Annotated in this window: 86 protein-coding genes and 3 tRNA genes (1 of these 89 cut by a window edge); 40 read left to right on the plus strand and 49 right to left on the minus strand. The window is 61.3% G+C overall.

All coding sequences use genetic code 11. The features are described from left to right. The 5 genes in view from B2828_RS04075 to B2828_RS04095 are tightly spaced (at most 24 nt apart) and all read right to left on the minus strand, a layout consistent with a single transcriptional unit that may run on beyond the window. A protein-coding gene (locus B2828_RS04075) for an NAD(+)/NADH kinase (RefSeq protein WP_479632416.1) crosses the window boundary here: on the minus strand, positions 1-124 show its 5' portion. Its footprint begins 776 nt before the window's first position; 124 of the gene's 900 nt are visible here — the first part of the coding sequence; its start codon is at positions 122-124; its stop codon lies off the left edge, out of view. Positions 125-148: 24 nt separating this feature from the next. Continuing rightward, positions 149-892 (minus strand): TlyA family RNA methyltransferase, encoded by a 744-nt coding sequence (locus B2828_RS04080; protein WP_479632417.1) that lies wholly within the window; start codon positions 890-892, stop codon positions 149-151. 22 nt (positions 893-914) lie between these two features. Continuing rightward, a complete protein-coding gene (locus B2828_RS04085) occupies positions 915-2,201 on the minus strand; it encodes a M16 family metallopeptidase (RefSeq protein ID WP_479632418.1) in 1,287 nt (428 codons plus the stop codon). After that, on the minus strand, positions 2,198-2,881 hold the full coding sequence (ispD, locus tag B2828_RS04090; protein ID WP_479632419.1) for a 2-C-methyl-D-erythritol 4-phosphate cytidylyltransferase: 684 nt from the start codon (positions 2,879-2,881) through the stop codon (positions 2,198-2,200). Before ispD ends, B2828_RS04085 begins: the two co-directional genes overlap by 4 nt. An 8-nt stretch (positions 2,882-2,889) precedes the next feature. Then, positions 2,890-3,342 carry a GatB/YqeY domain-containing protein gene (locus tag B2828_RS04095; RefSeq protein WP_479632420.1) on the minus strand — a complete coding sequence of 151 codons (453 nt, stop codon included), beginning with the start codon at positions 3,340-3,342 and terminating at the stop codon, positions 2,890-2,892. Between the two features lie 178 nt (positions 3,343-3,520). On the opposite strand from B2828_RS04095, the gene B2828_RS04100 reads away from it, so the two are divergent. From B2828_RS04100 to B2828_RS04130, 7 genes are all read left to right on the plus strand, one after another. Beyond that, positions 3,521-4,312 carry a PTS sugar transporter subunit IIA gene (locus B2828_RS04100; protein WP_479632421.1) on the plus strand — a complete coding sequence of 264 codons (792 nt, stop codon included), beginning with the start codon at positions 3,521-3,523 and terminating at the stop codon, positions 4,310-4,312. A gap of 56 nt (positions 4,313-4,368) precedes the next feature. Then, positions 4,369-4,731, plus strand: coding sequence for a 6-carboxytetrahydropterin synthase QueD (queD, locus tag B2828_RS04105; RefSeq protein WP_479632422.1), 363 nt, complete (start codon positions 4,369-4,371; stop codon positions 4,729-4,731). A gap of 92 nt (positions 4,732-4,823) precedes the next feature. After that, on the plus strand, positions 4,824-5,825 hold the full coding sequence (locus B2828_RS04110) for a hypothetical protein (RefSeq protein ID WP_479632423.1): 1,002 nt from the start codon (positions 4,824-4,826) through the stop codon (positions 5,823-5,825). A 9-nt stretch (positions 5,826-5,834) separates the two neighbouring features. After that, positions 5,835-6,815, plus strand: a complete 981-nt coding sequence (locus tag B2828_RS04115; protein WP_479632424.1) for a hypothetical protein — start codon at positions 5,835-5,837, stop codon at positions 6,813-6,815. A 91-nt stretch (positions 6,816-6,906) separates the two neighbouring features. Continuing rightward, positions 6,907-7,887 carry a serine O-acetyltransferase gene (locus tag B2828_RS04120; RefSeq protein ID WP_479632425.1) on the plus strand — a complete coding sequence of 327 codons (981 nt, stop codon included), beginning with the start codon at positions 6,907-6,909 and terminating at the stop codon, positions 7,885-7,887. Next, a complete protein-coding gene (locus B2828_RS04125) occupies positions 7,866-8,486 on the plus strand; it encodes a SprT family zinc-dependent metalloprotease (RefSeq protein WP_479632426.1) in 621 nt (206 codons plus the stop codon). The genes B2828_RS04120 and B2828_RS04125 overlap by 22 nt, the downstream gene beginning before the upstream one ends. 95 nt (positions 8,487-8,581) lie before the next feature. Continuing rightward, positions 8,582-8,812, plus strand: coding sequence for a hypothetical protein (locus B2828_RS04130; RefSeq protein WP_479632427.1), 231 nt, complete (start codon positions 8,582-8,584; stop codon positions 8,810-8,812). 123 nt (positions 8,813-8,935) lie between these two features. Here the strand turns inward: B2828_RS04130 and B2828_RS04135 are convergent, their stop codons facing one another. The 12 genes from B2828_RS04135 to B2828_RS04190 form a co-directional block, all read right to left on the minus strand. Beyond that, positions 8,936-9,718 carry a menaquinone biosynthetic enzyme MqnA/MqnD family protein gene (locus B2828_RS04135; RefSeq protein WP_479632428.1) on the minus strand — a complete coding sequence of 261 codons (783 nt, stop codon included), beginning with the start codon at positions 9,716-9,718 and terminating at the stop codon, positions 8,936-8,938. 88 nt (positions 9,719-9,806) lie between these two features. After that, positions 9,807-10,901: an aminofutalosine synthase MqnE gene (gene mqnE / locus B2828_RS04140; protein ID WP_479632429.1), complete on the minus strand. Its 1,095-nt coding sequence runs from the start codon at positions 10,899-10,901 to the stop codon at positions 9,807-9,809. A 275-nt stretch (positions 10,902-11,176) separates the two neighbouring features. Further along, positions 11,177-11,503, minus strand: a complete 327-nt coding sequence (locus tag B2828_RS04145; RefSeq protein ID WP_479632430.1) for a hypothetical protein — start codon at positions 11,501-11,503, stop codon at positions 11,177-11,179. 113 nt (positions 11,504-11,616) lie between these two features. Beyond that, complete coding sequence (locus B2828_RS04150) at positions 11,617-13,593, minus strand: glycoside hydrolase family 16 protein (RefSeq protein ID WP_479632431.1); 1,977 nt, start codon at positions 13,591-13,593, stop codon at positions 11,617-11,619. Between the two features lie 10 nt (positions 13,594-13,603). Further along, the gene (locus B2828_RS04155; RefSeq protein ID WP_479632432.1) at positions 13,604-14,983 is read right to left on the minus strand and encodes a GH1 family beta-glucosidase; all 1,380 of its coding nucleotides are present in this window, start codon (positions 14,981-14,983) and stop codon (positions 13,604-13,606) included. 13 nt (positions 14,984-14,996) lie between these two features. Beyond that, positions 14,997-16,334, minus strand: a complete 1,338-nt coding sequence (locus B2828_RS04160) for a glycoside hydrolase family 30 protein (protein ID WP_479632433.1) — start codon at positions 16,332-16,334, stop codon at positions 14,997-14,999. Between the two features lie 18 nt (positions 16,335-16,352). Beyond that, positions 16,353-17,834, minus strand: coding sequence for an MFS transporter (locus B2828_RS04165; RefSeq protein WP_479632434.1), 1,482 nt, complete (start codon positions 17,832-17,834; stop codon positions 16,353-16,355). 11 nt (positions 17,835-17,845) lie between these two features. Beyond that, positions 17,846-22,012, minus strand: coding sequence for a Verru_Chthon cassette protein A (gene vccA / locus B2828_RS04170; protein WP_479632435.1), 4,167 nt, complete (start codon positions 22,010-22,012; stop codon positions 17,846-17,848). Continuing rightward, positions 22,009-22,614, minus strand: coding sequence for a Verru_Chthon cassette protein D (gene vccD / locus B2828_RS04175; RefSeq protein WP_479632436.1), 606 nt, complete (start codon positions 22,612-22,614; stop codon positions 22,009-22,011). The genes vccA and vccD overlap by 4 nt, the downstream gene beginning before the upstream one ends. Beyond that, the gene (locus B2828_RS04180) at positions 22,611-23,630 is read right to left on the minus strand and encodes a prepilin-type N-terminal cleavage/methylation domain-containing protein (protein ID WP_479632437.1); all 1,020 of its coding nucleotides are present in this window, start codon (positions 23,628-23,630) and stop codon (positions 22,611-22,613) included. The genes vccD and B2828_RS04180 overlap by 4 nt, the downstream gene beginning before the upstream one ends. A gap of 27 nt (positions 23,631-23,657) precedes the next feature. After that, positions 23,658-24,161, minus strand: coding sequence for a Verru_Chthon cassette protein B (gene vccB, locus B2828_RS04185; RefSeq protein WP_479632438.1), 504 nt, complete (start codon positions 24,159-24,161; stop codon positions 23,658-23,660). A 48-nt stretch (positions 24,162-24,209) separates the two neighbouring features. Further along, complete coding sequence (locus B2828_RS04190; protein ID WP_479632439.1) at positions 24,210-26,408, minus strand: beta strand repeat-containing protein; 2,199 nt, start codon at positions 26,406-26,408, stop codon at positions 24,210-24,212. A gap of 68 nt (positions 26,409-26,476) precedes the next feature. On the opposite strand from B2828_RS04190, the gene B2828_RS04195 reads away from it, so the two are divergent. Continuing rightward, positions 26,477-26,704, plus strand: coding sequence for a hypothetical protein (locus B2828_RS04195; protein ID WP_479632440.1), 228 nt, complete (start codon positions 26,477-26,479; stop codon positions 26,702-26,704). 55 nt (positions 26,705-26,759) lie between these two features. Then, entirely contained in the window at positions 26,760-27,806 is a 1,047-nt protein-coding gene (locus B2828_RS04200; protein WP_479632441.1) for a LacI family DNA-binding transcriptional regulator, read from the plus strand. Positions 27,807-28,014: 208 nt separating this feature from the next. On the opposite strand, the gene B2828_RS04205 is transcribed toward B2828_RS04200, so the two are convergent. From B2828_RS04205 to B2828_RS04225, 5 genes are all read right to left on the minus strand, one after another. Next, positions 28,015-30,723 carry a cation-transporting P-type ATPase gene (locus B2828_RS04205; RefSeq protein WP_479632442.1) on the minus strand — a complete coding sequence of 903 codons (2,709 nt, stop codon included), beginning with the start codon at positions 30,721-30,723 and terminating at the stop codon, positions 28,015-28,017. A gap of 352 nt (positions 30,724-31,075) precedes the next feature. Beyond that, entirely contained in the window at positions 31,076-32,152 is a 1,077-nt protein-coding gene (locus B2828_RS04210; RefSeq protein WP_479632443.1) for a glycosyltransferase family 4 protein, read from the minus strand. Positions 32,153-32,155: 3 nt separating this feature from the next. Beyond that, entirely contained in the window at positions 32,156-33,169 is a 1,014-nt protein-coding gene (locus B2828_RS04215; RefSeq protein ID WP_479632444.1) for a zinc-binding dehydrogenase, read from the minus strand. Positions 33,170-33,423: 254 nt separating this feature from the next. After that, positions 33,424-33,496, minus strand: a tRNA-Ile gene (locus B2828_RS04220). Between the two features lie 111 nt (positions 33,497-33,607). Continuing rightward, the gene (locus B2828_RS04225; RefSeq protein ID WP_479632445.1) at positions 33,608-34,132 is read right to left on the minus strand and encodes a hypothetical protein; all 525 of its coding nucleotides are present in this window, start codon (positions 34,130-34,132) and stop codon (positions 33,608-33,610) included. A gap of 101 nt (positions 34,133-34,233) precedes the next feature. On the opposite strand from B2828_RS04225, the gene B2828_RS04230 reads away from it, so the two are divergent. Genes B2828_RS04230 through B2828_RS04240 form a run of 3 tightly spaced genes read left to right on the plus strand, consistent with a single transcriptional unit; the run spans position 34,234 to position 38,235 of the window. Further along, positions 34,234-36,207 carry an ABC transporter substrate-binding protein gene (locus tag B2828_RS04230; RefSeq protein ID WP_479632446.1) on the plus strand — a complete coding sequence of 658 codons (1,974 nt, stop codon included), beginning with the start codon at positions 34,234-34,236 and terminating at the stop codon, positions 36,205-36,207. Between the two features lie 24 nt (positions 36,208-36,231). Continuing rightward, positions 36,232-37,224, plus strand: a complete 993-nt coding sequence (locus tag B2828_RS04235) for an ABC transporter permease (protein WP_479632447.1) — start codon at positions 36,232-36,234, stop codon at positions 37,222-37,224. A gap of 24 nt (positions 37,225-37,248) precedes the next feature. Further along, positions 37,249-38,235: an ABC transporter permease gene (locus B2828_RS04240; RefSeq protein WP_479632448.1), complete on the plus strand. Its 987-nt coding sequence runs from the start codon at positions 37,249-37,251 to the stop codon at positions 38,233-38,235. 194 nt (positions 38,236-38,429) lie between these two features. Here the strand turns inward: B2828_RS04240 and lpxK are convergent, their stop codons facing one another. Then, positions 38,430-39,620 (minus strand): tetraacyldisaccharide 4'-kinase, encoded by a 1,191-nt coding sequence (lpxK, locus tag B2828_RS04245; RefSeq protein ID WP_479632449.1) that lies wholly within the window; start codon positions 39,618-39,620, stop codon positions 38,430-38,432. A gap of 28 nt (positions 39,621-39,648) precedes the next feature. Continuing rightward, positions 39,649-40,494 carry a homoserine kinase gene (thrB, locus tag B2828_RS04250; protein ID WP_479632450.1) on the minus strand — a complete coding sequence of 282 codons (846 nt, stop codon included), beginning with the start codon at positions 40,492-40,494 and terminating at the stop codon, positions 39,649-39,651. Between the two features lie 134 nt (positions 40,495-40,628). Here thrB and B2828_RS04255 point away from each other — a divergent pair, with 134 nt between their 5' ends. Then, the gene (locus B2828_RS04255; protein ID WP_479632451.1) at positions 40,629-41,567 is read left to right on the plus strand and encodes a GSU2086 family protein; all 939 of its coding nucleotides are present in this window, start codon (positions 40,629-40,631) and stop codon (positions 41,565-41,567) included. A 302-nt stretch (positions 41,568-41,869) separates the two neighbouring features. Further along, positions 41,870-42,670, plus strand: coding sequence for a methylmalonyl-CoA decarboxylase (gene scpB, locus B2828_RS04260; protein ID WP_479632452.1), 801 nt, complete (start codon positions 41,870-41,872; stop codon positions 42,668-42,670). A gap of 132 nt (positions 42,671-42,802) precedes the next feature. Here the strand turns inward: scpB and B2828_RS04265 are convergent, their stop codons facing one another. After that, on the minus strand, positions 42,803-43,909 hold the full coding sequence (locus B2828_RS04265) for a glycoside hydrolase family 3 N-terminal domain-containing protein (protein ID WP_479632453.1): 1,107 nt from the start codon (positions 43,907-43,909) through the stop codon (positions 42,803-42,805). A gap of 34 nt (positions 43,910-43,943) precedes the next feature. Between B2828_RS04265 and B2828_RS04270 the strand changes: the two genes are divergently transcribed. From B2828_RS04270 to rsfS, 3 genes are all read left to right on the plus strand, one after another. Beyond that, positions 43,944-45,176, plus strand: coding sequence for an exo-beta-N-acetylmuramidase NamZ family protein (locus B2828_RS04270; protein WP_479632454.1), 1,233 nt, complete (start codon positions 43,944-43,946; stop codon positions 45,174-45,176). A 68-nt stretch (positions 45,177-45,244) separates the two neighbouring features. Then, complete coding sequence (gene nadD / locus B2828_RS04275) at positions 45,245-45,802, plus strand: nicotinate-nucleotide adenylyltransferase (RefSeq protein ID WP_479632455.1); 558 nt, start codon at positions 45,245-45,247, stop codon at positions 45,800-45,802. Beyond that, entirely contained in the window at positions 45,799-46,146 is a 348-nt protein-coding gene (gene rsfS / locus B2828_RS04280) for a ribosome silencing factor (protein ID WP_479632456.1), read from the plus strand. Before nadD ends, rsfS begins: the two co-directional genes overlap by 4 nt. A gap of 66 nt (positions 46,147-46,212) precedes the next feature. On the opposite strand, the gene B2828_RS04285 is transcribed toward rsfS, so the two are convergent. The 4 genes from B2828_RS04285 to proB all read right to left on the minus strand — a co-directional run bounded on the left by B2828_RS04285 (position 46,213) and on the right by proB (position 52,917). Further along, positions 46,213-47,205 carry an alpha/beta fold hydrolase gene (locus B2828_RS04285; protein ID WP_479632457.1) on the minus strand — a complete coding sequence of 331 codons (993 nt, stop codon included), beginning with the start codon at positions 47,203-47,205 and terminating at the stop codon, positions 46,213-46,215. A 48-nt stretch (positions 47,206-47,253) separates the two neighbouring features. Further along, a complete protein-coding gene (locus B2828_RS04290) occupies positions 47,254-50,604 on the minus strand; it encodes a response regulator (RefSeq protein WP_479632458.1) in 3,351 nt (1,116 codons plus the stop codon). 172 nt (positions 50,605-50,776) lie between these two features. Then, the gene (locus tag B2828_RS04295) at positions 50,777-52,033 is read right to left on the minus strand and encodes a glutamate-5-semialdehyde dehydrogenase (RefSeq protein ID WP_479632459.1); all 1,257 of its coding nucleotides are present in this window, start codon (positions 52,031-52,033) and stop codon (positions 50,777-50,779) included. Between the two features lie 116 nt (positions 52,034-52,149). Further along, on the minus strand, positions 52,150-52,917 hold the full coding sequence (proB, locus tag B2828_RS04300) for a glutamate 5-kinase (RefSeq protein WP_479632460.1): 768 nt from the start codon (positions 52,915-52,917) through the stop codon (positions 52,150-52,152). A 163-nt stretch (positions 52,918-53,080) separates the two neighbouring features. On the opposite strand from proB, the gene B2828_RS04305 reads away from it, so the two are divergent. The 9 genes from B2828_RS04305 (at position 53,081) to B2828_RS04345 (ending at position 65,188) form a co-directional block, all read left to right on the plus strand. After that, positions 53,081-53,599: a YbhB/YbcL family Raf kinase inhibitor-like protein gene (locus tag B2828_RS04305; protein ID WP_479632501.1), complete on the plus strand. Its 519-nt coding sequence runs from the start codon at positions 53,081-53,083 to the stop codon at positions 53,597-53,599. 40 nt (positions 53,600-53,639) lie between these two features. Continuing rightward, positions 53,640-54,473: a sulfite exporter TauE/SafE family protein gene (locus B2828_RS04310; protein WP_479632461.1), complete on the plus strand. Its 834-nt coding sequence runs from the start codon at positions 53,640-53,642 to the stop codon at positions 54,471-54,473. Continuing rightward, complete coding sequence (locus tag B2828_RS04315; RefSeq protein WP_479632462.1) at positions 54,470-54,853, plus strand: DUF1634 domain-containing protein; 384 nt, start codon at positions 54,470-54,472, stop codon at positions 54,851-54,853. Before B2828_RS04310 ends, B2828_RS04315 begins: the two co-directional genes overlap by 4 nt. A gap of 10 nt (positions 54,854-54,863) precedes the next feature. Further along, entirely contained in the window at positions 54,864-55,295 is a 432-nt protein-coding gene (locus B2828_RS04320) for an acyl-CoA thioesterase (protein ID WP_479632463.1), read from the plus strand. Then, positions 55,296-56,099, plus strand: coding sequence for a GTP cyclohydrolase FolE2 (folE2, locus tag B2828_RS04325; RefSeq protein WP_479632464.1), 804 nt, complete (start codon positions 55,296-55,298; stop codon positions 56,097-56,099). It abuts the gene before it with no gap. Positions 56,100-56,150: 51 nt separating this feature from the next. Next, a tRNA-Val gene (locus B2828_RS04330) sits at positions 56,151-56,225 on the plus strand. A gap of 145 nt (positions 56,226-56,370) precedes the next feature. Continuing rightward, positions 56,371-58,086 carry a histidine kinase N-terminal 7TM domain-containing protein gene (locus B2828_RS04335; protein ID WP_479632465.1) on the plus strand — a complete coding sequence of 572 codons (1,716 nt, stop codon included), beginning with the start codon at positions 56,371-56,373 and terminating at the stop codon, positions 58,084-58,086. Positions 58,087-58,113: 27 nt separating this feature from the next. Then, positions 58,114-58,746 carry a response regulator gene (locus B2828_RS04340; RefSeq protein WP_479632466.1) on the plus strand — a complete coding sequence of 211 codons (633 nt, stop codon included), beginning with the start codon at positions 58,114-58,116 and terminating at the stop codon, positions 58,744-58,746. Positions 58,747-58,981: 235 nt separating this feature from the next. Beyond that, positions 58,982-65,188, plus strand: a complete 6,207-nt coding sequence (locus B2828_RS04345) for an autotransporter-associated beta strand repeat-containing protein (RefSeq protein ID WP_479632467.1) — start codon at positions 58,982-58,984, stop codon at positions 65,186-65,188. A gap of 101 nt (positions 65,189-65,289) precedes the next feature. On the opposite strand, the gene B2828_RS04350 is transcribed toward B2828_RS04345, so the two are convergent. The 13 genes from B2828_RS04350 to B2828_RS04410 all read right to left on the minus strand — a co-directional run bounded on the left by B2828_RS04350 (position 65,290) and on the right by B2828_RS04410 (position 83,260). Continuing rightward, positions 65,290-66,675: an MFS transporter gene (locus tag B2828_RS04350; protein ID WP_479632468.1), complete on the minus strand. Its 1,386-nt coding sequence runs from the start codon at positions 66,673-66,675 to the stop codon at positions 65,290-65,292. Then, positions 66,638-67,666, minus strand: a complete 1,029-nt coding sequence (locus B2828_RS04355) for a Gfo/Idh/MocA family protein (protein ID WP_479632469.1) — start codon at positions 67,664-67,666, stop codon at positions 66,638-66,640. Before B2828_RS04355 ends, B2828_RS04350 begins: the two co-directional genes overlap by 38 nt. Positions 67,667-67,673: 7 nt before the next feature. After that, complete coding sequence (locus tag B2828_RS04360; protein WP_479632470.1) at positions 67,674-70,505, minus strand: hypothetical protein; 2,832 nt, start codon at positions 70,503-70,505, stop codon at positions 67,674-67,676. A 106-nt stretch (positions 70,506-70,611) separates the two neighbouring features. Then, on the minus strand, positions 70,612-71,295 hold the full coding sequence (locus tag B2828_RS04365; protein WP_479632471.1) for a hypothetical protein: 684 nt from the start codon (positions 71,293-71,295) through the stop codon (positions 70,612-70,614). Beyond that, the gene (locus B2828_RS04370) at positions 71,288-74,518 is read right to left on the minus strand and encodes a hypothetical protein (protein WP_479632472.1); all 3,231 of its coding nucleotides are present in this window, start codon (positions 74,516-74,518) and stop codon (positions 71,288-71,290) included. Before B2828_RS04370 ends, B2828_RS04365 begins: the two co-directional genes overlap by 8 nt. Continuing rightward, positions 74,515-75,504 (minus strand): PulJ/GspJ family protein, encoded by a 990-nt coding sequence (locus tag B2828_RS04375; RefSeq protein WP_479632473.1) that lies wholly within the window; start codon positions 75,502-75,504, stop codon positions 74,515-74,517. Before B2828_RS04375 ends, B2828_RS04370 begins: the two co-directional genes overlap by 4 nt. 32 nt (positions 75,505-75,536) lie before the next feature. After that, a complete protein-coding gene (locus B2828_RS04380) occupies positions 75,537-76,073 on the minus strand; it encodes a hypothetical protein (protein ID WP_479632474.1) in 537 nt (178 codons plus the stop codon). Continuing rightward, on the minus strand, positions 76,070-76,699 hold the full coding sequence (locus B2828_RS04385) for a pilus assembly FimT family protein (protein ID WP_479632475.1): 630 nt from the start codon (positions 76,697-76,699) through the stop codon (positions 76,070-76,072). The genes B2828_RS04380 and B2828_RS04385 overlap by 4 nt, the downstream gene beginning before the upstream one ends. A gap of 121 nt (positions 76,700-76,820) precedes the next feature. Further along, positions 76,821-77,918, minus strand: coding sequence for a LacI family DNA-binding transcriptional regulator (locus tag B2828_RS04390; RefSeq protein ID WP_479632476.1), 1,098 nt, complete (start codon positions 77,916-77,918; stop codon positions 76,821-76,823). A 75-nt stretch (positions 77,919-77,993) separates the two neighbouring features. Continuing rightward, positions 77,994-80,018: a heparinase II/III domain-containing protein gene (locus B2828_RS04395; protein WP_479632477.1), complete on the minus strand. Its 2,025-nt coding sequence runs from the start codon at positions 80,016-80,018 to the stop codon at positions 77,994-77,996. Positions 80,019-80,032: 14 nt separating this feature from the next. Further along, positions 80,033-80,788 (minus strand): alpha/beta fold hydrolase, encoded by a 756-nt coding sequence (locus B2828_RS04400; RefSeq protein ID WP_479632478.1) that lies wholly within the window; start codon positions 80,786-80,788, stop codon positions 80,033-80,035. Between the two features lie 11 nt (positions 80,789-80,799). Continuing rightward, the gene (locus B2828_RS04405; protein ID WP_479632479.1) at positions 80,800-82,185 is read right to left on the minus strand and encodes an alpha-L-fucosidase; all 1,386 of its coding nucleotides are present in this window, start codon (positions 82,183-82,185) and stop codon (positions 80,800-80,802) included. A 4-nt stretch (positions 82,186-82,189) separates the two neighbouring features. Next, positions 82,190-83,260, minus strand: coding sequence for a LacI family DNA-binding transcriptional regulator (locus B2828_RS04410; RefSeq protein ID WP_479632480.1), 1,071 nt, complete (start codon positions 83,258-83,260; stop codon positions 82,190-82,192). Positions 83,261-83,751: 491 nt separating this feature from the next. Between B2828_RS04410 and B2828_RS04415 the strand changes: the two genes are divergently transcribed. The 7 genes from B2828_RS04415 to B2828_RS04445 all read left to right on the plus strand — a co-directional run bounded on the left by B2828_RS04415 (position 83,752) and on the right by B2828_RS04445 (position 93,254). Continuing rightward, entirely contained in the window at positions 83,752-86,418 is a 2,667-nt protein-coding gene (locus tag B2828_RS04415) for an autotransporter-associated beta strand repeat-containing protein (protein WP_479632481.1), read from the plus strand. A gap of 206 nt (positions 86,419-86,624) precedes the next feature. Beyond that, positions 86,625-87,374, plus strand: a complete 750-nt coding sequence (locus tag B2828_RS04420) for a metallophosphoesterase family protein (RefSeq protein ID WP_479632482.1) — start codon at positions 86,625-86,627, stop codon at positions 87,372-87,374. A gap of 275 nt (positions 87,375-87,649) precedes the next feature. Next, positions 87,650-88,636, plus strand: coding sequence for a glycosyltransferase family 2 protein (locus B2828_RS04425; protein ID WP_479632483.1), 987 nt, complete (start codon positions 87,650-87,652; stop codon positions 88,634-88,636). A gap of 114 nt (positions 88,637-88,750) precedes the next feature. Then, a complete protein-coding gene (locus B2828_RS04430) occupies positions 88,751-89,926 on the plus strand; it encodes a glycosyltransferase family 4 protein (RefSeq protein WP_479632484.1) in 1,176 nt (391 codons plus the stop codon). 41 nt (positions 89,927-89,967) lie between these two features. After that, positions 89,968-90,798, plus strand: a complete 831-nt coding sequence (locus B2828_RS04435; RefSeq protein ID WP_479632485.1) for an FkbM family methyltransferase — start codon at positions 89,968-89,970, stop codon at positions 90,796-90,798. 13 nt (positions 90,799-90,811) lie between these two features. Further along, positions 90,812-91,942: a glycosyltransferase family 4 protein gene (locus B2828_RS04440; RefSeq protein ID WP_479632486.1), complete on the plus strand. Its 1,131-nt coding sequence runs from the start codon at positions 90,812-90,814 to the stop codon at positions 91,940-91,942. Positions 91,943-92,084: 142 nt separating this feature from the next. Beyond that, entirely contained in the window at positions 92,085-93,254 is a 1,170-nt protein-coding gene (locus B2828_RS04445) for a glycosyltransferase family 4 protein (RefSeq protein WP_479632487.1), read from the plus strand. Here the strand turns inward: B2828_RS04445 and B2828_RS04450 are convergent. The 4 genes from B2828_RS04450 to B2828_RS04465 form a co-directional block, all read right to left on the minus strand. Beyond that, positions 93,218-94,567, minus strand: coding sequence for a GumC family protein (locus B2828_RS04450; RefSeq protein WP_479632488.1), 1,350 nt, complete (start codon positions 94,565-94,567; stop codon positions 93,218-93,220). The genes B2828_RS04445 and B2828_RS04450 overlap by 37 nt on opposite strands. 90 nt (positions 94,568-94,657) lie before the next feature. Further along, on the minus strand, positions 94,658-95,668 hold the full coding sequence (locus B2828_RS04455) for a PAS domain-containing sensor histidine kinase (RefSeq protein WP_479632489.1): 1,011 nt from the start codon (positions 95,666-95,668) through the stop codon (positions 94,658-94,660). A 259-nt stretch (positions 95,669-95,927) separates the two neighbouring features. Further along, positions 95,928-97,403: a sigma-54-dependent transcriptional regulator gene (locus tag B2828_RS04460; RefSeq protein ID WP_479632490.1), complete on the minus strand. Its 1,476-nt coding sequence runs from the start codon at positions 97,401-97,403 to the stop codon at positions 95,928-95,930. Between the two features lie 93 nt (positions 97,404-97,496). Then, positions 97,497-98,624 carry a carbohydrate porin gene (locus B2828_RS04465; protein WP_479632491.1) on the minus strand — a complete coding sequence of 376 codons (1,128 nt, stop codon included), beginning with the start codon at positions 98,622-98,624 and terminating at the stop codon, positions 97,497-97,499. 339 nt (positions 98,625-98,963) lie between these two features. Here B2828_RS04465 and B2828_RS04470 point away from each other — a divergent pair, with 339 nt between their 5' ends. Genes B2828_RS04470 through B2828_RS04480 form a run of 3 tightly spaced genes read left to right on the plus strand, consistent with a single transcriptional unit; the run spans position 98,964 to position 103,956 of the window. Further along, entirely contained in the window at positions 98,964-100,547 is a 1,584-nt protein-coding gene (locus B2828_RS04470) for a hybrid sensor histidine kinase/response regulator (RefSeq protein ID WP_479632492.1), read from the plus strand. 33 nt (positions 100,548-100,580) lie between these two features. Further along, entirely contained in the window at positions 100,581-102,893 is a 2,313-nt protein-coding gene (locus B2828_RS04475) for a ComEC/Rec2 family competence protein (protein WP_479632493.1), read from the plus strand. A gap of 43 nt (positions 102,894-102,936) precedes the next feature. Next, complete coding sequence (locus B2828_RS04480) at positions 102,937-103,956, plus strand: long-chain-fatty-acid--protein ligase (RefSeq protein WP_479632494.1); 1,020 nt, start codon at positions 102,937-102,939, stop codon at positions 103,954-103,956. Between the two features lie 56 nt (positions 103,957-104,012). Here B2828_RS04480 and B2828_RS04485 read toward each other — a convergent pair. Beyond that, positions 104,013-104,086 (minus strand) — tRNA-Arg (locus tag B2828_RS04485). 263 nt (positions 104,087-104,349) lie between these two features. Here B2828_RS04485 and B2828_RS04490 point away from each other — a divergent pair. Beyond that, a complete protein-coding gene (locus B2828_RS04490; protein ID WP_479632495.1) occupies positions 104,350-106,026 on the plus strand; it encodes an arylsulfatase in 1,677 nt (558 codons plus the stop codon). A gap of 35 nt (positions 106,027-106,061) precedes the next feature. Here the strand turns inward: B2828_RS04490 and B2828_RS04495 are convergent, their stop codons facing one another. Further along, complete coding sequence (locus tag B2828_RS04495) at positions 106,062-107,339, minus strand: anaerobic sulfatase maturase (RefSeq protein WP_479632496.1); 1,278 nt, start codon at positions 107,337-107,339, stop codon at positions 106,062-106,064. A gap of 79 nt (positions 107,340-107,418) precedes the next feature. Next, positions 107,419-108,936, minus strand: coding sequence for a beta strand repeat-containing protein (locus B2828_RS04500; protein WP_479632497.1), 1,518 nt, complete (start codon positions 108,934-108,936; stop codon positions 107,419-107,421). 190 nt (positions 108,937-109,126) lie between these two features. Here B2828_RS04500 and B2828_RS04505 point away from each other — a divergent pair, with 190 nt between their 5' ends. The 3 genes from B2828_RS04505 to B2828_RS04515 all read left to right on the plus strand — a co-directional run bounded on the left by B2828_RS04505 (position 109,127) and on the right by B2828_RS04515 (position 112,879). After that, positions 109,127-109,783 (plus strand): response regulator transcription factor, encoded by a 657-nt coding sequence (locus B2828_RS04505; RefSeq protein ID WP_479632498.1) that lies wholly within the window; start codon positions 109,127-109,129, stop codon positions 109,781-109,783. Continuing rightward, positions 109,771-111,198 (plus strand): sensor histidine kinase, encoded by a 1,428-nt coding sequence (locus B2828_RS04510; protein ID WP_479632499.1) that lies wholly within the window; start codon positions 109,771-109,773, stop codon positions 111,196-111,198. The genes B2828_RS04505 and B2828_RS04510 overlap by 13 nt, the downstream gene beginning before the upstream one ends. A 112-nt stretch (positions 111,199-111,310) precedes the next feature. Next, positions 111,311-112,879 (plus strand): family 1 glycosylhydrolase, encoded by a 1,569-nt coding sequence (locus tag B2828_RS04515; protein ID WP_479632500.1) that lies wholly within the window; start codon positions 111,311-111,313, stop codon positions 112,877-112,879. Positions 112,880-112,971: the final 92 nt, after the last annotated feature.

Raw genomic sequence — 112,971 nt, forward strand, 5'->3', positions numbered from 1 at the left:
CGCACGCACGCAACTGCGCGGCAAGCAGCCGAAGAATTTCGGCGGCTTTCGGTTTTTCCGAATGTGCGACTAATCCGACGGGCCCTGGCGGGCGGCCGGATGGCCTATGGGACTTGGAATCCATTGGATGAAGCGGCGCAAAGAATAATCACAATTTGCGCAGACACGCCAGAAATTCCCGATTTCCCTCTCCGCCAAGGATCGGGGACTCGATGACGCCCTCCCAGAGGGGGTTGCCGATCTCGCGCACGAAGGCCTCGATTTTATCGACGGCGCGCTGCTGGGCGGCTCGGTCGCGCACGACGCCGCGCCCGGCATCGACTTCCTCTTTACCCAGCTCGAACTGGGGTTTGATGAGGGGGATGATATGGCCGCCGGGGACGATGAGCGGGATGGCGGCGGGGAGGATGAGGGTCAGGGAGATAAAGGAAACGTCGATGACGCAGAGGTCGATGGGGTCGCCGATGTCGCTGGCAACCATGTGGCGGGCGTTGAATTTCTCCCGGACGACGACGCGGGGATCGCTACGGATTTTCCAGTCGAGCTGGCTGTGGCCGACGTCAACCGAGTGGACTTTCACCGCGCCGTGCTGAAGGAGGCAATCGGTAAAGCCACCGGTGGAGGCACCGATATCCAGGCAGGTTTTTCCGGTGGGATCGACGCCGAAGTGGCGCAGAGCCGCCTCCATCTTGAGCCCGCCCCGGCCGACGTAGCGGCACTGGGGCTTGACGGTAAGAAGGGCGTCTTCGGGGATTTTGGTGCCCGGTTTATCGGCCACGGCCTCCCCTACCCTGACTTCCCCGGCCATGATGGCGCGCTGGGCCTTTTCGCGGCTTTCAAAGAGCCCACGGGCGACCAGGAGCAGGTCGAGGCGCTGTTTTTTGACGTTCATTGCGTGCGTAATGCGCCCGGGTTCATTTGCCGAGCCACTCCTGGATTTTTTTTGCGTCCGGCTTGGGGCCACAGATGGCCACGCCCAGGCGGGAGGGTTTCAGGATCTCGGCGGCCAGGGCTCGGACTTGCTCGGGCGTGACGGCCAAGAAGTTCTTTTCCGCCTCGGCGGGGTCGATGATCCGCCCAAAGCTCATCAAGGATTCGCCCGCCCAGGTCATCTGGTTGGAGGTGCTCTCCAGGCCCATGAGCGTCTGGCCCAGCAGGTAGTCCTGGGCTTTGCGCAGTTCGCCTTTGCCCGGCGGGGTCGTGGCGATGCGCTCCAGTTCCGCCATGGTAAACCGCAGGGCCCGCTCTAGTTTGCCCGTCTCCAGCCCGGCGAAGACCGTAAGGGCCCCGGCGTCTTGCAGGGAGACCACGCTGGTCTGGATGGAATAGCAGATGCCGTTGCGCTCGCGCAGGCGTTGGAAGAGGCGCGAACTCATGTTTTCGCCCAAAATGACGCTCAACAGGCGCAGCGCGAAGCGGCGTTCGTCCCGGCGGCCAAAGGTGTGGAAGCCGAGCGCCACGTGGGTCTGCTCGCTGTCGTCGTTGACGGCTTTGATCCAGGGGCGCGCGACGGCGGTCTTGCCGGGGGGCTTTGCGTGGTTGGACTTCAGGAAGCGCGGGATGCACCCCTTGGGAAGGGCCTCTACGGCGGGCGCGATGAGCCCGAGGACCTGCTCGTGGGAAGCCGCCCCGGCCACGGTGACGAGGGTGGTGGAACCGGTGTAATGGCTGGCTTTGTAATCGAAGAGGCGCTCCCGGTTCAGGCCGGAGATGGACTCCAGGGTGCCGGTTAGCGGGCGGCCCAGCGGGTGCCCCGGCCAGAGGGCTTCGGAGAGCAGCTCCTCGACGTATTGGCTCGGCGCATCGCGCACCATGAGGATTTCCTCCCGGATGACCTCCCGCTCCCGCTCGATCTCGGCGGGCGGGAACTGGGAGTGGAGGACCATGTCGGCGAGCACGTCGCTGAGCACGGGCAGGTGCACGGCGGCCGCCTTGGCGTAGTAGCAGGTGTGGTCCTCGGTGGTAAAGGCGTTCAAGTAGCCGCCCAGGCCCTCGACGGTTTCGGTGATTTTCCGCGCCGAACGCCGCTTGGTTCCCTTGAACATGAGGTGCTCAAGGAAGTGGGAGATGCCGCTGAGCTTTTCCGGTTCATGGCGGCTGCCGACCGTCACCCAGACGCCCACGCTGACCGTTTTCATGTGCGGCATTTCGACGGTGGCGACGCGAACGCCGTTGGGCAGGCGGGTGACGTGGGAGATCATGCGGTGGCGCGGGCTTCGATGACCAGCCGCGCGAGTTCCAGGTCGCGGGGGACGGTAATCTTGAAATTCGGTTCGTCGACGGGGGAGAGGAATACGGAAAGCCCCAGGCGCTGGATGGCGGAGACCTCGTCGGTGACGAGGGTTTCGGTACGGAGCACCTGGCGGTAGGCGCGCTCCAGGAGCGGCCAGAGGAAAATCTGCGGGGTCTGCATGGCCCAGAGGTGGGCGCGGTCGACGCTGCCGATGACGGCCCCGGCGGCGTCGGCTTTCTTGAGCGTGTCGGCGACCGGCGCGGCGCAGGCGGCCGCTCCATGGCGCTCGGCCATGGCCAGGCAGGACTCGATGACGCCGGGGGTAACGAGCGGGCGCGCGGCGTCATGCACGGCCACGTAGTCCGACACCGTCGCCTCGGCGGCTTGCAGGCCGTTCCAGACGGAGTAATGCCGCTCGGAACCGCCCGCGACGACCCGTGCCAGCTTGGTAACGCCAAACTCGCGCCCCATCGCCTCGAACTCGGCGATCCGCTCCTCGCGGGTCACCAGCACGATGCGATCGACCTTCGCGCTCACTTCAAAGGCGAGCAGGGAGTGCGCCGCGACCGGTTTCCCGGCCAAGTCGGCGCTCAGTTTATCAAATCCCATGCGCCGGCTTCCACCGGCAGCCACCATGACTGCGATCATGCTAGAGTTTACGACAACTGGCGTTGAACTTCCAGGCTGAGTGCTTTGCCATCGGCGCGGCCCGCGGCTTTTTCCTTCGCGGCCTTCATGACGAGGCCCATCTGAGCCTTGGAGGTGGCGCCGATTTCCGCAATGGCGGCCTTGACGATGGCGGCCAGTTCATCCGCGGAAAGGGCTTTGGGGAGGTAGGTGTTGAGGATAGCGAGCTCCTCTTCCTCCTTGGCGGCGAGCTCCGGGCGGCCCCCCTTGGTAAAGCTTTCGATGGAGTCTTGGCGCTGTTTGACCTGTTTGCGGATCACGGCGGCCACTTCGGAGTCCTCCAGGACCACGGCCGGGCCCCCTTTTTCAATGGCAAGGTTCTTCAACGCTGCCTTGAGCATCCGAAGCACTCCAAGCCGCTGGGCTTGTTTGGCTTTCATGGATTCCTTCAGGTCATTGTCGATTTGTTGCTGCAAGTTCATGCGGTCGAGGATGAGCCGGAACGCGGCGGACGGAAAGCGGAAAAAACCGCTCCAAGAAGCGCCAATTTTCCGTGCTTCTTAAAAATGAGCGGCGAAAACCTTGCCCCGGGGGCGCATTGGTGCGTATTTTGCCCACTTCGCGGGCCGGTCCGCTTCCTATCACTGACACCTTCTTCCCATGAAAACACTCCTCGATGCCCTACAGGAAGGCCGCCTCATTGAGCTGCCGGACAACAATAAAAGCCGCGCCCTGGAGTACCTGGCCGCGCTGATCGAGGCCATCCCCGACATCGGCGTGGAGGAGGGAATCACGGAAAACGTGCTGGCCCGGGAAAAGGTGCACAATACGGGCATTGGCCTCGGCTGGGGCTGTCCCCACGCCCGCTCGCGCCATGACGGCGAGGTGGTCTGCGCCGTGGGCTGGAGTCCGCACGGGATCGACTACGGCGCCCCGGACGGCCTGCCGGTCCACCTGATGGTGATGTATTTCGTGCCGGAAACGCAGAAAAACGCCTATCTCAAGGAGATCTCCTCCCTGGCCAAGGCGATCAAGACGCAGCCGGTATTGCAGGATCTAAGCAAGCTCACGGACCTGGGCGAGGTGCGCCACGCGCTACTGGACGCCATCAGTCTCGCCCTGGAATCGACCGCCCCGGAGGCCAAGGCCCGGATGATCCAGCTCGAAGCCAAGCACGCCGAGGTGCAGGAGTTCGTCCAGGGCATTCCGCAGGAGGTCGCCAGCAGCTTGGTGCCGCTGACGGTCTTGGTGGTCCCGGGATTGCGCCCGATCGTGCTTTGCCAGGACGCGGAACTGGTCAGCGCACTGGAATTCCACGAGAAACTGGCCACCCAGCTCTCTGGCCAGGGCCGCGCGGAACACCAGGGGCTCCACGTGCTAGTACGCACCCAGTCCACCTACCAGCCGGACCGGACGATGTACGACTGCCTGGCCTTCCGGTCGAAGAAGTAGGGCATTTTCTTCCTTTCTTGACACGAACCCGCCTCGCCCGCGAAGGTGGATAGACCATGGTTTGCCGTCTTACCAAAGAATTCTTTTTTGAAGCCGCCCACACGCTCCCGCACGTGGGCGCCGATCACCCGTGCCATCGGATGCACGGGCACAGCTATCGCATCGAAATCTCGGTAGAGGGCGAGGTGGACCCCAAAATGGGCTGGGTCTATGACCATAGCGAGATCAGCGAGGCGCTCAAACCGATCATCGACAGCCTTGATCACCGCTATTTGAACGAAATCCCCGGGCTCGAAAACCCGACGGCCGAGAATATTTGCGGCTGGATGTGGGCCAAAGTGGCTCCGCTCTGCCCGGGGCTCAGCGAAATCGTGGTCCAGGAGACCCCGAGAGCCCGCTGCACCTTCCGGGGGCTGTAGAGTATTGTTAAGGCTTGCGGAACATCGAATATCGTTGATGAGTTCCCGGTTTTTTGGTTCATCGGGTTGGCCACAGATTGCCGGTCACCGGAATGAAACCAAGCCTGCTCTCCATTTTTCTCCTCCTATCTGGCATCCAGCTGGCGACAGCTGCCGATTCCACTTTTTCCAAGGATAACGCGCATGTCTTTATCATTGAGGACGGGCACCCAGCCCTTATCGACGTAGACTTGCAGAAGCGTGGATGCCAAGGCGTTGATTTAAGCAAGACCTTGGGGGCGCCCATCAGGGCGGTGACTCTATCGAATGCAGGGTTTGTCCTCTGCGCCACCAAAGACGCTCTGTGGGCTTACGACCCATCGAACGGAAAATGTGTCAAGATTTGCGCAGGTCCCGAACAAGAGGCCGGGAAACCCTACTTTATCAACGATATTGCTTATAACCCGAAGACAGAGGAGGTTCTCGCAAGTTGTTCGACAGAGGATTCCGGCTGGGGGAAGGACAAACTTTTTTGCCTGCCAAAAAACGGGGAGCAATGGCAGGTGGTCAGAGATGGATATGCCGGTCATCCGATCTTTAGCGAAGACGGGACACTCTTTTACGTCTCTGGCGGCGATCTCTGGGTCGGATCGGTTCAAAAAGCTTCCGCAGATGCCAAACCAAACCTGCGCTTCTCCGGATACTGCTACGCTCCGCTCGCCGGTCTAGAGGTGGGCAATTTTAATTCTAGTTCGACCGGCTTGTATGCGATCGCCGTTTCCCGGGGGATGATTTACGGCAACTTCAAGCGCATGGGCGGAAGCGGCTGGGGGTCCATGATTCGCTTCAAACGGCCGGTTTATCCGAATGAACAGGGAGGGCCCAACCCGGCTTCGCCCCAAGACAGGGCGGCGTATTGGAAAAATCTTCGGGCGATCTTTGACTCCTATGAGGACATTGGCGGCCCTCAAATCTCTTCATCCCTCTGTACATCGCGGGATGGGCACCTCACCTTTTATACCAATTCCCGGGCGGCCGAGGCGTTTTTGGTCGAAAACGATGGGAAGCCCGCGCCAATCGAAATCAAAGGGCTCACCGATCGCGAGAAAGAATGATTCACCGGAATGAAACCAGTATTTCTCTCTATTTTCCTCCTCGTATGTGGTCTCCGGCTGGCGACGGCGGCGGATTCCACGTTTTCCCAGGACAACCAGCACGTATTCATCGTTTCCAAGGGGAAACCGGCGCTCATTGACGTGGATTTGCAAAAGAAGGAATCCAAGCTGATTGACCTGAGCAAAACCGTTAAGCTCCCCATTAACTCGGTAACGTTGTCAAATGCCGGGTATGTCCTGTGCGCGACCGAAAAGGCGATATGGGCTTACGATCCGGCGAAGGGGAAATGCATCAAGGTTTGTAGCGCCCCCGGGCAAGGGACCGATGAACCCTCGTCTATCAGTGACATTGCTTACAATCCAAAGAGCGAAGAGGTTCTGGCGGTTTGTGGAGGCCTTTATTGCCGGACCAAAAAACAGGGAAAATGGGAACGTGTTGGGGACCGCTACGAGACTTATCCCAGACACCCTGTTTTTGCGGAAAACGGGACGCTTTTTTGCATCTCTGAAGGCGATCTGTGGGCCGCATCTATTGAACGGGATGTTACGCCCCATTCCGATGATGATTGTGTGCCAGACCTGTGGTTTGTCGGGAGCCGCTACGCCGCGCTCTCCTTTCAGGTAATCAATTCCAATTTCAGCTCGGCCGGGTTAAGTGCAATGGCCGTTTCCCGGGGGATGATTTACGGCTATCTCACGCCAATGAACGGAACCGGCTGGGGATCGATTATTCGCTTCAAGCGGGGTGTTAGTCTGGACAAAAATAAAGCTGCGGAAGCAGCAGATGACGGCGACTCGCGAACGATCTTCGATTCCTTGGAGGAAATTGCCGACCTGGGTCGCGAACAATGTTCTTTTCTCTGCACATCGCGGGATGGACATCTTACATTCTACACACTTCGCCCATCAGGGGAGGTGTTTTTGGTCGAAAACGACAGCAAGCCCACACCGATTGAAATCAGAGGATTCGCCAATCTGGTGAAGCGCTGATTCACCATTTTCCTCCGGCTTTCCTGGTTGCCGGGGACGGGAAGGCACGAACTGCTGGAATTCCCCCGCCAGGGATGCTTTACTGGAGGGGATGCAAACCCATCTGCCCAACATCGTCAAGGAGCTCCTTGATTCCTACCGTACGGTCGGTGGAATCAATAATCTCGACGGCAGCAACCTGCCTTCGAAACGCGCCGTTGCCGTGTTGTGTGCGGATTTACTCCAGCTCATCTTCCCCGGGTTTCTCGATGAAAAGGTCAACCACTCCGTGGAGCTGCGCGAGTCGACCTACGGCCGGGTGGAATCGTTCGCGCGCCGCCTAAAGGCAGAGGTGAACAAGAGCCTGCGCCTGGTGAAGCCCGAATGCCCCGATGACGAGCCTCGCCGGGCGGTGCTGCACCTGCTGGAAAGCTTGCCGGTGATCCGCGAGATCCTGCTCAGCGACGTGGAGGCGGCCTTCGAGGGCGACCCGGCGTCGGTCAGCTTTGACGAGATCATCCTCGCCTACCCGTGCATTGAGGCCATCGCCATCCAGCGCTGCGCCCACCGGCTCTACCGTCTGAAGGTGCCGCTCATCCCGCGCATGATGACGGAGTGGGCCCATTCGCGCACCGGCATCGACATCCACCCAGGGGCGCACATCGGCACGCATTTTTTTATCGACCACGGCACGGGCGTCGTCATCGGCGAGACGTGCGTTATCGGCTCGCATGTAAAACTTTATCACGGCGTGACGCTGGGGGCCAAGAGCTTCCAGAAGGACGACGAGGGCCGCATCCTCAAGGGCGGCAAGCGCCACCCTGACGTCGAAGATAATGTAACTATTTATCCGAACAGTACGGTGCTGGGAGGCGAAACGGTCATTGGTGAGAACTCGACCATTGGCGGGAATGTCTTCCTTCAGCACAGCGTACCTGCGAACTCGCTCGTTTACTACGAGGAGACGCAGCTCAAAATCGTCCCCAAACGCCACCGGGAGCCCCTCTCGGTACGGGGCGGTTCGGCCGTGCTTCCAGGTCAATACGTTCCTCCGAAAGGCGGGGTAGAAGCATGGTGCGACTGGTCCATCTAGTTAAAAGCGTGCTGTTTGCACGCGCAAAAGCCGATCCCCGGCGGGGTAGCCCGCGGGGACCGTTGCAAGCGCTGCAAACGGGGGTCGCCGGACCGCTCGCTGAGGCGGTACTGGAGGCGAATGCGCGCCATCTGCTAGAATCCATTGGCTGGCGCGGGCTGGCAAAGCTCGTCCATGTGCGGTGGAACCCCCGGCTGCGCACCACGGCGGGCTTGGCGAACTACACGTACTGGACGGTGTCGCTGAATCCGCGTATCGCACAGTTCGGCGCGACGGAGGTGGACCGGACGCTCAAACATGAGCTGGCCCACTTGCTGGCGCGCTACCGGGTCGGGCGGCGGAGCATCCAGCCCCACGGTGCGGAATGGAAGCAGGCGTGCATCGATCTGGGGCTGACCGACGAGACGCGCTGCCACGAGCTGCCGCTGCCCCGGCGGCGGATGGTTCGGAAATATCTCTACCGCTGTCGCCATTGCCACACGGAGGTGCGCCGGGTGAGGCCTTTCCGCCGCGCGGTGGCCTGCCTGAAGTGCTGCAAGGAGCACAACCGGGGACGCTATGACGAGCGGTATCGCTTTGAGCTGATCGCCAAGGCGTGATTCTTTTTTCAAGGGTTTGCTAAAAGCGCGGGGTTCTACTTGATGTGCGGGTTCAATCGACCCGCGAGCAAGAAATCAAGTCACTTCCAAAGCTTATGAAAACTGTAGCACTTACCATCCTCATCGCGTTTTCCGCGATACTGAGTAGCACTCTATCCGGCCAGGCCGAACTGGCCTCCACGCTCCGCATTCCGCAGGGCCGCGGGCAATACGTCGAAGTCCAAACCCCGGCGAAAACCGCCACGGTGGCGGCTTCGAAGACCTGCGCTCATCACGGGCATGCAAACTGCCCTATGGACCAGAAAAGCGCCTGCTGCCATAGCTAGCACAGGCCCTGTGGCGGGGCTATTGTGATCCCGTTCCTGATCGTTCGGTTGGGAACGGGATTTTTTTTGGCGGTGATCTGAGGGCACTAGAGCTCGCAGGGGTATTCCAAAGCAGCTTTTAGGCTAAACAAACCGCAACGGCGCGCTTTCCGTAGGGATCAGCCCATGTTTACAGAGCAGCGTGCGAAAGCGCTCGATGCCCTGCTTTTCCCGCGCCCCCAGATCGAAGCGGATGTACTCGGTGAGGTAACGCCGGGTAAAGGCGGCATGGTGCTCGCGCTGGCGGGCGATGATCTCGTCGATTTGCGCTTTGCCCTGGCGAAGGATTTCGCGGAAGGCGTCGGCGACGCGCTCAGGGTTCTTCACCTCGGGGCGGATCAGCCAGACGGCGAACACAAAGGGAAGGCCCGTTCTGCAGAGCCATTCCTCGCCAAAATCCAGGATCTGCCACTCGCCCGCGTGCTTTTCGCGGAAAGCGATGGCTTCGTTGCCGATGATCACCCGGCCCGCCCCGGGCGGCGCGGGTTCGGGCACGTATTCGGGCACCTGGTCGCCCCATTCGGCGAAAAAGACTTTGCACAGGTTGACCGACGTGCGCGAGGCCGGGGTCAGGGCTACCTGGCGCAATGCTCCAAGCGCTCCCTGGTAGGCCAGCAGCACGCTCCAGACCGTCCCCAGGGAACAGATCCCCGCCCCTGCCACGGCCATGCAGCCGGGCATCCGCAACGCCTCAAACACCGGCACAAGCCCCACATCCAGCCGCCCGGAGGCCAGGCCGTCGGCCAGTTCTGCCGGGTGCTCAAAGACCACGGGGCCGTCGTAGGGCTCGATCAACGGGCGCGAATTCAGGTAGCGCACACAGCCGATGCGCAGCCCGCGCAGCGGAGCATAAGGATCAGAATTCATCGTGGCCCCAAGCTTCGCGGAAGAAAACGAGAGATGCAAAACAAAACCCTACCGGGCCCGCTCCTGCCTGGAGCCGGGAGGGGGCGCGCTACCGCTCAACCGGGGCGTAATACGTATCGCGCTGCACGGGATCGCGCCCCGCCTCGCGGATTACCCGCTCCATGGCGGCGACGGTCTGCTCCTGCGGGGTCTGGGCCCCGGCCATGTGGAAGACTTTCTCCTCCATAATGGTGCCGTGCAGGTCGTCCACGCCGAATTGCAGCGACACCTGGGCCAGCGGCAACCCCATGCTGATCCAGTAGCCGGTGATGTGGTCGATGTTGTCGAGATAGACGCGGGCCACGGCGACGTTGCGGAGCTGCTCCAGGCCGCCTGCCTCACGGATATGCGAGAGCTCGGTTTTCTCCGGGGTGAAGGCGAAGGGGACGAAGCCGGTGAAGCCGCCGGTCTCGTCCTGAAGCTCACGGAGCCTGCGGAGGTGCTCGACGCGCTGGGCAAGGGTCTCGATATGGCCAAAAAGCATGGTGCAGGTGGAGCGGCCTCCCATTTGGTGCCAGGTGCGGTGGACCCCCAGCCATTCCTCGGTGCTCTCCTTGCCCCGGCAGAGCTGGTCGCGCACTCCGGCGTCGAAAATCTCCGCGCCGCCCCCGGTCAACGAACCGAGCCCGGCTTCGCGCAGGATTTCAAGGGTTTCGCGGAGCGGTTTCTTAAAAACGCGCTCGGAAAGGTGGAGGATTTCGATGGCGGAGAAGCACTTCAAGTGCAGGTCCGGGTCGAGCGCCTTCATGGACCGGAGCAGCTCCAGGTACCACTCGGCCTTGAGCGAGGGGTGCAGCCCGCCCACCATGTGGATCTCCGTGATTCCGTGGCCGAGGGCCTCGCGCACGTTGGCGACGATCTCCTCGATGCCGAACTCGAAGGCGTGGGCGTCTCGTTTCTTAGCCCGGAAGGCGCAGAACTGGCACGAAAGGATGCAGACGTTCGAGTAGTTGATGTACCGATTGAGGATGTACGTGGCGCGGTTGCCGTTTTTCCGCTCGCGAGCGAGGTTGGCCATGGCGCCGAGGGCGTGGAGATCGCGGGATTGGTAGAGCGCCAGGGCGTCGGCTTCTGAAATGCGTTCCCCTGCGGCGACTTTATCGTAGATGGGAAGGAGAGAATCGGGAATCAGCGCGCGTTTCATAAAGTCGTGTTTCTCCAGCGTAAAGAAGGACGGGCCCGAAGGCAAGCCCCGGAGGGGGATGTCCCAAAGCCGCCCCGCCTGTTCGGAAAAGCACAAAAAGCCTTAACCTGCTAGAAATCCGCCTGTTAGCCAGCTCCTAAAGGCGGAAATTCCATTCCGGATTTCTCATCTGGGCCTCACCGAAGGAACGTCTGCGCTAAAGGCGGATCAATAGTTGAGGAGCGTCCCTTACTTGAACCGTGGCCTTGATCCCGGCCTGTAGAGCGGTGCGGCGCCTATTGCGGTTTTGCCGGAGCGGCCACGGGAGCGACGCTGCCATAAATGGCGGCCGCCTTTTTGTTATCAAAGGCCCGCGATACCATCACGCGCATTCCGGGCTTCAACCCGGAGACATCGACCCGATTCCCTTCGTAAAAGAAGAGCGTGTTCTTATCGACTTCAAATGTGTTTTTGTGTCTTCCAGTAGTGATGGTAATCGAGCTGGAATCAATCGAAACAATGACGGTATGACTCGGCGGCGGAGTCTGCTTTTTGCCATCTTCCGCGTATCCGATCCTATTTAATCCTATTATAATGAGCAAAAATAAGAATATTGCTTTCATAAATCCGAAATTCAGGGGTTTTTCTTCCCCCGCTTTAGTGATGCATTTGGGGTCTTGAGGGCGAGCGAGACACAACGCTTCTTCTTCACTCAGCCCTCAAGAATCCCAATCGTTTATTTTGGCGACTTCGGCCCGTCGACGGCCGAGGCGAGTTCCTTCAATTGCCAGACGCGCACGTAGTCGAGAACGTAATCATCGGGCATTTGTGAGTCGTCGATCCCATTATTATCCCAGCCACCCGTCACGTTGGTGAACATGATGTCGGATTCAATGCTCGAAATGCGGGGCGACTCCCACTCTAGCATGACCTTCCCGTTGGCGTAGTAGACTGCCTTGCCGGGCGTCCAGAGCAGGCCGATGGTAATAAAGCCGTCCTTGTCGGGAACAATGTAGTTGGTGGTGCTCCCGGTCTGCTTATGGTCCTTGTCGTAGCCATCCCAGTGCATGGCGATGTTGTAGCGGTATTGCCCCCAGCGGCCGAGGTATTCGTAGATGTCGAATTCCATCGCTCCGTTGCGCGTATCCGCCCGCTTCCACTGGGGCCCGGCTTGCACCCCACGGTCCGGCATCAGCCAGAAAGCAGGCCACATTCCCGGTCCCTTCGTGGTCTTCATGCGAGACTCAAAGTAGCCGTAACGCTGAACCCACTTTCCGTAGGTGTCGAGGAATCCTGTGGCGTAGTCGGTCTGTTTTTTGGAGGGATCGTCGTTGTGGAAGCCGGTCTTTTTTTCATAGTGCAGCCGAGCCACGCCACCGCCAACGATAACGTTGGCTTTGCTGAAATGACTGCGCTTGTCCCAGTAGTTGTCGCCGTAGACATTCCACTTGGTCTCGTCAATCGAAGTGCCATCGAACTCTTCGTCAAACGTCTTAACCCAGTCCCCCTCCACCGGGGGCCGCTTGCCCACCCAATCCGGCAATACGGCTGGCGCCGGCACGCCAAGCTTGATGGATTCTACGACAAAGGTTTGCGCCGCGTCCGCCGGATTCGCCGAAATCTTAACGCCGCTGACCGCATCGCTCGTAAACTTAGTGCCCGTGTTAGGCTCGCCGTTCCATTCCGTTTTCACCGAATCCTTGATGCCAACCCAAGGCGTACCGGCTACGAACGTCGCCGAGAGTTCACCCTCTGCCCCTGGAGCGATCGGCGTCGAAAGTGTGGCGACATCGGTCGGCCCGGGATTGCTCAGAATTTGCAGACGCGGGCTGAGCGGCGTTTGCCCAATGTTCTTCAACTTAACCGTGACCTGCACGCCTTCGCGCAAGTCCCAACGGCCCAGCGCCGGTTTGTAGACCACGGCTTGCCCGGGCTTTTTTTCGGCGAAGGAAATCTTCAACGCATCGCCCTCAAATGCCGCTTCGGCGGGAGCCAGAACGGAAATCTGCTTGGGCGCATCCACCGCAATGCCGTTGCCGAGGAGATAGCTGTCCTTCGGTTTGACGCGAACGGTTTCCGGATTCACCGGAACGGGCTCGCCCACGGTGCCCGTCGCCACAATGGACTCAATGCGGTAGCTCTGTGGCTCAGCCGTCTTGCTGGTGAAGACGAGCATTTTGTAAATCTCCGCAGTCCGGAGTTTGAACGACGGCTTTTTCCCATAGGCGTAGCCAGGGAAGAGCGTGATCTTGCTCTTCGCTCCCGGTTTGACGGCCGTGGTTTCAGTGTTTGTGCCGGAGGGGCCGTTGGCGTTTTCGCGGTTGTCCACACGCAGTGCCGGGAAGATCGCCACCGAGCCCGTGTTCACGATGACGGCTTCGATATGGCCATACTTGGAAATATCGATGACCGCACCGTTGGGCCCCTTGGGCGGGTTATATTCCAGCCCTGGGTAATTGGCTTTGCCGGGTTGAATCGTGACATTCAGCCCCGGGGCTGCTGGGTCGCTGCTCGGCTCGAAGGTGATCTGCCCTTCGGTGCCAGGCGTTGGCGCAATGCGGTCGAGAATGTCCGCAGCGCCAAAGTCCACCATCGGGAAGGAAGGCGTGGCGGGTGCGGGCGCGGTGGTCTCCGTTTGAGCCCAGAGGGGCGGGGTCAGTTGTGAAAGCACCGGCAGCAGCGCCGCCAGCACGAGAATGGATTTGGATTTCATGGGGATATTTCTAGGGCTGTTGCGGGAGCGCGAGGCAGGCGCCGTTGCTGCGGATAAGGTCGCGATACCAGTATGCGGAATCTTTAAGTGTGCGTTGTTGGGTTTCGTAATCGACGTGGATCAACCCGAACCGGTGCTTATAGCCTTCGGCCCATTCGAAATTGTCCATAACGGACCAGTGGAAGTAGCCTCGGACATCCACGCCATCAGCCACCGCCCGGCGCAGAGCCAGGAGGTAGCGATGAAGGAAATCAATTCGGCCGGCATCATGCACCCGCCCATCCAGTGCGACTGAATCACAACTTGAGAGGCCGTTTTCGGTAATGACAATAGGCAGCTTATAATGTTCGGCGTAGAACTTGGGTGCCCAATAGAGAATCTCGGGGCTGATGGGCCAGTTAAAATGCGTGTGCGGCTGGCCCTTCGGGAACGGAACCCACTCGCTGCCGCCGTCGACGCCCGCTTTGGTATTGCCTCCCCAGTAGACGTTCATGCCCATGAAATCGATCGGCTGCCGGATCGTGTCGAAATCGCTCGATTTGAACTCCGGCAAATCCTTTGCGTATGACTTGAGGCCCACCTCCGGGTAGTGGCCAAAAACCACGGGATCGCCCCACCAGGTATGGTTCCATAGTTGGGTGCCATCGACGTAATGAGTGGCATTTCGAGCGGCTTCGATATCCTCAGGCGACTCCGTAAGCGGCGACGAAGCACAGCCTACCAGGGACAAGCCTACTACGGGCGGCTTTTTGGCATGAGCGCGGATCGCCTGCACGGAACGCCCATGAGCCATCAGCACATGGTGCGCCGCCAGCAGCGCTTCGCGCATCCCCACCTCCATATTAGGCGCATGGGTACAGTTGGCCTTCAAGTAACCCAGGCCGATCATGCATTGCGGTTCGTTGATCGTAATCCACCGAGTCACGCGGTCCGAGAGGCGCTCAACCACCGCGGCGGTGTACTCCGCCATCCACTCCGAGCTGTCCGGGTTAAGCCACCCGCCGCGCAGAAAAAGGTCATACGGGAGATCCCAATGATACAGCGTTACCCACGGTTCAATCCCATGGCTCAGCAGTTCATCGACCAGCCGGTCGTAAAACGCCAGTCCGGCTTCATTGACCGGCCCGCGGCCCGTGGGAATCACGCGCGGCCAGGAAACGGATAGCCGATAGGCCTGGAGGCCGATCTCCTTCATCAACGCGACATCTTCGCGGTAGCGGTGATAATGATCGCAAGCCACGTCGCCATTGCTGTTTTCATAAATGCGCCCCGGTTGATGGGCGATCATATCCCATATGGAAGGCCCCTTGCCGTCTTCGCGCCATGCGCCTTCGATCTGATAGGAGGACGCGGCGGCCCCCCAGGTAAAGTTATCTTTGAATGGATTCATGGTTAAGTGGTGTCTAAAAACGGAGTGTCAAAATGGAATGGGCCGGGCTTTGAACCGTGGCAGCTCCGGGGCCATGTTTGAGAGCAAAGGGAATGTCGAGGTTCGAGCGGTTGAGGACCACCACGGCGGTGGTTCCGTCCGGGTTGATAAACGCCGTCGATTCCAGTTCGTCGCGCGTGCTGGCGCAGAGAATCCGCTCGGCTCCCGGTTGGATAAATCGCGAAAAGTGCCCGATGTAATAATACGAACTTTGGTAGAGCACTTCGTCGCGCTGGGTATCGCAAATAATGGGCGCGCTGCACAGGTTCCCGACGTGGTTGGGGCCGCCGGTCTCGTCCAGCACAAGGTTCCAGTCCACCCAGGCCACGGTCCAATGATTGAGGTCCTGGATCATGGAGCGGGCGTAGCGTTCGCCCATGCTCCATTCGCCGAGGTGCGGCCCACCCTCCTGGCAGCCTTCGGAAAATAAGAGCTGCTTGTCGGGCCAGGCGTCGTGGACCCGTTGCACGTTTTCAAAGCAGTCGGAGGTATACCAATGAAAGGCGGTGCCCCAGACGTACTTGGCCGCCTCGGGATCGTCCAGGACCGCCTTCGCACGCTCGAACATCCGGTCGCGGTTGTGATCCCAAATCATCAGGCGCACATCGCTCATCCCAAACCGGTGCAACGTCGGCCCGAGGTGATCGCGCACAAAGTCGCGCTCCTCCTCGCCGGTGTAAATGCACGAATCCCACGTCTGCGTGGCCTCCGGCTCGTTCTGTACGGTGAGCCCCCAGATGGGAATGCCTTCCATTCGGTATGCCTGGATATATCGGCAATAATACTTAGCCCAGGCCTCCCGGTATTCCGCCTTAAGCTTTCCGCCACAGTTCATCGCCCCCGAGGTCTTCATCCACGCGGGAGGACTCCACGGCGAGGCGAATAGCTTGAGCCGCTCTCCGGCCACGGCCTGAGCCGCCTTGATCAAGGGAATAAGGGCCTTGCGGTCGCGGTCGATGGAAAAGTGTTTGAGCTCGGTATCGCCCTCCGTTTCATCATAGGCATAGTTACCCAGCGCAAAGTCGCAGCTATTGATGTGCGTTCGGCAAAGCGAGTATCCATGCCCTCCGTCGCCAAAATAGGCTTCCAGGATGGCGGCCCGGTTCTTCGGGCTCATTTTGTAAAACGTCGACGCGGCTGCCTCGGTAAACGCGCCACCGAAGCCTTCTATTTTTTGATAGCGAAAGCGGGCGTCTACCGTGATGGAAGGCTGTTCCCAACCGGGCTGCAGCCCGAATTCCACGGGCGTCAGTTCGGCGAGGCGGCTTCCGGATTTTTCGGATGTAAGGCAGATTTTAAGAACGGAGGACATGAGAGGCGAGGTTGTGATTCATAAAGGGGCCGGCACGGAGACGGGCTCTTTGGGGCGGGTTTCCTCCGGAGGGACAAAGTTCCGCATGCCGCCGAGACGGTTCCATTCCCGGTAAAGCAGGATCAGGCAGGCAAGCGTGGCGACGTAAAAGAAGGTGTTCCAAACGGGCAGAAACCGGTAACAGAAATTGGGGTCCGGGTTGAGGCGCTTGACGAGATCCAGGAACCCGCCACACGCAAGCCCCCCAGCGATGAGGGCCAGCGAGCGGATCAGCGCGTTGGCCGAACAAAACTGGCCGTACCGAGCCTGTGGGAACAGCCGCATTAACGTGGGCAGTTCCGTGGCGCTATAGAGCGTACCGACGGGGAGCCCGATCGCGCTGAAAGCCAGATAAATCCAGGTGGTGGTCTCCAGCGAAAGCGCCGGGCGAAAGAAGGCGAACGCGATGCCCAGCGGCCCAAGGCACGCCAGCAACGCCACGGAGGCCAGCATTACCCGCAGCGGATGCGCCCGGTCCGCAAGGATGCCCGCCGGGTAAAGCAGCACCATGCTAATGATGCCACAGATGCCACCGACTTTCCCAAGGAACCCGAGATCGAGGCCCATGTATTTTGTATTATAGATCAACGAATAGGCCCCGGAGGCCCAGGTCATGGCGAAGCACGAGTTGGCCAAAAAGAGGTACCAGTAAAACCGGTGGGTAAAGCACTCGCTGGCATAAGTATGGATGGCTCCCACGATTCCCTGGCGCTCGCCGATGTAGGGCGCGGGCGGAGGGTAATCCCCCTCTTTGACCTTCCAGCACATCATCAAGAACGCCAGCAGATACAGCAGGCCTGCCACGAGAAAGATGACCTGCATGTGCGTGTTGGCATACTTCAGGCCAAAGTAGCTATAGGCCGCGCCTGCGCCGCCGCCGACCATCCGGAATAACGCCATGAAACGCGCCAGAAAGGCATGGGGCACGACGTCGTTAAAAAGATAGTAATAGACTGAGGTGATGAAGAGATTGAAAAACTGGAAGCCGACCATGAATACGCCCAGGCAGACCAGCACCACGTTTGTTTCTTCCATGCGCCCCACGAGAAGCGTGCGGTGCAGCCAATGGCCGATCTGGCCGGAATAACCCAGCAAAATTAGGAACACTACCAGGAACGGTGTGGCCCCAAACAAGAAGGGAATCCGACGTCCCCACTTGCTCCGATGACGGTCGCTGCGGAAGCTGATCAGCGGGTTAATCGTGGCCGCCATTAAGTTGGGAATCGTCACTACGATGAGTCCGAGAGCCCAGTTGGGCGCGCCGATGGCGTTGAACTTGAGCGGCAGGACGCTCGGCACCACGGTCTCCATCAGGTTGAAGCAAAAATCCCCCCACAGCAGGAATACGAAGAGAGTGAGCAGGCTCGCTTTGGTGTAGACGAGCGTGCCCACGCGCAGGCGCTCCGGGTCCTGAGTTTCCGGTGATTGCGGACGCGAGAAGAGGGAGGAGAAAAACTTCATGAAACGGGGGGTCAGGGAGTGAAGGCTTGGTTGGCAACGGTGCGCCACTGGTAGTAGTTATCGAGGCTATCCGCCGAGCTACTGGTGGCGTAGTCGGGGATGCTGACGTTGGAGGGATCGAGATAGCGCTCGACCGTGGTGGAGCCCTGGTACTCCGCAGTCACACTCCCGGTGGCTTCGGTCCAGGTATCCTGGCGGGCCGAGGTGGGGTTCTTAAGCGCCTGCACTTTGAAGTGAACTGTGTAGGTATTCGATTTGGTCGTCAGGCGCGGGTAGATATCCGAGTAAGGGCGCTCGCGCACATTGTCGCCGACCATAGCAAAGTCATCGCCGTACCAGATTGCGTCGAACGTCGAGGCATCGCTCCAGGTGTACCCTTGCGGCACCAGGTAGATGTCGCAAATCTCTGATGGGGACTTGTAGAGATCCCACGAGCTGAATTTGCTCTCGCACTGCAACAGCGTCTGGTCAAGATCAATGGGCAGGCGCGATACCTTGGACTGAATCGCGTTGCTGGTGGTGGCGGCGGAGAGGGAAGGCTCACCTTTGTAGTAGGGATTGTTGTCGCCGCTAAGCGCGGCTGCATTTTTCGGCACTCGTGCGATCAACTCCGAGCCCAGAACTGCCCGCACTCCCGTGCTGCGCTTGATATAGGTAAACGGCACGATCTGGTAATTCAGATTAATCTTCCCTGCGGTGGAGAACGGCTCGCTAATCGCATAAGGCTCCACCACGGGCATCGTGAAGAGATCCAGCAACAGGTGGTCCTTGGGCCCGTTGGGATCGTAGGGCCGGTTCTGCTGCGGCCGGAATAAAAGGGTGCGCCACGAGATATTCTCCGTCACCCCGGTGGGCAGGGAGCCGAACATTACAGGGGAGTTGATGATCCGGTTGGCGGTAAAGTAGCTCGACAGGCTGAGCGCGGTACCGCTGGTCTGCGATTCGCGGTTGTAGTAGGGGCGGTTGACGGTGGTGCTGCTGGAATCAAAAAAAATGTTTCCCTCGTCGGGCTTGTTGGCATAGGCGCCATCGGGCTCGAGCGGCAACCCAGAATCCCAGTCCCACGTGGTTTGCTTTTTACTTACCATGTCGGAGGGAACCTTGGGCACGAACTGCAATGCATAGGTGGCGCTGGTGACCAGTTTGCCTAAGTTGTCGACTCCGGCGGTTGTGAGCGCGGAAAAGTTGTCTTTGAAAACGTTGCCCAGCTTTCGGGTTGAATCGCCATAGTTAGGACCGGTGACAAACGGTGAAGTGGCCGCGTTGGAGACATTCACGTTTTCCAATCCCGCGACTACCCGGTAATCGCCGTCGCGGGCAACCATGGTCCGCACGACATCGGAAAGGGCGGGCTGCGCCGTGGCGGTGACTACGGGGATGGAAGCTGTCAGGTTATAGCTCCACGTGCCGGTGGGAGCCGTGTCGGAGCGAATCACGCAACCCGGGCCAAGGATCGGCGTGCTGGTGACGTTGCCGTTGGTCGGGTAATACTTTGCCCAGGCGATGCGCTTATCAAAGCCCCACCAATCAGACGGCAGGTTGGTGATGAAAGCCGAGCCGGTGAAGTTATTCCCGGCGAGCCCATTCTGCGGCAGATCCGGCACGGGGATTGGCGTGCTGGGAAAGGTGACGGTGAAGGTCTGGTAGGTTGTGGTCGAACTGGTCTGGGGCACCCTGAGAGCGGTGTTGAAGCCGCCCCCCAGCGAGGTGGTCGAGGCGGTACCCGAGGCGCTTACGGTAAATGGGTTGCTGACATAGCGGTATGGCCCCATGGCAGAGAATGGAGTGAGGCCGCTCCAGCTGTTGTAGCGCTGGTTCTGGCCGGTGCTGTTATTGTAGTTATTGAGCAGGTAGCGGAATCCGAGCAAGCCGCCCGTGGACTGGATAGCGTTGAAGCGGGGCGTCATGGCCATCATCGTGCCGTTGCCGTTCTGCGCCGCGCCGGTGCTTGCCGTGGGGGTGCGGTCCGGAAAGGGATTCTGCCCGGCGATGGAGACGCCGTTGATCCCCGTCACGTTGATCCCAAAAATGCTGGCGCCGGAAAAGCTCATGTCCATTGGATCAAAGCCCATCATCGGAGCCGAGAATTCAAAGAGGAGCATGGCCTGGAGCCGTTTTTGCCCCTGGGAAAGCGCGGCGAGGGTTCCGCCGTAGTCGGTAGCCAGCGTGGGATTGGAGGGGAAGGCCGTGCCGGAGCTGGAGGTGGCGGCGGTAACGGTGGCGCCTGAAATATCCACAATGGTACCGGCGGATGTCCGCAGGAATTGCTCTTCGGGCAGGTTGCTCACATAGGCTGCGCTCTCGGCGGAGCCGTAGACGGGCGAGACTTTTTTGGCGAACCCCGAGGGCGTTACCGGGGTCTGATAGACCGGTCCATTTCCATCGGCAGTGCAGATGATTTGGATGCCGATTTCGGAGATCGTGGGAAGCCGTCCCAGGCCGTGGGTAGTCACGCCGCCTTCAACGATTTTGAGCGGAACCACCTGCCCTTTGCCGCCGCTCAACCCCGTGGGCGTGGAGGTGTAGCGAACGAACGAGGCATTGGTGCTCGAAACGCTGTGGTCGTAGAGATTGGTGCACCGGATGTAGTCGATCATCTCGGTTAGGATCTGGTCCCATTCGTTAGAAACGCTATATTTGCTGGCAAAGTTACCGCCAAAACCGGGGATCTCCTTCGAGCCCAGCCGCAGGAGGTATTTATAGATTTCCTGGTTGCGGAAAATCTGGTCGTAGTCCTCCGTGGCGCTGCGGGAATTCTGGCGCTGGATGTAGTAGATGAGCGGATTGGTGCCTGTGCCGGTGGTCGAGCAAAACGCGGCAAGGCGGTCGTAACTCGTACGGTAGTTGGAGCCAGTCTGAGAGCTGACGGGCCACATGCCAACGCGAGGCGTGCCAAAGAGTGTGACCTCGGGTCCCCGGCTGTGGGCTGTGAGGAAAAATTTTCCCGACTCCAATTGCTGCCGGGGATTGACTGTGGAGCCGTCCGCTCCGCTTCCCGTCAGCATGGCGTTGCGCAGAGGATCGTAGAGCAGTTCCCCCAGCGAGGTGTAAAGGCGGTCCTTCTTGGAAACACCGCCATTGATGGAGCCGGTGGCGGTTTTGGTGGTCAAGGACGCGCCGCCCTGAGAGGTGTTGTCATCGGCATAGTAGGGCAACATTTTTGAAAATGCCGACGGGCTGGAACTTGGCATCGGCTGCGGAGAGGACGCGTAGTTGCTAATCACCACCGGATAGCCAGTGGTGGCTACGTCCAGCGCATGAAGCACGCCGTACAAATCCGTGGTCGCCGGGTGGCCCGGGTAGCGTTGGAATTCTCCCTTCACTGGCTGGTCTTCCGAGAAAAGCAGGCGCTCTTCCCAAATTTTGAAACGCGGTGTGTCCCACGGGGCCGGAAGCAAGCTGCCGTTGCGCGAGCTGAAACTCCCCGCAGCTGTGTTGATATTGACCTTGGCGCATTCGTCATCAGTCCAAAAAGCGATGCGTCCCACGATCGGGTTGGCGGAAGAGGCGTCCGGTACCGTCACCGCGCCGGAGCCGCTGGCGGTGGGAACGGAAATCTTGCCGTCCTGCAACACATAGAGCCACCGCACCGGCATGGGTACCGGTTGACGCGTCGTGGCTCCCGGCACAGTGCCGCTGAGCGAAAACCCCGGCATGGTGCTCGTCACCACCGGAGCGGCGACGGTTCCGGGGTTGGCCGGATCGCGCGGATCTAGAACGGGGTAGACGCTGTAGTTGGTGGTGCCGCTGGAAACCGTCACGGGCGCGTTAAGATCCGTCCACAGCGCGTGAGACTGGCTCCAGTCCACCGGGGGGAGATCGCTTTGCAACACGCTCGGGTCGGCGCCCGCCGTCACCATGCTGGAGGCCGAGTAAAGCCGGAAGATGCGTTTCAGGCTGCCGGTATTATCGTATACGCGCACCGCGCCGGGCTGCGAAACCCACGCATACGTTCCGCTGCCCAGGGTCGTGGCCTCATTAATCTGCGCCTGGACGAGGTTGACCGCCGTATCCGCCAACTGCCGCGCCGACGCCGAAGCATAGTAGTTAGCCGAGGCTGTGCGCTCGCCACCTGCGCGAACCAGGAAGCCAACGACGATCCCGGTGATCAAGACCAGCAGCGAAAGGACGAGCACCAGGGCCATCCCCCGGCGGCGCGCGATAGGTAACGTTTTCATGGCCGGTAGACGAATGCCGATGCGGTTAGCGGGTTGACTTGAATGGTGGCGTAGTTGCGGGGCAGCGTGCCGCTTAACGCCACCCGGGAAGGGGTCACCGTAAAACAGAAATCCTTCATCGTAATGGCCGGGAGGATGATCCCCGCCGGGCGGATTTGAAACGAGGCGTATTGGGCAGACCCGCCCTGAAGGGACATCGACCCCGTGGTGAGCGGCTCGGCAAAGGACTGTAAAAATGCCGGGGAAACCGAGGTGTTCGCGGAAACCACTGTCCCGACCGGCAGCACCGCCAGGGAGCGAAGCGCCCCCATGGTGCCGGAACGATTCATACCCCAAATTTGGACGGCGCTATACCCCGAAGCGGAATATTTTGGGAGATTCACAAAGCGCACCTCGACGGTGGAATTAGACGAAGCAGCAATCTGCCGGGCAAGGTTGATCTGATCTCCCACTAGTTGCCCCGCGCGGGAGAGATTGCTGGAATCCATCATCCCCCGCAGCGACGGTGCCATAACGGCCATCAGCGATGCGGCTATGGCCATGACCACAAGCAATTCGATCAGCGTATAAGCCACGCGAAGATGGGAGCCGGTGCGTTTCATTGGGCTGAGTCGCTCCATTTGGATTCCTTCAACGGTACCGCCGTGGTGAAAATCTGATAGGCAATATGGTTCTGCACGAGGATGGCCTCCATCTTCTTGAGATCCGCATCGTACTGGGTCACATCCATGAATCTGCCGCTCAAGGCCGACTCGATGGCGGCGGGCGGGGTGCTGGAATGGGTGTCGATCCGTTGCGCCGCAGCCTCGCTGATCATCACCATGGTGATCTGCACCACGGGCGGCAATTGATTGGCCGTGATCGGCTGCGGGGTGGCCGTGGCATCGGAACGCGAATCGTAAGCATACGCGTTGCTGCTTCCCGTGAGCCGGGTGCCCATCGAATCGTCCGCTTTGGAAACGCGGGGCCAAAAGAGCAGCGCGATGACATTGTCCGCCAACGGGGAGACCCACGAACCGCTGGTCACGGGGTTACCCCCTCCGTTGATAACATCGGCGATCCAACCCTGGCTGCCGCTGGTGTAGAAGTTATTAAACACCGCTCGGCTCTCCGTCGGCGCAAAGCCCTGCATCAGCCGGTAGCGAAAGCGCGAACCGGTTTCCGTCGAGGCCCGGAACGTCTGGTTATCCCCATACTGGACGAAGAAGCTACAGGCATTGAGCAAGCCGCTCACCGAGCGAAGGCCGGAACTGCCCGAATAGGTTTCGGGTGCCATGAGGTAGACTTCCTGCCCGTAGCCGCTCGCCTGCTGATTCTGCCGAATAACGAACTGGAGATCCGACTGGCGCAAATAGACCGTGGGGTTTAGGGGATCATCATAGGCCCAGAAGGTATTAAGCGTGGCCTTGGAAAGGCGTTGATTGAGGAGATTGAATCCCAGCCGGGCCGCCGCAAACGCATCAATCTTCGACGACGTGCTGCTGGTGGTCTTCATGACAGAGCTGGTGATTTGGGAAATGATCCCTACCAAGAGAATAGAAATAGCCATGGAGATCAGCAGCTCGAGCAACGTAAAGCCCCGCTGGAAGATCTCGGGATGGCGATGAAGGGAACGCATAGGGGGAGAAATGGCGTGCAGTCCCTGTCAGTTAGACTTCTGCTTGGCGGCGAAAAGAGAGAAAGTGGTTTGTTTGCGGTTAGCGGCGGGAGCTTGAAGGGGATACGAAAGCACGACTTTAATGTTGCGGGCGTTGGCGGATTGAAAGGTGAAGTCCCCGTCCAGTTTCGAGTAACTGCCCTCCCCCACCGCGAACGTGGCTTCGTAATAGGCGTTGGCGGAAGTCGGACCCGAAACCATCATGCCTTCCCGGGTGTAGAAATATTTCACATTGTCGAGGCTATCAATGCGAACGGTCGAGGCATCGCCCCCCGATTTGAACGATATTTGCTGCAACTCGCCCCGGAGTTCCCGGCAAATGTTGGCCTTGGCGGCCTGCACCATCGCCTCCTGCACCGATTCCAGCCCTAACGGCAGTGAACCCACTACGGCGAGGAGTGAAAACGACATCACCCCGATGGCCAAGACAAGCTCTACGAGGGTAAACCCGTGGAGGTTATTGCGATGGGACCAGGGGGATGTCGTTTTCATATATTGATCGTCGCTCTTAAGCTATAGATTACTCACTTTGGGATGTTTTCAAAGCTGGTCTCTGCGGCGCCGCGTCATTTGCGAAAAAACAAGCATTCCGGCCCCGCCGAGAACGGAAACCCAGGCACTCGGCTCGGGCACCACCGCGAGGGTCACGTCGTTGCCATAGCTGTCGCTATTGCTGTTGGCCGTATAGCTCAGGAGATACTCCGTTCCGTTCACCGTAAACGTATAGTTAGAGTTCGAAGTAACCGTGTAGGTAGACCCGCTCGTAATGATCGAGGAAAAGTATCCTGTCGTTGTGCCGCTCCCGGTGTTGTCAATGAGGGTAATGGTCGAGCCCAGCGTCAAGCCGCTCAGCGTGCTAAGATCCAGCGTTCCAGCAAGGGAGACGTTTCCGCTGACCTTGACTTGGTCATAGGACGTACCGGCCACTGTTCCACTCACTTCTGCCACCAGCGTGGACAAGGAGTTCATGGCAAAGTTTCCCGTTACTGTCGTAATCCCGGGGCTATTACCGGGAGCCAACGTGCCACTGGTCAGCGTGAGGTTGCCCGTCACCGTACTGTTGCCTTTGAGCAAGCCGCTGACGGAAGCGCTTCCATCAATGGTGCCGTTGGCGTTCAATGTGGCTCCAGCGGAGACAGAAAGTGCGCTAGTGGATTTGGTAGTGCCGCTCAACGACGTGGTGCCACCGGCCACCGTCACGCCGCTGGAGATGTTGTACCCGGAGAGCGTGCTGTTGCCATAGAGCGTGGTGGCCCCCAAGTTGATGCCGCTGCCGTTGATGGTGGCGCTGGTGGCCGTCACCGTGCTCGTTACGGACCCAGATCCACTCAGAGTCTTGCCGCTCTGTAGGGTCACGGCACTGGTGATTGTGCCGTTATTCACAATGTTGGCATTGAAGGCGGAGGCCGAGGCCGTCGCCCCCGAATAGATCGTCACATCGTTATTGAACGTAAGGCCTCCGGCGATCGTACCGTAATTGCTAACAACCCCGCCCAGCGTGCCGGTGCCGATCAGCGCCGCGGTGCTGGAAACATTAACCGCGCTGCTCGTAATCGCCCCATTGACGCCCAAGGTGCCACCGGCAACCAGAGTCGCGCCGGTGTAGGTGCTGGTACCGGTCAGTGTTAGTAACCCGGCATTGATCTTCGATAGTCCACCGTCGACGGTGCTGCCCAAAGTGGAGTCATGGGTCAGGCCCTTGGCGATCGTGATGTTATAGCCATTCGTGTCAATGATTGCCCCGCCCGCCTGTACGATCGCGTTGTTGATCGTGGTGCCAAGGAAGTCGGTGGTATTCGAGACCAAGGCCTTTAATGTTCCGCCATTGAAATTCACCGTGCTGGAAGCAGCGGTACCTGCGACATAAATTCTACTGGTGGTAAGCGTACCTCCGTTCAAATTGAGGATCCCCCCCGAGGTAGCCTGACCGCTGCTATTCCCAAAACGCAACCCGTTGGTGGCGGTTGTGACCGATCCGCTGTTAATCGTCAAAATAGCCGAGGTCGCCATATTCGTGGCCGGGTAATTTCCGATGGCCATGGAAACGCCGCTCACCGTTCCCCCATCGACTTCAAGCAAACCGTTTACAGCAATCGCCCCAGCTGCGGAAATAAGGCCTCCGGTATTGACTTGCACCTTCGTGGATAAAAGAGAGCCTGAACTACTGCCAATATAAATGGTGGCCGCGCTGCTTGTATTGCTGGTTTTTACCGTTCCACCACTCTCGATGATCAAAGTGCCAGCAGAAGCACTGCCCACCGTCCCAGATCCGACAAGACTCAGAATTTGGCTGTTCGAAGAGCCATCATCTATCGTGACGTTATTGCCGATCGTCGCCGTCCCCCCCGCCACCACAGTCACAGAGAGATTCGTCGTGGCGCTTGTATACAGCTTTGTAGCGCTAGAGGAAGTTAACGTGTACCCCGAAGCGCTAAAGGTCAGGCCGGATATACTCGTCGTACCAGAGGCAAGCGTAATCGTATAAGCCCCAGAGCTTCCGGTAAACACCGCGGCGTTCGTTCCAGTCCAAGCAACGTCCGCGGTGCCATTATACCAGTTCGCCGTGGTCCCATCCCAAGTGCCGCTGCCCGCCGTGGCTGTGGCAGGGGTTCCCGTGGTGATATTGGCATCGGCATCCCAAGTGAGGGTGGCACCGAACCCTGACGGAACCAAAAGGAGTCCCTGCGAGGCAGCAGCCACGGTGAAGACGCATGCAGAATTACGTAATGAAGATTTCATAAACAGGGGATAACTACATCTTATTTACTTTGTGGAAATTGGGGCTTCCTTTTTCCGTGGGTCGCGAAATGAAAAACCAGTCGCTAACCGTACGGAAAGCGAAGGTCTTATCGGTTAAGGAGGAAATTAGAGCCATGGGGATTATGGTGGGGTTTGGAGCGCTCGAATTCGAAGTGAAAAGGAGCACTCTTGGCGGAAATAAACACCCAGGACTTGCTCTCGTCAACGGAAAAATGACACCGGTGACATTTTTTGGAAATTTCCTCGCATTCCTTGCTCTTTTAGGCGAGAACTAGCGTGCGCTCCCCGGATCATGAGGACCGAAAAAAACCGATGTTAGTCAACCCTGAGATGCCTTCTTTAGAATACCAGCAAGTTACGATGGAAGATGTTGCCCGCGCATGTGGCGTGACCAAAAAGACGGTTTCACGGGTTTTTGCGGGCAGCCCATTAGTGAAGGCATCAACGCGGGAAAAAATCCTCGAAGCCGCCAAGCGCCTAAATTACGAATTCAATACACTCGCCCAGAATTTCAACGCGAAGAGGTCGCGTTTCATTGGCGTGGCTACCTCGTTTGTCCAATTGCTGGGGTCCAGCTATTTTGGAGAGCTTTTCAAAGGATTCGCCAAAGAGCTCAACGATTCTCAATGGGACTTTGCCCTCTTTGATACCGATACAGAATCCTTCAACAACGGGGAAAAGCTCGCCAAGCTGTACCGGCAGCGACGCGTGGACGGCTTGCTGGTCGTCGCTCCGCATACTTACGACCGGTTTCTCGAAACTCTGGAACAGCGGCACGTACCCATGATCGTGGTGGGAGTCCGCCCCACCGGCCAGGGGATTTGCTCCGTATCGTGCGACGACGCCCGGGGGATCACGCTCCTGTGCGAACACCTCTACAGCCTCGGTCACCGCCGGATCGGCTTCGTATCGGGTCCCCAATATGTCACGACATCGGAACTGCGAACCCAGGCTTTCCTCGAATTCTGCCGTGCGAAAAAACTGAAATGCCCACCGGAATACATTCAACCCGGCTTCTACGCAATTCGCACAGGAAAGGAAGCCGCGGCAAAAATCCTGAATACCAACCCACGGCCCACAGCAGTCATCGCAGCGAATGACTTAATGGCCTTTGGGGTGATTGAATGCGCGCACGAACTCGGCCTGCGCGTTCCCGAAGACCTGTCCGTGGCGGGATTCGACGACTTGCCGACCGGAGCCGAACGCTCCCCCACCCTGACCACCATTCACCAACCCGTAAACGAAATGGGCCAGAAGAGCGCCTCCCTGCTGCTGGATTCAATCCAAAACCAGCACCTCCCTTCCGGAGGAAACGTCATGGACGTGGTCCTGCAAGTCCGTGAATCAACGGCCCGAGTCAGCCGATCACAACCGTAGCATAAATTATAAATTGATTAGCGATCCGTGCTATTTCATTCCAAGGCCACGCCTGAAATGCCAGGCAGAAGGCACACAGAATCCACGGCTTGTGAAAGCAATGGAACGCTATTTTGAGCCTAGGCAGTATACAGAGCACCAGCAACGGAACTAGGGTGCGGTAGGCAGCACCTGACGCAGACCAGGACCGCGCCTTTACCCTGCTGATTCACTCCATCTTGCGACGCACCCATTTTTCCGTCTCGACAAGGCAATACGCAACAAAGCCAACGCCGATGACGTAAAGCCACGAAAGGGCATCGAGCGGCGCGGTGTGAAAAAGATGGTTCATCAGCGGCGTATGGGTAAAGAGTAATTGCGCACCCAGCATCATCGCGATTCCACCGAAGATCCAAGGATTGCTCCAGAGCCCCACGCTAAACATTGAGCGCAGCAGGGATCGGCAGTTGAGCAGGTAAAAGCATTCGACGATGACAATGACATTAACGACCGTGGTGCGCGCTTCGAGAAGGCTTTTGCCACGCGATTGAAGCTCCCACAGGAATGCACCGTACGCTCCGGCGAACATGACTAGTGTGACTAGCCCCGTGCGCACAAGGAGCGGCGCCGTGAGGATCGGCTGCTGCGGATCACGCGGCGGGCGTTGCATCAGATCGAGCTCCTTTGGCTCGAAGACGAGCATCAAGCCAAGGAGGATTGCCGTGACCATATTGATCCAAAGAAGTTGTACCGGCAGCGCTGGCAACGCGCTACCGAGGAAGATGGCAGTAAGGAGGATGGCCGCTTCTCCGGCATTGGTCGGCAGAGTCCATATGATGAACTTGGTCAAGTTATCGAACACGCCTCGGCCTTCCTCGACAGCGGCTTCGATGCTGGCAAAGTTGTCGTCGGTGAGCAGCATGTCGGCGGCCCCCTTCGCGACATCCGTACCGGTAATCCCCATGGCCACGCCGATATCAGCCTGCTTGAGAGCGGGCGCGTCGTTGACACCATCGCCGGTCATCGCAACGACGTGGCCCCAGGTTTGCAGCGCACGCACCAGCTTGAGTTTTTGCTCCGGCGCGACACGTGCAAAAACGGTAGCACGTTCCGCGAGCTCAGGCAGATCGGCCTCCGGAACGCTCTCCAGCTCGCTACCCGTCACGGCTTTAACCTCGCCATCGCCGCCACTCCCGCGCAAGCCGAGTTGCAGCGCAATACTGCGAGCGGTGAGCGCATGGTCGCCGGTGATCATCTTCACTTCGATGCCAGCCTCCTGGCATTTGCGTACAGAAATAATGGCCTCGGCCCGCGGCGGATCGATCATGCCTTGCAGCCCAAGGAACGTAAGGCCCTGGTGCACATGGTCGTGGTGAAGCTGGTCGTGATCGGGCGCAGCCTCCTTGCGGGCAAAAGCAATCACTCTCAAGCCCCGAGAGGCCATCTGCTCGACAGCCATTTGGATAGCCGCGGCATCCAGCGGCGCGAGCTTGCCGTCATCATCGAGCGCGTGGGCGCAGGTCGCCAGCAAGCGCTCGACGGAGCCTTTCTTGAAAATCATGCGGGGTCCGCCTTCCCCTCGGCTGTGCAGCGTGGCCATGAACTGGTGTTCCGACTCGAAGGGGATCACATCGAGCCGCGGATGGGCAGCTCGTGTGTCAGCAGGAACGAGCCCGGACTTCTGAGCCACAACGATGAGCGCAGCTTCCGTCGGATCGCCTTCTACCTTGAGGCGATCGCCGTCGCGCACGAGTTGCGAATCGTTGTTAAGCACGCCCGCCAGCAGCGTCTCGCGTAGCGCCTCGTGGTGTGCAGGCTCAGCGCGCTGGCTGCCATCGAGCACTTCGCCACCCGGCTCGTAGCCGCTGCCGGTCACGTCAAAGAATTTTCCGCCCGCGAAAATCTGCTGCACGGTCATCTTGTTTTCGGTAAGGGTGCCGGTCTTGTCGGAACAGATGACCGTAGTGCTGCCGAGCGCCTCAACCGCCGGAAGCTTGCGGATAATGGCGCGTTGTTTTGCCATGCGCGAGACGCCGATGGCGAGCGTGATGGTGACAGCGGCGGGCAAGCCCTCGGGGATCGCGCCAACAGCCAAAGCCACGGCGGCCATGAACATCTCGACGGCCTTCTGCCCACGGGCAACGCCAATCACAAAGGTCATCACCGCGAGCGCGAGGATGACCCAGAGCAGCAGCTTGCTGAACTGGGCAATCTTGCGCGTCAGCGGCGTGGAGAGGTTGGTCGCCTCATGAATGAGCCGCGCGATCCGGCCTGTCTCCGTTTGGTTGCCGGTCGCCAACACAACGCCCTCAGCCTGGCCGTAAGTAACGAGCGTCCCGGCAAACGCGAGGTTCTTTCGATCCGCGAGGACAGCACCTTGCGCGAGAGCTGCGTGCAGCTTCTCCACCGGCACCGATTCACCAGTCAGCGCCGATTCATCGACTTGCAGGCTCCGCACCTCCAGCAACCGCAGATCCGCCGGGACCTTGTCACCAGACTGGAGTAGCACGATATCACCGGGCACCAGCCCCTCGGAATTAATGCGCTGTTTGCGAGCGTCGCGCCGCACCGTGGCCTCGGTAATAACCATCTTCGAGAGCGCCTCGATCGCCTTCTCCGCTTTGCTTTCCTGGAAAAAACCAACGAGCGCATTAACAAAGGTGACGGTAAATATCACGGCGGAATCCACATACTCCCCGAGAATGAGTGTCACGGCGGAAGCGAGGAGGAGGATGTACATCAGCGGCTGCGCGAACTGGAGTAGAAAGCGCCTCCATTCGCTGACCGGCTTCTGCGCGGTCATCAGATTCGGCCCAAATTGCCGCAACCTTGCATTGACCTCGGCCTCCGTCAGCCCGCCGGTCCGATTACTCTCTAACAATTGCACCACTTCCGTCTCCGGAAGTTCGTGCCAGTTATTTTGGGTGCGTTCGTTCATGGGCAGTTATTCTCGGGACGCTCATAAAGCCAACATGGATGCGCAGCCCAATCACCGCCGCTCCCGCGCGTATTCGAGAAATGTCCTTCGGCAAAGGATCGGGTTGCCTCCGTTGGCATTCACGGCAATCGCATCAGTGTCCATGGCAATTTCACTTCGCGTTTCGCACCGTTCTCACTCGGGCACGGCTGCGCCTTAGGATCAAAATACAAAACCGGCCCAGATCGTTGTCCCACCTGCCGGTGCCCCCCTGATCGCTACAAATGGCGCGTAGTGGCCAACCGCAAATTCGCCCCTAGCGTCCAGTCAGCTTTTCAAGCCGTCTTCCGGGCCCGCGGCCAACTCCCTCCCCCTACAGCGTGGCCGCCTCCAGCACATTGACATTCCGGGCCAGCAAACTCCGGTAACACTCAAGCGTACCCTCAGCCATACGCTCCGGAGTAAAGCCCAGAGCGCGTTCCCGGGCCCGCGCGGCCATATCCGCCCGCAACCGGGGATCGGTAATCAGCGTCTCCAGGGCCGCGCCAAACGCCTCAGGGGAATTCACCGGGGCATACAGCGCCGCATCGCCCCAGCTCTCGCGCAGGGCCGCCAGATCGCTTAACACCAGAGCGCATCCGGAAAGCGCAGCCTTCAGCGGCTCATAACCAAACGGCTCATAACGGCTCGGCAACGCAAAGATCGCGGCCTGGGCTCGAAGCGCATCCGCGCCCGCTCCCGCCGATGCGCGAACCGGCCAGGTGAGCCTTTGCGCAATGGAATCAAGCAACTCGAAATTCAGCGACTCCTCCTCGCCACTCCCCGCGCAGAAAACCATCGGCTGTTTCCCTACGGGAGCATACGCCCCCCCGTCCAGGCCATTGGGGATCACCCGGAACTCCGGGAACCGCGAAGCAACGCCGCCGTGAAGCAGCTTGGGAATGGGCGCGTAAAGCTTCTCCAGCGAATCAAGCGCGGCATGCGTGGAAGCCATCACCAGGTTCGCCCCACGCAGCCCCGCGGCCACCTCGGCGTGATAACGCGTCCAGGAATGCGGCGACTGCTCCCCGTGCACCGCCTGCCATGCCGAGAGCACACAGCCGTGGGCCGAGATCAGCACCGGGGCCGTCCACGGAAGCGAACCGTGACAGTAATGGCATAGATGCACCACGCGCGGAGAAAAGTGCTCCTCAAGATCCAGCAGCCAATCCCCCGTCAGCGTCACATCCCTCCACGGGTCCGGCATCCACTCCGCCGCATAGGGCTTCCAGCAAACCCGGGCATTGTGAAGCCCGTCAGCCTCCTTCTTCTGCTCCGGCGAAAGCTCCGGGCCCGTGACCGCCAGCAACACCTCCGCCCCCGAGGGTTCCAGCGCCCGAATGAGCGTCATCGCGTACGTCCATACCCCCGACCTTCCGTCGGCCGTCATCAGGATACGCAGGGAGTTCATGGCTTAAAGATAGACCAGCGCTTTCATAAAACCGGTAGGCCGACTGGAGGCCAACAGAAAAGCATCCTCCAGCCGGTTGAGCGGAAAGCGGTGCGTATAGAGCGGCCCGGGTTTAAGCAGCCCGCATTCGAGCGCCGCCACGGCCTCCCGCAACCCCTCGCGCAACACATCGAGCGACGGCTCATGGGCATTGATCACGTCAATTCCCCGGCGGTTCCAGAGCCCGATATCCACCAGGCGCGGCCCCTCACGGTGCGAACCGGCGATCATCAACCGGCCGCGATCGCGCGTCGCCTGGCCCGCTAGATCGAGACAGCGCTGAAGCCCCACCGCCTCAACAACCACATCAAACAACTGGCCGCCATTGAGTTCCCGCATCGTCTCCATAGCCAGCGCATCGTGTTCCGGCTCCTTAAGCAGAACGGCAGCCGAAGCCCCGAGCTGCCGCGCAATGCGCAGAGCACAAGGTCGGCGCCCCACCGCGATCACCCGCGCCTCGGCCAGCACCGCAAGCTGCGTCACCAGCGCCCCGAGAAACCCGAAGCCGATCACCGCCACCGTCTGGCCTTTTTCAATAAAACTGCGGCGGAAAACATTAACCGCCCCCGCGAGCGCCCGTGCCGGGAACGGTTCCGCGTCGAGGCCCTCCGGCAGGGCAACCAGGGCCCGGGCATCCGCCAGCACATATTCCGCAAAACCCGCATGCGTCAATACGCCCACGCGCTCACCCGGTTCAAAATCGCTCACCCCCTCGCCCACCACGGCAACCCGGCCCCAGGCTTCATTCCCAGGCTCTCCAGCACCGAGAGGAAAATTGAGAGGCGCTTGAGGGCGGCCCTGCCAGGCGGCAAGACTTGCCGCGCAAACGCCGCAGCCTTCCAGCCGCACCAACACCTGCCCCCTTTCTGGCTCGGGCACCGGCACTTCGAGGAATTCAATCACGCCGGGCCGTGGAATCACAGCGGCGGTCATCGTGGCACAACCGGTTCGACCAGAGGAAAGAATGGGAGCGCTCATACCTGTCCCTCCAATCGCAACAGTCATGTCACAGCGCTGTAACAAAATGCGAAAACGGCCGTCAGCAGGCCCTGAACGCAAAGACAAAATCCACCGACCCCCCCATCGGGGCCGCTTCCCGTTCAGCGATAAAGAGTTAGCGGAATTTTGCGAAAAAGCCAAGAGCCATCCTCCAGTTAAAAAGAAGAGCAATGCAGCCCCTCTCGGCACGAAGGAATCGCCCGGCGAAAAATCGCAACCCAAACCGTAAAAAGTGGGCCCACTCGGATTCGAACCGAGGACCAAGGGATTATGAGTCCCCTGCTCTAACCGCTGAGCTATAGGCCCAAGCTTCCGCCAACAAGCGGCTCGCGGAACTTACCCCGGACTTCTAAAGGTTTGGGAAACGCAAATCAAGCGCTTGCTGAAAACAAAAGAATCGGCGCTTGCCCCAAGGCCTTAGCTCCCCGAGGAGTCCGAACTGCTGTCGCCGTCGGAGCTGGAGACCTTCAAGGTCGTGTCCCGGTTGGCGCGCCAGGCGGTTTCGAGGCTATTCTGGACTTTCTTGATTTGATCCACGCTCTCCAGCCGGTACTCGACGGTGTGGGCGTGCGTCGTGGTGGGGTAGTTTTTGACAACTTTCTTCCAGATCTCCTCCACCCCGGCCCGGCCCGCGGCCTGGGAGGCTTTGTCCTGCACTTTATCAAGCAGCGTCTGGCCGATGCCCCCCGGGGTCTGCGGAACGATCGGCTCGATGTAGTAGAAGCGCCCCACCACAGCGCCGGTGGTGCCGACGGTCAGCTCCGTGACGCGCGCCGCGCCGTCGACGATGTATTCATGGGTGCTAACGGTGGTAAGCGTCGGGAGGCTCACCACGAAGATGCCGCCAGGCAGTTCGCAGCGCCAGAATGCCGCCTGGGCTCCGGCTGCCAAGAGGACGTGGGCGGCGGCCGCCAGGATCAGGGTCTTTAGGGAGGAACGCATGGTGGTTTCTATTTGCCGCGAATTTCGCCGGTTTGTAAACCGCAATTACGGTTGATTCCCGGCGAATCTGCCCCGATAGTTCGGGCTCTCGAACGAATCGGATGAAGCGGTTTTTTTTCAGATTAATACCAAACCCGTGCCGCTGCCTGGCGGCGCTGCTGGCTCTTGCGATGGCCGCGGGGCTCGCGGGGTGCGATAATAACCCTCATCCGCGACCGCTCCACCAGAAGCGCGCGGACGGCCAGCCGTGGGTCGTCGGCTACCGGGCGATTGGCGAGGACCCACGTTCGCTGGACCCGCAGTTCAGCTACGATACGCTGGGCAACGCGATCATCGGCCAGCTTTACGAGAGCCTGCTACAATACAGCCCGTTTAAGACGAACCCCTACGAGCTGGAGCCGTGCCTGGCCGACGGGATGCCCCGGCGCATCGAGAATGCCGATGGGAGCGTCGATTACGAGATCCGCATTAAGAAGGGAATTTATTTCCACAACGACCCCTGTTTCCCCGGAGGAAAGGGGCGCGAACTGAAATCATCGGATTTCGTCTACACGTTCCAGCGGATCGCCGACCCGGCCGTCGAGTGCCCGGTGCTTTCGACGTTGCAGGAGTTCATCCGGGGGCTCGGGGAAGCTTACCAGGAGGCGCGTAAGGCCGGGGCGTTCGATTATTCCAAGCCGACGGGGGCGCTGACCGTGGAAGACGATTACTCGTTCCGGCTTCATCTGCTCAAGCCCTACCCGCAGATCCAGTTCTGGCTGGCGATGGCCTTCACCACGCCCGTGCCGCGCGAGGCGGTGGAGTTCTACAACGGCAAAAACGGGCGGGAGCAGTTCAAGTTTCACCCGGTGGGCACGGGGCCTTACCGGCTCGATGAATGGGCGCGCGGACGGCTGATCCGCCTGGCCCGGCACGAGCGCTACAGCGCCACGCGCTTCCCTGAGGGAGGCTGGCCGGAGACGGTGGCGGCGACCTGCCAGCCGCTGGCGGGGGCGGCGCTGCCGCTGGTGGACGAAGTGCAATTTCAGGTCATCCGCGAGGCGATTCCCGCCTGGCTGCTCTTCCGCCAGGGGTACCTGGACCGCTCCGGGGTGGGCAAGGATGTCTTTAACTCGGTGATCACGGCGGGGCAGACGCTTTCCGAGGCGTTCAAGAAGCGCGGGGTTCAGCTTTTCAAGGACGTGGGGCCGGGGACGTTCTATTCGCAGTTGAACATGGACGACCCGCTCCTGGGCCAAAACCAGAAGCTGCGCCAGGCGCTCTCAACGGTCTACAACCAGACGAAGGCGAACGAGGTCTTTGGCAACGGCATCGACATCAAGGCCGAGCAGCTCCTCCCCCCGGGCGTGGTCGGTTTTGAGCCGGACTTCAAGAACCCGTTCCGAACGGAAAACGTCGAGCAGGCCCGCAAACTGATCGCCGAGGCGGGCTACCCGGACGGCATCAACCCCCAAACGGGCAAACCGCTGGAAATAACCCTCGATGTCGTGGCGGGCAACGCCGAGAGCCGCCAGCGCGCGGAGTTTGACCAGATGCAGTACGAACAGCTCGGCGTTCGGATCAAGATCAACGAAAACACCTGGTCGCGCTTTCAGGAGACGCAGCTCCGGGGGCTCTTCCAGATGAACTCGGGGTCCGGCTGGAACGCTGACTATCCCGATCCGGAGAACTTCTTTTTCCTCTTCTACAGCAAAAACGTACCGCCCCAGGGGAGCAACTACACGCGCTTCCACAACGAGGAGTTTGACCAACTCTTCGAGCGCATGGCCACGCTGGACAACGGCCCGGAACGGCTCTCGGTGATCCAGCGCATGAACGCGATCCTGGTGGAGCAATGCCCGGTGATCCTGACCTTCTACCCGGTGAGCTTTACACTCAGCCAACCCTGGGCCCCCCGGATCACCGACAACGCCATGCTGGTAACCGGCAAGTACACCGTGATCTACCCCGAGCTGCGCGAGCACAAGATCCGGGAATGGAACCGGACGCCGCTTTGGCCCATCGCGCTCCTGGTCGTGGGCGGCGTGGCGGTCGCCGTCTATGCGGTGCGGCGGGCGCGGCGCAGCATTCTTTAAGACAAGGCCCCAAGTTTTTCCACGATGCTCAACTACTTCATTCGACGGCTGCTCTACATGGTGCCCATCTTGCTGGGCGTCATGTTCATCACCTTCGCGCTCTTCAACATCTTCGCCACGCCGCACGAAATGGCGCTCCAGAACCTCGGGCCCAAAGCCTCGCAGCAGGCCGTGGACAACTGGCTGCACAACCGCGGCTATGTGGACGAGCAAGGGCGCCCCTACCCGCTTTTCATCAACCTGGAAAAGGACAAAGCGTGGTACGATTCCCTCTTTATGCGGAGCATGAAACGCTTCGCGACCTTCGACCTTGGGACGTCGTTTGCCACGGGAGAGCCGGTGGCGCAGATGATCAAGCGCGGGGCGATCCCCTCCCTCTGCATTACGTTTCCGGCGTTCGTCGTGGGGCTCTTCATGGCCATCGGGGCCTCGCTGCTCCTGGTGTTTGTGAAGGATTCGCCGCTGGACCGCTGGGGCACGGTGCTCTGCGTGGCCGGGATGAGCATCCCGATCACGGTTTACGTGATTTTCGGCCAGTGGATCACGGCCAACGTGTTTAATTACTTCCCTGCCTTTGGGTTTAACCTGGAGGGCTTTTCCACGCTTCGCTTCATTGCGCTGCCGGTCACGATCATGATCCTGAGCGGCCTCGGCGGCGATGTGCGGATGTACCGGGCCATTTTCCTGGAAGAGGTGCGCTCGGATTACATCCGGACGGCCCAGGCCAAGGGAGCTTCGCATGCCCGGGTGCTCCTCGTGCACATGTTCAAAAACGGGGCCATCGCGGTGATCACGCTGGTCGTGGCGGCGCTCCCCTTCCTGATCATGGGAACGCTGGTAGTAGAGAGCTTTTTCGGGATTCCCGGGCTGGGCAACCTCATGACGACGGCCATTGCGCAGAAGGATTTTGGCGTGATCCAGGCCGATGTCTGGCTGGGCTCGCTGCTCTACCTCTTTGGGCTGCTGTTAACCGACCTCTGCTACGCCGCGGCCGATCCGCGCATCCGGCTCCAGTGATTTTCTTAACCGCGAAAAAAATTTATGCCTGTCTGGCTCAATAATCTCCTTCTTCTTGCCGGTTGCGGCGTGCTGGTGGCGCTGGTCCGGGGATTCCTGTTCACGGAACGCTCGCACCGGGCTCTGAACCGCTTGCGGCGCGACCGCGTGGGCCTTCTCTGCGCGGCGATGGTGGTGCTTTTCCTGCTGGCGGGGCTTGCGGACTGCGTACTCGTCAACCCGCGCCAGAGCGTGCTGGATTACGCCTTCCGTAACGTGCCGCGCGAAGAAGGCTACAGCGCACCCCTCGCCCGGACGACCTACAGCGAACGAGGGGCCAAGCCGCTGCGGGGCTGGCACCTCATGGGGACCGATTTGCTCGGCAAGGACGTGCTGCTCCAGACGCTCAAGGGATGCCGGACGGCGCTCATCATCGGCGGCCTGACCAGCGCGATCTACCTGCCGCTGGGGACGCTCCTGGGCATCCTAGGCGGGTATTTCCGGGGCTGGGTGGATGACGCAGTGCAGTATCTTTTCAGCACCATGGCGTCGATCCCGGGCATTCTGCTTCTTGTGGCGGTCATGATGACGCTCGGCAAGGGGCTCGACCGAATGGCCATCGCCTTGAGCCTCACGGCGTGGATCGGGCTCTGCCGCCTGGTGCGCGGCGAGACGTTCCGGCAAGCGGCCAAGCCCTACGTGGACGCGGCGCGGGCGCTGGGGCAGAGCCAGTCCAAGATTATCCTGCGGCACATCCTGCCCAACGTGATGCACCTCGTCATCATCAACGCGATTCTCGGCTTTTCCGGCCTGGTGCTGACGGAGACGATTCTGAGCTACCTGGGCGTCGGCGCTCCGGTGGGTACGGCGAGCTGGGGAACGATGATCGACACCGCGCGCATGGAGCTCAGCCGCGAACCGGCAGTCTGGTGGCCGCTCGCCTCGGCCAGCATCACGCTGTTCATGCTGGTGCTTTCGCTCAACCTGCTGGGCGACTCGCTGCGCCGGGCGTTCGACCCGAAGGCAGCTTAAAAATATACAGAACTCCTCAACTCCTCGTTCCCAATCTCCAGATTGGGAACGTCCTCTGTCTGCGAATCTCTGAGTCGTTCCATCCGGCTATGGAATCAGAGATTCCCAGACACCGACGTTACGAATCTGGAGATTCGTAACGAGGGAAAACTCGCCGCAAAAAAGCGCAAAGGGTGCAAAAGGAAACGCCCGCTCTAGTAAAACCGCTCCGGGGCCATCATCGGCAGCGGATTGCAGATGCGCTCGACGCATTCCTGCCAGTTGGCGTGGCCGGTCAAAATTTCGATCTCCACCCGCAGGAAGTAGACGGGCAATTCCAGGTCATTCAACTTGGGAAACCGCACACAGTCTTTTTCCGTGGTGAGGATGGCGTCGAGGTCGCGGTTGACGCAGCGGCGAATAAAGCCCGCGATGTCTTTTTCGGAAAAACGGTGGTGATCGGCAAAGTGCCGCGACAGCTCAATCTTCGCGCCAAGTTTCCGCAGGCCGTCCTCAAAGCTCTCGGGCCGCGCGATAGCGGAAAGCGCGCCGACGTAGCGGCCCTTGAGGTAGGAAAGCGGCTGGCGCTCGCCGGTAAAAACATTCTCCAGATAGCGCGGGCTATGGGTGCACTCGACGATCTGCGCGGTGCGGTTGTAGCGCCGGATGCGTTCGATCAGCGCGCTATTGTCGGCCCCGGGAACGCACTTGGTAACGAAAATAAACGAGGCGCGGCGAAGGTTCTCGGGCGGTTCGCGCAACGTGCCGCGCGGGAGGAGGAATTCGTTACCAAAAGGGGCCTGGCTATCAACGAGCACGACGTCGAGGCGGTGTTTCAGGCGCAGATATTGCAGGCCGTCGTCGAGGAGCAGCGTGTCGCAGCCCATTTTCTCGATGGCGTAGATGCCGCTCTTCACGCGGTCGCGGTCAACCAGGACGATGACATCCCGGAGGTTGCTGGCGAGCATGTAGGGCTCGTCCCCGGCGAGCTGCGAATCCAGCAGGAGCGATTTCCCGTCCGAGACAATGCGCGGGACGAATTCCTGCTTCGGCCCGAGCCTATTGACGATCCGTTTCAAGAGCGGCGGTTTTTTGCTCTTGTAGCCGCGGCTCAGGATGGCCACGCGCCGCCCGCCCGATTGCAAGGCGCGCGCGAATTTCTCGACCACGGGCGTCTTGCCGGTTCCGCCGACGGTCAGATTGCCGATGGAGACAACCAGGCAGCCGAGCGCCCGTTCGCGCATCACGCGGTTGCGGTAAAGCTTGAGGCGCGCCTGGACGATGCCGCGAAAAACGCCCGAAAGAATCCAGAGCACGGCCCGCAAGATCGCCGCCCGTTTCCCAAAACGGTTCCCGAGGATGACCTCGATTACGAACTGTTCAAACTCGTCTAGCCAGCGGCGCACGGGACTATTTTACCAAAGAAACGAAATTTTACGATTTAACCTTTTTGACCCCCTGTTTGTCCGTGGTGGTGATCACGGTGCGGGCGTCAATGCCGGAGGCTTCCCGCATGGCGGCGGCGACTTTTTCCGGGTTCTCCAGGGTAACGCACGCGATGGCTGAGCCCGAGCCGCTCAGGAAACCGCCAAGGGCCCCGGCTTTTTCGCCTGCGCGGATGACATCGGGCATAAACGGCATGAGCGGCTGACGGAAGGGCTGGTGAAGGTAGTCCTCGAACGCGCCGCGCAGGGCTTCGTACTGCCCGGAGGCGAAAGCGGCAGTGATGCGGGCGGCGTTCCCGGCGGAGGCGGCGGCCAAGGCGTGCTTCATCTCGGAAGGCAGGACGCGGCGGGCGTCGTCGGTGAGGATTTCGAATTCGGGAATGAGGAGAACGAAGGAGAGATCGGGGGAAACGTCAAACGAGATGCAGCCATCCATGCTGGCCACGGTGAAGCCGCCGAATTCGCCCGGAGCGGCGTTGTCGGGGTGGCCTTCCAGCTCGCTACACAAAACGAAGAGTTCCTCGCGGTCGAGGGGGCCGTCGGCCAGTTCATTGAGCCCGTGCAGGACGCCGAGGCGCACCGTCACGCTGCTGCCCAGCCCGCGCGATTGCGGAACGTCGCCGCCGATGGCCCAGTCGAACGCAAAGGGACGTATTTCAGCGGCTTCGAAGAAGCGGCTCCCGGCCTTGGCGACCATGGCGGGAAGGGCTTTCCTCGGCTGGCCACGGCTCACCGTCACACGGTTGTAAATCTTCAAGGCAACCCCGAGGCAATCGTAGCCAGGGCCGAGATTTGCAGAGGTGGCGGGAACGCGGTGGGTAACGGACTTCAACATAGAGGCGGGTAGAGGAAAAACGGGAAACCGTAAATAAAGCGGCAAAAAGCACCCCGTGGGAAGCAGGAAGTGAGAATGTGGAGCGATTCCTTGACAGCGCGCCCGGCATCAGCCGCAATACGGGGCACGTTCTCATGAAATTCCCCACCCTCGACTGGTCCAAGATTAAGACGTTTTCGCTCTCCGAGCGCCCCAATAAAGTGAGCCTGGAAGATTTCGCCACCCCTCACGCGGCGGGAGCGAGCTTTGCCGAGTTTGTGGAGCATCTCCCCCGGTTCCTGGGGGCGAAGGACCTTCTTCATGTCGTCGACGCCATCGCCAACGCCGTGCGCGGCGGGAAAACAGTGCTCCTCATGATGGGGGCGCACTCGATCAAATGCGGATTGAACCCGATTCTGGTGGACGCGATGCGCTCGGGCATTGTCAGCGCGGTGGCCTTCAATGGCGCGGCGGCGATTCACGATTTCGAGACGGCTTTCCAGGGGGAAACGAGCGAGGACGTGCAGCGCGGGCTGGACGACGGGACTTTCGGCATGGCCGACGAGACCGGGCGGCTCATGAACGCGGCCTATGCCCGAGGCGTGGAAGCCGGGCTCGGCGCGGGCGAGGCGCTCGGGGTGATGATGGGCGAATTCCCGCAGCGCCGTTTCAGCATTTTGCGCACGGGGGCGGAACTCGGGATTCCCGTGACGGTCCACATGGCCATCGGAACGGACATCATCCACCAACACCCGACCGCCGACGGCGCGGTGCTCGGCGCGGCGACGTACCGCGATTTCCAGAAATTCGCAGGGGTAGTCTCGACGCTGGAAGGCGGCGTAGTCCTCAACGTCGGCAGCGCAGTGATCATGCCGGAGGTGTTCCTAAAGGCGCTCACCGTGGCGCGAAACCTCGGGAGCCCGATCCGCGAATTCACGACCGCCACCTTCGACATGATCCGGCAATACCGGCCCTCGGAAAACGTCATGCGCCGCCCCACGCACCTGGGCGGCAAGGGGTACTACATCGTGGGGCACCACGAGATTAATATCCCGCTCCTCTTCGCGGCAGTGAAGGAGCGGCTGGGGAAATAGGACGGTACGTTGCCCGAGTCCAACTCGGGAACGAGGAAAAAGGCTCACGCAAAGGCGCAAAGGCGCAAAGAGGGGAAACGCTTGCCTTTGTCTTTTTTGCGCCTTTGCGGCTTTGCGTGAGAATAAAATCCCCCTTTTCAATTCTGCGTGAAGCCCCCGCCGCGAAATCGCGCCCTCAAGCGCCTTGCAATCCGCTGAAACCAGGTGATGGTGCTGCGGGGTGTGTGTGTTTCAGGAAGGCGGAGCCGAGGTGAATTTCGTTGATCTTCTTCACCGGAGTGATAAATAATTTTCCAATAAATATGAATGATTCTAATAATGGCCCGAAATTCATCATCAAGACCCGGGAGGACCGGATCGGAACGCTCCAGTTCAACAATGACGCCAAGCTCAATGCGCTGAACCACGAGATGATGCAGGAGTTCGTTCAAGGGCTCCTGGATTTGGAAAAAGAGGGCGTGCTCGTGATCATCATTCGCGCTCGCTCGGGCGCCCGCATCTGGTCGGCGGGCCACGACATCAAAGAACTCCCGGAACCCCGGCGCGATCCACTTTCCTACGGCGAGGGCCTGGAGACGCTGCTGCGGCATGTCCAGGACTGCCTGGTCCTGGTCATCGCCATGGTGGAAGGCTCCGTCTGGGGCGGCGCTTGCGATCTTTGCTGCTCGTGCGACATGGTGATCGCCGCCGAGGGGGTGACCTTCGCGATGACTCCGGCAAAAATCGGCATTCCCTACAACGCCTCTGGGCTGATCCACTTCGTCAACCACGTCGGCGTGAACAAGGCCAAAGAGATGTTCTTCACCGCACAGCCGATCCCGGCGGTCGAAGCGGTGAGCAACGGCTTCATCAACCACGTGGTCCCGGTGGCGGATTTGGAAAAATTCACCTACCACCTCGCCGAGACCATCGCCTCCAATGCCCCTCTGGCCATTCGGGCAATTAAGAAGCAGTTCCGGCTCTTGACGAAGGGAACGCTAATCGACGCCGAAACCGCCGAGAAGATCCAATCCATCCGCCGGGAAGTCTACGATAGCGCCGACTACGGCGAGGGAATTCAGGCCTTCAAAGAAAAGCGGAAACCGCATTTCCAAGGGCGCTAAACCCACAAAACCGCAAATGGAATAGCCGCAAAAAGGCGCAAGAGGCGCAAGAGGCGCAAAAATGGAGCACTACGACCACAAAATGTCGGCGCACCTCTTCCCCTTTGAGCTTTTTGCGGCTAACCCTTCGGTTTAATACGTCTCCACGGGCGAGCGTTTGCCGTTTTCCGGGCTGCGCTCGCGGGCTTTTTCCTCACCGAGGGTGTCAACGCGCAGTTGCCAGACCTCGGCATCGCGGCGTTTGAATTCCTCTTCGCTGAATGGGTCCGGCGGCACGAGCTTTTTCTTGAATTCGTGGACGCTCTCCAGAGCCCGGTCGAGCGCGGCGGCGGGAAGATGATCCAGGATGCGCCAGGCATCCTCGACGCACTGGATGCGGTGGCAGATCATCGCGAGATCGTTACCCGAGGTGATGGCCAGCCGGATGGTCTCATCCAGGCCGTAGTGATTGAGGATCGCCCCCATGTCGAGGTCGTCGGTCATGACGAGGCGCTTGAAGCCGAATTCCTTTTTCAGCAAGCCGGTGATGACGGCCTCTGAGAGCGATGTGGGCGTGTGGCTCGGGTCGAGCGCCGGGTAGAAGGCGTGGCAGATCATCATCGAATCGAGCTGGTCGGCGGTGATGAAGTGCCGGAAGACGGCTAGTTCAGCCGCGTCGAGCTCAGCCCGGGTGCGCTTGACTTCCGGCAGCTCATGGTGGGCGTCGATGGTGGCGCAGGTGTAGCCGGGGAAATGTTTGCCGCAGGAGGCGATGCCTTCCTCGCGCAGACCGTCGTTGAACTGCCCGGCGAGGTGGATGACCTGGTCCACGGTTTTGCCGTAACAGCGGCCCCGCAGGGAATTGTCGGCCTCGTCGTCGAAGGAAATATCAAGGACGGGACAGAGGTCCAGGTTAAAGCCGAAGAGGCGCAGGAGCCGCCCGGTGATGTGGCCGTGGCGGGCGACCAGCTCGGGGTCCCCTTTGTCGCGAAGCTGCTGGGCGTTGGGCGGCTCGTTGCCGATCTCGCGCAGACGGGAAACGCGGCCCCCCTCCTGGTCGATGGTAATGATCGGCTCCACGGAAGAAAGATCGCGTAAATCGTCGATCAACTTGCGAAGTTGCAAAGCCGATTTAATGTTTCGCCCAAACAAGATGTAACCGCCCGGCTGGACGCGACGAAAGACCGCCGCGCTCGCGCTGTCCAGTTCGGGGCCGGGGACGCCCGAGAGCAAGAGTTGACCTATTTTTGTCCGTTCCATACGATAAAAAGAATTCCCCCCAAGCTAAATTTTTATGTTCCGCATTCAATCGAAATTCCGTCCGTTTTTCCCCGTTTTGCTGGCCGCCTTTTGTTGCGGCCTGCTCGCCACGGGGAGCCGGGCCCAGGCCGAGCGGGTTGAGCTCGGCATTGATGTCCTCAAGCAGCACGAATTTTCCATCCTCCAGGGGAAACGCGTGGGGCTGGTGACCAACCACACGGGAATCGACTCCGAAGGGGCAAAAACGCGGGTCGTTCTTTCGCGGGCCCCCGGGGTAAAGCTCGTGGCGCTCTACGCACCCGAGCACGGGCTGGACGGCGTGGTCGGGGCGGGCAAATACGTCTCGGCCCAGAAGGACCGCGTCACGGGGCTGCCGTGCTATTCGCTCTACGGCCCGACGCGCAAGCCCTCCCCCGCGATGCTCAAGGGGGTCGATGTCCTGGTCTACGACATGCAGGACATCGGGAGCCGCTCCTACACGTATATTTCCACGATGGCCAAATGCATGGAGGCGGCGGCGGAAGCCGGGATCCCCTTCATCGTGCTCGACCGCCCGAATCCGCTCGGCGGGTTGCGGGTAGAGGGGCCGCCCATGGAGGAGCGCTGGATTTCTTTCGTCGGCCAGCTCCCGGTGCCCTACATCCACGGCATGACGGCGGGCGAACTGGCCCAGATGGCCAACGGCAAGGGCTGGGTGCAGCCGAAGTGCAACCTGACCGTCATTAAAATGCACAACTGGCAGCGCTCCATGACCTGGGGCGACACCGGACTGCGCTGGATCGCCACTTCGCCAAACATCCCCTACGCCAGCTCCCCCTTCTACTACGCAGCGACGGGCCTCGCCGGGGAGATCCAGGGCATCGAAACGGGGTGCGGCGGGCCGGAGCCCTTCCAGGTGGCGGCCTGCAAATGGACCAGCGCCGGGCAGTTTACGTCCTACATGAATTCCTGCAATCTGCCGGGCGTGCGCTTCACGGAGTATGCCAAGGGCGGTTTCCAGGGCTCCAAGCTCTCGATCGACCCGAAGGCCGAGGCGGATATCTGCTCCATCGGGGTCTACATCCTGGCGGCAGCACAGAAAGCGACCAGCCGGAGCATTTTCACCGGGCCGGATTCGCACTATGACCTTTTCTACAAATGCTACGGGAGCAATTCGATCCGCTCGCAGATCGAGCGCGGCGTGCCCCCCTCGCGGATCGTGGCCAGCTGGGCACCGTACAACCAGCGCTTCATCTCAGAGCGTCGGCCGTATCTGATTTATCCCTAGTTAACCGCCGGAATTTCCAGGCTGGCGCGACGGGCTGCGATGGCGTACATTGCGGCCCGTAACGTTTTATGAAGCTAGGTTTTTACGGAGGCACCTTCGACCCGATTCACCACGGCCATCTCATCATGGCCCGAGAGGCTGTGGAAAAGCTGTGCCTGGACCGGCTTTTCTTCATCCCCAACGCCGTGTCGCCGCATAAAACCCAGACCCGCCCGGCCCCGGACTCGCTGCGGGCGGAGATGGTCCGCTCGGCCATCGAAAACGAGCCCCGCTTCGACCTGGAGGAGATGGAGCTCAACCGCGTGGGGGTCTCCTACACGATCGACACGGTCGTCGAACTGCGGGAGCGCTACGGCACGAAGGCGAAGTTTTTCTACATGGTGGGCGAGGACAACCTACCCGCCCTTTCCACCTGGCGGCGCTTTGATGAGCTCAAACAGATGGTGACCTTCGTGGTGCTCTGCCGCAGCGAGAGCGCTACCTCCTACCCGTACCAGACGCTACACAGGCGGATCGACATTTCGTCGACGGAAATTCGCAAGCGGATTGCCAACGGGCAATCGATCCGCTATTTGGTGCCGGACAAAGTCCACGATTTGATTATAAGTAACGACCTTTACCGATGACCTCTGAAGAACTCGCCCAAGCCTGCGCCAAATACGCCTCTGACAAACAAGCCACCAATATCGTCGCCCTCGATCTGCGTGGCATCTCAACTTTTACGGACTTTTTCGTGATTTGCTCGGGCAATTCGGAACCGCAGTTGAAAGCCATCGCGGGCGGGATCACCGAGGGGCTCCGGACAGAGCATGGAGAAAAGCCCAACGCCCAGGACGGCTTCCCGCTAAGCCAGTGGGTGGTAATCGACTACGGGGACGTGGTGGTCCATATTTTCCACGAATCCAAGCGCGACGTCTACAGTCTGGAAGACCTCTGGAATGACGCACCGCGGCTCGAAGTGGCGGTGTAGTCGGCTCTTGCACTCCCGCGCGCTCGTTCCTGAGTTCAACCTCGGGAACAAGGAGCCACGGCGGGTTTAGACCACCCGCAACGTCGGGTCGAGCTGTTCGTTGAGCGCGGCGACCACGGCGGCCGGGTCCTCCAACGCGGCGAAGGCGCCAACGCGCGGGATCACGGCCAGGTTGCCGTGCGGCAGCAGCTTTTGGAGCTTTTCGCCCGCTTCCAGGGAGGGCATGCCCGGTTCGCTGCCCCAGAGGAGCGTGACGGGCGTTTTGAGCTGCCCAATGCGCGGCTCCAGGTCGAAATTGAGCCGCCCGGCGTGCAGGCTGCCGATGGCGTATTCCGCGCCGCTCTGCTGGGCGCAGGTGGTGAAGACTTCGACGGTTTCCTCCGAGAGCTTGCCCGCGTCGGCGAACCCGGCGGCAAGCCAGTTGCGCACGGCGTCGCGGGTGGACTGGTAGTTGCGGTAGAGGAAGCGGTGAAGGGAGTCGAACCGCGCGGCCCAGCGGGTGCTGCGACGCAGGCGGCCGAAGCCGAATTCCCGGGTGCCGGTGGGCATGTAAAGAATCAGGCGCGAAACGAGGTCGGGGTGCTGGCTGGCCAGGAACACGCAGAAGCCCGCGCCGAGCCCGCTGCCGATGACGATCGGCTTGACGTCGTCGCAGGTGGACTGGATGAAATCGGCCAGCATCCGGGCGTAATCGGCCGCGCTGAAGCGGGCCGCGGGGCGCTGGGATTCACCAAAACCGATCAGGTCCGGGGCCAGAACGCGAAAGCGGCCCGCGAATTCCGGATAAACTTTCGACCACTCAAAGGAGGAGCCGCCCAACGAAACGCTGTGGACGAAAAGCAGCGGCTGGCCGGTGCCGGACTCGTGGTAAATGACGTGCCCCAGCGAGGTGTGCATTACCTTGGTGGAGAAAATGGCGGGCGAGATGGTCTCCGGCAGGAGCGCTTTGCGCATGGGCCGGAAGGCGTATTTCAGCGCAAAAACGAGGGCTCCGGCGAGGCCCGCCCCCAGGCCGACTCCCACCAGTTTCTGTTTTTCGTTGCGCAAGACGTTTCTCATCGCTCGGCCTCCATTAGATCACTGCAGGGAGCGGATTTCCAGCGATCATTACATCCCGTGAACAAAGACGCTGCCCCGGCGGATGGCGGCCTCAAAGGCGCCCAGCTGGACGGGCTTGCTGATGTAGTCGTCCATGCCCGCCTCGGAACATTGCCGGATGGCGCCGTCGGTGGCGTGGGCCGTCAGCGCGATGATGTAGGGCTGGACGAACGGCGGCCCCATGGTCCGGATGCGGCGCGTGGTCTCGTAGCCGTCGAGCTCGGGCATCTGGCAATCCATGAGAACGATGTCATACGGCGTGGTCTGGAGCATTTCGAGGACTTCGTTGCCGGTTCCGGCAACCTCGGCGTGGTAGCCCAGTTTCTTGAGCTGCCCGAGGGCGACCATCTGGTTCACGAGGTTGTCCTCGGCCAGGAGGATGCGCACCGGGGCCGACGGGGCGGGGATTTCCGGGACGGCCTTGGGCTTCGTTTTTGAGGTGGGGGACAGGGCGAGCATGCCGTTGGCTCCCCGGGCCTTGGCGATCACCTGGGCGATGCAGTCGTGTAACCGGGCTTGCTTGACGGGTTTGACCAGGCAGGCCTGGATATCGGCAAGGCCCGGCTCGCTGGCGGAAAACTGGCCCATGGAGGTCAGGAGTATGATGGGGAGCGAGGCGGTCGCGGGGGCGGTGCGGATGGCCCGGGAGAGCATGAGGCCATCCATTTCGGGCATTTGCATGTCGAGAATGGCCAGCTCAAAGGGCTCGCTACAGGCCAGCATGGAGAGCGCATCGGCGCCGCCCGAGACGCAGACGGGCTCCATTTTCCAAGCCGAAAGGTAGTGGGCCAGGATTTGGCGGTTGGTCGTGTTGTCATCGACGACGAGCACGCGGAGCCCGGCCAGATCGGCGTAGATTTCGGTCGGCTCGGGCCGGGTATTCGCTTTGCCGAGGCGCACGGTGAACCAGAAGGTGGAGCCGACGCCCGCTTTGCTCCTGACGCCGATCTCGCCCTCCATGAGGGAGACGAGCTGGCGGGAAATGGCGAGGCCCAGGCCGGTGCCGCCGTATTTGCGGGTGGTGGAGCCGTCGGCCTGGCTGAAGGCTTTGAAGAGGCGCTGTTGCTGTTCTTCGGTGATGCCGATGCCGGTGTCGCGCACTTCGAAGCGGAGGATCTCTTTCTCTGGGTTGGTATCGATCTGCGTATCGCGCGAGACCCGGACGAAGACCTCACCCACCTCGGTAAATTTGACGGCGTTGCTGACCAGGTTGGAGAGGACCTGCCAGAGGCGGCCCGAATCGCCGTGGAGGTAGCGCAAGACTTCTGGCTCGATGAAGCTGGCCAGTTCGACGCCCTTGGTGTGGGCCGCCTTGGCCCCGATCTCGATCGCGTCCTCGACGGTTTTGCGCAGGTCGAAGTCGACCGGGTCGAGCGTAAGCTTGCGGGCCTCGATTTTAGAGAAGTCGAGGATGTCGTTGATGATCTTCAGGAGGGACTCGGCGCTGGAGGAAATGGTCGTGGCGTATTCGCGCTGGAGCTGGGTCAGCTCGGTATCGAGCAGCAGGCCGGTGAGGCCGATGACGCCGTTCATCGGGGTGCGGATCTCGTGGCTGACGTTGGCCAGGAATTCGCTCTTGGCCCGGTTGGCGGATTCGGCTGCGGCCTTGGCGGCGTAGAGTTCGTTTTCGATCTGCTTGCGCTCGGTGATGTCCTGCATGGTTCCGGCCATGCGGAAGGGGGCGCCGCCGTCGGGGTTCTCCACCGGCTCGCCCTGGAAGAAGATGATCCGCTCAACGCCGTCGGGCAGAACGGCGCGGAATTCGCCCCGGCACGGCTTGAGTCCCTCAAGGGATTGGCGCAAAAGCTCGCAGACCAGCCCATGGTCCTCGGGATCGACGCGCTCCAGGAGGAGCTTTTGGGTCGGCTTGATGCCGCGCTCGGGCAAACCGAGCATCCGAAAGGTTTCCTCGGACCAGACGAGCTGGCGCAGGCGCTGATCCCAGTCCCAGTTGCCCAAATGGGCGATCCGCTGGGCCTCGGCCATGCGGCGCTCGCTAAAGGCGATGCCGAGCGAGGATTGCAGGATGCGCTGCCGGACGACCATGAAGAAGATGACCAGGATGGCCGTAAAAAGGGTGGCCAGGATGAAGGTGCCGCGCTGAGCGGCCACGCCGCGCTCCATGATGGAGGGCTCCATGTCGAGGCTCATGACGGCGACAACCCGGTCGCTCTTGGAGTTCACGATGGGGGCGTAGCCGGTGACGTAGCGCCCCCAGTCGTTGACGCCGGGGCCGACGGTGGTGGCGTGTCCGCCTGCAAAGACGGCGTCGAGTTCTGCCGGAGGATGATGAACCGGGATGCCCAGCGGGGTATGGGTGGGGTCGCCAGCGGGGACGGAATCGGCAAGGTAGATGTAGCGGCCGTCCTTGGGGACAATGATGTGGATGCCCCGGTAGATGGTGTCGGAGGCCTGCATCGCTCTCAGACGGGTGCCGAGCCACTGGTAGTCCGGGGTATTGAGATCCTCGGGGGTAAAGGTCAGTTTGCCAAAATGCTCAGGGCCGATGGCTGAGGCGCAGAGCTGCACTTTGTCCAGCAGCGCCTGGCGGTAGCCAGCTTCGGTGACTTTACCGACGTGATCAACGGCAAACCACCCGGCGGTGACGATGCCGATAAGGATGGCGGTGAGGCCCACGCCATAGCCCCGCTCCTGCCCGCGCCCGAGGATGATCTCGGCCTCGCGGCGGCTCCGGCGGTAATACCCCCAGATGGCGATGGCGGTCGCGATGGGCAGCACGGCCCGGAAGACTTCGATGGGGATGCCGGTCCAGCGCTGGAAGTTAACCTGGTTAATGACGTTGGCCGGGAAGAAGGGTGACGGCAGGACAAAGAGGCCTGCGGCGATGGCGTAGATGGCCATGGCAGAGGCCATGATCCGCAGGAAAACGGAGTTCGGGGACTTGATTTTGTCGGCGGCTTCAGAGAGGACCTTCGCCGTCCAGAGCCCGCCGACCAGGCCCAGCGCATAGCGGCTGTAGGCCAGCATGCCCGCGATGCCGCCAAAGAGACCGCCGCAGGCTACGAAGATGAGCAGCGGAATGTAGATCCAGCGGCCAAGCCCCCTCCCCTTAAGCTCCCACCAACCCGCGCGGGCGAACTCCACCAGGAAGAGAAAGGAGAGCGCCATGACGGCTCCCCGGAAGATGGCAAAAGGCTTTGGGTCGCCAAAACAAAAGACGGCGACCTCCATCCATTCGTGGAGGCCGTGGATCAGCCCAAAGAGGCCGAACCAAATCCACGGCAGCCGGAAGGTGTTCCGCTGCTGGAGCATGGCGCAGACCGCCGCCAGGACGATGAAGGCAAATCCGTAGACAAAGAACACGTAGTCCATTTGTCGGAGGAAAAGGGCGGTGTGCATGGGTGGGGGCTTTCAGGGAATCGCGTGGGGACCGCTTTTAGCGCGTCAGAAAAGTGATTGCCTCACACTGGAACGCCGTCGCAAGCAGTCCGAAAATACGTCAAATGTAGTATCCCCTGAGGCGCAAAGTCCATTAGTTTTATTAGCCCTTGCTCTCGCTGCGTATTTCTACCTATCCGCGAATCTGACCCGTGCCCCGGATCTGGTATTTGTAGGTGGTCAGTTCCTCCAGGGCCATGGGGCCCCGGGCGTGGAGTTTATCGGTGCTGATGCCGATTTCCGCGCCGAAACCGAATTCGCCGCCGTCGGTGAAGCGCGTGCTGGCGTTCCAGTAAACGGTGGCGGAATCGACCCGGTTGAGGAAGGCCTCGGCGGCTACCGGGTCGGCGGTGACGATGGCGTCGCTATGGTGCGAGCCGTGCGTTTCGATGTGCTCGATGGCTTCATCGAGGGAATTGACGATCTTGGCGGCCAGGATGAGTTCGAGGAACTCGGTGTTCCAGTCCTCTTCAGTGGCGGGGACGGCGGCGGCGACCAGCTCGCGCACCCGGGCGTCGCCGCGGATTTGCACGCCTTTTTCCAGAAGGGCCGCGCCGGTGTCCTTAAAGAAGGCCTCGGCTACGTCGCTGTGAACCAGGACGGTCTCGATGGCGTTGCAGACGCCGGGACGCTGGGTCTTGGCGTTAATGACGATGTTGCGCGCCATGGCGAGATCAGCGGCTTTGTCAACGTAGACGGCGCAAATGCCGTTGTAGTGCTTGATGACGGGCATCCGCGCGGCGGAGACGACGGCCTCGATGAGGGCCCGGCCGCCCCGGGGAATGATGACGTCGATAAATTGATCCATCCCGGCCAGGAGCTTGACGGCTTCGCGGTCGGTGGTGGGGACAAGCTGGATGGCGTCGGCAGGCAGCCCGGCGCGGGCAGCCCCCTTGGCCAGGGCCGCAGCGATGGCCAGGTTGGAGTGGATGGCCTCGCTGCCGCCGCGCAGGATGACGGCGTTGCCGGTCTTGGTGCAAAGGACGGCGGCGTCGCTGGTGACGTTGGGGCGGGACTCGAAAATGATGCCGATGACGCCGATGGGGACGCGGACTTTGGAAATCTCAATGCCGTTGGGCCGGGTCCACTGGGTGATATTGGCCCCGACGGGATCGGGTAGCGTGGCGACCTGCCGGATGCCCTCGGCCATGGAGACGACGCGGGCGGGGGTCAGGGTGAGCCGGTCGATCATGGCTTTGGAAAGGCCACTGGCACGGGCGGCTTCGACGTCCCGGGCGTTTTCGGCAAGAAGGGTCGGTTCGGCGGAAACGAGTTCGTCGGCCATGGCCAGGAGGCCGGCGTTCTTCTGCACGGTGGTCAGCCGGGCGAGTTCTTTGGAAGCGGCGCGAGCCCGCTTGCCCATTTCGAGGATCGTTTCTTGGAGACTCATGATGGTTTTATCTGCGAAGGGCCCAGAATAACGTAGTTTTCCCCCCGTGTCCAAACGGGAGTTTAGGGCACCTCTAAAAACCGGGGCACGTCATCCACTTTGTCTTTTTGCGCCCTTTAGGCTTCTTTAACGTGGAAGCGGGTGCCGACGGCTTCCCCCTTCAGGATGGAGGTGATGACGTGCGGGGCGCGGCCGCTGGCGATGACGGTGGGGATACCGGCCAGGACGGCTTTTTTGACGGCCAGCAGTTTGCTGCCCATGCCGCCGACGCTCAGCTTGCCCTTGGTCGGCTTGGCGTACTGCATGACGGAGTCGATATCGGTGACTTCGCGCACCAGTTCGCCGTTATTGAGGAGCCCCTCGGCGCTGGTGAGGAGGATTAGGAGATCGGCCTTGGCCAGCATGGCGACTTCGGCGGAAAGCCGGTCGTTGTCGCCGAAGCGGAGTTCCTCGACGGCCACGGAATCGTTTTCGTTAATGATCGGGACGACTTTCTTTTCGTCGAGGAGGCGGTTGAGAGTGTTACCCGCGTTGGAGTAGCTCTTGCGGCTGTCGAGGTCGCGGTAGGTCAGCAGCAACTGGGCGACCAGCAGGCCACGGGAGGCGAAGGCCGTTTCGTAAAGATTCATGAGCCGGGACTGCCCGACGGCGGCGCACGCCTGGATGCCCGCCAGATCCTTCGGCCGCTCCTCGTACCCGAGCGCCATCAGGCCCGCGCCGACGGCGCCACTGGAGACGAGCAGGCACTCGTAGCCGCCGCAGACAGCTGCGGCGACCTCGGCGGAAAGACGGTCAATCTGGCCGCGGTCGAGCGTGCTGGCCTCCGGGGTGGTCAGGATTCCGGTGCCGAATTTGAGAACGATGCGCTTAACGGGACGAGCCATGGTGAGTAAGGAAAAGGGGTAAACCCTTATCGCTTTCATTTTGGCAATTCAAGGAGTTTAGTCACCCGGGGAACCCATGAGAACGACCCAAGGCTATCTTTTTTTGCTGCTGGGGGCGGCGGCTTTGGGCATGATGGCGGGCATGGCTAAGGCTAAAGCGATAATGACGGTTACCAGCGCCGGAATTAAAAAGGGCGCTTTCGAGTTAAAATACGGCAAACACGGCACGCAGTTCTTTAAGGGGATGCCGACGCTCTCTTTCCCGATCGAAATCCACGACGCGCCGGGGGGCACCCGCTCTTTCGCGCTCTTTCTGGAGGACCGGGACGCGATCCCGGTCGCCCGGTTCTCCTGGATTCACTGGGTGGCGGCGAACCTGACCGAGCCGGACCTGGAGGAAAACGCCAGCGCCAACCCCAAAGGGCGCTTCGTGCAAGGCGTCAACAGCTGGGCCTCGCGCCTGCTGGGCGACGAGGCGCTAACCGACGTGGAGGCCGCCCGCTACGGCGGAATGGCCCCCCCGGACAAGGCGCACACGTACGAACTGCACGTCTACGCGCTCGATACCCGGGTGGACTTAAAGGACGGCTTCTTTGCCAACGAGCTTTTCAAGGCAATCAAAGGGCACGTACTCGCGGAAGCGGTACTGGCGGGCAGCTACCCGGCAACGGGTAGAGCTTGACTCAGGGGGACCCCCTACCTGACTTTAAGGGGACTCACCCATGACGCCGCTTCTTTTCACTGTAATCATCGCTGCGATCTCCATCGCGGCGGGACTCCTAGGCTCGCTGGTGGGCGTGGGCGGCGGCATTATTGTCGTCCCGGCGCTCACGCTTCTGATGGGGGTCGATATTCGCACGGCCATCGCGGCTTCGATTGTCGCCGTGGTGGCGACCTCCAGCGGGGCCGCTTCGGGCTATGTGCGCCAGCGGCTTACCAACATGCGCCTGGCGATGCTCCTGGAGGTGGCCACGGCGGCGGGCGCTCTTTTCGGGGCGTTGCTGGCAGCTTACGTCCCTGGGAAAAGCCTCTACGTTCTCTTCGGCCTGGTCCTCTGCTATACCGCCTACTCCATGTCCCGCCCTCAGGACGGCAAACCGCGCGAACTGCCGCCCGACCGCTGGGCCGACCGGCTCAAGCTGCATACGTCCTACTTTGACAAAGCGCTCAACCAGGAAATCAGCTACCGGGTATCGCGAACCGGCACGGGGCTTGCAGTCAGCGGAGCCGCGGGCATCTTGAGCGGCCTGCTCGGCATCGGCGGCGGCGTATTGAAGGTCCCGGTGATGCACCTCTCCATGGGCATCCCGCTGAAAGTCTGCACGGCAACGAGTAATTTCATGATCGGCGTAACGGCCTCCACGGGCGCGGCGGTATACTTCATGCGCGGCGACGTGCAGCCCTTTGTGACGGCACCCGTGGCCGTGGGCGTACTGCTCGGGGCAAAGATCGGCTCGCGGGTGCTGGGTCATCTCAAGAGCGAGTGGATTCGCCGCGTATTCGTCGCCGTACTCGTCATCACGGCCGTTCAGATGTTATTGAAAGGGTTCAAATGAGCAAAGCGCTGGAAGGAGAAATTATCATCAGCGACGTCCTTCGCTGGGGCGTGGCCATCAGCCTGATCTTGATCACCCTCGGCACGGTGTGCGCCTTCGTGCAGCCGGGCGAATACGGGCTCCACGGCGGCACGGCGGCAGACTTTCACCAGCTGCTGACCCACCCGGATCTGCGCATCCTGACGCTGAGCGGCTTCCTGGAAGCGGCTCGGGCGGGCCATGGCGTGGCGCTCATCGCCCCGGGGCTCCTGCTCCTTATCTCCACCCCGCTCCTGCGCGTGGCGGTCTCCATCGTGATGTTTGCGGTGGAGAAGGATGTCGCGTATGTTGTCATCACCTCGACCGTGCTGGCGCTCGTACTGCTTTCGTTTTTCCTTTAACTTCCCGCAGATGACCGATTCCCCGACTCCCATCGAAGGTTCGCGGTTCGAAACAGAGCTCCCCGTCCGGCCGGACGACATCGACATGAACCAGCATGTGCACAACAGCCGGTACTTCGACTACGTGCTCGCGGCGCGCTACGACCAGATGGCCCGCTGCTACCGGCTCTCGATGGACGAATTCCTCAAAGCCGGGTTCGGCTGGGTCGTTCGCACGGCCAATATCGAGTACAAGCGGCCGCTGCTCATGGGCGACACCGTCCTCGTCGCCACCTGGGTCAGCGTCATGCACACCGACGGCGTCACCGTCAGCTTCGAGATCCGCAAAAAAGCCAACGGCAAACTCTGTTGCGACGGCAAATTTCGCTACACCATGGTCGACATCCAAACCGGCAGGAGCGCCAAAATCCCGCAGTGGATCGCGGAAAAATACTCAATCTAAATGGAACTCCATCACCTCAAAGACACGCAGAGCGAACCCGATCACCGCCGGATTCCGATCGACCGCGTGGGAGTCAAAAACCTGCGCTACCCCATCCAGGTTCGCGACAAAGCCCGCTCGATGCAGAGCACCGTGGCGCAGTTCACACTGACCGTCGATCTTCCCCATCAATACAAGGGCACGCACATGAGCCGCTTCGTGGAGGCGCTCAACGAACACGGGCCCGTGATCCACATCGACAGCGTGCGGGATATCCTCCAGCGCCTGCGCACCAAGCTCCATTCGCAGAAAGCGCACCTGGAGTTCGAGTTCCCATTTTTCCTGGAAAAGAAAGCCCCGGCAACGGGCGCCACGGGAATGATGGACTACACCGTCCGCTTCGCCGCCACGGCAGACGGGAACGACGTCGATTTCGTCGCAACCGTCATCGTCCCGGTCACGACCCTCTGCCCCTGCTCCAAGGCCATCAGCGACTACGGCGCGCACAACCAGCGCGGGCAAGTTACCTACTCCGTGCGGTTCCACAAACCGATCTGGATTGAGGACTTGATCCAGCTCGTCGAGCGGTGCGCCAGCTGCGAGCTCTATTCGCTGCTGAAACGGCCTGACGAGAAAACGGTGACGGAGCGAGCCTACGACAACCCGGTTTTTGTCGAAGACCTGGTGCGCAACGTTGCATCCCTTTCCGAGCGCGAGCCCAACATCAGATGGTACCGGGTGGAAGCGGAGAACTTCGAGTCGATCCACAACCACAACGCCTACGCCGTGATCGAAAAGCAGCTCGAGGTCAAAGCGGCAAAATAAAGGCTTGCCGGAGACCAAAAATCTGAGAGGTTATCGACTCCGTCATTTTTGGGGAGCGTAGCTCAGCGATAGAGCGGCTCGTTTACACCGAGTTGGTCGGGGGTTTGAATCCCTCCGCTCCCACCATTTATCTGATGGAACCTAGCCCTTCGGTACGCTCCAGGCTAGGCGGGGATGCTTTCGGAGCCCTTTTCGGACGAATAACAGCGGTTAGGCCGTTTGATGGATTGAGTGGCGCCCGGTTCTCCCATAGCGTGCGGCCGGGATGAATATGATCAACCTATCCGCATTGCCTCATTTCCTTTGGGGTTCGTTTTTGCTCTACGCCGGGCTGGCCATTCATACTTTTTTCCGGAGTCGGCATCGGATTTCATTTATCTTTGGCCTGCTGATGAGCTTCTGCGCCATCGTGGCGGTGGTTTATTACTACCAGATCACGGTTCAGTCACTTCAAGCCAAGGTGGTCTTGATGCAGGTCTCCTTTGTTTTTTTCCCGTTCTTCGCGCCCCTATGGCTGGCGGTGGCGGTCCATCTGGCGGGGGGCGAACATTGGTTACGACCGATGGTGTGGAAGCTGCTGCTGGTGGTGCCGCTCGTGACGGTCGGTTTTGCACTGACGGCCCAATATCACGAATGGTTCCGGTACCATTTTACGCTGGAGACGCTGGGGCCTTTAAGCGTGTTGCATTACCAAAACGGGCCATGGTTTAGGTTCTATATTATCTATACCTATGCGGTGGGGGTGCTGGGCGTTTTCATTATACTTTCCGCGGGGTCTTCGGCGCTGCCGAATGCGCGCCGCAATATTATGGGCATCCTGGTGGCCTATGTGCTCCCGAGTGCGGTAGACCTTCTTTTCCAATTCGGGAAAACGCCGCTGCGGGGGCTTAATCTCACGATGTTTGCCTTTGTCCCCTCCGCGCTTATTACGGCCTGGTTGGTTTTGCATCACCGTATCCTGAACCTGGAGCCGATCGCGCGGGATGTGCTTCTGGAACACATGAAGGAGGCCATCGTGGTGTTCGATATGCAGGGGAAGGTCGTGGAGCTTAACGCCAGGGCGGAGGAGATCCTGGGGGTGGAGCGCTACGCGGCACTGGATCAGCCCCAGGATTCGTTCGCCGCGCCTGGGCGGGATCTTTTCTCCGCGGGCCGCGTTCCCGTGCGGTTACAGGTTAAGTCAGTCCTCGGCGAGCAGCAATGGCTGGAGAGCTCGTCGGTGGAACTAATCGACCAGGGCGGGACAAAGGTGGGGCGGCTTTTCTTTTTGCGGGATGTGACGATGGCGGTCGAGCGGGAGGCGCAGGCGGTGGAGATGGTCAAACTGGAGGCCGAGCAGCTGCGGTTGCGCGAGCAGCAGCGGCTGATCAGGGATTTGCACGATGGCTTGGGGGCGCTGAGCGCCAACCTGGGAATGCTGGCCGCGAGGGGGGCCAGGGCGCAGGATGCCGCAACGAAGGACCGGCTTTTGGATCAGATCAATCAGCTTTCCTGCGAAATCGGCATGGAGGTCCGGGAAATCATGAGTTCGCTGGAGTCGCGCGAGTTTTTTTGGGGGGACTTCGTGCACAATCTCCGGCGGTATGCGGCGATGGTCCTGGACGCCGTGGGCTTGACGTGGGAGCTGACGGTGCAGGGGGAGATTCCCGCAACGGGACCCGGGTATGCAGCGGGGATTTCCCTTTTCCGGGTGGTTCGCGAGGCGCTCAACAATTCGATCAAATACGCCCAGGCCGGGGAGGTCCAAATCCGACTGGCGTTTTCCGATGTCAGCTACCGGATCGAAGTCCAGGACGACGGCCTGGGCTTTGGGCTGGAGAATATGCGTCCCTCGGGGCGCGGCTTAAAGAATATGCGCCACCGCGTTGAGGAGCTCGGCGGCACCATGGAATTGCAAACTTCCTCCTCCGGCACTTTGCTGATTTTTACGATTCCGCTCGCGGAAGAGGCCAGGCCCGAGGAAAATGGGGGCGATTCCTTAACCTAACAAGCCGCGAACCCCGTCCCCTTCCCGATGCATATTGCGATTGTCGAAGACAATCAGACCCTGCTGGAAAACTTACGCCTGATGCTGCAAGGCGAACCCGGCTGCGTGGTCAACGGGGCCTGGCAAAGCGCCGAGGAGGCTCTGGCCGTGCCGATCTGGGCGGAAACGGACATCCTGCTGGCCGATCTCGACCTGCCCGGAATGTCCGGCGTCGATTTGATCAGCCAGCTCAAAAGCCGCTACCCGGCCCTCAACTGCATGGCCTACACGATTTATGAGGACCGCTCGACGGTCTTCTCGGCCATCAAAGCGGGGGCTTGCGGCTACCTCCTCAAGGGAAGCACGCCGAGGGAATTGATCGAGGCCTTGCGCGATCTTTACGATGGCGGCGCGCCCATGAGCCCCAAAGTAGCACGCAAGGTGATCCACCATTTTCAGGAAATCACTGGCGGCGGCTCTGCCGGAGATGATGGGCTGACCAGCCGTGAACAGGATGTCCTGCGGCGGCTGGAGCAAGGTCAGTCGTACAAGGAGATCGGCGTAGCCATGGGTATCAGCGCCCATACCGTGCACACGCACATCAAGCATATCTACGAAAAGGTCCAGGGCCGTACCCGGGCGGAAGTCATGCGCAAGGCCCGGCTGCGCGGCTGGCTGTAGCTCGCACGGGGCGCCTCAAGGCCCGCGCTTAGCTTAGCCTATAGGATGAAGTAAAACGGAGTTATACGGGGAGAAAATATATACCCCGAAAATACCCCGTATGGGTGATGTTGTTGGCTTATCATACCCAGTAGCCTGACGGACTAAGTCAGAATTGCAGTTCAGAAAACGTCACGGGAATGCCCCCCCAAAGCCCGCCTGATGTTCAGCAGGGTAGCCAACAGAAAAACAACCTATGATCAAATTCGTCAAAAACGGTGTCGGGCTTTGGGTAATTCAAACTTTGTGGGCGGCCGCCATGGTCGTCCCCGCAGCCCAGGCGGAAACTATCGTGAGTTTGAGCAGCAATGCGCCCCTGGTGACCACCAGCTTGAGCTATGACGGGGGTGGATCCATTGTGAACGGGAACGGCTACTCGGGATATTTTGTGCAGTCGGGGAACCTGAGCCTCTCCAATGTGACGCTGACGAATTTTGTGACCACCGGCGGCACGGGAAGTGGCGGTGGCGCGGCCTTGGGCGGCGCGGTTTATGTCAACAGCGGTGCCACGGCGACGCTGACGAACGTGAGCTATAGCGACAACGGCGTCGTGGGCGGCACGGGCGGGGTGGGAACGGTCGGCGGATCTCTCAATAACCGCTTCAATGCGGGAACGACGGGAGCTAACGGAACCGCTGGTGCAAACGCGATTTCCGACAGCGCCGTTGTCAACGGCGGAAACGGCGGAAGCGGTTACAACGGTTCCTCAGGAGCCAACGCAACGTCGGGCGTTGGCGGCACAGGCGGTTCGGGCGGCAACGGTTCTGGCGGCGTCATCACGACGGCGGATGTTGTAAAGTCAATAGCGGATTCAGTCTATGACGCGGCGACGCTCGCGTCCAACACGACGCTTGCCGCAGAGTATACGGCCATTGCGGGACAGTTCACCCTCCAGGCCTCGGCTGCGACTACCGGAGTGACCACGGCAGGCTTGGCTCCGGTTTATACTGCGCTGGCTACGCAATATTACACCATGGCTGCCGAAGCCACCGCGGAGACCACTACCGCTGATGCACTCAAGATCGCCGCCGACGCCGCTTATACGCTGGCGCTGAACGTGACCTCCCTTGCAGCAGGGGTGGCCGGCATGGGCGGCAACGGCGGCGCGGGCGGCAATGGCGGCAATGGCAGCTTCGGTTACGGCGGTGGCCAGGGTGGCGCAGGTGGCAACGGCGGCGACGCCGTTTCCGCCTCGAATGCCATTGGCGGCACAGGCGGTAACGGCGGCACGGGCGGTAACGGCGGTTTTGGCGCGGGCGGCGGCACGGGCGGCAACGGCGGCAGCGCGGGCTCCGACGGCAATGATGCCACCAATGCGGGCGCAGACGGCTCAGGCGGCAGCGGCGGCACAGGCGGATTCGGCGCGGGCAACGGCAGCACCGCCGACGGCTCTGACAACGGCACGGGCGGCAACGGCGGCTCCGGTTACGGCGGCTCGATTTTCGTCGCCTCCGGCGGCACGCTCAACATCAACGGCAACGCCACGTTCTCCCAGGGGCACGCGCTCGGCGGCGGCAGCGAGAACGGCGGGGATTCCGGCGAAGGCGTGGGCACGGACCTTTTCATGATGAAAGGCTCCACTGTGAACCTGAACGCGGGCAACGGCGTTATTACCTTTAACGGCACGATCGCCGACGACAGCAAGGCCAGCATTTCCTCCTCCTCCATCGCCGACGGCAAGGGGGCATCCATTAATATCAACAGCGGCCTGGTCATTTTCAACGGGGCCAACACCTACAGCGGTGTGACCAACGTCAACGGCGGTGTCTTGCAGGCATGGGACGGCGTGGGCCTCTACACCAATAGCAACCTCAACTTCGCGGGCGGCGTTTTCCAGACCAGCGGCATGTTTGACCGCTACGTGGGCACCGCCGCGTGGAAAGTTCAGTGGACCGGCGACGGCGGCTTCGCGGCGGTCGACGGCGGGCTGACCGTGCGCCTCAACGGCGGCATCACGCTTACTTGGGATACCAACAGCTTTGTGCCCACCGGTAATTCGTTGCTCTTCGGCTCCACCTCCGCGACCGATTCGGTCACGTTCGTCAACAACATCAACCTCAACGGGGGCAACCGCTCGATCCTCGTTGCGGCCAATGGGGACAATTCGGACACCGCCATCCTTACCGGCGTCCTTTCCAACGGCGCGCTGACCGTCAACGACGCCACCCATACCGGCATCCTGATCCTGACCAACGTCAATACCTATGACGGCGGGACCACGATCAACGCGGGCATTCTGGCCCTCTCCGGCAGCGCCAAGCTCAATGCAAACGGAGCCGTGGCCGTCACCGGAACCTTCGATATTTCCATGGCGAAAGATCAGACCATCGGCGACCTCAGCGGCCCCGGCGTGGTCAACCTCGGTAGCAATCGCCTGACCCTCAACACCGGCGACAGCACCTTCTCAGGCTCCATCAATGACGGTGGCCTTGCCGGGGGCACCGGCGGCAGCGTGACCAAGCGCGACTCCGGCACCTTGACCCTCACCGGTACGAACACTTACACCGGCGGCACCATCATCGACGCAGGCGGCACGATTGCCATGAAGGCCAACGGCACGTTGTATTCCAACGGAGCCGTCCAGGCCAACGGCACCTTCGATATTTCCCAGGGCATCAGCCAAACCATCGGCGACCTGAGCGGCTCCGGTACGGTCGCCCTCGGCAGCAACCGCCTAACGCTCAATATCGGCAACAGTCTCTTCTCCGGGGCCATCACCGATGGCGGTATCGGCGGCGGCACGGGCGGTAGCGTTACCAAGCGCAGCTCCGGCACCTTGACCCTCACTGGCACGAACACCTACACCGGTGGCACCATCATTGATGCGGGCGGCACGATTGCCATGAAGGCCAACGGCACGTTGTATTCCAACGGCACCGTCCAAGCCAACGGCACCTTCGATATTTCCCAGGGCATCAGCCAGACCATCGGCGACCTGAGCGGCTCCGGCACGGTCGCCCTCGGCAGCAACCGCCTAACGCTCAATATCGGCAACAGCCTCTTCTCCGGGGCCATCACCGATGGCGGTATTGGCGGCGGCACGGGCGGCAGCCTCACCAAGCGCAGCTCCGGCACCTTGACCCTCACTGGCACGAACACCTACACCGGCGGCACCATCATTGATGCGGGCGGCACGATTGCCATGAAGGCCAACGGCACGTTGTATTCCAACGGCACCGTGCAGGCCAACGGCACCTTCGATATTTCCCAGGGCCTCAGCCAGACCATCGGCGACCTGAGCGGCTCCGGCACGGTCGCCCTCGGCAGCAACCGCCTGACGCTCAACAATGGCGACAGCACCTTCTCGGGCTTGATCGCCGATGGCGGTATCGGCGGCGGCACGGGCGGCAGCCTCACCAAGCGCGGCTCCGGCACCCTGACCCTCACCGGCACGGGCACCTACACCGGCGGCACTATCATTGACGCGGGTGGCACGCTCGCCCTGCAGAACAGCGCCAAGCTCTACAGCAACGGCGCGGTCGAGTCCAACGGCGTCTTCGACATCTCGCAGGGGACCAACCAAACCATCGGCGACCTGAGCGGTTCCGGTGAAGTCAATCTTGGCTCAAAGCAGCTCACGCTGAACCTCGGCAATAGCACCTTCTCCGGGAGCATCAACGATGGCGGCATCGGCGGGGGCACCGGCGGCAGCCTCGTCAAGCGCGGCTCCGGCACGCTCACCCTCACCGGCACGAGCACCTACACCGGCGGCACCGTCATTAACACTGGCGGCACCATCGCCCTGAAAAACAACGGCCAGCTCTACAGCAACGGCGCGGTCACGGCCAACGGCGTCTTCGATATTTCCCAGGCGCACAACCAGACCATCGGCGACCTAAGCGGCTCGGGGCTTGTAAACCTCGGCGCCAACCAGCTCTCGCTGAACCTCGGCAACAGCACCTTCTCGGGCACCATTGCCGATGGCGGCATCGCAGGGGGCACCGGCGGCAGCCTGCTCAAGCGCGGCTCCGGCACGCTGACCCTCACCGGCTCGAACACCTACACCGGCGGCACCATCATCGACGAAGGCGGCACGCTGGCGCTCTCCGGCAACGGCAGCCTCTACTCCGGCGGCGCGCTGGAGGTTAACGGCACCTTCGACGTCACCGCCAAGACCCACGACTTCACCGTAGGCTCGCTGAGCGGCTCAGGCCTGGTCGCCCTCGGGGACCGGCAGCTCACCTTCGGCGCGGCGGCCAACACGGCCTACTCCGGCGTCATCACCGGCAGCACCAATGCAGCCCTCATCAAAGAAGGCACGGGCGAATTCGTCTTCAGCGGCACTTCCTCCGTGCTCTCCTGGCAGATTAAGACCGGCTCCGTAGCCCTCGAAGCTTCGGCCGGGGGGTACGCCAACCTCTCGACCCAGGCCACCGTCACCGTCTCAGGAACCGGCGCGCTCATCGTGAACAACAACAACACGATCCAGACGCTGAACACCAACGGCCTCATCTCCGGCACGGCCACGTTGACCGCCACGCAGTACAACCTCAACGACGGCGCAGTCGTCAACGCCAAGCTCGGCACCGGCACCATCTACTCCAATGGAGCCGTGACCGCCAACGCCACGCTCGGGGCCAACACGATCTACATCCAGTCGGGCATCCTGACCCTCGGCGCGGCGGACATCCTCTCGCACAACGCCACGGTCGACATCTCTCTCGACGCAAAAATGATCCTCGCCGGAGGCGACCAGACGATCCTGAACCTGACAGGCGCGGGCAATGCCTACGAGGAAAACAACTACGTGCTCCACGTCACCAACGGCGGCGACTACGCCGGCCATTTGGTCAGCGTGGGCTCGCTGGTGAAATCCGGCTCCGGAGCGCTCACCCTCTCCGGTACCAACGAGTACAACGCAGGCACCACCGTCGAAAGCGGTACATTGATCGTTAACGGATTGCTCACCAGCCAGACGGTAGTTAATCCGAACGGGACCCTGAAGGGCTCCGGCACCGTCAACGGAAACGTGACCAACAACGGCATCCTGGCTCCCGGCAATTCCCCGGGCATCCTGACCATCTCCGGCAACTACACGGAAAACGCCATCCTCCAGATCGAGATCGGCGGTACCGCGGGCGCCGGGGTCAACCCCAACGGGAACGACCAAGTGGTCGTCAGCGGCGTCACGCAGCTCAACGCGCAATCCAGCGTGCTGGAGATCAAGCAGTACAACAGCTTCGCGCCACAGAAGGGGGATAGCTTCCAGATCATCAATGCCGCGGCGGGCTCCATCCAGGGGACCTTCTCCAGCATTACCTCTGACCTGAACCTGCAAGCCGTCTTCTCCCGCTGGAACGGCTCCCTCACCTTCACCGGCCTGAGCTCCGGCGCGGACCTTGAGAAAGCCTTCAGCCACCTTACCTCCAACCAAAAGGCCATACTGCATGACCTGAAAGTGGGGCAGGATCAGTACGACGGCGGCAACCTCATCGTTCAGCTGCTCCAGTCCTCCAATCCCTCCGTCGTGTTTGATAAAGCCTCGCCGGAAGCCTACGCGGGCAACGTCGATTACGCACTGCGGGCGCTGCGGGCCTACTCCGACAACGCGCGCAACATGGAGTCGGTTCTAGTGGACGGGAAGTACGAATTCTTCGGAGGGTATTCCGGCTTCTCGACTGGGGCCAACAGCTCCGACGATCTCGCCAACTACGATCTGAACGGCAACGCCGGCATCGCAGGCGTACGCGGTCAGATCTCCAAGCGAGTCTCGCTCGGGTTCTTCGGCGGCTTCGACAGCGGCACGATCGATTCCACCTTCCTGCGCTCGGATGTGACCGGATCGGTCTGGGGCCTCTTCAGTGAAGTCGCCCTCACCCCGGACCGCAGCTTCCTGGCAATCGGCACCGTCTCCGCCGGATTCTTCAGCACCGACGGAACCCGCACCACCAATACGAGCACCTCGCACTTCACCGGCATCGATTCCAACTCGCAGGAGGTCTCCCTCGCCCTCCAATATGCATGGCTGAAGGGCAGCAACTACATCGTCCGTCCTGAGTTCAAACTGGCCTACTCCCACGCGAACATGGGCGGGTTTGCCGAGAAGAACAAGAACGTCGGCGAAGCCCTGAAGGTCAACAGCATTGACGCAGACAGCTTCCTGACGGAACTGGCCATCAACGCCGAGTGGGAAGCCCTCAGCCGCCTCACGCTGCGAGGCCGCCTGGCGGTTTACCATGACTTCGCCGATGCTTCGCGCGACGTCACGGCCCACCTGGTCAAGGAAACAACCGACTTCACTGTCCAGGCTCCCGGCATGGGGCAAACGGAAGTGAACTTCTCCGTCGGGGCCAACTATCGCTTCAACGACCGGGTCGGAATGGGCCTTTCCTACAAGGGTGGCTACAACCCCGATGCCAAGTTCTCCAACACCTACTCGGCCAACGTCAGCATCTCGTTCTAGCGGATCCTAGAGCAATGGGTTTTAAGGGATGGGCGCAATAACCCCGGCGCCCATCCCGCTGCCTTTCCCCGTCATCCTCGCTGCAAACCGCAGGCGTGCCACTATTCGGGAGCCGCGTATTTCTTCACGCCTCCCAGGGCCGCAAATTTTACATACATCGCCCAGTTAAGGGCCACGGCGGCAACCGCGAGAATGCTGCCAGCATAAAAGGTGTAGTGATAACAGTGCGCCGTGCGGTCCAATACGACGCCCATGCACGGAGCGATGGCTGCTGAGCAAAGGCAGGTGACAATGCCGCTGGCCGACATGAGTTCCGCAAAGCGCGCGGAAGGCAACAGTTTTTGCCCCATCGAGGCCGAGGCGGTTAAGTAAGCTCCAGTAAGCACGCCGTGGGCCACGAATGCAATGGAGAAGTTGGCGGAATTGCGAGCATAAAGCCCTCCCCAAACCCCGACTCCAATGTAGAGCCCGAGCAAAACCAAGCTGACCCGCAGCGGATGAAAGCGGTCCGCCAGCGCACCAAGCGGATAGGCCAGCACGAGGGAGATCACGTACGTCAGGGCCAGGCATTTGCCATAGTCGGCCATACTCATGGCAACGCTTTGCGCATAAAATAGCGCGAACACATTCACGGGGCCGTTCGCGAGGGCGGCACTGGCCATCATGGCAAAAAACCACAGGTAATAGGGTTTGCCAAAACAGTTTCTAAAATAGTCGCTGGCCGCTGCAAAAAAGCCGTTTGGCGCGTCGGGAGCGGGTTCCGGCGGCGGCGGGTATTCCCCCTCTTTCACGTTGAGGCACATCAGGGTGAAGCCCACGCCGTAAAGAGCCGCGATGCATAGGAAAAAAGCGATGTAGTGGACTTCAGCCTTGGCGATCATCCAGTAGTTGAACACGATCCCCGCGATCAGGCTCAGCGCCCGGAACATGGCGAAAAAGCGGCCCAGCACCGGCTTTGGCACAACGTCGTTGACCAGCGCGCCAAAAACGGAATTGGCCGTAATGCAGCCGAACTCAAAGAGCGTCCAGAACAGCCCGAGAAAAACGAGCACGGAGACGTTAACGCTCAGCGCCTGCTCCCCAAGCCCCCGCCGCAGCAGCCCGCCGAGTTGAGCGCTGAAACAGACGCCGATCATCGAGGCCACGATGATGGGCGTCGGAATCAATAGGAAGGGAATGCGGCGGCCCCAGCGGCCCCGGTGACGGTCGGACTTATAGCTAATGACCGGGCCGACCACCATGGACAGGATGGGCGGCAGCGAGCCGGTGAGAACGCCCACCAGCGTATCGGAAGCCTCGAATCGCTTAAAAAGAATCTGGATGATCGCCGGAACCGAGCGGTCCCGCATCGACCAGGCAAAGTCCCCCCAGAGCAGCCAGCAAAATAGCGCGACCAAGCCCGCCGTTGTGTAGGTCAGCGTTCCGGCGGTCCACTTTATCGCCGCCCCTTTAGCGGCGGGCCGAACCGGTGAGGGCGGGAGATTCATGGCAGGGGGAATCGCTCCAAATAACGTGGGTCTCCCGGTTGCGAATCGCCTCCATCAGCCGGACCTGCTGGCGGCAATCGCTCAGCAAAGGATCGGGCGCCGCCCCCTTTCGCAATGCTTCCAGGAAGGCTTCGGTTTCGCTGTAGAACCCGAACAAATCCACCGCGGCTTCCGCCGGAGCGGAGGAGAGCAGTTTACCGTTTTCCCAATAATCGAGGCTGAAGCCAGGGCCGTCGGCGCGCATCACGGGGAACTCGATGGCCAGCGTCTTTTTATGGGCGTAGAGCGCAATCCGTTCATGGTTGAGCCCCGCCACGGGCTGAATATTCAAAACGATCCGCGTGCCCGATTCACATTTCACCTCGGCTTCAACGCCCGTCACCGTTGGGCCCAGTTCCTTAAAGGCGCGGTACCGCAGGAGGGCGCTCTTAAACGGCCTGCGAGCCAGGAAGCGTGCCGCGTCGATGGCATGCACGGCGGTGGTGGAAAAGTCCTCGTCTCTCCGATCACATCGAATCATCTCATAGTCAATCTGAAACACGGCTTCGGGAGGCATGGCCCGTTTCAGGATTTCCATGGCTTGGCGCATCAGCGGCATTTTGCGGCGGTTGAAGCCCACTTGGTGCGGCGCTCCGCCCTCGCTTGCGGCGACGACCAGCGCCTCCAGCTCCGCACTGGTGAGGCCCGGCGGCTTTTCAAGCATAACGGGAATGCCCCGGCGCAAGATGGGGCAGGCCACCTGGAGCGTTGCCGCCGTGGGCACGATGATGAACACCGCGTCCGGTTGTTCTTTTGCCAGCATTTCATCCGCGTCCCCGTAGCATCGCGCGAACCCAAACCGCTGGCGATATTCCTCCGCATGGGCGGCGTTGAGATCGCAGCAGGCGGCCAGGCGGGCATCGGGATAAAGCTGGGCGTATTTTTTCTGCGCAGGACCGTGGACATCGGAAGAATGCCCTCCGCAGCCAATGGTGCATATTTTAATGGTCATAAAAAAATCAAGGCAGCAGCCGGATCCGGACGGTGAGCGGCTTCCCCATCAGGTCGAGCGGAATCACAAGCCGCTTAATATTGGATATTACCGACGGTTCGAGTTTGGCATCCGCGGGCTCCGGCCATTCGAAAGCGACCTTCTTCCCTCCGGCGTTAAATACCAAGGAGCAGGGCGATACTAGCTCCGCCGTGGCTCCGGCAGGGACCAGCAGCGGGAGGTTCAAGGCCACGGCACGCGGCGCTTCCGCCCCGGCATTGGCGCTGACAGTGAGCTCCAGCTGGCTTTCGCCAACCGCATAACCCCAGCGAAACGCTATCTTCAGCGGTTTTTCCATTTCGGATTGAATCTCGAAGCGGCGGCCTTTTTCGATGGCGTTCAGCTTGGCCCGTTCGTGGCCGCTGTAGAAAAAGCGCCCCTGGGCGTCGGTGCCGAACAGAGAGGCAAAGGTCAACTCCGAGGCGTCGGCAACCGGGTGCCCCGGCTTGGCCGGTTGCATCGAGGAAAGGAAGGTGCCGGTACCAGGCGACCAAAGCGCCGTGAGACCGCCGCCGGTGATTCCCTTGAGGGTGCGATCCGCTCCGATCACATCGTAGAATACCACCCCGTAGAGCGCGCCCTGTTTCCAAACCTCCAGCCCGGGCAGCGACCACGTCCCCCGCTCCGCCTCGAACGGAAGCTGGGCAGGCTGTGCCAGCTTGCGGGAATTGAGCACATCTGCAACTCCTGGAATCCAATTCCCGCTGCTGGAAGGGAACGCCGACGGCCCCCGGCGGATGCCTTCCTGCAACGTCTTGCGCTGCCAGGCGCTGGTGTTGGCAATGTACGAGAGCGTCCAGGCGTTCCCGATGCCGTTCTTGGGCTCCGCGCTTAAGCGATAGCGGGCCGCGCCGAGCGGAAATTCATCCATCGACATGATGTCGCCCGGATAGGCGGGGTCGCAGATAAGCCCCTGTGTCCGGCAATTCATCGCCGTGGGCGACTGGAGCGAACCGTCGGGTTGTGGAAGCCAGAAGAAGCTCTTGAATTCTAGATTCCGCTCAATGCCCCGGCGCATGCTGGCAAGCAGTTCAGGGTTGGCCTCGGGGAGCTTTTTGTAGGTATTAAAGGCGGAAACAAGGCTATAGAGATTGAGCCGCTCGTAGTTCCCGTCAGGGCCGTTATCCTCCAGAAAGAATCCCGTGGGATGCAAGCCGAGCTTCGATTGCGGGCCAAAGCGGTTTTCAATATACGCCCGCATTTGGTCCTCGAACCGGGCGAGGAAACGCCGTTCCCCCGTGGCCGCGTAGGTGGCAATGTGCCCTTCCATCATCCCGGCCCATTGGTTGGATTCGTAGGCGACATGATCGGCCGCTTTATCGCCGACAGCGATGAGTCCCGTGCGCCAAATAGCCTCGACCTCGGGCGGGAGGTGGCCTTTCAACATCCCGTAGGCCTCGGCCAGCGACGGGTAGACAAAGAAGGTGTGGGTGATCGGGTAGCGAACGCCGAAGATATGGGTATCCCGCATGAGGTCGTCCCCCTGCATGGCGGCGAATTGATAAAGCCCGGAGAGCATGGCGCGCTGCAAAATATGATCATTGCGGTAGGCCGGGTTCCATGGCGACTTGAGCGTGTAGAGCGCGGCATAGTTGGCCGCCTCGTGCAGCGAGATTTTGCCCCCCGTGGGATGCAGGAAGTGATACCACGAACAGGCCTCTGTTTCCTCGCCCGGTTTCATTTCCTCCGGCATCTGGACGCCGAAGTACGTCTTGGACGGATCGAGATTCGCGTTGTGGCTCTCGATTTCAGATTGCAGTCCGTTGAGCCCGCCGTACTTGCCATAGGGAAGCACGTCGACGGGGCTGACGGCGGCATCATCGCCGGGCACTTGCGGCCAGTGGAGATCCGGATGCCGTTCAAGCTTTGCCGCGCAAGCCACCATCCAGTTCCGCGCACGGGCCTGGAGCGGGCCGCTCACATAGAGGTCACCGCATTTGACGGTGCCGCCCGCGAGCTTCCGGGCCGCTTCCGGCGTCGGGCAGAGGAGGCCCGGCGCGCCTTCGAAGTCGATCGCACCGTTGAACTTTTCCGGGAACACGACCCGGCAAACAGTTTCCGCCGGAATCGGGTCGATCCTTACCGAGGTGGTGCGGTTGGCCGGGTCCGGCACGGGCGGCCCGGAAAGCGCGCCGCCGTGTTCCCGTTCGATCACAATGCCTTCGTAGCGCCCGCTTTCGATCCCCATCATGAGCTTCAGCGACGTGGGCGGAATCCAGAGATAAGCCGGGTTGGGCGTCCCCTTGGAAACCATCAGCGCCATCTCGCCCCTCACTCCCCATACATTGGTTTGCGGGAGGCGGATTTCCACAAGGTCGCCTCTGCGCCCGCCCGAGAACGACACCCGCCAGATGCCCGTCTTTCCCTGTGGAAGGTCAATCACCCGCACCTCGGTTCCCTCCGGCTGGCTGGTGAAATCGACCACCGCCGCGAGATCGCCGCTCGGATCAAAAACCCGGGCCAGCGCCACGGGGGTGAACGGTTCGCCCGCGGAAGGCTTGGTCCGCCGGGCCACGACGACTTGCGTCGGAGCTTTGGCCCGATACTCGGCCAGCATTCCGAAGCCGCGCACCCCGCCGCCCAAGACATGAATGAACGATTGCTGGGCCAACGGAAATTTTTTCGCAATCTCCGCCGTCACCAGCGAGGCCTCGGCCCTCCCCTCCCCGCTCGAATAAACCCCGGGGCCTCCGTCTTCCTTGCAGTTCAGGCCGGGGTCCTGGGCTGGCAATGCCGAGAGATGGCTTAGCCCCAGGCCTGCCAGGAGGGTACAAATTGCGATGGTGATGTGCTTTTGCATGTCTTGTTACCCGGAAGGGCTTTCGCAACCGGGCACGATGAATTTAGATTAAATTTCAAGCCAACACACGCATCTTATTCCATGAATTAAGAAATAACAGCGAAAACTATTTCGCGTTACGGTTAATTTCACGGAGAAGCCTCAGCGACTCCTGCTGACGCTGTGCCTGAACCAGAAGCGCCTCGACTTCCGGGGGAACGGACAGGCTCTCCGCTCCTTTTTCGAGGCGGGAAAACCGGAGGGTCACCTCACCCAATTTCACGAGAAGCGGCGTTTTATCCCGGACGCGAATCCACGCCATGCGGCGGGGAATGCGCTCCCCGGAGGCGTTCGTCGTTTCGGGCCGGAGGTAATGGGCGCACAGTTCGCCCTCCACCGTCTCGGTGCCCTGGTAATCCGCCGCAGTCACCCACCCCGTTCCGGCGAACGCGGCGCAGAAAAGCGGCAGGCCTGAATCCGCCTCATCGGCCGCGCTGGAAGAATAGCCCGCTTGGTTTCGAAAAATAACGCGTTCCCCTTTTACATAACCCTCCCGGAAGGTTCCGGTGGACCACGCCACGTCCACCCAGAGCGCCTCGCGGGTGCACCGGTAGCTGGCCGAAACGGGATGCGCCGCATTCCCCACCCCGGGAGGAAATTGCACCGACAGCGTCCACTGGCAGCCCGGCTGGGGCGCGGCCACCAGCGGCGGCTCCGGCAGCGGCATCCTGGGCGCTGCCTGCTGGGCAAAAAGCGAGGCGGGAAGGAGAGCGCAGCCGAGCGCGGCGAGGTAAAAGATGATCCTATTCATTGACGGGCTCCAGTTGTTGATCGATGACCTTGCCGGTGTAGCGGTCCACGGCCACGGAGAGCCAATACCGCCGCTCCCCCTCCACCACGAAGTCAGCCAGCGAAGCCGGAGTTTTCCCCGCCGGGAAGCGGCCCACCTGCCCCACCACGTCGATCAGGAAATTCCACGTCCGCGTCTGGGTGCCCGCCGTGAGTGAGCGAGCCACCGATTCTCGGTAATACTTGATAGGATAACTGGAGGCGGGATACGCGGAGCCGAGCATCGTAGAACTCATGAACGATGGAAGCTCGGCAACGTTTTTGGGCAGCGTCGAGGTGATTGTCCCCGATGCTCCGGCGAAGGTCTGGTAGGCCGACGCGATCCCGCCCGCAAGCGAGTCCCCAAGCGTGGCCGTCCCCGTACTCGCCTGCCCGACGCCGGAGAGGAGAGCCTTCTGCACAGCCACCAGCGAACTATTCAAATTGACCCGGCCCGCCAACACCTCCGGCTCGTCGGAAACCGAGAAGAAATCGAGCAGCGCCCCGTCCGCGCTGCTGCCGTCGATAAAGTTCAGCGTCTTCCACGGCGAACCGCGAAACACATACCCCAGCTCGGCCACCGATGCGTAGGGCCGGTGCAGGATCACCGGGCGGCGGGTGCCGTCGCTCATTGAGGCGAACAGATTGGCGCTACCACCCAGCCAGCCATCGGCAGGCCGCACAGTGCCATCGGGGTCGGCCACGTTCAGGTTCTGAACGTTGTCGCTCCACTGGTTGGTACCGCCCAGCAGCCATCCCCCGGGGAAACAGCCGCTGGTCGCTGTGGTCTGCGTCAGTAAGCCGGAGCCGAAGGGGATCTTTGAATAGAGCGACTGCCAGGATGCCCCTCCGCCACCGGAAACCGGAGCCGTGACGCCCGGCCCGCAGTTGCTCGACAAAGCCAAACCAAAGCGTGCCGTTCGAGGGTCGAACTTAAAGAGCGCGTTTGAATTGCTGATCCCTGTACGGACACTCGATCCGGAGGGAAGAGGCAAAATAGTTGGCCCAAAATCGATACTCGATCCGCCGATTCCCGAGCCCGCTCCCGTCAACGCATCGTAACCGGCCAGCGTGTCGTAGACGCGCCAATTTCCCGAGGCGTCCAGGTATTCCAGGACCATCATGAGGTCGCTGCAATTGGTACGGATCGTCGTAGAGGGGTTCGCCGCGGTGCCCGCTGGCTTGTTATAATTCTTCGGCAGGTCGGTGTAGACGTAATAGACAAAGCCGTGATTCACGGTGTCGGCGGTGTACGTCGAGCCCAACAAGTTTTGCAGGAGCGTCGTGCTCGATGTAGCCGCTCCCCCCTGGACTGGTTTCATCGCCGCGCGGTAAAGCTCGGCGCTGGTCGATGAAACTTCGATCGATGGGCATGTGGACAGATCCTTATTCGCACCAAACCGGGCCAGCGGTGCCGAGGCATTGGTTCCGGCTTGGGACATCCAGACATCTTTCACCGTCCCGGCGGCAATACGGATGCGCACCTTGGATGGCCCCGAAGTCGCGCTTACCCCGCCGCTAGCGTGAGGATTAAAAAGGAATGGTACCATCACCAGCGCGCACGATTTCATCTGGTCGTAAGTGGCATCCACATAGGCAATATTGGTCAGTTGCGTGATCAGCGCCCCATACAGGTAGGGCAGATCCTTCACGCCGTGAACCGTAAGCGTCGTGGCGCCCACCGCGTAGGCAATGGTCGTGGGGAAATTATCGCTCCCCGCGCAATCAATAATATTGGATCCTATTTGAAAAACCTGCTGGTCCTTGCTCTGGTCCAGCGTGTTGTCCCATGACCCGGAGGCATCCTGGCGGAAGGTCTTGTTATCATTGGAGCGCCCCAGCGATCCGGCAGAAATCCCCGCCTTAAGCAGTTCAAAGAAATTCGGCTCCCGGTTCTGTGCCGCCACTTGATCCAGCGTGGCAATGGAGCTCAGCCGGGCCGTTCCGCTGGCCCCCACGTAATCCCAGCTCGGAGAGTTCCACTTCAGCCCGAAGCAGGCCTGGATGGCTGCGTCAGAAATGCCTGAGGCCGGTCCCGCCGAAGTAATCCAGCTCACCTTTGCCAATGAAAAACGCCGCCGCAACAACACGGAGCCTTGTGGAATGGTGCCGCTGTGAGCCACCCCCAGGTCGTCATAATGAGTCAGTGCGGTGTCGGTGGAAAAAAAGAACGTGCAGGGATTGGGATTGGCGGTGCTCACCGTGGACGGACTCCATGACGGCCCGTTGAAGGTGCGCGAAAAATGAGCCACCAGCGGAGTCTGGGTGCTCTCCAACCCAGCGAGCCCTTTCTGCGCCGTTTGCAGCAGATCGTGCCGGGAGAGAAATACGTTGTCGCCCAGCGCGGTTTCGAGGTGCCCCGAAGCAGCCGAGGCCAGCCCCGGCACGCTGGTGCTGCCCGAGGTACGGCGCAGGCCGGAGGACCATTCCTGAAACGTCGCCGCGTCGCCGCCGGTCACCAAGTTGCGCCATTCGGGCAACGCCGAAGGAAGCCCCAGCGCGCTCAAATCCGCCGCCCCCAGCGACGCCTTCCACGGGGCCACGGCAGAGGCGGCCGAGGGATAGCCCGCCACATTGGCATCCAGGAGGCCGTCGGTCTCATAAACCGCATAGGCAAACCGCCCCACCACATAGCCGTTTGCGGAAGGCGTGGCCGCCTCCTCGATCGGCGGCGTCTGCACCCCGGTGCGCGTCACGTAAACCCAGGTGGGCAGCGTATCGTAGGAGCCGAGGCCCGGCCCGCCCGTCCCAAACCAGCGGGACGCAGTCACCCCCCGCCCATTGCGGCTCGCGGTGTCGATGGAGATGGATGAACCCAACTTCCGCTGGTTCGTTCCCGGATCAATGACACTATTGGCCCCCGATAGTTTGACTAGGCAAGTGGCCCCCGACACCCCCACCTTCCGGGGCAACACGCTAGTCGTGTCGCGTGGGGTATAGGCGGAGGAGAACACCCCGCTTCCAGTGGTGATCGAGGAATAGGCGGGATCGGTCACTTCATCGCGCAGCCCGCCTACCACGATCTCCAATCCTGCCCGGGCCACTTGATCGGCCCGGGTCTGGTTGACACCGGAAAACGAAATCTGCCGGTGGAGCGTGGCATTGGAAAAAAACGCCAGGATCAGCGCCGAAAGCAGAATAATGGCGCTCAGCGTAATCACCAGCGCGATGCCCCGCTCGGGGAGGCGTGGGGGAAGGCACTTCATGGTTTAAAATTAAGAGGAGTTAGGGGGAAGGCACACTGAAAGACCCGTACCGCCTGCCTCGCGGGCCAAGGGACAGCGGCTGGCAAAGCCGAGGGGTTATTCGCCACGGCGTTCCACACCGCCACCGGAAGCGTGTTCCCAGTAGGGTCGGCAAACGCTCCGGCCAGCGCCGTCACCTGCCCGGCATTCATGAGCTTGAGATTGTCGGCATCCATCACCACCAGCCCAATCACCACGGCGCTAATGCGGGTCAAATCGGGATAGACCGAGGCGGTACCACCACCGAACGGAGTGACTGACCGCACCGGCGGACTGTACACCACCTGCCCACGGGCATTGGGGACCACCGTGCCGTCCTGAAGAGTGGCCTGGAGATTGTCCGGGTAAAGCTGGTAACCCACCACCATCCGAATAACGCCCGGCGAAAGAATGTCGTAATCACCAGATGCGGGCAGAAGCCCCGAGGGAAACCCCGTGGAAGTGAACCGGACGGGGAGCCCCGCCCCGTCGAGTCCTAAATATCCACTCATATTCCGTGCCACCGACTTCCCTGCCCTCACCAGGCAAGCGCGACCATGGTTGTCGGCATGGGCGGCGATCTGGTAGGCCACCAGCGAAAAGCCCCGGTTGGCAGAGGCCCCGGCCGTCCCATCCTCCGATGGCACGGCGGAGAGAAACCGCAAATAGAGCCCTTCCTTCCCTGGGTTCTGCAAATCCCACGGAGCATCGGTCCGCTTCACGGCCCCGGCAACATCCGCGCCAATCCGCCCAAACACCAGGCGCGCCTGCGACGCGGCATCCAGCGCCTGGTTGCTCATTCGCGTGGCGCGGATCGTCATTGAGGCGACTTGCGAGATCACCCCCACAATCAAAATCAACACCACCACGGAGGAGAGAATCTCCACCAGGGTAAAGCCAGCGGACCTTCCGTAAATGACCGGAAAGGGCGATGGGGCAGCGATCGTGCAGCGGCGGGGGAGGCGCATGGCATTAAGGAAAAATCAGCGAATGGAACGACTCATGGCGCGGGGAAGGCGACAAAGCTTTCCACATAACCGCCCTCCGTCGTGGCCGAGCTGAGGCTGGAGACACTGGACGTTCCCACATAAGGCCAGCGGACGACCAAGCGGGCTTCGACCGGCGAACTCGTCGCCCCCGGCAACCGCGTGTACACCACGGCGACTTGAAACGGCGGCCGACTTGCCGCACTGGCGGCAACGGGCGTCTCGCTGTCGTCCACGCCTGTGGAATTCGCGTCAGAAAGCGTGTTTTCAGAAAGCGCAGGGTTGACGATCACCCGCTTCGCCGCATTCAGCGAATACGGCAGCTGCAAGCCGAAATATTTCGACTTCCCCTCGTTGACCAGCGGATGGGAATTGCGCAAATCGGCTTCCAGCAGCGAGAGAATGCACGTCGCGCGCGTTTCGAGGGCCGAAGCCTTGTTGGTCTTCACCCCGTGGGGCACCAGCGCCACGATGAGAAGCAGGGCATAGCTCACCACGCCAAGGGCGATGACCACTTCGATCAAACTGAACCCTCCGCGCCTCCGGTTCATAGGTTTTCCTTGCGCAGGATTGTAATCGCCCCGCTTACTCCCGCGAGCCGGACCACGAAGGGGTTCGCATCGTTGTTCGAGCCGAGCGAGCGTTTCATGCCGATTTTAATGAACCGGGAAACGCCAGAGAGTTGCACCCGGGCCTCGCCGGAGGGATCAAACTGGATGCACGAAGTAAACGAGACGCTCCCCACGCCCGGCACGCTGCGAACAAACGCGGGAATCGTGGTGGCGCTCGGCGTGGCGTCGTTCACCGCCCCCAGCGCGTCGTTCACGCAAAGGTTTCGGAGCAAAAGCGGTTTCGCAGCGGGCATCCAGGCCGCCGAAGCCATCCCCTCCGCGTCCGAGGCATCGAGCGTACCGTCGCGGGAATAAAGCGTGAGCACCACCGTCTGCGCTCCCTCCGCCGCGGGCACATAGCTGAAACCGACCCGCACATAGGTGCTCTGAGCCATGGCATAGGCTCGCGCCAGATCCAGCGCACCGGAGAGGTCGCCAATGGCCCGGTTAACAGTTCCCGCTCCCGATAACGCGGAAACAGCCGGTCGCGATAGGACCGAGAGTAAAGCGATCAACACCATCGCAACCATCATCTCCACGAGAGTAAAGGCTCCGTTGCGTTTCATATTATTACATGAAATAACAAATAACAGACGGATGTCAACCGCAATTCAGGGCATGGGAGGGCACGACTGGAGGAAATCCACTCGTTGGGAAAAAAAGGGGGGCGGAATTAAAAAAGAAACGTTAGACGGAAACGGGGGCGCACGACTGGCCCTGCAAATACTTCATTCCCACCGCAATCTGAACCGGCGGAGCAAGCGGGTTTTTGATCTGTTCGATCAGGACGCTGACCGCCATGGCCCCCATGTCCTCCCCCCGGAGTTCGAGGCACGAAATAAGCGGCGCATCGGTATGGAGCCCATCGTGCTGGTAGGTGATCAAGCTGAAGTCCCTTGGAACCAGTAAATTACGCTGCTTGGCGACGGCCGAAAAAACCTTCGCGTAAATTTCAGTGGCCGCGATGATCGCCGTGGGCCGCTTCGCGCCCAGAGCGAGAAAAGCGTCCAGAGCGCGGCCAATGACCTCCTCATTGGACTCTTTCGCCCAGTCCCGCAACGGAACTTGAACGTAAGCCGGGTTCTCCTCGCACCCAAAAAGGCGGATATGCTTTAAAAAAGCTTCCTCGCGCTCGGCGTGATGGGCGTTGATCCCATTATCAGACGAATCCTCGGGGACGTTCCCGTTCTCAATGCTCAAAAAGCCGATGCGTCGATGCCCCAGCTCCACCAAATGCTTCACGGCCTGGTAGGAGCCCGAATAGTTGTCGCACGTCACGGATGAAACCGCCCGATCATCCGGTTTATTCATCAAGACGACCGTGGGCAGCCGCATCTGGAGTTTCTTAAGCCACGGCCCTTGGTCGTAGGTCTTAACAATCACGCCATTGGCGATGCCATTAGTCACCAGCGAGGGGAGCACGTCGCGCTCGATATCCTGGCGGCAAGAGGCAAAAAGCAGGTGCCCGTTGACTGTGCTGGTCTGTTTTTGGATGCCCGCCGCGAACCGCTGGAAAAAGGCTTCGTGGGTCCAGTCCCGGTTCGCGCCGACATCGACCAGGTACGCGAAGGTAAGGGCCTCGGCGACTTTCGCTGTCCCGCCCGCCCGGTTCCGCAGCGGCCGCCGGTAGCCCATTTTCTGGGCCACCGCAAAGACGAGCTCGGTCAAATCCGGCGAAACGTCGGGCTTCCCTCGTAACACGCGGCTCACCGTCCCGATGGAAACTCCCGCTTTTTCGGCAATATCCTGCATCCGAATGCCGAGATGGGTAGGCGCGCTTTTCATTAACTTCACGCTAATGTATTTAGCGGAATGAAATCAACGGCCTTTTTCATACAGACCGTTGATTTTCACTGGAAGTCAGGGATGTGAGGGGACTTCCACGCTGGTTTTCACCGTAATGGATTCCACAGGCCCGGCGGAGCGCACGACCAACGTGGTGTGCGGGTGGTCCTTGTGGCGGAAGCGGAAGGCGTGGTCGAGGTTCTTCTCCTGATCGCACTGGATGGGCTGGTCGGCCTGCACGGCAAACACCGCTTCGGGCGTTTCCATGGTTTCCTTGGCCGGGCGAACCCAACTCAAGGCGACCTCTTTGTTGTCGTCCGGGGGATTGGTGAAGGTAAGCCTGGCCGCGGCGAGCTTGGCAGCGCCGGATTTGGGATCGTCTCCGGAGGTGATTTGCAAAGGCTGCTCCGAACCCAGGTGCCACCGGAAGAGCACCTTTTCGGGTTTTTTGAGCACCACTTCGTCGGTAACGTCCATCCGATGCGCCGTCCAGGTGACCCGCCGCTTCCATTGCTTGACGCCGGGGTAGCCCTCTCCGGCGTTCACGGTAACGGCGCCCCCGTTTTTGTCGATCCGCTCAACGCTGATGGGCGCGGCCACTTTTGCCGGATAGAGATCGTCGCCCACCTGCAAGACATTGTGGCCGACAACGGAATCGTATTTCTCGCGCTTGAGCGGATTATCGTAACCGGCCGTAGCGGCTTCAATCAACACGGCCCGCCCGTCCGCGATGAAGTTAACATGGCCACGGTCATTGTGGTCGTGGCCGTCGTTGGGGAAGGCGCCCTTGACCCACACGCCCGAGGCGTTCTCATCCCAGCCGCTGCGCCATACGGCACAGGTGGCATGCTCGAAGCTGCCCCAGAGCGGCGGCTGGCGCAGAGCGGCTTCGGGGATGGTCAGGCTCACGAGCCCGTTAACGTCATACGGAATATTATGCAGTACATGGCGCAGCACCCATGCAAGCTCCGGATCGCGCGTCAGCCTGACCAAGCGCGCGATTTGCGGCGCCGCGCTAAAGATCGCCCCACGGGCTCCGCCGAAGTTGTCCGACGAATTAATGATCCACTGGCCCGGCTGGTATTGCATGGCGATCCAGCGGGGGAGATTGCGCAAAAAGGGGTGGTCCGCCAAGCGGTTATCCCCCCGGCGGGAGAGGGCATCAGCAGCCATATAGAGCAGCGGCGCGGTGTAGTCCATGGTATAGCCAGCACCCTCGGAAGCGGAGCCGTCCGCTCCGAGATTTTCCACGGTGTGCAGCAGATTTTTGACGGCGAGATCGTACGAAACCGGGTCGGCATCGCGGCCCAGGCTCGCGCAGGCCAGCGCCTGGCCAGCAGCGGGAGCCACCCACTGGTTGCAGGTAAAAGCGGCATTTTTTACGAACCACATTTTCTTCGCCTGCCAGTCGCGCGTAATCCGCGCGGTTTCGCGCCGGTACTGTTCGCGCACTTGCTCCGTGATCTCCGCGGGGAGCGCCCCCGGGGGCAGGATGTCGAGCGTCTGCCAAAGCGCGGAAAGCCCCCGGCCCGTGGCCAGCCATACGCCGTCGTCACCGTCCGGCGGCAGAGAGTGCTCTGCCGTGTAGAGGGTCCAGCCGGGCCGTTGGAGAGGGTTCCAGGTGGCGGTTTCGCGGAGCTGCGCAACGATGCGCTCCAGGTAGGATTTGTCACCGGTCATGACGTAGGCCGCCGCCAGCAACGGCAGGTCGTGCTCGATATACCTAGTCACATCGAGGTCGGACGATCCGATGGCAAACGTCTCGGCCTTCTTCGGGTCCGTCTTGGCCACCACGTAGGTCCGCTTGTCGACTTTGCCAATCCGCCGGTCGCCGGGGTTTTCAAGCTCCTTCAACGACTGGGCACGTTCCACCAACGGCAGATCGCGCACCCGCTGGGCCTCGCGCAGGATGGCGTCAAGTTGCTCCGCCCGCTCGGGATCGGTCTTGACGGTTTCCGGCAGGGCTTTCAACGCCGCGCGGAACGCTTCCGGAGCCTGTGGTTCGGCGGCGTGCACGATGACCGGCGAGGCCAGGAAAAGCCACGCGATGCCAAGCCGCAAGCGATGGCGCACGACGGGGGAAGAGAGGATTTTGTTCATGGGGGGAATCAAGTTTAGCAAGTGTGTTTAACGATGAACTCGGCAATCGGCGTGGGATCGGGCAGGCCGTGGGGGTGATGCAGCCCGCCGGGCTTGATGATCTCCGTGTAGCTGCCGCCCAGCGCCTTGTAGCGCTCGCGCACGACATACGAATTCTCGGTGACGGGCACGACTTCATCTGCATCGCCGATGAGGTGCAACAGCGGAATGCCCGCCTTTGCCAGCACCTCCAGGCGATCCACGGGATTGTTAGGCCAAGCTCTTGCGTCATTTTCAGTCATACCGTAAACGGACAGGCATTTTTCCCAATCCCCGGGGCTCCCGGGGCCGCAGCCCCAGCCCGCGGGCCAGCTCTTGAAATCGCACACCGGATTGTCGGCGTAGATGCAGGAAACTTTCTCCGGGTTGTGGATCGCCCAGTTAAAGGCCGTCAGCCCCCCGCGGCTTAATGCAACGAAAGCCACCTTGGGGGCTAACCCGAAGGTGCCAGTAACAAAGGCGTAAAGCGCGTCGCCCGCGTTGAGCGCTTTTGGGCAACCGTAGTGGTCTGGAATATCCAGGAAAACCAGGTGAAAGCCGCGCTGAACCAGCGCTTCGTCGGCATTGGCAAACGCGTCGAAGAACTCGGGACGCCAGATCCAGGGCCGCCCGGGCGCTTCGTGCGGCGGCGGGATGATCAGGCAATTGCGGCCGTTCAGAGTGCCCTTGCGTCCGGCAAATCCCCGCCAGGCGAAAGGCTCTCCCCATAGGGAAAGATCGAATGAATTCATCGTCATAATATTTAGAAAAGCTGAATGGAGGCGAGCGCAGGAGCGGCGAACGCTAGCTCGATGACCACGCGCAGACGCCGGGTGGCAAACGGCGCCACGCGGTGAAGCCGCTTGTGGCCGATGGTCGTGCCACGGCAGAGCGTCTGCCAGCGGCCGTTGGCATCCTCGGCTTCCACGCGGTGCGCGGCAATCCCCTGGCCAAGCCAGATGGCCTCCTGCAAGCTGATGACCGACACGGTGGCGCTCGCGGGCAGCGCGACTTCCACCCACGCCGGTTCCGCGACAACGCCGGGGCTCCAGAACGTCCCCGGCTCGCCGTCGAGCAGCGCGGAGACAGGACTCTCCGCTGCTTCGGCGCTGGCCTTCAGTGCCGCGTCCTTCGCGAGATCGTGGGCGAAAATCGCATCCAGCGTGCGCCGAAGCTCGGCAACGCGTTCCCCGTCGAGCGCATGCACCAGCCCGTTGGGCATGATCGGCAAATTCAAAAGCAGCAGCGCGTTGCGGCCCACGCTTTGGAAGTAGAGCTCGGTGAGGTTCTCCAGCGAGCGCACCTGGCCATCTTCGGCGGCATGATAAAACCAGCCCGGGCGGATGGAGACATCGCATTCGGCGGGCCGCCACACGCGCGTTTCGCCTTCCGCCGGAGCTTCGCCTTCGTTAAGCAAGCGCGTCAGGTGCTCGGCGGCCTTGGCATCGTTCGCCTCGCAAATACCGGAGTCGCCCGGGAAGCGCACTGAATCCGGGTTCACCGACCCCCAGCAGGTTTCCCCCGCAATGCCGCGTTCGTTGCCCACCCAGCGGACATCCGTGCCGCCGTCGCCGAAGGTCACTGCTTCCGGCTGATGCTCCTTGACCAGCGCGAAAAAGCGCCGCCAGTCGTACTCCTGGCGGCGGCCGTTGGGGCCTTCGGCACACGCGCCATCAAACCAGACCTCGTGCAGCTGGCCATACTCCGTAAGCAGCTCCACGAGCTGGGCGCAGTAGTAATCGTTATAGTGAGGGGAGTCGCCATAGCTCTTTTCATGCCGGTCCCAGGGCGAAAGATAGAGGCCCACCTTCAGCCCTTCCGCGCGAAACGCATCGACAAATTCGCGAACCACGTCTCCCCGGCCGTTCTTCCACGGTGCGTTTTTGACCGAGTGCTCCGTGTATTTCGACGGCCAGAGGCAGAAGCCGTCGTGATGCTTTGCCGTGAGAATGCCGATCTTGAAGCCGCCTGCCTTCGCGGCGCGGGCCCACTGGCGGCAGTCCAGTTCAGCTGGGTTGAAAAGCGACGGGGATTCCGTGCCGTCGCCCCACTCCCGGCCCGTGTAAGTGTTGGGGCTGAAGTGGAAAAAAGCGTTGGTTTCCGTGCGTTGCCAGGCAAGCTGCGCCGGGGAAGGAAGGGGAAGATTCATTAAATTACTTGATATTATTTTTTATGCAGGACATCCGTTCGACGAGCCTCGTCCCCACGGTAACATGCTCCGGCGTCGACCGGGGAAGCGCCATCCGTTTTTGCAGCAGCTCCACCGCCGCGCGGCCCAGTTCCTCCTCCAAAAGAGAAACACTGGTCAGCGGCGGGTTGGAAAATTCGCATTGCGCGGTGTTCATGACCCCGATCACGCTCATCTCTCCGGGCACGGAAATGCCGTGCGAAGGAAGGGCCGTCAACAAGCCCAGCGCATACACGTCCGCCGCGCCGATGATGGCCGTAGGCCGTTCCCGGCCAAGCGCAAGGAAGGCGCGCACGCCCTGCACGATGACATCCTCCAATTCCTCCCCCCGGCCACGGACGGGCGTCTGGATATAGCCGGGGTTTTGCGCAAAGCCGAGAGTCCCCTGCAACTGGAGAAACGCATCCCGGCGCTCGATATGGTGCGGGGTGGTGCGCTCCCGCTCGTCCTCGCTCAGGAACCCGATGCGCGTGTGCCCGAGGGCCTTCAAATGCATCAGTGCGCGGTACATCGCCTCGTAGTTATCGCAAGTGACCGAGGGGACCGCGTGGTCCGTGGTGCGGTGCATCAATAATACGGTGGGAATCGCCGCTTGCAGCGCATGGATCCACGGCTCCGGGGTCGTGATCCTGGCCTTGAGGATGATGCCCCCGACCAGTTTGCGCTCGACGATGGAGGGAAGCACGCCGGAGAGGAGGTCCGGGCCGCAGGAAGCAAACACAACGGGGCCGCCGCACTCCCTGGCGGCTTGCTCCACCCCGCAGAGGAAGTGTTGCTGAAACGGCTCATCCATGAGCGTGCCGTGGGGATCCATATCAACCACATAGCCGATGGTGCCCAGTTCGCCGCCTTCGCTGGCGCGCGGAACGCTGTAGCCAAGCTGACGCGCCGTGGAGATTACCCGTTCCGCCAAGTCGGGGGCAACTTCTGTATTTCCATTCATGACCCGACTGACCGTCCCCAGCGAAACCCCCGCCTGCCGGGCAATGTCCCGCATTCGGGGTTTAAGGGGCGGCTTGTTTGCGATGGGGTTCATGAACATGTTCATACATAAATAGCCTCAAACTTGAAATCGCGCAACCATTTTCCAGGCTATTTCACCAGGATCGGGAGCCTAGGCCTTGTTCATGGGCTGCCTGTCTCCACAGGGACGCAGCAGTCATTTTAACCTAGATTTAATCCTCTCGGCCTATCCAGCCTCTCTCTTTAGTCCCTCCTGCCACAATGAACCGCCTCCACGCTAATCTATGGTATTATATAAAAATTGCTTGCGTTGCATGAAAATAGAATGCAATAACATGAACCACATTTCGGAAACCCAACTCTGAATCGCTCCCTCGGGTCTGTATCCCCCTAGCCCTTTCATCCCTGACCTCTCTGCAACCCCACCCTGTTAATCCTATGAATGAAATACCCCGTCGCGCTCGTTCTCTCGAAACAGCCACTGGCCCAACGGCCAAAAATTCCCGCAGGAAGGCATCCAGCCGACTCCGCGGCACCCCCTATCTCATTTTTTCCATCGCCGCAATGTGCGCGCTCCACTCGGCCAATGCGTCGAGCCAAACATGGACCGGTGCGACATCGGGCGCATGGAGTACACCCACGAACTGGGCCGGAGGCGCGGCGCCGGGAGCGACATCGGGGGTCACCAGCACCGATTACGCGATCTTTAATACGGCGGTCTCCAACACCACGGTGACCATCGATACTTATTTGAACCTCAGCGGCTTCACCTTTACCGGAGCCCCCGGCAGCTACACCATTGGCAGCACGAGCGGCAGTTCGGTGTACCTGACGGCCGGTGGCACCAGCCAGATCACCACCGGGTTGACCAATACCTCCACGGTGATTGAAACCATCAATGCCCCCCTCATCATGCAAGGAGGCTACACGCTCTACAGCAGCGGCGCCAACGGAACCGGCGTCGGCTCGGCCACCTTTGTGATAGGAGGTAGTATTACTACCGCGGCGAGCTCCGGCACGAGCAGCTTGAATTTGCGGGGATCAAACACGAGCGCCAACACGATTAGCGGAACCATCAGCGACGGGACTCGGGCCGCTTTGACGGTAAGCAAGATGGATTCGGGAACCTGGGTGTTTTCAGGCACTAACACCTATACAGGAAAGACCAGCGTTCTCGTTGGCACGTTGAGCATCAACACCATAGCCGACAGCGGGGTCGGTTCAGCCATTGGCGCCGGTTCGATGATTGCTTTTGGCCAAAACACCCTTACCAGTAATACAGGAACGCTCCTCTACACCGGGACCACCACTTCAAGCAACCGCGCCATTGCGATTACCAACGGATCCAACGGCGTGGCCGGTGGGATTATCAACGTCAACTCGGCGGCAACGACGCTGACCCTTAGCGGGTCCGTCAGCACCGCCAGCAACGCTTATGCCTCAACCCTCGCACTCGCCGGTTCCGGTAACGGAGTGCTCAGCGGTAATATCCTCAACGTTGGCACGCTCTCTTTCGTCAAGAACGGGACGGGAACCTGGACCCTTTCCGGCTCCAATGGCTCAACAGGAGCCATCACCGTCAACGCGGGCACCTTGCAAATTGGCAACGGCGGCACCACGGGCGGAATCGACTCCATCTCGGCGGTGAGCGGCAGCAACGGGGCGACTTTGGCATTCTTTCGCTCGGACGCCATCAGCTACGGCGGAGTCATCAGCGGCAGTCTCGCCGTCAAGCAGATCGGCACGGGCAGCTTGATCTTCACCGGGGCCAATACCTACACGGGTCTGACCACCATCGGCAGCGGCACCCTGCAGCTCGGCAACGGCGGTACCACGGGCTCGCTCGCCACCACGGGCACGATCGTCAATAACGGCAGCTTGGTCATCAACCGCTCCAACAGCGTCACTCAGGGGACAGACTTTAGCAGCACGGCCATCAGCGGCAACGGTTCGCTAACGCAGGCAGGCTCAGGAACAACCACGCTCAACAAAGCCAACAGCTACACCGGCCTGACCACCGTCAGCGCGGGGGAACTGGACTTTAATAACACGACGGGAAACGCCATCACGGGTCATTTACTAGTCAACGGCGGCGTGGCCAAGCTACTGGCCGCAAACCAGATCTCCAGCGGCAAAAACCTCACCGTCACTAGCGGCACGTTTGACTTGCAAAACTACAACCAGAGCGTCGCCAACGTACAGTTAACCGGCGGCGTCATCCAGGGCTCCGGCACACTGAGCAGCAGCAACGCCTACGATGTGCAGTCAGGCACGATCAGCGCGAACCTGGCCGGCACGGGGGGCTTGAACAAGACCACCAGCGACAACGCGACCCTCTCGGGTTCCAACACCTACACGGGAGCCACCGCCGTCACAGGCGGCACGCTGACCCTGGATGGCTTGATTGCGGCGAGCAGCGCGGTCTCCGTCAACAACGCGACCCTGGCGGGCAGCGGCACCGCCAGCGGCACCGTCAGCAGCAACAACGCGACCATCCACGGCAACGCCCTGAGATTGGGAGCCACTACGCTCTACGGCACCAGCACGCTGAGCGGCTACAACATTGCCAGCAGCGTAACGGTCAATAGCGGCACCACGACCCTCACCGGGACCACCCAGTCCACCAGCGCGCTTTTCGTTTCCGCGGAAGCTACGCTCAACGCCAACGGCACTATATCCGGAAACGCCAATGTCAGCGGCTTGCTGAAAGGCAAAAGCACCGTCACAGGCAACCTCGCTCTCATCAGCGGCACCCTCGCTCCCGGCAACAGCGCGGGGATCACCACGGTCGAGGGCGACTTCACCGTGGACCGAAACTCCACCTTGGTGGCGGAAGTCAGCGGGAACGTTGCGGGAACCACCTATGACCAGATCAAGGTCAGCGGGAACGTAAGCATTGCCGGAACGCTGAACCTTTCCGACCTGAGCGGCTTGACGTTGGGATCAACGATCACGCTGATCGACAACGCTGGCAGCGGCACGACGACGGGATACTTCTCGACGATCATCACCAGCGGGTCCACCTACAGCGTCACTTCAAACTCCGACTACACATTCACGGTGGGCTCCACGGAATACCTCTTAAGTTACAACACCTCCAGTTCCGCCAGCGGCGCGAATTTCAACGACGTTACCCTGACCGTGGTTCCCGAGCCGGGCTCTTGGGCCATGCTGATAAGCGGCATCGGCATGCTCGCCTTTGGGCAGCGCCTGCGGCGTCGAGCGGCCTAGCAGGCAAATTCTCAAGAGCTTCCCGCGCGCACTAAGCGGCGGGATAAAGTTCAGCAGCCATAGCGCAAGGGGGCTATGGCTGCTTTTTTTCTGCCAGGATCGGTTTTTTACATCCGTAAAAATACCTATGCCAACCTCATCATTTTCCCGGCAGATAAAATTGACATTCATTCGCTAAACTTGGGAACATCAGGCGTCCCTCCATTATGCCTGAACTGATCGCCATTTTCAGTGATGTCCACTCCAATATTGAAGCGCTCCACGCTGTCGTGGCCGATATGGAGCACCTTAATATTCACCGGCGTTACTGCCTCGGCGATGTGGTGGGCTATGGCCCGGACCCGAGCGCGTGCCTGGACTTGGTGCGCGATATGGGCTGCCCGGTGCTGAAAGGCAACCACGAGTCGGCCGTCGGCAGTACGAATTTCCAGCAGGAGATGGAGGCGGAGGAAATGAACACTTCGGCACTGGCCGGGATCGAGCTTTCGCGCAAAGTGCTCTCCGTCGAGCAGTGCAACTGGCTGCGGCAGTTGCCGCTGACATTGAAGGAAGAGAACGTGGAGTTCGTCCACGGCTCGCTCGACGCCCCCGGCGAGTGGTGGTACGTGCTCAGCCCGGATGATGCCCGGCTTCACTTCGAAGCGCAGACTCGGCCGCTCTGCTTCTGCGGGCATACGCACAACCCCATGGTCTGGCACCTCGACGGCAGCCGCCTTTCGGTTCGGCCCGGCGTTGGGCGCATCCCCGTTTCCGAGCGCGGAAAAACGCTCATCAACGTCGGCTCCGTGGGCCAGCCCCGGGACCTCAATTCCGACGCCTGTTACGCCGTCTACTCCCCCGAGGGCAAGTGGGTGCAATTCCGCCGCGTGCGGTACGATCTCAATAAGACGAAGCGGAAAATAAAAGAAGCCGGGCTGCCCAACTACACCGCGAAACGGCTTTCGGAAGGCCGGTAGCGGCACTTTCCGCCCAGAGGATCCGGGAACAGCGTCGAGATATTACGCCGCGGTACCGGAAGACACACCCTTGATGTCTGCAAGTGCAGACAGTTTCGGCGGCAACGCCATGGATTCCCCTGCCCGCTGGCTCCAGCAGCGAACCGGCCAGGGCCCTTGGCAAACGTAAGGCCCGGTAACGATTACCCCCCGGCCAGAGCGTTCCCATTCGATAACTTCGCGTACGGAGAGCTCTCGAAAAACGGATCATTCCGGCCCCCCCGGCGGCAAAGCTCATGAAAAACACGGTCACAGTGGTAGTGATAACGCTCAACCGGCCCGAATGTCTGCGCCGGTGCCTGGCAGCGCTGCAAGCGCAGACCGTCGAACCCGCCCAGGTGATTGTCGTGGACGCCTCGCACGACCAGCGCAGCCGCTCGGTGACGAAGCGGTTTCCAGAAGCGCTCTACCTGGCGCAACCGGAGCCCTCCAGCCATAGGACCGCTTCGCGCAACCGAGCGCTGCTGGAGGCCCGGGGCGACATCGTCGCTTTTCTGGATGACAACGCCTACGCCCACCCGGACTGGCTCCAAAGCCTTCTCGGAGCCTACGACAGCCCGAAGATCGGCGGTGTGGGCGGCCGGGCACTCAATGGGCAGCGGGAGGAGGCGATCGCGGAAGGCGTGGGGGTGTTGCAGCCGAACGGCTTTCTGACGGGCAACTTCGCCAGCGATCCCGGGGAAATCATCGAAGTCGATCACGTGACCGGGTGCAATATGTCCTTCCGCCGAGAGGTGCTGGAGCGCCTGGGCGGGTTCCGCGAGGATTTTGGCGGCCTTTCCAGGCTCTACGAGGACTCGGATCTCTGCCTCCGGGTCAAGGCGCTCGGCTACGGCCTGCGCTTCCAGCCAGAGGCTTGCGTGGACCACGCAGGCGCGCCCCAGGAGGAGGGGCAGCGCTGTAGCCCTTCCGACTATTACTACAGCCGCCTCAATAGCTGCCTCATGCTGGTGCGCCATTTCGGGGTCTCGCCGATCCTGTGGCGCTTCCCGCTCGCGATAGCCTGGCAGTCGGCCCACGAGCTGCTCCGGGGCGCGGGCGGCGCGCTCTGGCGGTTCGCGGCATCCGGCGCGGGCCTGGCGGCGGGAATGGTCCGTGGATTCTATGTTTACCTGAGGGATGGGACGGACCCCATCCGGCGCGATGCGGGAGCCGAGGCGATCCGCAAAGCGCTCCGGGCGCACGCCGCGCTCTCGGCAACCGATCGCCCCGCAAGGAGATAACCTGATGCGCATTTGTTTCATCCCCCCGATGAGGAACGATGATTTGCCAAGTCTCGGGAAGGCCGTCGCCACGATTGTACCGGAAACCCCATGCGGAAAGGCGGCTCTCCCACAATGAACATTGCCCATTTTGCCAGCGATTTTTACCCCACCCTCGGCGGCGTGCCGGAGTTCGTGCGTCAACTAACCCGCGAACAGCAGGCGACCGGGCACCACCCGCTCATCGTCACCAGCCGCTGGCCCAAGACGCTGCCCAAGTTCGAGCTTTACGAGCACATTCCCGTTCACCGCACGGTCTTCCGCGTACCGGAATCAAACTGGTGGCAACTCGCGGGCGCTGCCGTGCTTTACGCGCCCACGCGGCTGCGGCTGTTGCGGATTCTCCAGGAGCACGAGGTGGAGGTGATCCATATCCAGGGCATCGGCACCAACGCGTTCTACGCGCTCCAGGCCAGCCGCCAACTGAAGCTACCGCTGGTCGCAACGCTGCACGGCGAGCTTTCGGCGGACCGGAGCGGGCTCTGCCAGCCCTCAGCCTTCGCGCGGAAGCTGCTCCGGAGAGTCCTGGACACGGCTGATGCCCTCACGGTCTGCTCGCAATACACGCTGCGCGAGGCGGAGGCGTTCTACGGCAGGGCCCTGGGCGAGCGCGCCCGGGTGATCCCCAACGGCGTGCGCAATGAGGAGTTCACGGCGGCGTTGCCCCACGCCCATCCCCGCCCCTACCTGCTCGCCATCGGGCGGCACGTGGCGCAAAAGGGGTTTGACCTGTTGCTGCGGGCATTCGACATCCTCCTGCGCTCCGGGTTCGTGGATCACGATCTGCTCATCGCCGGGACCGGGCCCGAACACGGGGCGCTGGAGCATCTGGCGAAGGACCTCGGGATTTCGGACCGGGTCTGTTTTCCCGGTCCGGTGGACCGCCCGGCGACCGCCCGCCTCTTTGCGGGATGTTCCTTTTTCGTCCTGCCTTCGCGCACGGAGCCGAGGGGAATCGCAACCCTGGAGGCGATGGCCGCGGCGAAGGCTGTGGTGGCGACGCGCGTAGACGGAGTCCCGGAAATCATCACCCATGAACAAAACGGGCTGCTGGTGGAGCCGGAAAACGCCGGAGCGCTGGCCAACGCAATGGTGCGCCTGATCACCGACCGGGATTTGCAGACGCGCCTGGGGGCCGCCGGACGGGAGAAGGCCCGCTGCCTGGACTGGAGCTGCACTGCCGCCAAGTACGATTCGATTTACGAAGCCCTTGAGCATGGACAAACCACGGGACGCCTCGTTTCGCCATGATGCGCCCCCGTTTTCTTACCGGAACTTGTTCTTCTTCTCAAATGACACCTGATCAACTCAATGCCGCCCTGCGCCAGAAATGGCCGGGGCTTCACCGCTGGGCGCGCGGCGTATTCAGCTCGGCGCTCATGCGCCACCCCGCCCTCCCCTGCCCCGCGCTGCCGCGCATCCTGGATGAAAAGCGGATATGGGTGCATCCCCGCTTTGGCGCAACGCCGCTGGAGGTCAAACCGCACGTGCGCGACTGGCTCGCCCGGTATCTCCACACCGGCAGCACGTTCTTCGACGTGGGGGCCTATGTGGGCTGGCACTCCATTTTCGCGGCGCGGATCGTGGGCCGCGAGGGCCGCGTGGAGGCCTTCGAAGCCTCGCCCACCAATGCCTACTACCTGGATTACCACCGCCGCAAAAACCGCCTCTCGCAAATGGAAGTCGTGCGGGCCGCCGTGGCCAGCGAGGACGGGGGGGAACTCCTCTTTCATTTGATCAACGGCGGCGACTCGACGAGCAACTCGATTCACTGCGGCGAGGCCTCCAGCCATTTGGAGGGCAATCAGGTTCTGTCGGCGGTCTCCGTTGCAACGACCACGCTGGATGCCCACGCGGCCGTCCAACCTCCAGACTTGGTCAAAATCGACGTCGAGGGAGCCGAGCTATTAGTCCTCAAGGGGGCCGTGGATCTGATGTCCTACCGCCGCCCGCCGATCATCCTGGCCGCGCATCCCGCATGGCTGCCGGAAGGGGCGCGCGCCGCCGATATTTTCCGGCTCATGCACCACCGCGAATACGAAATCTATGAACCGGACGGCACGGCGGCCACGTGCCTTGAGTTCGCGGACTACCTCTGCCTGCCCAACGAATATCTATCTTAAAAAGCCTGGGGGGATGGGCGACGCTCTTCACATTGGACTCGTGACCGACTCCGGCACCTTCGCCGGGGCCGAAAGACATATTCTCGACCTGGCACTCGGGCTGCGGGAGAAGGGCGGCCAGGTCAGCCTGGTCTGCCCGGGCGAGTCTCCGCTGGCCAGCCGGGCCCGCGAGGAAAGCCTTTCCGTCATTGCGATGGAAAAGCGCGACGGCTTTGATTCCCGAGCCGTGCGGTTGCTCCGCTCGCTACTGTGCAAAGGGGGGCTCGATATTCTCCACGCCCACACCGGGCGCACAGCGCTATGGGCCGCGATGGCGAAATGCGTCTCGCACCGGGGAAAGGTTATCGCCACCCAGCACGACCTTCCCCCCGCCCCAACGGGCCGGAGGGGCCTCAACGGCATGGCCTCACGCCTCGGCCACGGCTGGCTCAACGCCACGCTCAACCATGTGATCGCCGTTTCCGATGCCGTGAAGCACGGCGCGCTGCGTCGCGGCCCCATCCGGCCCGGGAAAATCTCGGTCATCCACAACGGCATCCGCGATCCCGATCGCTCGCGGCTTCGTTCGCCCCTGGAGCTCAGAGCGCAGCTCGGTATCGGGAACGCTCCGCTGCTCGTCTGCACCGCCCGGCTGGAACCAGAGGAGGACATCGCCACGCTGATCCGCGCCCTTCAGCGCCTGCCCGACCCGAGGCCCTTCTGCGTCATCGCGGGCGAAGGCTCCGAGCAGGCGCGGCTCGATACCGAGATCCGGTGCCGCAACCTGGCCGATTGCGTGCGGCTCGCCGGGGGGCAGGCCGATCCCCTCTCGCTCATCCACGCAGCCGATCTCTTCGTGCTGCCCAGCCTGGCCGAGCCCTTCGGCCTGGCGATTCTCGAAGCCATGGCGCTGGGGAAACCGGTGATCGCCATGCGCGCGGGAGGGCCGCCGGAAATCGTGGACGAACAGTCCACGGGCCTGCTCGTGGCGCCCGAAAACGACGACGCCCTGGCGCGGGCCATCCGCACGCTGCTCAATGCGCCGGACCTCGCGCTCGCCTTCGGGCGCAAGGGACGCGCCCGGTTCCTGGAGCACTTTACCGTAGAGCGCATGGTCAACGCCATCGCCCCCATCTACGCCCAGCTGAATCAACCTCGCCAATGAATCCCCGCCCATCGCATCCCGCTGCGGAAGGCAAGTCTTGGCCCGGTATAGATGGGACCGCGTGGAGGGGCCCTCTGGCGCGTATTGATCACCGGGGGCTGCGGCACGGGAAGCCACGCTCCCCCATGGGCACGGAAAGGCTATGAAACCACGGAACGTTCTATTTTTCGACCATACGGCGCGGCCGCGCGGCGGTGAGATCGCGCTCCTGCGGCTGATCTCCGCACTGGACCGCGAACGCTACCACCCACTGGTCGTCCTGGGTTCCGCGGGTGAATTTCAGACGCTGCTGGCGGAGGCCGGGATCGAGGCGCACTACTTGCCTTTGCCCAAAGGCATCGCCGATGTCCGGAAGGAAAAGCTCGGGCCCTCGGCGCTCCTCTCCGCAGGGAAAGCAGGGGAATGCTGGAGCTACGCGCGCAGGCTGGCGGCTTTCATGGAAAGCCATGACGTTGATCTGCTGCACACTAATTCGCTAAAGGCCGACCTGATCGGGGCCGCCGCGGCCTGCCGCGCCCGGGTCCCGCTGATCTGGCACGTTCGCGACCGGATCGCCTCGGATAGTTTGCCCGCATTGGAGGCCAGCGGCTTTCGGCTCGCCTGCCGTTGCCTACCGGATCATATCATCGCCAATTCCCAGGCCACGCTGGAAACCCTTGGCCGGGCGGCACGCGGAAAGGCCACGGTGGTCTACGACGGGCTTCCGTTCCCGGATTTCGCCCCAGTACCGATCCCTCCCGGGCCGCCGGTGATCGGGATCCTGGGCCGGATCTCGCCCTGGAAAGGCCAGCACGTCTTCCTCAACGCCGCCGCTCAGATCAGGAAGAACTTTCCCCGCGCCCGCTTCCGGATCATCGGCGCGCCGCAGTTTGGCGAGGAATTCTACGAACAGGATCTGCGGGCATTAAGCCAACGGCTCGGCCTCGCGGGCGCGGTGGAATTCACCGGCTTTGGAAAAGACCTCAAGCGCGAGATCGAGCAGCTCACCGTGCTGGTCCATGCCTCCACCCTGCCCGAGCCCTTCAGCCAGGTGGTATTCGAGGCGATGTACTATGCGCGCCCCATCGTGGCCCCCCGGGCCGGTGGCGTGCCGGAAATCGTCGAGGATAATGTCACAGGCATCCTGGTCCCGATGGAGGATGACCAAGCCATAGCCTGCGCGGTCGAGTCCCTGATCGCCGCTCCCGAGTGCGCCCGCCAGATGGGGGCGAAAGGGCGGGAGCGCTTATTGCATTATTTCCTGGCCGAGCCAGCCGCGCGCAAAATCGAGTCCATTTACTCGACGCTTTTACGCGAGGGAACGCCCCGGTAAAGCCCCAAGCCCAAGCTCAAGGCCGCGCCGACCAGCAGCCCGCCAAGAAGGCCAAGCATGGAGAGCTTGACGCGGCTGGGGCCCACCGGCTCAGAGGGCAGAATGGCCGGTTCGAAAACGCGAAGATTCGTCAGCTCGACGCCCCTGGCAATGTCGGCTTCCCTCAGGCGTTTGAGGATGGCCTCGTAAAGCGCCCGGTCGGTTTCCACATCGCGGAAGAGGACGTTGTAGGGAAGGGCCTGGCGGTTGAGCAAAAGGGCGGCATTCTCCTGCTCTTTCAGCGCCGCTTCGAAGCTCTTCTCCGTAACGACGGCCTCCTCATAGCTAGCCCGGATCAGCTCCGGCATTTTCAGCACGGCGGCCCGCAGCGCCTCCCGGGCATCCAGCAGCTGCGCGCGCACTTGGAGGTTCTTTGGGTGCTTGTCGGGATAGCGTAGGCTGAGCTCGGCAATTCTTACCTCCAGGGAGGTGATTTGCTGTTTGCATTCCAGCACCGATGGATGCTCTGAAACCGCCGCGATGCCAAGCAGTTCCCGCACGTCGCCCGCGTGTTCCATCGCCTTGAGGTAGTCGGCTTCGAGCCGCAGCCGCACGGCCTTGGCCTCGGTGAGCTGGGCCTTCTGGGTTTTAAGCTTCGCCACCAGGGCCTCCTGCTTTTCCTCCACCAACAAGGAACCGTGCAATTCTTTGTAGGTTTGCAGGGCTTCCTCGGAATGTTGCAGCTTGGCTTTGAGGTTCGCCGCTTCGTCCACCAAGTACTTCACCGCCAGCCGCGAGGTGGAGGCCCGCTGCTCCATGAGCGTCGCGAGGAACTCGTCGGCAAGCGATTGCGCCAGCCTTTGCGCCGTTTGCGGATCGCTGAACTCCCCGGTAATATCAATGAGGCGGGGGCCTTTGCGAATCTCGACCCTCGTGCTCCCCAGGACGCGGTCAATCGCCTCCTCGGTGGACAACTCCCCCGCTCCGCCCGCAAAGGCAGGGCAGCTGCGCAGACCGTGCTTCTCCACCACGTTTTTGAGGAAGGCGCGGCTGCGGAAGTTGGCCACGATGGTCGCCACGACCTCCTGCTGGCCGGTGTCTTGGGCGCGCGGATCGTCGGATTTGAGCGGATTGGTTTCGTCGGCCATGATTTCGATGACTGCGATGGAACGAAAGATGGCCGCCTGCCGGGCCGCATAGCCCAGGCCGATGAACAGGCCCGCGAAGGCGCAGAGCGCGATCAGCCACGCCTTTTCGCGCAGGGCACGGCCCGCTCCACGAAAGCTGAATTTCCGGATCCCGCCTTCGTTTTCAAATTCGCCGGTATCTTTCATAGGATCCTTTCGCCGACCAAGTGAGACCGCCAGGGAGGGGAGGAGGGACCTTAAGCCGCGTGCGCCCTCCCTCAACGCGGCGCCTGAGCTTTACTCCACGGGCACCTTGCAGATGACGCAGGTTCCCGAGCCAGGCGCAGATTGGAAGAGCAACTCGGCCTCGATCAGGTCCGCACGGTAACGCATTGAGGCCAGCCCGAGGCCGGAGGAACGCCGCTCACCGTCCTCCATACCATGGCCGTTATCGGTCACCGAAAGCGTCAAGAGTGCGTCCGTTTTGCGCATCCGGACGGTGATGCAATTACCCCCGCTGTGGCGCGCGGCGTTGTGCATCGCCTCATGCGCGATGCGAAAAAGCTGGATGGCGATCGTCTCGTTCTTCAGCCCCGCGGGCCAGCCGCCCTCAATGCCGCATTTGACGGGATAGGCGGCGCACAACTGCGCGGCGACACTCCGCAGCCTGGCCACAAAGCCCTCCCCGGCCAGCGTCTCGGGCGCGAGGTTGTAGACCAGCTCGCGCGTCCGGCCCGCCATTTGCCGCGTCAGGTCGGCGATGTGGGCGGCCACCTTGGCCTGCGTTTCGTCGCCTTCGGCAAGGCGCTTTTCCAGCAGCTTGGAGATCAACGCCGCCGCCGCGAGTTCCTGGCAAAGCTCGTCGTGAAGATCGCACGCCAGGCGGCGCAGCTCCCGTTCGCTGGCCTCAACGATCTGCTTTTCGAGCCGCCGAATCGCGGAAAGATCATGAAGACGCCCCGCGACCCCGGTCGTCTCGCCTCGCGCGTCGCACACCCGGTGATGACTGATCCGGCAGGGCAGCTTATTGCCCAGCGTGAGGTTGCAGCTCCGCACGACGCCGTCGGACAGCACGGCCTCCTCCTGCCGGAGCACCAGGCAGGCGAAACGGGCCGGGAAAAAGCGCGCCATGGGGCTGCCGATCAGTTCGTCAAGTTCCACGCCGAAGAGCGCCGCACACCGCGGATTCGCAAACCGGCATACGCCAGCGAAATCACGAAAATAGAGCGCGTCCGGGGCGCTCCGGACCATGGCGGCAGAGATTTCGCCATAGGGAACTGGCGTCGACGGGAGTTGGGCAAGTTTCATTTGGATGCGGGTTCGTTTTTGCACGAAGCCTCGCTCGCCGCCTGAAGGAAAAAACCATGTTTCCCCCGGCTTGCAGCCATTGATCCGCCGATGGGGGCCCTCCGGGTAGGAACGCGCTGAGGCTTGGCGATCCCCGCATCGCTCGGAGCGGCACAGCCCCCGCCCCGCCCCAACCCTCAATATAAAATATAAAAGCAGGCGCCCGGTCCTGTTTAGGGAACCGGGCGCATGCCTGGCAGGGGAAGTGGGATAAAGAGCGTCAGATCCGCACCCCGATGGGCGGCTGCGGCTTGACGGCCACGACGGGGGCCACGAGGGGAAGATTCCGGTTCCGCGCGAGCGTGAGCACCAGGGTCGGGTCCTCGGCGCGGTATTGATGAAGCTTGTTGCGCAACGTTCGCACGCTGATCTTGAGCAGGCCAGCGGCGCGCGTCCGGTTCTGGTTGGTGATTTCCAGAGCCCGGAGAACTTGCCTCTTCTCCATCTCCTCCAGCGTGAGCAGCGGCTCGCCGCCCGAAGGGCTCGCGGAGCTTTCGCCGTTGCGCTGGGGAAGCGCGCCAATGCGCTTGGTGTCGAGCCACTGGAAGGATTCGGCCTCCAGGCGCGTGCCGCCATCGGTCAGCATTACGGCGCGGTCTAGGACGTTCTCCAGCTCGCGCACATTCCCCGGCCAGGAGTAGGCCATGAGGTGCCGGAGCGCCTCCTCGGAAATGCCGCACGGCTTGCCGCCGGAGGTGGAGCGCTCCAGCCAGTCGTAAACCATGGCGGGCAGGTCGGCGATGCGTTCGCGCAACGGCGGAACGTGCAGGATGGAACGGCTCAGATACTGGTGGAACTCCGGCAGGAAGCCGCCGCGCGCCACGCAACCGGCGAGGTCGCGCTGCGTCGTGGCTACCACGCGGATATCCAGCTCCAGGCTGCGCTCGCCGCCCAGGCGTACCCACTGACCGGTTTTCAGCGCATCCAGGAGCTTCACCTGGACACACAGAGGCAGTTCGGAGACCTCGTCGAGAAGCAGCGTGCCGCCCTGGGCGAGTTCCAACCGACCGCCCTTGAGCACCCGGCGGCAGCCGCCATCGTCGCAGGTCTCGGTGATCCGGCCAAAAAGTTCGTTTTCAAGCGCCGACTCCTCGGCTCCGGCGCAGTTGACCCGCACCAGAGGCCCGTCGGCCCGCGTGCTGGCGCGGTGCACCATCCCAGCCACGCGGCACTTCCCCGTGCCCCGTTCGCCGGAAATGAGAATCGGGTCATTGCCCGCGCCCATGTGGGCCACCAGCGAGCGCAGGTGGCGGATTCCGGGCGAATCCCCCACCATCTCTCGCTCGCAGCAGAGTTCCCCCTCCAGGTAGCGGCGCACCTGCAGGCCGTGCCGGAATGCGGCGGCCCGCTCCATGGCGGCGCGGAGCGCATCCAGGGAATACGGCTTGCCCAGGTAATCAAACGCCCCTGCCCTCAGGCAGCGAATGACGGCTTCCCCGGTGCTGTTTCCGCTCAAGACAAGAGCAATGGGCGGAAGCTCCATGCCGGCGGTCCGCGCAAGCAAATCGCTTCCGCTCCCATCCGGCAGGTCGAGATCGACCAGCAGCAAATCAAAGAATTCCTGCTTTAGGAGCCGGTCCGCTTCGGCGAGCGTCCCGGCGGTTGCAACCGAGTATTGTTGCGAGCGCAGAAAGGCCTCAAGCACCCTGCGGCCCGACGGTTCATCATCGACGATTAGGATTTTCTCAAAATTCATGAGGCCGCCAGAATACGCCCACCAATGGGATGGACAATCGGGTGGCGGCACGTTGCGCGCGTGAGCCTTTCCCTGAAATGGCCCCTCTGAAAATCAGAAGACGAGGGCGAACTGCAACCCGACCGCCAAGGCGTTGTCCTGGCGGATCAAGGCTCCGGGGTTGAAAAGATACTGGATATCGGGCTGCACCGTGAGCCATTCGCTGGCTTTGAATTTGTAGGTGGCTTCGAGAACCGCCTCATGATGCGCCTCGGGCGGTTCCCCGGCTGCGTCACGCAGGGCGGAGCTGACCCGGGTAAAACTGAACCCCAGGCCTGCAATGTCCTCCCCCCGCCCGGGGATGAGCCCTTTGAAGGTCAGCCCCGTCTCACCGTAGAACGGCACCACGCTGCGCTCCGCGGGCGCGCCGCCGATGCGCAGAAAGGCATTGATCCCGGCATCCTTGCTCCCCGGTTCCCGCCACAGCGGCTGATCGGCGACAACGTAACCGCCCGCGTCGGAGATCCGGCCTTTTTCCGGAAAGGCCTCATTCTCCGCCGGGGTGTGGTAGAACGCGCCGAGCTTGTACGTGCCTCCATCCTTTCTGGGCGTCCACGCGGCCTCCGCCAGGGCCAGGGCTCCCCGCCGGGCATCGAGGGTCCAGTCGAGGCCATGCGGATTCCCTACCGCGTCGCCCACGTCGCCATCGTAGAGGCCCACCTGGATGGAAAAAGTCTCCCCGGCTTTCCACCGAGCCCGCACCCCCGGCCCGGCGACCGGGTAGACTGGGGCACGGAAATTCCGGGCAATGAGCGGAATGGACCCGAAGGCGCTGTTGATGAAATTCGCCCCGTTTTCTGACAAAAAGAACTCGTTATCGGTAAGCAGCTGCCCCGCGCGAAGGGAAAAACCGCCCACCTCCTGTTGCAGCCAGACTTCGTAGAGGCGCAGGGAATCGTAGGTGTCGATATTGCTCACGCCGTTGAAGTCGTGGACGTACTTATCCGTGAGGCTCGCTCCGTGAGGGTAAAGCCCGCTCACCAGGAAGCTTCCGCCGCTCCAGTCCACGAGCTTGTCCAGATCCCCCTGGATTCCCACGTTCAGGACAGCATCGTAAACCGCCCCCTGCCGGTACCCGCCCAACAGGTTTCCAAAGCCCTCGCCGGTGTAGGAAATCGGAAACGTCAGCCCCGGCTTTTGCTCCGGCGCATCTCCTGCCCAGGCCGTGAAAGGGGAAAGCAACCCCAGAAACAAAACTGGCAATATCCATTTTTCCATATCCAAACGCTCCCATAATGAAATATGGTCTCGAACCGGAAGTCGAATTCGATCTTTAGCAATTCTGCGCAAAAGAATGAACAAAAAGGATCCGGTGTTTGACTCTGTTCTAAACTGATCCCTAAACCGTGCGCTAATGTACGGAGCCCAACCGGGTCAGCCTTGACATCATAGATCGCAAATGATGAGTAACGGATTCCTTTGCCGAAAGTGAACGCTTGAATGAGCCCTATTTTCCCGCGAAAAAAAAACCAGACCAGCACACCGTCTCCATCCAAGAGCAAAAAGCAACCCGCTGGGCCATTGCCCGCCGCACCGGAGAAAGATGATGCTCCGGCGCGTACTCCGGACTCCTTTGCCAAAGCGCAGATAGAGGACGAGGAGATCCAGTTCCAGAGGGCCATGCTCAACGGCATTCCCGACCTGGCATGGATGAAGGACAAAGACGGCATTTTCCTGGCCGTCAACAAGGCGTGGACAAAGTTCCTGAATAAACCGGCCAGAGCGGCGGTGGGGAGATCGGTGCTCGAAGTCTTTGGCGAGGAGGTCGGCCGCAGGCTCTACCTCCAGGACCTTGATATCATCAAAGCGGGAGTCCCCAAGCGGTTCGAAGAGTTCTTCATGGTCAACGGCAAGCCGGTTTGGGTCGATACCATCATCACCCCGTACCTGGACGCGAAAAACTGCGTCTCGGGGACCATCGGGATTGCCCGCGATATCACCGAGCGCAAGCACGCCGAGGAGCGTATCTTGCGCACCCAGCGGATGGAGAGCCTGGGAGTGCTCGCCAGCGGCATCGCGCACGATCTCAATAACATCCTGGGGCCGATCCTCATGGCGACCTCCATGCTCCAGGAAAATATCAAGGACGAGGCCAACCGGGAGTTGATCGGCATCATTGAGGAAGCCGCCCAGCGCGGAACCGACATCGTCGGCCAAGTCCTCACCTTCGCCCGAGGGGCCAAGGGCCAGCGCAAAACGGTCGACACGCGCTACTTGCTCGAACAAGTCGAACGCATCCTGCGCAAGGCCATGCCCGAGACCGTCAAGTTCATCACCAACCTTCCCGAAGATTTATCCAATATCACCGGCGATCTCACCCAGCTCCACCGGGTCTTCATGAACCTCTGCGTGAACGCGCGGGATGCCATGCCCTCCGGAGGCCAGCTGACCCTCAGCGGCCATAATACCGAGGTGGACCAGGTAGCCGCCGAGCACAACCCCGACGCACAGCCCGGCCACTACGTCTGCATCAACGTCGCCGACACGGGCATCGGCATACCGGAGCAAATCCGGGAAACCATTTACGATCCGTTTTTCACCACCAAGGAGATCGGCAAAGGCACCGGTCTGGGGCTCTCGACCGTGCTCGCCATTGTGAAAAATCACGGCGGATTTGTGACGCTCAATTCCAAGGTGGGCAACGGCTCAGTTTTCTCCGTCTACCTGCCCTCCACCCAGAGCAAGGTCCAGCCCGAAAAGGCCCCCCCCGTGACGCTGCCCCCCAACGGCAAGGGCGAGATGATCCTGGTCGTGGACGACGAACTGCCGATCTGCAAAATGATCGAGACGATCCTGACGAAAAAAGGCTACCGGGTCCTCACAGCCCTGGGCGGCCACGAGGCGCTACGGCTTTTCGCCGAGCATCACGAGCAAATCGGGGCCGTCCTGACCGACCTCGCCATGCCTGAAATGGGCGGCGTGGAGCTCATCCGGCGGCTCAAGGCGGCCCAGCCCGGTCTCCCAATCATCGCCTCCACCGGCCAATCCAGCGAGCAGCGCTACAACGACCTCAATTCCCTGGACGTGCAATGGCGGCTCTCAAAGCCCTACGGCGCGCAGCAGCTCCTCGCCATCGTGCGCGAGGCAGTAACGTCCCGGGCTTGACATCCCCACCCCGTCCGGGGCCACTCTCGCGGAATGTTATTGAGGACCCGTCAACCCCTTGCCCTTCACGCGCTTTGTGCGATCGGCGGCATCGTGGCGGCGGATCAGCTGAATTCACCCCACTGGGCCTGGGCGGCGGCGCTGGGTAGTGCACTCTGGATCGCATGGGGTATCGCCCGGCAAAAGCGGGAGCGCGCGGCCCGCTGGCTCGCGGCGGCGGCCACCGTCAGCCTTTTCTTTGCATGGAACGCCTACCGGCTCAGCGACGGACCGGGAGCCGCACTGGTCCGGACGGTGCCGCCCCGGGGCTGCGTCGTCAAAGGCACCGGCATCGTCGACAGCGAGCCGGAGCCGGACCGGCGCTTCCACCTCCGGCTGGAGGCGCTCGACCTGGGCGACGGCAAACCCACGGCCGTCCGCGCCCCGGTCATCGTTCGCTGGAACAACCGGGGAGCGCTTCATTACGGCGACCGGATCGAGTTCACCGGCGACCTGCACCCCATCCCCCCGCCCCGCAACCCCGGCACGTTCGACAGCCCTGCCTACTGGAGAACCCAGGGCATTACCTGCGAGCTGCGCATCCGCTTCAACAACGACGTGCGCCTCATCGAGTCCAACTGCGGCCGCCCCTTCGTGGCCCACTCCATCGCGCTGCGCCACTGGCTGGAAGGCGTACTCGCGCTCGACCTCGAAGATTCGCCCGACCTGACGGCGCTCATCCAAAGCATGGTCCTCGGCTCCCAGGGCGATTCCATGGAGGAAACCCGCGCCCTCTTTCAGTACACCGGCACCATGCACCTCTTTGCCGTCAGCGGCATGAATGTCGCCATGCTGGCCGCAGTCGCCACCAGCGTGCTCATGGCTCTGGGGCTCCCTCGGCGCGCCATGGCCATCACCGTGATCCCTCTCTTGTGGGCTTACTGCTACGCCACAGGGCTCACCCCCAGCAGCCTGCGGGCGACCGTCATGGCCACAGTCTACCTGGGCGGCCTACTGCTCAACCGTTTCGCGCTCTCCTGGAACACCCTGGGAGCCTCGGCACTGGTGCTCCTGGTGGCAAACCCGGGCAACCTGTTCACCTCCGGCTTCCAGCTCTCCTTCCTGATGGTCGCCTTCCTGTTCCTTTGCACCGGGCCCATCCAGCGCCGGGTGACACCCTGGGTCGAGCCCGATCCGTTTTTGCCCCAGACGCTCTGGTCCCCGTGGCTGCGGGCGCGCACTTGGGGGGCCCGGCATCTATTGGAAGGGGTGGCCGTTTCGACCGTCGCCTGGCTTGGCTCCACGCCGCTCATGATTCATTATTTTCACCTCTGGTCCCCCTCGACAGTCCCCGCCAACCTGATCGCGGCGCTGCTGACCTGGGGGATGCTGGTAACGGGCCTCGCAGCCGTAAGCGCCGGGCTTTTTTGCAAAGGGCTCGCCATTGTCTTCAACAACGCCAACTGGCTGATCGCAAAAACGCTGCTCTCGGTAGTCTCCGGCATCGCCTCGGTGCCCTACAGCCATGTTTTTGTCGAAACCCCATCGCTGGGGCCCACGCCGCTGTGCGAGGTCGAGGCGCTCGATCTCCCTGGCGGCGCGGCCATCCATGTGCGGATCAACTCAAAGGAGCAAGGCCAGCGCGACTGGCTGGTGGATTGCGGCAACGAGAACGCGGTGACGTTTACCGTGGCCCCGTACCTGCGGAGCCGGGGCGTCAACCGGCTCCAAGGCGTGGTGTTGACCCATGGCGATGCGCAGCACATCAGCGGCCTCCTAACGCTGCTCAAGGAAACGCCGGTTGACGAGGTCGTCGACTCCTACCTGCCCGACCGCTCCCCCTCCCGCAAAGCGATCCAGAAAGAGCTCGCCGATCAGGCACGCGGGAAATCGCTCGTTTGCCGGGGCGACCAGCTCACCCTTGCGCCGGGGGTAACGCTCCATGTCCTCTTCCCCCCCGAGGGGCTGGAGGCCGGGCGCGCGGATGACAAAGCCCTCGTCCTGCGGCTCGACGCGGCGGGGCGACGCATCCTGCTTTCCTCTGACGCCGGGTTCCGCACGGAAAGCTGGCTGCTCGAAAACGCAGCCCCAGGCGAACTCCGCGCCGACGCCTGGATCAAGCAAACCCATGCGACCGACCTCTCCGGCACGCCGGACTTTATCGAAGCGGCCCACCCGTCGCTCATCGTCGCCTCCGGGGCCACGTTCCCGGCGCAGGAGCGAATCAAAGAAGAATGGGCCCAGGCAGTGCAGGCACGGGGAATCCGCCTTCTGCGGCAGGACCTCGGCGGGGCGGCCTGCCTCCGGATCGGCCCAAAGGGAGAGTGGAGCGCCGGAACGTTTCTCTCCAATCCTACCGAGAATTGAAAGTCATTGGTATCAGCGCCGTTTCATGATTCCTTAGAGGACCATGTCCTACCACGACCTTGAAGCGAAACTCCTCGACTGGATGGCCCGCCCCGCAGGCGGCATTCCCGAGGCAGAGTTCGACGCCTTGGCACTGGAAATCCACCACTTTCAGCGCGAAGCCAACGCCCCGTACGACCAGTTTTGCCGTCACGAAAAAGCGCGCGTAAAGCACTGGTGGGAGATCCCGGCGGTGCCAACGAGTGCCTTTCGCCACGCCGCCCTGCGCACATTCCCCGCCGCCTCCGCCGTCACCACCTTCCGCACCAGCGGCACCACCGGCGAAGGCTACGGCAGCCACCACTTTTGCTCCACGCGACTCTACGACGCCTCCATCCTCCGCGCCTGGCAGGCCCTGTCGCTCCCCTCGGCCCCCCAGATCATCCTGACCCAGCGCCCCGGCGACGCCCCCCACTCCTCCCTCAGCCACATGATGGGAACACTCAGCACACTCGGCCCCCAGACCTGGGCCATCGACGCGGGCGGCAGCCTGGACGTAGACGCCGTTCGCACCACAGCCTCCGAGGGCCCAGTGCTCATCCTCGGCACGGCCCTGGCCTTCCTGCACCTCATCGAAACACTCGGAACAGATCGGATTCCCCTCGCCCCGGGCAGCTTCGCCATGGAAACAGGCGGCTACAAAGGCACCGGACGGACCCTCACCAAAGCCGCGCTTTACGAGAAAATGCGGGGCACCTTCGGCCTCGCACCGGAAGCCATCCTCAACGAATACAGCATGACCGAGCTCAGCTCACAATGGTACACCCGCGGCTTGGGGGGAGCCCACCACGGGCCGGACTGGACCCGCGTGCGCGTAGTCGACCCCGAGAGCGGCGAAGAAGCCGCCGCCGGCGAACGGGGCATGCTGCGCCTCTACGACCTGGCCAACCTTGGTTCCGTCGCCGCGATCCAGACCCAGGACCTCGCCATTCGCCGGGGCGGCGACTTCGAACTCCTGGGGCGCGACCCCAACGCCATCGCGCGCGGCTGTTCGCGTTCGGCGGACGAACTCCTATCGCAGTAGCGCGGCAGGGGTCACTCGTTCCAGAAGCAGAGAGTCGAAAATACCCGAAAAGAAAGTGCGCCCGGGGTGACTCGAACACCCGACCCACGGTTTAGAAAACCGTTGCTCTATCCGGCTGAGCTACGGGCGCATGTGGCTCCGATAGAACCAACGTACCAGGGACTTCTAAAGGTTCGAGGGCCGCAAATCAAGCGCTTGCTGAAAACAAAAGCTTCCTCACTTCCGCGCAAACCGCCGCCCGATGGCTCGCCAGAAAGAACTCCGATTTGCACGCGCCGTTCTTTTCCCCCCTCCTCGTGCCTCCGAACATCCGGGGCCTTGAGGCCGCTCGATTAAGCAGGCACCAACGCTTCGGCTGTGCGTTTGTTTTTAAGGGGGGAAAGGCATCGATTTATGACACCACGGATTCTTGAAGGGGGCATCTTGGCCGCGGCGGCGGCGGTTACGTTATGGGGAGCAGCGCCCCAGGCTTCCGCGGCGGAGAAAAAGCCGAATGTCCTCTTCATCATGGGCGATGATATCGGCTGGTTCAATATCGGCGCTTATCACCGGGGCATCATGTCCGGCAAAACGCCCAATCTGGACAAACTTGCCGCGCAGGGGATGCTTTTTACCGACTATTACGCCGAGGCAAGCTCCACGGCGGGGCGGGCCAATTTCATCACGGGCCAGCTGCCGGTTCGCACGGGCCTGACCACGGTGGGCCAAGCCGGTGCGGATGTAGGGCTCCCCGCCCAGGCGGTCACGGTCGCAACGGTGCTCAAAGCCCAGGGCTACGCCACGGGCCAGTTTGGGAAAAACCATCTCGGCGATCTCAATAAATACCTGCCCACGGTGCATGGCTTTGATGAATTCTTTGGCTACCTCTATCACCTCGACGCGATGTCCGATCCCTATTGGTTTGACTACCCGCAGGATTGGATCGACAAGACCGGCCCTCGTGATTTGGTTCACTGCTGGGCGACGAATACGGAGGACCCCACGGAGATGCCGCGCTGGGGCCGGGTGGGGAAACAAAAGATCGTGGACGAGGGCCCCTTGGCGCCTTTTCCGAACATGACGGATCGCCAGAGTTGGCAGGTGGGCCGGCCAGCGAAGTACAATATGGAGACCTTTGATGAGGTGCTCGTCAAAGCCTCCTGCGACTTCATGGACAAGGCGAAAAATGACGGCAATCCCTTCTTCATCTGGCACAACACGACGCGTATGCACGTGTTCACCTACCTTTCGCCCCAATATCAGGCGTTGATGAATGCCGGGAGCAACTACGGATTGGAAGAGGCGGGCATGGCGCAGTTGGATGACAGTGTCGGCGCGCTCTTGAAACATCTCGAGGAGATCGGCGAGGCCGACAATACTATTGTGGTATTCACCACGGATAACGGCGCGGAGGTCTTCACTTGGCCCGATGGCGGGATGACGCCGTTCCGGGCAACCAAGGGGACGGTTTTCGAAGGCGGCTTTCGCGTACCTTGTATTATTCGATGGCCCGGAAACGTACAGCCAGGCAGCATTGAAAACGGCCTCTTCTCGGGTCTCGACTGGCTCCCCACTCTCGCCGCCGCGGCGGGTAATAAGGACATCACCGAGCAGCTTCTCAAAGGCGTAAAGCTGGGCGATCGAACCTATAAAAACCATCTCGACGGCTACAATCAGCTCGATTTACTCCAGGGCAAGGGGCCTTCGGCTCGCCACGAGATTTTCTACTTCGGCGGGCCTAAGCTCGGGGCGCTCCGCATTGACGATTTCAAGTTCCAGTTCTTCCAACAGCCTTACGGATGGCCGGGGGAAAAGTTGACGACAGACATGCCCACCATCATCAATATCCGCCAGGACCCCTTCGAGCGAACCCCGCTCACCCGGGGCGAGACGACGAACAATGGCGCGGGCGGCTACATGAACGACTTTTATGCGCGGGAGTTTTGGCGCTTCGTGATGGTCCAGAAATACGTGGAGAGGCTGGCGGCAACCGCTATCGACTATCCGCCGATGCAAACCCCGGCCAGCTTCAACCTTGAGGCCATCAAGCGGGAGATTGAGCAAAAGATCCGGAATCACGAGGGGGATTAACCATCCCCGCGCCCCGGAGGTGAGGGAGCACACGGCTACATGCGCGCCACAGGCCGGATCGGCCCCCGACGCAGTTCGGCAGCAAGGCATTCGATCTCCGGCAAGGCATGCGCGAAGTAGCGTTTGAATCCCCGGCAAAGATAATTCAGCCCCGGCTCGCCCTCCGCTGTACGCAGGAGGCGGTTCTTCGGGCATTCGCCCCAGCAATCTTTGAGGAACTCACACTCCCGGCACTGGCGGGGCAACGCCTCGTTTTTAGCGTAGCCAAAGATCACCTGCTCGCGCGAGAACGCCATTTTGTTCAGCGGGGTTTCGTGCAGGTTGCCGAGGTGGTATTCGGGATAAACATAATGATCGCAAGCGTAGATGGAGCCATCGTGTTCGACGGCCAGGCCCTTGCCGCAGAACTCCCCATAAATGCAGAGCTGCGAGGGCATGCCAAGGTGCTGCGCCACTAGCGTCTCGATCTGGTTGACGTACACGCGGCCCGCGTCCCTCGAGCGCCATTCATCAAAGACGCGGCATAGGAAATAGCCCCAGTCCTCCGGGTCGACCGACCATTCCGTAACCACAGAATGAGGCGAGCCCGGGCGGGATTCGGGATCGCTCTCCGTAGGAAGCGCGGCGACATCCCAACGCTGCGGCGCGGTGCCGCGGAACGCCCGGTGTTCAACAATGGGGATAAACTGCAGGTAGGTGGCCCCCAGTTCCCGCCGCAGAAATCGGTAAACATCCAGCGGGCGGCGCGCGTTGAAGCGGTGCACGCATGTCAGCGTGTTAAAAGGCACTTCATACTGGCGCAGAAGCTGGGCCGCCCGAAAAACCTGGTCGAACGTAGGCGCCCCCCCTTTTGCCACCCGGCAACGGTCGTGGAGTTCCCGAGGACCGTCAATGCTCAGCCCCACCAGAAAGCGGTTCGCCTTCAAGAACGCCGCCCACTCCTCGTCCAGCAGCGTGCCGTTGGTCTGGAGATCATTCTGAATGCGCTGGCCGGGCCGGGCATACTTTTTCTCCAACGCGACCACCTTCCGGTAAAAATCCAGGCCCGCCAGCGTCGGCTCCCCACCCTGCCAGGAGAAGACCACATCGCCAGCCGTGACGCCCTCGATGTATTGCCGAATAAAGGCCTCCACGGTTGCCTCACTCATGCGGCCCGGTCCCGGCCCCTTGGGAAGCTGCGCCTTGCTGAGGTAAAAGCAGTAGGCACAATCAAGGTTACACGCCGAGCCAACCGGCTTGGCCATTACGTGGAAGCGGCGTGGCGCGCTGCCTGCCGCCGATGCCGGAGCATCGTACTTATCGGGAGTGGGCATGAGAAGAACGTGTCTTCGTAAATCGAAAACAACGTTCTCCCCGCGCTTCTATCCCTGCGGGTTTCGGACCGCGCGAAATTTACCAGGAGCCCCGGCGGCGTCTGCGCCAAGCCAAAAAACCCAGCGCGCCAATGAGCAGCGCCCAGGAGTTGGGCTCAGGAACAACGGTGATGGTCACATCGTTGCCATCGCCACCGTTGTAATCCACTTCATAATTCACATCATTATAGGTAAAGGTGGACGTCGTGGAACCGTTTGAAAGGACCACGTTCGTGCCCGATGCCGTCACCGCGGTAAACTGGCCAATCACCTTCGCAACCGCCGTGCCGTCGATCTGAATCAGCGTGATCGTCGCGCCCAGCTCGGTAAGCGCATCCAGCCCGGAAAGCGCCAGCGTACCTGAAAGCGAAACGGAGTCGCTGACCTTTACTAGGTCGAACGTCCCCGCCGTGGTGCCAGTGATTTGCATTTCCAAGGTCGAGGCGGAGTCGAGCGTCAGGCTCGTTACCGAAATGGTTCCCGGGCTGTTACCGGGAGCCACGGTGCCGCCCGTGACGTTGACGTTGCCCACCGTGCCGCTGCCGCTCAGGCGGCCGCCGCTGGTTACTTTGACCGTTCCGGAAGTCGCCAGCGAGCCGTTCACCTTGAGTTCACCCAAGGAGACCGTTGTAAGCCCGGAGTAATTACTAGTGCCCGTCAGCGTCGTGGTGCCGCTGCCGATTTGGTTGACCTTCAAGCTCCCCGTAAACTTCTGGCTGTAGCTGTTGGCGCTGCTGGCATTGAAATTTACCGTGCCCGAACCGCTTCCTCCGGCAATGACAAGAGGGCCGCTGCTGGCGCTCAAAGACCCCGTGTAATTACCGCCGTCGCCCAGGTTGAGCGTTCCCACGGAACCGGCATTCGCCCCCACCACCACAGTTCCGCTGCCCACGGTTACCACGCTGCTGCTGCCGGTGGTTAATGTCCCCGTACCCGATAGGCCCACATTAATCGTTGAAGAAATAGCCACTGTTCCCCCGGTGAGCGTGGCGGTACCGCTACCTCTGGCTAAATAGCCGATGTCAAGGTTGGCAACACTGCTGACATATCCCCCGCTTACCGTCAAAGACCCTTTGGCGTCCCTCCCTACCCAGATCCCTTGCTGATCGGCCTTGAGCGTACCACTAGTAACGGTTAGCGCGCCGCTCGATCCATTGCCATAGGCAATATACAAAGTTCCCGTGGTCATTACCCCGCCATTGATTACCAAAGTCCCTGAACCGTGTCCCCCCACGTAGGTGGTGTTTCCAGAGCCAAAGGTTCCGCTGGTAATCTGCACCGTGCCGGAGGATCCGGCTTGGTCGGCAACATACGTGTTCGATGCAGTGGTGTTCCCCCCCTTGACGAGCAATGTGGCCGTCCCGGTCGAGCCGATAACCACATCATTGTTATAGCTAGTGCTCGAAGTCCAGGTGGTGGTGCCCGAGTTATATGTCACCCCGGCACCCGATGCGCTCTGAATCACACCGAACATCCCCGCCAGGACGGCGCACAGGCCCAGCCATTTCCCTAACCGGCTTTTTTCAGCCAAGAGTGAGGATTCAAAATGATTTCGCATGTCGTCGAATGTGCTGAGGATTTTCTAAGTAACAGCGCATCACACCATGGCCGGCGTTCCACGCTTACGGCTCGCACCTTAGCAAAGCGAACATGAATCCAAGATGAATCCAGGGGAGATTTTTTCCTATTTTCAGGTATCCCAAATTTCTATCCCGCTCCCGGAGAAAACATGCTAAACCACGAGCGATATGAGAATCTTGATCGTCGAAGATAACAACCGCCTTCGAAAATCGCTTCTCGATTATCTGCGCGACGAAGGCTTTGCCACAGACGGCGCGGCCAGCGGCGAGGAAGCGCTCTACCACATCGCGCATTATGAATATGACGCAATCGCGCTCGACATCATGATTCCCGAGCCGGATGGATTCGAGGTTCTTCAGAAAATCCGCCAGGCCGGAGTACGCACTCCCGTACTAATGCTCACAGCCCGCAGCAGCCTTTCCGACCGACTGCACGGGCTGAACACCGGCGCGGACGACTACTTGATCAAACCCTTCGATATGGAGGAGCTGGTCGCGCGCCTGCGGGCCCTTATCCGCCGGGCTGCCAGCAACCCCAATCCCGTGATCCGAGTGGGACCGGTCACCCTCGATACCGCCGCATGCACCGCATTCATCAACAGCCAGCCCGTGGAACTGACGACACGCGAATTCGCCCTGCTGGAGCTGCTCATCCGGCAACGGGGAGCCGTGGTCTCGCGCGAGGAAATGACCGAACACCTCCTGGATGAGCGCGACGATTCAATGTCCAACCTGCTGGATGTCTACATCTACCGGCTCCGGCAGAAATTCGGCAAAACAAGGATCCAAACCCGGCGCGGTATGGGCTACCAATGGAGCGCATGACCCCGTTGCGCGACAGCATCCAGTGGAGGATTTTCCTCTACTACACCGCTATTTTTTCCGTAGCGGTCGCCCTGCTGTTTGCCGGACATTTCTGGACCACGTTACAGAGCGCGCGGCGCATGGCGGAAACGCGGATGCAAAAACACGCGGTGCAAATGCGCCCCTTGGCCTTCCCTCCGCCGGATTTTTCAAAAATGGATGGACAGCCCCGTCCCGCGGAACCTCCGGTGATGCGGGGCCCGGTGAACAACCGCGATTTTCATAAAACTGTGGCAAAATTAGAACGAGAGCAAATCTATGTGATCCTCGTTAATTGGCGGGGGGAGGAAATCTACCGTTCGCAGAATGCGCCTCGGGACTTTTGCGTCAGCACGCCACCTGGCGGACCGTTGACTTTGAAGCCGGGCGCCCGGTCCCTTGGCGTGGAGGTTCACACGCGGATCGGGGATGTCATCGCACTGGGCCAACCCCGCAAGGTCGTCGAATTACTGGCGCTGCACACCCTACCCCAGACCGTCGCGGCGGCGGTCTCCGTTCTGGGCCTCTTTTCTTTCTTCGGCTTCCGGCTCATCAAGCACGGTCTCAAACCCATCCGGGATATCAGCCGGGCCGCCGAGCACATTGCCAGTGGAGCCCTTTCGGAACGCATCGCCATCCCCTCCCAACGCTCCGAACTCGGCCAGTTGGCCAACGTGCTGAACCACACCTTCAACCAACTGGAGAGCGTTCTGCTTCGGCAAAAGCAATTCACCGCCGACGCCTCTCATGAACTTCGCACGCCGGTCGCATCCATCCTGGCGGACTGCGAATTTTCGCTCAAGCGCGAGCGCACGCCCGAGCGCTACCGGGAAACCATCGCAGTCTGCCATGAAGCCGCCCGGCACATGCGCAAAATCATCGAGTCCCTGGGCCTGCTGGCTCGTTTCGATGCCAAAGAGCAGGAGCTAAAAAAAACGCCGTGCGACCTCGCTTGCGTCGCCTCCCAAGCCCTTGCGCTCGTCCAGCCCTTGGCACGGGAACATACCGTTGAAATTTCATCAGAGCTTAACCCCGCATCCTGCCGGGGCGACACGGCGCGCCTGGAGCAAGTCGCCGTCAATCTCCTCTCCAACGCGATCCTCTACAACCAGGCCTCAGGCAAAGTGCATCTGCGCACCGGCACCGCAGGAGGGAACGCATTTCTAGTCGTGGAGGATAACGGCCCCGGCATTCCCGAAGATAAAATCGAGCGCATTTTCGATCGGTTTTTCCGCCTGGATACCACTCGCCGTCATCCCGAAAGCGGGAGCGGCCTCGGGCTGGCCATCTGCAAAGCCATTATGGATGCGCACGGAGGAGAGATCAAAGCCACGAGCAAGGCAGGCAAGGGCAGCGTCCTGGCCGTCACCCTGGAAGCCACACCGTCGACCGAATAGCCGCCGCACCGATGCAATCCGCTGAAAACGGCCCGAAAATCCCACCCCACACGCCGGAATAAAGCTGGCAAGAGTGAGAATCATAGCGCAAATATCCCCTGCGCCCCAAAACATGCCGGACATTCCTTCACCGTCGCCAGCCAACCCCGATTTTCTCTGGGGAGTCGCCACATCGGCCTACCAATCCGAGGGCGGCTATAACGCTCCCGGCGAACCCCAGACAAACTGGGCCGAGGCGGAAATGCGCCAGGAAGTCATGCCGTCGGGCCACGCAGCGGATTTCTGGAATTGTTACGAAGCCGATTTTGCCACCTGCCAGAAAATGGGCCTCACCGCCTTCCGGCTCGGGATCGAGTGGAGCCGCGTTCAGCCGGGTGACGCAAATGCCGACCGACAAGGCACTTCGCCCCCCTTTGATCTCGATGCGCTGGAACGCTACGCCGACATTCTCGCCGCCTGCCGTCGCCATGGCATGGAACCCATCGTCACCCTGCACCATTTCGTGCATCCGGCCTGGCTAGGTAGCGATCCATGGCTCAGCCCCTCCATCCAGAAGCCATTTTTACTTTTCGTCAAAACTGCCGTCACCCACGTCAACCGGGCCTTGGTGGAAAAGCACGGCCAAGCGCCCATTCGCTATTACCTGACCATCAACGAGCCCAACACGCTGGCCGTGAACACCTACCTGGGCAATCAATTTCCCGGCCACGGCTCGCGGGGATTCGCGAACTTCAGCCGCTGCTTAAATCAACTGCTCGTGGCACACGTTCACGCCTATAACGCAATCCACGATTTGCATGAGGCCAACGGATGGAGACACCCGGAGGTCAGCCTCAACAACTATTGCAGTGACCTGTATTGGTCCGACAAAGTGCTCCTGGACCTGCTCGCACTCCGGGAACGGGGTATCGCGCGCGAAAACTTGCGCGCCTATCTCGATGCCAAATCCGGAGAATTCAAGACCACCCTGCGGACCGCAAACCTGCCCCTGCGGCGGGGACTGCTTTCCTTCATCGGCATTCTCGTTAAACGCTACCTGGAATCCGAAGGGAAACGCCTTTTCACCGCAGATCAATTCGCCCCGTTACTCGACGCCATCCACGCCTCCCCTCGGGAGCAGTTCCTCGATTTCATCGCCGTGGATTACTACGATCCCTTCATGGCCCACAGCTTCCGGGTCCCGATGCTGGCCGACCACGAATTTAAGACCAAAACTTTCCGGGCCTGGCTGGAAGCCTGTTTCGTCAGCAAATGGTGGGACTGGCGCGTTTTGCCGCGCGGCATGCATTTCTTCTGCGCCTATTATTCGCGGGATTTTCACGATCGCGCGATCCTCATTGCCGAAAACGGCATGGCATTGCGCCGCCGCCCCGATAACCAGCACACGCACCGGCGCGACCGCTACACCCGCAGCGCCTTTTTGCGGCTGCACGTTGGCGAAACCATGAACATGGTTCGCGATGGCATTCCGCTCATCGGCTATCTCCACTGGTCCCTCTTCGATAACTACGAGTGGGGCTCGTTCACACCGCGTTTCGGGCTGTTCTCGCTCGACTATACCCGCGACACCGGCCGGATCGCAGAAGATCACTTGGGGGACCGTCCCTCGGAGACTTACGCGCGGCTTGTCTGCCAAGCCAAGGAAAATGCCCCGCAAATATCTGCGAGGCCAATGAAATAGCACCAGGCCGTCGTCGGCTGCGCAGGTCCGGCATTGAAGTAACGCCAGACGTTAGCAGAAACAGCATCAGAGCAAAAAAAAGGCCCTCGGTC

It is taken from the genome of Spartobacteria bacterium UBA695, assembly GCA_002298145.1.
Taxonomy (GTDB): Bacteria; Verrucomicrobiota; Verrucomicrobiia; order Chthoniobacterales; family Chthoniobacteraceae; genus UBA695.

What these genes read in the sequence shown, in the direction of transcription:
- B2828_RS04080 (WP_479632417.1), bottom strand. Translation starts at nt 892, where the DNA reads ATGAACGTCAAAAAACAGCGCCTCGACCTGCTCCTGGTCGCCCGTGGG.
- B2828_RS04085 (WP_479632418.1), bottom strand. Translation starts at nt 2,201, where the DNA reads ATGATCTCCCACGTCACCCGCCTGCCCAACGGCGTTCGCGTCGCCACC.
- ispD (WP_479632419.1), bottom strand. Translation starts at nt 2,881, where the DNA reads ATGATCGCAGTCATGGTGGCTGCCGGTGGAAGCCGGCGCATGGGATTT.
- B2828_RS04095 (WP_479632420.1), bottom strand. Translation starts at nt 3,342, where the DNA reads ATGAACTTGCAGCAACAAATCGACAATGACCTGAAGGAATCCATGAAA.
- B2828_RS04100 (WP_479632421.1), top strand. Translation starts at nt 3,521, where the DNA reads ATGAAAACACTCCTCGATGCCCTACAGGAAGGCCGCCTCATTGAGCTG.
- queD (WP_479632422.1), top strand. Translation starts at nt 4,369, where the DNA reads ATGGTTTGCCGTCTTACCAAAGAATTCTTTTTTGAAGCCGCCCACACG.
- B2828_RS04110 (WP_479632423.1), top strand. Translation starts at nt 4,824, where the DNA reads ATGAAACCAAGCCTGCTCTCCATTTTTCTCCTCCTATCTGGCATCCAG.
- B2828_RS04115 (WP_479632424.1), top strand. Translation starts at nt 5,835, where the DNA reads ATGAAACCAGTATTTCTCTCTATTTTCCTCCTCGTATGTGGTCTCCGG.
- B2828_RS04120 (WP_479632425.1), top strand. Translation starts at nt 6,907, where the DNA reads ATGCAAACCCATCTGCCCAACATCGTCAAGGAGCTCCTTGATTCCTAC.
- B2828_RS04125 (WP_479632426.1), top strand. Translation starts at nt 7,866, where the DNA reads ATGGTGCGACTGGTCCATCTAGTTAAAAGCGTGCTGTTTGCACGCGCA.
- B2828_RS04130 (WP_479632427.1), top strand. Translation starts at nt 8,582, where the DNA reads ATGAAAACTGTAGCACTTACCATCCTCATCGCGTTTTCCGCGATACTG.
- B2828_RS04135 (WP_479632428.1), bottom strand. Translation starts at nt 9,718, where the DNA reads ATGAATTCTGATCCTTATGCTCCGCTGCGCGGGCTGCGCATCGGCTGT.
- mqnE (WP_479632429.1), bottom strand. Translation starts at nt 10,901, where the DNA reads ATGAAACGCGCGCTGATTCCCGATTCTCTCCTTCCCATCTACGATAAA.
- B2828_RS04145 (WP_479632430.1), bottom strand. Translation starts at nt 11,503, where the DNA reads ATGAAAGCAATATTCTTATTTTTGCTCATTATAATAGGATTAAATAGG.
- B2828_RS04150 (WP_479632431.1), bottom strand. Translation starts at nt 13,593, where the DNA reads ATGAAATCCAAATCCATTCTCGTGCTGGCGGCGCTGCTGCCGGTGCTT.
- B2828_RS04155 (WP_479632432.1), bottom strand. Translation starts at nt 14,983, where the DNA reads ATGAATCCATTCAAAGATAACTTTACCTGGGGGGCCGCCGCGTCCTCC.
- B2828_RS04160 (WP_479632433.1), bottom strand. Translation starts at nt 16,334, where the DNA reads ATGTCCTCCGTTCTTAAAATCTGCCTTACATCCGAAAAATCCGGAAGC.
- B2828_RS04165 (WP_479632434.1), bottom strand. Translation starts at nt 17,834, where the DNA reads ATGAAGTTTTTCTCCTCCCTCTTCTCGCGTCCGCAATCACCGGAAACT.
- vccA (WP_479632435.1), bottom strand. Translation starts at nt 22,012, where the DNA reads ATGAAAACGTTACCTATCGCGCGCCGCCGGGGGATGGCCCTGGTGCTC.
- vccD (WP_479632436.1), bottom strand. Translation starts at nt 22,614, where the DNA reads ATGAAACGCACCGGCTCCCATCTTCGCGTGGCTTATACGCTGATCGAA.
- B2828_RS04180 (WP_479632437.1), bottom strand. Translation starts at nt 23,630, where the DNA reads ATGCGTTCCCTTCATCGCCATCCCGAGATCTTCCAGCGGGGCTTTACG.
- vccB (WP_479632438.1), bottom strand. Translation starts at nt 24,161, where the DNA reads ATGAAAACGACATCCCCCTGGTCCCATCGCAATAACCTCCACGGGTTT.
- B2828_RS04190 (WP_479632439.1), bottom strand. Translation starts at nt 26,408, where the DNA reads ATGAAATCTTCATTACGTAATTCTGCATGCGTCTTCACCGTGGCTGCT.
- B2828_RS04195 (WP_479632440.1), top strand. Translation starts at nt 26,477, where the DNA reads ATGAAAAACCAGTCGCTAACCGTACGGAAAGCGAAGGTCTTATCGGTT.
- B2828_RS04200 (WP_479632441.1), top strand. Translation starts at nt 26,760, where the DNA reads ATGCCTTCTTTAGAATACCAGCAAGTTACGATGGAAGATGTTGCCCGC.
- B2828_RS04205 (WP_479632442.1), bottom strand. Translation starts at nt 30,723, where the DNA reads ATGAACGAACGCACCCAAAATAACTGGCACGAACTTCCGGAGACGGAA.
- B2828_RS04210 (WP_479632443.1), bottom strand. Translation starts at nt 32,152, where the DNA reads ATGAACTCCCTGCGTATCCTGATGACGGCCGACGGAAGGTCGGGGGTA.
- B2828_RS04215 (WP_479632444.1), bottom strand. Translation starts at nt 33,169, where the DNA reads ATGAGCGCTCCCATTCTTTCCTCTGGTCGAACCGGTTGTGCCACGATG.
- B2828_RS04225 (WP_479632445.1), bottom strand. Translation starts at nt 34,132, where the DNA reads ATGCGTTCCTCCCTAAAGACCCTGATCCTGGCGGCCGCCGCCCACGTC.
- B2828_RS04230 (WP_479632446.1), top strand. Translation starts at nt 34,234, where the DNA reads ATGAAGCGGTTTTTTTTCAGATTAATACCAAACCCGTGCCGCTGCCTG.
- B2828_RS04235 (WP_479632447.1), top strand. Translation starts at nt 36,232, where the DNA reads ATGCTCAACTACTTCATTCGACGGCTGCTCTACATGGTGCCCATCTTG.
- B2828_RS04240 (WP_479632448.1), top strand. Translation starts at nt 37,249, where the DNA reads ATGCCTGTCTGGCTCAATAATCTCCTTCTTCTTGCCGGTTGCGGCGTG.
- thrB (WP_479632450.1), bottom strand. Translation starts at nt 40,494, where the DNA reads ATGTTGAAGTCCGTTACCCACCGCGTTCCCGCCACCTCTGCAAATCTC.
- B2828_RS04255 (WP_479632451.1), top strand. Translation starts at nt 40,629, where the DNA reads ATGAAATTCCCCACCCTCGACTGGTCCAAGATTAAGACGTTTTCGCTC.
- scpB (WP_479632452.1), top strand. Translation starts at nt 41,870, where the DNA reads ATGAATGATTCTAATAATGGCCCGAAATTCATCATCAAGACCCGGGAG.
- B2828_RS04265 (WP_479632453.1), bottom strand. Translation starts at nt 43,909, where the DNA reads ATGGAACGGACAAAAATAGGTCAACTCTTGCTCTCGGGCGTCCCCGGC.
- B2828_RS04270 (WP_479632454.1), top strand. Translation starts at nt 43,944, where the DNA reads ATGTTCCGCATTCAATCGAAATTCCGTCCGTTTTTCCCCGTTTTGCTG.
- nadD (WP_479632455.1), top strand. Translation starts at nt 45,245, where the DNA reads ATGAAGCTAGGTTTTTACGGAGGCACCTTCGACCCGATTCACCACGGC.
- rsfS (WP_479632456.1), top strand. Translation starts at nt 45,799, where the DNA reads ATGACCTCTGAAGAACTCGCCCAAGCCTGCGCCAAATACGCCTCTGAC.
- B2828_RS04285 (WP_479632457.1), bottom strand. Translation starts at nt 47,205, where the DNA reads ATGAGAAACGTCTTGCGCAACGAAAAACAGAAACTGGTGGGAGTCGGC.
- B2828_RS04290 (WP_479632458.1), bottom strand. Translation starts at nt 50,604, where the DNA reads ATGCACACCGCCCTTTTCCTCCGACAAATGGACTACGTGTTCTTTGTC.
- B2828_RS04295 (WP_479632459.1), bottom strand. Translation starts at nt 52,033, where the DNA reads ATGAGTCTCCAAGAAACGATCCTCGAAATGGGCAAGCGGGCTCGCGCC.
- proB (WP_479632460.1), bottom strand. Translation starts at nt 52,917, where the DNA reads ATGGCTCGTCCCGTTAAGCGCATCGTTCTCAAATTCGGCACCGGAATC.
- B2828_RS04305 (WP_479632501.1), top strand. Translation starts at nt 53,081, where the DNA reads ATGACGGTTACCAGCGCCGGAATTAAAAAGGGCGCTTTCGAGTTAAAA.
- B2828_RS04310 (WP_479632461.1), top strand. Translation starts at nt 53,640, where the DNA reads ATGACGCCGCTTCTTTTCACTGTAATCATCGCTGCGATCTCCATCGCG.
- B2828_RS04315 (WP_479632462.1), top strand. Translation starts at nt 54,470, where the DNA reads ATGAGCAAAGCGCTGGAAGGAGAAATTATCATCAGCGACGTCCTTCGC.
- B2828_RS04320 (WP_479632463.1), top strand. Translation starts at nt 54,864, where the DNA reads ATGACCGATTCCCCGACTCCCATCGAAGGTTCGCGGTTCGAAACAGAG.
- folE2 (WP_479632464.1), top strand. Translation starts at nt 55,296, where the DNA reads ATGGAACTCCATCACCTCAAAGACACGCAGAGCGAACCCGATCACCGC.
- B2828_RS04335 (WP_479632465.1), top strand. Translation starts at nt 56,371, where the DNA reads ATGATCAACCTATCCGCATTGCCTCATTTCCTTTGGGGTTCGTTTTTG.
- B2828_RS04340 (WP_479632466.1), top strand. Translation starts at nt 58,114, where the DNA reads ATGCATATTGCGATTGTCGAAGACAATCAGACCCTGCTGGAAAACTTA.
- B2828_RS04345 (WP_479632467.1), top strand. Translation starts at nt 58,982, where the DNA reads ATGATCAAATTCGTCAAAAACGGTGTCGGGCTTTGGGTAATTCAAACT.
- B2828_RS04350 (WP_479632468.1), bottom strand. Translation starts at nt 66,675, where the DNA reads ATGAATCTCCCGCCCTCACCGGTTCGGCCCGCCGCTAAAGGGGCGGCG.
- B2828_RS04355 (WP_479632469.1), bottom strand. Translation starts at nt 67,666, where the DNA reads ATGACCATTAAAATATGCACCATTGGCTGCGGAGGGCATTCTTCCGAT.
- B2828_RS04360 (WP_479632470.1), bottom strand. Translation starts at nt 70,505, where the DNA reads ATGCAAAAGCACATCACCATCGCAATTTGTACCCTCCTGGCAGGCCTG.
- B2828_RS04365 (WP_479632471.1), bottom strand. Translation starts at nt 71,295, where the DNA reads ATGAATAGGATCATCTTTTACCTCGCCGCGCTCGGCTGCGCTCTCCTT.
- B2828_RS04370 (WP_479632472.1), bottom strand. Translation starts at nt 74,518, where the DNA reads ATGAAGTGCCTTCCCCCACGCCTCCCCGAGCGGGGCATCGCGCTGGTG.
- B2828_RS04375 (WP_479632473.1), bottom strand. Translation starts at nt 75,504, where the DNA reads ATGCGCCTCCCCCGCCGCTGCACGATCGCTGCCCCATCGCCCTTTCCG.
- B2828_RS04380 (WP_479632474.1), bottom strand. Translation starts at nt 76,073, where the DNA reads ATGAACCGGAGGCGCGGAGGGTTCAGTTTGATCGAAGTGGTCATCGCC.
- B2828_RS04385 (WP_479632475.1), bottom strand. Translation starts at nt 76,699, where the DNA reads ATGAAACGCAACGGAGCCTTTACTCTCGTGGAGATGATGGTTGCGATG.
- B2828_RS04390 (WP_479632476.1), bottom strand. Translation starts at nt 77,918, where the DNA reads ATGAAAAGCGCGCCTACCCATCTCGGCATTCGGATGCAGGATATTGCC.
- B2828_RS04395 (WP_479632477.1), bottom strand. Translation starts at nt 80,018, where the DNA reads ATGAACAAAATCCTCTCTTCCCCCGTCGTGCGCCATCGCTTGCGGCTT.
- B2828_RS04400 (WP_479632478.1), bottom strand. Translation starts at nt 80,788, where the DNA reads ATGAATTCATTCGATCTTTCCCTATGGGGAGAGCCTTTCGCCTGGCGG.
- B2828_RS04405 (WP_479632479.1), bottom strand. Translation starts at nt 82,185, where the DNA reads ATGAATCTTCCCCTTCCTTCCCCGGCGCAGCTTGCCTGGCAACGCACG.
- B2828_RS04410 (WP_479632480.1), bottom strand. Translation starts at nt 83,260, where the DNA reads ATGAACCCCATCGCAAACAAGCCGCCCCTTAAACCCCGAATGCGGGAC.
- B2828_RS04415 (WP_479632481.1), top strand. Translation starts at nt 83,752, where the DNA reads ATGTGCGCGCTCCACTCGGCCAATGCGTCGAGCCAAACATGGACCGGT.
- B2828_RS04420 (WP_479632482.1), top strand. Translation starts at nt 86,625, where the DNA reads ATGCCTGAACTGATCGCCATTTTCAGTGATGTCCACTCCAATATTGAA.
- B2828_RS04425 (WP_479632483.1), top strand. Translation starts at nt 87,650, where the DNA reads ATGAAAAACACGGTCACAGTGGTAGTGATAACGCTCAACCGGCCCGAA.
- B2828_RS04430 (WP_479632484.1), top strand. Translation starts at nt 88,751, where the DNA reads ATGAACATTGCCCATTTTGCCAGCGATTTTTACCCCACCCTCGGCGGC.
- B2828_RS04435 (WP_479632485.1), top strand. Translation starts at nt 89,968, where the DNA reads ATGACACCTGATCAACTCAATGCCGCCCTGCGCCAGAAATGGCCGGGG.
- B2828_RS04440 (WP_479632486.1), top strand. Translation starts at nt 90,812, where the DNA reads ATGGGCGACGCTCTTCACATTGGACTCGTGACCGACTCCGGCACCTTC.
- B2828_RS04445 (WP_479632487.1), top strand. Translation starts at nt 92,085, where the DNA reads ATGAAACCACGGAACGTTCTATTTTTCGACCATACGGCGCGGCCGCGC.
- B2828_RS04450 (WP_479632488.1), bottom strand. Translation starts at nt 94,567, where the DNA reads ATGAAAGATACCGGCGAATTTGAAAACGAAGGCGGGATCCGGAAATTC.
- B2828_RS04455 (WP_479632489.1), bottom strand. Translation starts at nt 95,668, where the DNA reads ATGAAACTTGCCCAACTCCCGTCGACGCCAGTTCCCTATGGCGAAATC.
- B2828_RS04460 (WP_479632490.1), bottom strand. Translation starts at nt 97,403, where the DNA reads ATGAATTTTGAGAAAATCCTAATCGTCGATGATGAACCGTCGGGCCGC.
- B2828_RS04475 (WP_479632493.1), top strand. Translation starts at nt 100,581, where the DNA reads ATGTTATTGAGGACCCGTCAACCCCTTGCCCTTCACGCGCTTTGTGCG.
- B2828_RS04480 (WP_479632494.1), top strand. Translation starts at nt 102,937, where the DNA reads ATGTCCTACCACGACCTTGAAGCGAAACTCCTCGACTGGATGGCCCGC.
- B2828_RS04490 (WP_479632495.1), top strand. Translation starts at nt 104,350, where the DNA reads ATGACACCACGGATTCTTGAAGGGGGCATCTTGGCCGCGGCGGCGGCG.
- B2828_RS04495 (WP_479632496.1), bottom strand. Translation starts at nt 107,339, where the DNA reads ATGCCCACTCCCGATAAGTACGATGCTCCGGCATCGGCGGCAGGCAGC.
- B2828_RS04500 (WP_479632497.1), bottom strand. Translation starts at nt 108,936, where the DNA reads ATGCGAAATCATTTTGAATCCTCACTCTTGGCTGAAAAAAGCCGGTTA.
- B2828_RS04505 (WP_479632498.1), top strand. Translation starts at nt 109,127, where the DNA reads ATGAGAATCTTGATCGTCGAAGATAACAACCGCCTTCGAAAATCGCTT.
- B2828_RS04510 (WP_479632499.1), top strand. Translation starts at nt 109,771, where the DNA reads ATGGAGCGCATGACCCCGTTGCGCGACAGCATCCAGTGGAGGATTTTC.
- B2828_RS04515 (WP_479632500.1), top strand. Translation starts at nt 111,311, where the DNA reads ATGCCGGACATTCCTTCACCGTCGCCAGCCAACCCCGATTTTCTCTGG.